Origin of the sequence: Streptomyces sp. NBC_01481, assembly GCF_026339995.1 — a bacterium.
Classification (GTDB): domain Bacteria; phylum Actinomycetota; class Actinomycetes; order Streptomycetales; family Streptomycetaceae; genus Streptomyces.
Window position 1 is genome coordinate 688,520 of sequence record NZ_JAPEPT010000003.1, and the last position, 114,582, is coordinate 803,101.

A 114,582-nucleotide genomic window follows, 5' to 3' on the forward strand; every position below is an offset into this window, starting at 1 on the left:
GCGACCCCGCCCGCTACCGCCAGCATCTGCTGCACGCCGAACACGACGGAAGCTTCTCGATCGTCGCGCTGGTCTGGCTGCCGGGCCAGGGGACGTCCGTGCACGACCATGTGTCGTGGTGCACCACCGGTGTGCACGAGGGCGAGGAGTACGAGCGGCGCTACCGCCTCCTCCCGTCCCAGGCCACCGGCGCGGCCGCGCGCCTTGTCGCCACCGGCGATGTCGTCAACGGGCAGGGCGAGGTCTGCGGATTCGCGCCGCCCGGCGACATCCACCGGGTCTGGAACGCGGGACCCGGCAGGGCGATCTCCCTTCATGTGTACGGGGCGGACATCTCGCGTCTGGGCACCAGCGTCCGGCGGGTCTACGAGCTGCCGGCCGACCGCTGATGGCGATGCTGAGGGAACGGGCGGCCAAGGCACCCCCTTCCGCGGCCGCACCTCGTACCCTGCCCGGCCTTGCCCTCGCCGCGTCCGCTGTTGCCGTCGCCTGGTCCGCACACCAACTCCTGCCGGACATACCGATGCTGACCGCCGCCGTGGTGCTGGGAATCGTGGCGGCGCATCTGCCGGGCGCACGCGCCCTGGTCCGGGGAGCGGCCAGCCCTGGACTCTCGTGTGCCGCGAAGCGCCTGATGCGGGTCGGCATCGTGCTGCTCGGGCTGAAGCTGAGCCTGGACGACGTCCTCGGCCTCGGCTGGGCGACGGTGACCATGGTGCTCGGTGTCGTCGCCGCGACCTTCCTGGGCACCTGGTGGCTGGGCCGCCGTATGGGGCTCCCTGGCGATCAGCCGCTGCTGATCGCCGCCGGATACTCCATCTGCGGGGCGTCCGCGATCGGCGCGGTGAGCGAGGCGACGGACAGCGACGAGCGCGACGCCGCGACGTCCGTGGCGCTGGTGACACTGTGCGGAACCCTCGCCATCGCCGTACTGCCGCTGCTGCAGCAGCCGTTGGGGCTCAGCGACGCGGAGTTCGGGCGCTGGGTCGGCGCGAGCGTCCACGACGTGGGGCAGGTCGTGGCCACCGCGCAGACCGCGGGCCCCGACGCGCTCGCTGAGGCGGTCCTGGTCAAGCTGATGCGCGTGGCGCTGCTCGCACCGCTCGTCGCGGCGGTGGCCTTGTCCGTACGACACAGACGGCGCGGCGCTGCGACGGCGAGGAAGCGGCTGCCGCTCGTCCCGCTTTTCGTGGTCGGCTTCCTGGCGATGGTGGCTCTGCGCAGTACGGGTCTGCTGCCGACGTCGGCCATCGACGTGGCCCAGCACGCGCAGGAACTCCTGCTCGCCGCAGCGCTGTTCGGTCTGGGCAGCGCGGTCGACCTGCCGTCCCTGACGCGTACGGGGGCGCGGGTCGCGGCTCTGGGGCTGAGCGCGTGGGTGGTCGTGGCGGGGGTCTCGTACGCGGGAGTCCTGCTGGTCATGGGCTGAGGTCCCCTCGAACGCTTGGACCTGTCTGATGGGAGAGAGCACAGTGCAGGTGCCGATCGGCAACCCGCCGGACCCGCTGGACACGGGGAGGCGGATAATGGAGACCATGGCAAATACCAAGGGAGCACAGGCCGTTGTCGTCGCCCTCGGCGCCCTCGGCGTGATCGCAGCACTCGCCGTGCTGTGGATCTTCATCAGCGCCGCGGGCATGGTGATCGGCTGACCGCCCAAATGGGCAGGACCTAGGCGAGCAGCGTCGGCGCCGCCTTTTTCAGTACGGCGGTGACCCGCTCCCAGGTCGCCATGTCCCGCTCCACCGGCGGGAGTTCGACAGCGCCGCCGCCCCAGCTACTCGCCAGCGCGACCGGGTCCTCGCCCGTCGCGGCTCCCGCCGCCAGGGCCGCCGCGCCGAGCGCGACAAGCTCGCCGCTCTGAGGGATCAGCAGCGGGCGGCCGGAGAGGCGGCGCACGGTCTCCACCCAGTGCCGCCCCTTGGTGCCGCCGCCCACCAGGCGCAGCGGGCGGGCCGCCACCTCCTCGTCGGCCGGGTCGAGGCCGCAGGCGCGGAGCACTTCGTCCAGCGCGCGCAGCACCGTCACCACCGCGCCCTCGTAGGCAGCGCCGAGGAGCTGCTGGCGGGTGGTGGTGTGGCGCAGACCGGTGAGCAGACCGGAAGCCGCGGGCAGATCGGGGGTGCGCTCCCCGTCGAGGTAGGGCAGCAGCACGACTTCACCGCCCGCCTCGGCGGCGTCACGGCCGAGGCCCAGCAGGGTCGCGATCTTGTCGACGGCGAGCGTGCAGTTCAGGGTGCAGGCCAGCGGGAGATACGTACCGTCGGCGGCGGCGAACCCGGCGAGTCCCGGGGAGGCGGGCCGGGTGCGGCTGGCCGCGAAGACGGTGCCCGAGGTGCCGAGGCTGAGGGCCGGGTGGTCGAGGAGCCCCGCGCCGCCGAGCCCGAGGCCGACCGCGGCAGCCATGTTGTCGCCGGTGCCCGCGGCGACGGCGATGCCCGCGGGCAGGCCGAGGTCGGCTGCTGCGGTGTCGGTCAGCGAGCCGATGCGTACGGCTCCGGTCGCGGCCACCGGAGGCAGCGAGTCGGCGTCCAAGCCGATGAGGTGAAGGATTTCCGGGTCGTACGCGCCGGTGGCGGTGGAGTACCAGCAGGTGCCCGAGGCGTCACCGGGATCGGTGGCCGCGGTGCCCGCAAGCCGTTCGGTGAGGAAGTCGTGGGGGAGGCGTACGGCGGCGGCCGCCTCGGCGGCCCGTGGCTCGTTCTCGCGCAGCCACTGCCACTTGGCGGCCGTCATGGAGGCGACCGGCACCGATCCGGTGCGGGCGGTCCAGGCATCGGGCCCGCCGAGCGCCTCCGTGAGGGCGGCCGCCTGCGGGGCCGAACGGGTGTCGTTCCACAGCAGCGCGGGACGGACCGGACGTCCGGCCCGGTCGAGGACCACCAGGCCGTGCTGCTGGCCCGCCACCGCGATACCGGTGACGGCGGACGCGGGCAGGCCCGACTCCTTGAGCCCGGCGGAAACGGCCTCGCGCAGCGCGTACCACCACACCTCGGGGTCGCTCTCGCGTGCGCCGCCCTCGCCGCCGACCTGGTGCGGGGCCCGGCCGACGGCGAGCGTGCGGCCGGTGGCGGCGTCGACGAACGCGGCCTTGGCGGACTGGGTCGAGCTGTCCACGCCGATGACCACCTGCTGCGCGGGCATGGTCCCCACCTCTCCCTCCCGGCCTATTTGGCCGTTCGCCGAACAAATTACGTCAAGCGGTCGTGCGCGAACAGGTGTTGGGGGCTACTGCGATCGGGATGGGGTATGCATCATTAGTAAGGTCAGCAAACAAACCAGGGTCCGAAGGCGGTCATGGCCATGGCGCAAGGCTTCACTCCCACCCCCGACGACAAATTCAGCTTCGGCCTCTGGACGGTCGGCTGGCAGGGCAGAGACCCGTTCGGGGACGCGACCCGCCCGCCACTGGACCCCGTCGAGTCCGTACAGCGGCTCGCCTCACTCGGCGCGTACGGCGTCACCTTCCACGACAACGACCTGATCCCCTTCGGCGCCTCCGAGTCCGAGCGCGAGTCGCACGTCAAACGCTTCCGGCAGGCGCTGGACGCCACCGGCCTGGTCGTGCCCATGGCCACCACCAATCTCTTCACCCACCCTGTGTTCAAGGACGGCGGCTTCACCGCCAACGACCGGGATGTACGCCGGTACGCGCTGCGCAAGACCATCCGCACCATCGACCTGGCCGCCGAGCTCGGGGCGCGCACCTATGTCGCCTGGGGCGGCCGCGAAGGCGCGGAGTCGGGCGCGGCGAAGGATGTGCGCACCGCGCTGGACCGGATGAAGGAAGCCTTCGACCTGCTGGGGGAGTACGTCACCGAGCAGGGCTACGAGCTGCGCTTCGCCATCGAGCCCAAGCCGAACGAGCCGCGCGGCGACATCCTGCTGCCGACCGTCGGCCATGCGCTGGCCTTCATCGAACAGCTGGAGCGGCCAGAGCTGTACGGAGTCAACCCCGAGGTCGGCCACGAGCAGATGGCCGGGCTGAACTTCACGCACTCCGTCGCCCAGGCGCTGTGGGCGGGCAAGCTCTTCCACATCGACCTCAACGGGCAGAACGGCATCAAGTACGACCAGGACCTGCGCTTCGGCGCGGGCGATCTGCGGTCCGCCTTCTGGCTGGTCGACCTGCTGGAGACCTGCGGCTACGAGGGCCCGAGGCACTTCGACTTCAAGCCGCCGAGGACGGAGGACGCGGATGGGGTGTGGGCGTCGGCGGCGGGTTGTATGCGCAACTATCTGATTCTGCGGGAACGAGCTGCGGCGTTCCGCGAGGACCCTGCGGTCAGGGAGGCGCTGCGGGCGGCGCGCCTGGACGAACTCTGCCGCTCCACGGCTGAGGACGGGCTGTCCGGGCTGCTGGCGGACCGGTCCGCGTTCGAGGAGTTCGACGTGGAGGCGGCGGCGGAGCGGGGGATGGCGTTCGAGGAGCTGGATCAGCTGGCGCTGGACCACTTGCTGGGGGTGCGGGTGTAGGCCCGAACTGGGGCTCCGCCCCAGACCCCGCTCCTCAAACGCCGGAGAGGCTGGATGTGCGGCCCCGCCGCCTACCCCGCTGCCCGTGCCGCGTACCGCACCGGGTCCCCCAGTACGTCCCGTACCACCAGCGCCGCCGCACCCCGTGCCGCGTCCGCCGCCGGGGACGCGGCGCGCAGGCGGCCCGCGGTCTCGGGCCACAGGCCCGAGACCACCCTGGCCGACAGCTCGCCGTCGGCCGGCGGCGCCAGCCACGGCAGCAGCGGCCCGTAGATCCCGCCGAGCACCACCGCGTCCGGGTCGAAGAGGTTCACCGCGCCGGACAGCACCCGGCCCAGCATCAGCCCGGCCCGGCGGAGGGCCGACACCGCGTGCTCGTCGCCCGCGCGGGCCCGGCGTTCCAGCTGGGCCACGCCCCGCGCGCCGCTGTGCTCGTCGAGGCCCGCGGCCCGTAGCAGCGCCGATTGCCCGGCGTACTGCTCCAGGCAGCCGCGCGAGCCGCAGCGGCATTCGGGCCCGTCCGGGGACACCACGACATGGCCGATCTCACCGGCGAAACCGTGCGCGCCGCGCAGCAGTTCACCGTTCAGGACCAGCGCGCCGCCGACCCCGATCTCGCCCGTCAGATACAGGAAGCTGCGTACATCGCCGAGGCCCCCGAACCACAGCTCCGCCAAGGCCGCCACATTGGCCTCGTTCTCGGACCGCACCGGCAGGACGGGCTGCGCGGGACGCAGCGCGGCAAGCGCCTCGGCGAAGGGGCCCTCGGCCGCGACGCGCGTCCAGCCGAGGTTGGGCGCGTACCGGACGGTTCCGGCCGAGACGAGGCCCGGCAGCGCCAACTGGGCGCCGACGGGGTGCAGTTCCTGCTCGGCCGCGGACACCAACGCCCGGGCGGCGATCACGGCGGCCCGGTCAAGCACCCGCTCGGGCGGCGCGCCCCTGTTGTCGATGTGCTCGACCAGCCGCACCCGGTCGGTGCCCGCCAGGTCGACCACGCACACCGCGACATAGTCGACGTTGATCTCGACCCCGATGCCCGCGACTCCGGTACGGGCCACCTTCAGCACCGTGCCCGGACGGCCCGCCTGACCGCTGAAGGTCTTGCCCGACTCCGTCAGGAACCCGCTGTCCAGCAGCTGCTCGACCAGGGAGGAGACGGCCGCGCGGGTCAGCCCCACTCGCGCCGAGACCCCGGCCCGGGTCACCTCGCCCGCGTCGCGGACCGCCCGCAGCACCAGGCTGAGGTTGTGACGTCGTACCGTTTCCCGGTCGGCCTTGGGCTCCAGCGGTGGATGGTTCCCGGGGCCGTTCCCACTCACGCGCCCGCCGGATCGGTCTCGAGCTCTGCCACCGGGCGCAGTGCGCTCACGGACCGCAGCAGCGGGTCACGCCGGCTGCGGCTGAATCCCCGCGGCCGACAGGCGAACGCGACGGCGTGCGCCGCGCCCGGTATGCAGAGGTCCAGGCCGTCCACGCATCAGCCCTGCGGCTTTCGGTATCCCAGCGACGCCTCGATACGGCCCTCGATGACATCCAGACCGGGCAGGGGACCGTGGGCGGGCGAACTCGTCAGCAGTGAACGGCACTTGGAGCTCAGCAGCAGACCGAAGCTCTCCGCCTCGTTCTCCTCGGCGACGTCGAAGTGCGTACGGGCCGCGACCTTCAGGACGGTGTCCTGCAGGTCGGCTCCGTCGTTCAGCAGTCGTGCCGCGACGGCCGCGCCTTCGACGTGGTGGCTGCAGTGACCGGCCTGCATGTGCCACAACTCGTGGCCGAGGATGACCAGTTGGTGGTCGGGGGCGGTGCGCTCCTCGATGACGATGAGGTCCTGGTCCGCCATGTCGAGCCAGAGCCCGCTCGCGGTTCCCGGGGGGAAAGAGGCCATGCGGAACTGGACCGGCCGGCCGCGTCGGCTGCTCATCCTGGCGCACAGGGTGGCGTAGAGGTCCGTCGGTTCCGCGGGGACGGGCAGGTCGATTCCGGCGATCAGTTCGCCGCACAACCGCCGCATCTCTTTGCCTTTGTTCACCGTTCTCCCGTCGGTGCAGGGTTCACTTCAGGACTCCGTCGGCTTGACGCTCTCCAGGAGCATGTCGAGCCATTCGGCGACCTTGTCGCGGTGCTTGTCGGTGGGAAGCTGGGCCGCGCGCCAGGCGATGCCCCGTACCCCATGGTCCTGCAGCAGACGCTCCAGCGGGTCGCTGTCGCCGGCGTAGTCGTGCAGCAGCGTCTGCTCGGTGCGCTGCAGGGCGCCGTCGAGCGCGTCGGCGTCCTCGGCGGTGAGGAATCCGGCGTGGACCTTGAAGAAGCGCTGAATGGCGTCGCAGTGCTCCATGGTCGGTCGGCGGTCGCCGTTGATGAGAGCCCCCGCCTGCTGCCGCGACATGGCCGCGCCGTCGGCGATCTCCTGCTGGGTGTAGCGGCGGCCGTTGGGCTTGAGCCGCGTCCTGCGCAACAGATCGAAGCGCTGCAGAAAGCGCGCCTGGAGGTCGGGTTCGCCGGCGGGCCGGCCGTCGAGGAGGTCCCCGACCACATCGGCGGGGACGCCGGAGGCCTCGGAGAGCTGATGTACGTCGAAGACCTCGCTGTGAGGCACACCGAGCTTGCCCGCGAGTTCGGCCAGACGGGAAATCGATGCCGTCAGGGGGCCTGCGGCTGTCGGGCCCGGAACCAAGAAGCCGTCTGTCACCAGTAGGTCTCCTAGATCACGCGAGGTCACTCCGCACACAGGGGGCTGCCGGGAGAGTAACTGTTTCAGGGAAGTGTAACCAGGCCTTGCCACAGCTGTGGCGCGATCTGAGCGCTCAGCGGCGGCCAATGCCACGATAGTTGACATGGCCGTGTGCGGGTAGCAGGATCGCCCACGCGGTGATGATCCAAATGGCCCTGCCGCACTTGGACTTCGAGAGGGTGGCGTTCTCGATGACATATGAGGCAGGCGTGGAACGACCCGGTGCCCATGGGCGGCGAGGCCACTCCGGCACGGCTCGCGGCGCGGTCCGGGCGAGGCGGGTCACCGATGTCATCAGGCGGCGCCGCGAAGAGCTCGGGCTGAGCGTGGAGGACGTGGCCGCCCGGCTCGAGATCAGCACCGGCGCGTACGGAAACTGGGAGTGCACCCCCGCCCAGGACTGGACCGACGACAGGCTCTGTGCCCTGGTCAAGGCCCTGGAGATGAGCGACCAGCAGGGCGGCTGGCTCTTCCGTCTCGCCGTCGACCGGGATCCGCCTGCCACCTGGAACAGGCCCTCGGCAGCGTCCTTGTCCGCGCTTCCGCTGGGACCCGCACGCCCCTCGGGTCCGGCCTTCCCGTCCGGGCCCATACGCCCGTTCGCGCCCGTCACCGCACCCGCGCTGCCCGCCCTGCCCGCGGCGCCCGGAGAGCCGGACCCCGGTGCTGCGCCGGACCCAGAAACCCAGGCCTACCTGCACGACTATGCCGTGATGATGGACGCCGTGCCGATGCCTTCGGTGCTGCTCGACCGGCGCTGGGACGTGGCACACGCCAACCACTCCTTCGCGGCGCTGTTCCACGGCATCGCGCCGCACCCCACAGCCATGCCCGGCGACAACTTCCTCAGGTTCGTGCTGTTCCACCCGGACGCCGGTGCGGTGCTCGGCGACCGCGAGACGAGCTGGTGCCTTCCCTTGCTGGCGCAGCTGGACGCGGCCCTGGAGCGTTACCCGGAGGACCGAGTCCTTCAGGCCATTCGTGGCGACATCGCAATCGACCCGATCATGGACGCCGCCTACCGCTTCGGACTGCCGCACTGGATGCGTGTCATGGGAGCGGCGGCCGTGCATCACGACGGAGCCGTACGGCCGCTCTACCACCCCGATCCCCGGTGGGGGCGCACCGAGTGCCGGATCCTCGACGAGACCCCCGGAACCCTGCAGGACCGGGGATTCACCCGGCTGACGCTGGTCATGCGCGAGGGACGGTCCGCCGTCTCGCCCGACGTGCGGCGCGGCAAGTCGCATCTGCGAGCGGTCTCCAGCGGCTGAGGCGCGGGCGTCGCCCGTGAAACCTGACCTGGGATCAATTTCGTGGCCGAACCGCTGACCGAAGGTGCCTGCGTGGCTAAAATGAAACCTGAATTCGCTTGCGCGACAGGGGGAACGCCTGTGCCCGAGATCGATGCGCTGCTCGAGAGGCAGCGGCTGCTCGCCAGGGTCCTGAACCGCGGCGCCGACGCCGACCCCGATCGAGTCAACGTCACCAGCCCGGCGGACGCGAACGCGGACCGGGACATGCTCGCCCTGCGGCGCGCGGAGTTGGGGATCGCCCCGCGCGAGGCGCTCAGGGACTCAGCCGGCGGCGAGCGCAGTGTCGCCATCGCCGGAAACAACTCCGGGATCGTTTCCACCGGCGACGGTGCGAAGAACACCCTGCACCAGTGAGCGGCAGGCCGGGTCTGCAGAAGCCGGACCCCGCCGAACACAAGCCCGACCGGTCGGGCGGCGACCGGTCGGTGACCGTGGGCGGTGACAACCACGGCATCGTGAGCACCGGCGACAACGCGAACAACGTGCTCATCCTTCCCGCAGCGCGCCCCGCCGACAACTCGCTCGCAGGGAAGGCCAATCTGCTCGCGGACAGGGTCAGCGCCTTCCTGAAGCGTGAGGAGGAGCAGCAGCGGTTATGGGATCCGGCTCCGCTGCCTGTGCGCTGTCGACCGGCACCTGAGACGTTGACCGGCCGTCGGAACAGCATCCTCGACGTGTCGGCCGAGGCGGCGGCCACTCTCCCGCTGGACCTGACCGGTCCGCTGGAAAAGATCGCGGCTGTCTACGAGGGGACAAAGCCCGGCAGACTGATGGTGCTGGGCCGGGCGGGTTCGGGAAAGACCATCCTGGTCCGGCGTTTCGCAAGGGCCCGGCTGGAAGCTCGCACGCCAACCGGCGAAGCACCGGTACCGGTGATCTTCAGTTTAGGATCGTGGAATCCCACCACGACTCCACTGCGGGACTGGCTGATCGACCGGCTGGAGCGGGACCACCCCTTTCTGGCCGGGGCCGGCCCCGACGGATCGACGTGGGCCGCCGCGCTGGTCGGTGCCGACCGCGTGCTGGCGATCCTGGACGGGTTCGACGAGATCGCCGACGGCCTGCACGAGGCCGCGCTGCTGGACCTCAGGGCCACCACCGTGCCGCTGCTGATGACGAGTCGCCGCGCCGAACTCGAAGCCGCCGTCGGAACAACCGCGCTCTTCGCCGGTATCGAACTGACCGACCTCACCCTCGACGACTCCGTCAACCACCTGCTGCACGCCACCAATACGCCCGCCTCCGACACGACCTCCTGCGACGGCACGGACACCACCACCCCGACCGGGTGGGAGTACGTCCTGAACACGGTGCGCCGTAACCCCGACAAACCGGCCTGCGCCAATCTGGCCGCCGTGCTGACCACCCCCCTGATGGTCACCCTCGCCCACACCGTCTACAAATCAGGCCGCGATCCGGTGAAGCTGCTGGAAATCGAGGAGTTCAGCACCCGAGGAGAACTTGAAGACCATCTTCTGGACAACTTCATCCCCACCGCCTACGACCGTTTTCTCAGCAACCGCCCCGCCGCGAAACGCCGACCCTGGCCCGCCGAACGCGCCCGCCACTGGCTCGGCTACCTCGCCACACACCTGAAGAAACTCGACACACACGACATCGAATGGTGGCGACTGGGAACCGCCATGAGCCTTTCTTCGCGCATGCTCGTCTCAGGGGTCACGATCGGGCTCATGTCAGGGACCGTGCTCGGACTCGTCTACGGGCTCACGCGCGAATCACGAGAGGCATCGCTCAACGTGCTTCTGAACGTGCTGGGGATCGGGCTGGTCTTTGGGCTCATGCACGGATTCGGGTCAAAACTCAAGGTCGGCGGAGCATTTGAACCGTCGCGCATGCGCATACAGATCCGCGGCGGGACGAAGAGAGTAAAGGAGAGTTTCCTCCCCAGAATTCGGGGCGGACTCGCGGGCGGGCTGGTCTTCGGGGTCGTGTTCGGGCTCGGAATCGCGGTCTATGCGGGTCTCCTGGCCTACCCCTGGACCGTGATCGCCTCAGTGTTCGGGAACTGGCTCGTGGCCGGGCTCACGCTCGGACTGGCGGTCGGGATCGTACTCGCGCTCGTGGCCGGGCTTGAGGCAGTCATCGAGACGAAATCCTCGGTCAGCCCGTTGGACCTGTTGAACACGAACCGCACGACCGTGCTCGCCCAAATGCTCGCGGTCGGGCTGGCGCTCGGGCTCGGGTTCGGGATCGTCGTCGCGCTCCTGAACGGGTCCGCACTCGGGGTCACGAGCGGGCTCGCGGCCGGGCTCACGGTCGGGCTCGGGGTCGGCACGTTGACCGCTTGGGGCCGGTGGGTGGTCCTGGTCCGCGTCTGGCTCCCCCTGACAGGGCGGCTCCCGTGGGCGGTGAACGCCTTCCTGGACGACGCCTACCAGCGAGGCGTGCTGCGTCAGGTCGGCGCGGTCTACCAGTTCCGCCATGCGCGGCTGAGGGATCGCCTGGCCGAGGTCTACGAGCAGTAAAGATCAAGCTCAACGCATCGACGCCACGGCCCACTCCGACACGAGTGCCACCGCGACCCCGACCCCCAGCACCGCGGTGGCCACCCGCGTACGCCCCTGGCGGCTGAGCACCAGCGCGCTGCCCGAGAGGATCAGCGCGATGCCGTAGAAGCCCATGGTCAGCACCGAGTGCGTGCTGCCCAGCCGCAGCACGAGCGTGACACCCACGGCGATCATGATGACCGCGGAGAGAGCTATCCGTACATGACGCGCCTGGCGTGGTGTGAGCCCCTGCCGCTCCGGGCTCGAATTGGCTTCTGACATGCATCAAAGCCTATGCGGTCCCGGGGGCTTTCGGGCTGCCGGGGCTGATCTTCCGTGCGCCCCTGCATCGGCTCAGGCGCTGCGCGCGCCGCCCACACCGGCTGTCCATCGGGGAGCGGTTCCGGTGAGCTGGCACACCATCAGATAGAGGGGGATCGGCGGGGTGTACGGGCTGGTGTCGTCGGGCCGGCGGATCAGCTGGGGATTCACCGCCGGTACGTACGCGCCGCGGGCGTAGTGCGACGGCAGCGGCCAGGTCAGCTCCAGGTCCGAGCCGGCCGGCACGATCCACCACCACCAGTCGGTGTCGGCGAAGACGCAGCCGCAGCGCGGCAGTCCGCCCAGCAGCCGGAAGCCGTGGCGCGCGGGAAAGCCCACGGCGTCACAGCCCAGATGGGCCGAGAGCGTGGGCGGAAGGTCGAGCCGGGTCAACGGGGTCTCGGTGCGGACGGTGCCGCGGCGGGCGTTCCCGGAGCACCTCCGGGAGAAGCTCCGGAAGAACAGGAGCGTCGCCAGGCTTTTCAGCATGGCCTCTGCGGATCGTGCGGAATGCCGCTTTCCCGGGACGTGCGGGCGTGCGGAATGCCGCTCTCCCGGGACGTGCGGGCGTGCGGCAGCTCCGCCCAGACAAGACGGCCGGGGCCGTGCTGCGAGTCGTACGCCCCCCAGGCGCTGCTGACGGCCTCGACCAGCAGAAGGCCGCGCCCGCGTTCCTCTTCGAGGGTGTGGCACACGTGCGGGCCGGCGGGGGACGACCCCTGGTCCTGCACGGTGATACGCAGGCGCTCGGCGTCGTTGAGGAGTTCGCAGACCACCAGTTGGCCGTCGGTGTGCACGACCGCGTTGGTGACCAGTTCGGACACGACGAGCATCGCCGTGTCGTGAACGTCCCCGCCTATGCCCCAGAAGTGCAGCCGCTCGCGCGCGAGTCTTCGCGCTCTCGCGACGAATTCGACGCGCGCCGGAAGCTCGAAGCCGTACCGGTGGTGGTCGGCCCCCGAGCACGGGTCCACGAGCGGGGCGGTGAGCGCGTCACGGTTCACCCGACCACTCTCCCGCTGTAATGGTCAGCTTGGCAAGGCCCACTTTGAAATATTCAGAGTGGGCATATTCATCCTTGCGGGAGCGTGGCACACTGCACGCAACAGCACGTGGGGAGGTCTCGAAGTGAGTGAACCGCGGTCCGCCCCCACGGTGGGCCAGGTCGTTCTCGGCAAGCGCTTGCAGGATCTGCGGGAGCGGGCCGGACTCAGGCGCGAGGAAGCGGCAAAGGTCCTTCGCGTGGCCGCAGGCACCATCCGCCGGATGGAAACCGCCGAGGTCGCGCTGAAGATCCCCTATGTCCAGCTGCTGCTGAACGCCTACGGGATCACTGACGACGAGGCCCGGGGTTTCATCGAGCTCGCCGAGGAGGCCAACAAGCCCGGCTGGTGGCAGCGCTTTCACGACGTTCTGCCCGGCTGGTTCAGCATGTACGTGAGTCTGGAGGGTGCCGCCGCCCTCATCCGGACCTACGAGCCGCACTTCGTGCCCGGTCTGCTGCAGACGGAGGACTACGCCCGGGCGATCATGATCGGCGGAGCCGTCGGGCAGACCGACCCGGCCGACATCGAGCGCCATGTGGCGCTGCGGATGGAACGCCAGGCTCTGCTCACCCGACCCGACGCACCCAAGTTCTGGGTGATCATGGACGAGACGGTCTTCCGCCGGCCCGTCGGTGGCCCCGGCGTCATGCGAGCGCAGATCGACAAGCTGCTCGAATGGTCCCGGCTGCCCCATATCACCCTGCAGATCGCGGAGTTCGCGACCGGACATCACCCCGGCACCTACGGGCCGTTCGTCCTCTTCCGGTTCGCCGTCCCCGAGCTCCCGGACATGGTCTACAGCGAGTACCTCACCGGCGCCGTCTACCTGGACGCCCGCCCCGAGGTCGCCTCGCATCTGGAGGTTCTGGACCGCATGGCGGCTCAGGCCGCGACTGCGCAACGCACGAAGGAGATTCTCAAGGATCTCCGCAAGGAGTTGTAATGAATCACCACATATACAACGGGATGCCGGCGGCCGAACTGGGCGAAGAGGGCTGGCACAAGCCGTGGAGCGGCGGCAACGGCGGCAACTGCTTCGAGACGATGAAGCTGGCCGACGGCCGGGTCGCGGTGCGTCAGTCCGCCGACCCGGACGGCCCCGCCCTCATCTACACCTCCAACGAAATGGAGGCGTTCATCCAGGGGGCCAAGTCCGGGAAGGCGGACTTCCTGCTCACCTGACGGCTCGGCCGTCGGCTCGGGTGCCGGCTCAGCCCTTCGCGGCCCCCGGCGGGAGCAGCGTCGCGAGGAACGTCTTCGGCGGCGAGACATTGCCTGCCGCGTCGATCGTCCGGTACTCGATCGTGTGGGTCCCGTAGTCGGGTGTGGCGTCGTCCCACGGCACCGCGCGCGTACGGCCGAGCTTGCCGAAGACGAGACTGTCGATGACCGTGCCGCCTGGGGTGAAGCGGTACGGCGCGTCCGCGTCCGTCGGCCAGCCGTAGTAGGTCTGCCAGCCGTCCCCGTCGACCCGGAACTGCGAGACCACGGAGCCGTCCTGGTCGTCGCGGGCCGTCAGCTTCATCGTGAACGGGCCGTCGTAGACGTACTCAACGGGCCTGCCCGGCCGGTGCACGATGCGCAGCGGCTCGGAGAGTGTGTACGCTCCGGCCGCAGGTGCCGCATCGACCGTCCAGGTCAGCGACGTCTTCGTACCCGCGATACGAGCACTGAGGCTGTGGGTGCCGGGAGACAGTCGCAGTGCGCCCAGATCGAGATCGCGGTCGTTGCCCGGATTGGCCACCGGCCGCCCGTCGAGCGTCCAGCGCACGGAGTGCGTGCGGTCGGCGGGGTGCGTGGTGTCCGCGTACACGACCGAGGCCGAGCCCACCGGGGCCGCGGTGTCGGTGTGACCGGTGAAGGCGGCCGCGACCGGCTCCCGCGGGGTCGTGACCTCCGTGTCCACACTCCAGGAGACCGTGCGGGTCAGCGCGGCGGACGCGCGGATCGCGGGGTCCCGTACGAACGGCGTCGGGTCGGTGACGGTGGCCGTCAAGGAGTGGGCGCCGCGCGGGAGTTGGAGCCTTCGCAGATCCACCGTCCGGGCATCGCCGACCGCACGCAGCGGACGGCCGTCCAGCCGCCATACGACATCGAGCTCACCGCCCACCGGATGCAGGGTGTCCACCCACACCGTCCGGTCGTCGCCGATCGGGGCGCTGTTCGGGGTGTGGTCCTGGACGAGACTGACCTTGGCGGAGATCTTCTGGGTCATCACCTCGCGCCCGACCTGGTCGAAGGCGTACCCGAGGGTCTTCATGATCGAGTGCTTGCTGGGTCGCCAGACGCCCTTGGTGCTGTACATTCCGCCCTCGAACCGGCCGATGACCCCGCCCGATTCGCTCTTCTCTCCCAGCCAGCGCCACCACTTGGCCCGCCGCTGCTTCATCTGCTCCTCGGTGAGCAGGGTGTGATGGGCGGACGACGGCTCACCGCCTTCGTACGCCGCTCCGGGGACGCCTCGCGCGTAGTAGTCGTACTCGTCCTGGAGACTGCCCAGCGAGTGGCCGATCTCGTGCGGGGTGATCAGCGAGGAGAGCGCGTTGCCGCCGGACGCGGTGGCGAAGGTGCCGCCCGCGCCGCCGTAGGTCTCGCTGTTGGCGAGCGCCACGATCTGCCGGTTGGCGCTCGCCGACCCGGGGACGAGATCGGCGAGAGCGGACGCCGATGTGCTGTCGACGGTCAGTAGGCGCTGCACGCTGCCGGGGTTGCAGCCGCCCCAGAAGCCCATGCCCAGCGCGGTGTTGCGGCGCGGCGAGTCCAGACCGGGGTCGCAGTCCACGCCGGAATCGGCCGAAGGGACCTCCACGGCCGAGACGTTGACGTAGGAGCGGTACGAGGCGAAGGGCTCGGTGGACCAGAGCACATTGAGGTGCTTGTCGACGTCGGCGCGGAACTTGGGGAGCTCGGCGGCGGTGTAGCCGTCGCCGAGAACGATGATGTTGAAGCGTTTGTCCGCGGGGCCGGTGGTCTGCACGGGCACCACCGTGGCGGCTTCGGTCACGGGGCTGTCGGCCGCCGCCGATGGCGTGGCGGCCAGCAGTCCGCCGGCGAGCAGCGCGCCCGCGGTGGCGAGCGCGGCTGCTCTTCGTAAACGGGTACCGGGTGTGGTCATGGGGCCGGAGCGTAGGGCGGTGCCCAACGGGCCGTAAAGACCGCAGAGTTGGCCATGCGCGCCATGTGGTTGCCGCCGATCCCGGGGGACCCATAGAGCCCTTGTCAGGCTCTACCTGGTGGGGCGTCAGTGTCATCCAAGGCAGCCCGTGCTGCCGCGGTGAACCTGCCGATGCGTTCGGAGACTCTGGTGACCTCAACAGCGTGGCGCTCCACAAACGAGACGTTGCGGTCTGGGGCGCCCGCGGAGTCGCGCCACGCGAGAAGAGTTGTGCGCATTGAGTGGAGCCCCGTGTGAACACTGCGGGCTGCCTGCTCCACCGGTTCCGGTCCCTCTACCGCCAGGCTGGCCCAAGCGGCCTGCACGACATCCAGCTGTTCTTGGGCAACTCGGAGCCTGCGATCGGCTTCCGTCATGTCCGGGCTGTCGCCAATCAGCGCGCGTGCAGTGATTTTCAGCGCGCTGCGTGCTTCGTTGGCTGGAGCCAGAAAGGCACTGTATGCATCACGGCGCGCCTGCCTGCGCCACTGGGCATGCTCTACCTTCGCTTGGCTCTGCACCTGTTGGCGGGTCGACCAACCGGATATCGCAGATGCCGAGATGGTCCCGAGAACGCCCACCGTTGCCCCGAGCAGCACCGCAAGTCCCTGGTCCACAAGGAGGATTGTGCACTGGACGAATCCTTTGCGGATCCAATTCGACCAACAGATCGTCGCGGTGAGGTCATCTCGCTCGGGGTGAGCGACCGCCTGTGGTGACACTGCCGACCTGCCGGTCGTGGCCACCGCGCGGCGCCGGGTGCCTCGGCCCACGACGGCGCAGTACGCAGCCGGTGAGCACCACGCCGGCCGCCACCGCGTACACCCAGGTCCCCATGCTCTGAGGGTCGGCGTCCGACCTCACGGTCACGTACTTGGCCGCGCCCGCGACCGCGATCGCGAGCCACTCCCACCGTCCGTCCAGCGCCACCAGCGCGGCCAGCAGCAGCGCGTACCAGGAGTAGCCGGGCGTCAGCAGCAGGAAGGCCGATCCGGTGACCAGCAGGGCGCCGCTCCACGGGCGTTCGGGATCGCCGCGCAGCAGGACATGGGCGCTGACCGCCAGCATCGTCACGATCACGGCGGGCAGCGCCCAGTCGTCCGGCAGTACCAGCCGCACCAGGGCGTAGCGGTTGCGGGCCGAGGGATCGTCGTAGCCCTCCTCCTCCGTATAGCCGCTGAGATAGCCGAGCACCGAGCTGTTGGAGACCAGGACGTACGGCAGATACGTCAGCGCGACCACGGCGGCCGCGGGCAGCAGGACCGCCGCCGCGTCCCGCACCCGCCGCACCCCGGACAGGGCGCCAGGCAGCACCACGGCCGGCAGCAGCTTGGTCGCGATCGCCGCCCCGAGCAGAGCCCCGCCCGCGATGCGGCGCCGTATCAGTACTCCCAGGCCCACCACGGTCAGCAGCGCCCCGAGCACATCGGCATGCGCGTTGTTCACCGCTTCGATGGGCACGATCGGGCACCACGCCCAGTACGCCGCACTGCGGGGATCGCCGCGCCTGCGCAGGACGAGCAGCAGCGCCGCCGTCGTGCCCAGCGACAGCGCCGCACCGCCGGCCTGCAGTGCCTTGTGCCGTGAACCGTCCGGCGCGAGGGAGTCGACGAGCAGGAAGTACCCCTCCGCCACCGGCGGGTAGATGGTGTGCACCTGCGGCCGGTTGATCCGCGTGCAGCGCACCTCGCCCTGGGGCCCCGCGATGCGTACCAGGTCGGGCCCGGCGCACGCGGCCCCGCTCGGGAACAGCCAGTCGTCACGCAGGCCGCCCTGCGCGGGATCGGCCGGGGCGTGGTCGTACGGCGAGATCCCGGCCGCCTGCACCCTGCCGTCCCAGGCGTAGCGGTAGGAGTCAGTACTGGTGCGCGGGGGAGCCAGCAGCCCGGTCGCGGCGACCGCGACACCGCCCGCCATCACCAGGACCACGGCCTGGCGCACCGGCACCTTGCGCACCGCGAAGACCGCCGCGGCGAAGAGTGCCCAGCAGGCGGCGTACCACCAGGAAAGGCCGATGGAGTCGGTGAAATAGCCGTCCTTGCGGACGGTCAGCGCGAGTGCCGCCGTCAAGGCCGCCAGGAGGACGCCGGCGGTGAGCGTACGCGGGTTGATCACAGGCTCAGCCTGGCACCGGGAAGGGGTCCGGACGCCGCGCCACCTCCTGATGTCCGCATTCCGTAAGGTGTCACGCCGCCCCACAGGGACCCTGGCGGGGGTCTCATGGAAGACATGAAGATCAAGCCGCCCCGACTGCCCAGACTGTCCGCGCCCCCCTTGCCGTCCTTCTCGGGCAAGCTGCACGATGCCCGCACGGCGACCTCGATCGGCCGCTGGCTGGGCCTGGCGATCGCCGTGTGCTTTGTGACCGGCGTGATCAGCCACTACCTCCAGCACCCGCCGGACTATCTCGTGAACGTCCTGCCGAGCCGTCCGTCCTGGGGCTACCGGGTGACGCAGGGGCTGCATGTGGCGAGCGGTATCGCGGCGATCCCGCTGCTGTTCGCCAAGCTGTGGGCCGTGTATCCCCGGCTGTTTGTGTGGCCCGCGCTGACGTCGGTGCGCCATGCGCTGGAGCGTCTTTCGGTGGCGGTCCTGGTCGGAGCGGCCGTGTTCCAGCTGTTCACCGGACTGCTCAATACCGTCCAGTGGTACCCGTGGCCGTTCTCCTTCGTCCCCACGCACTTCGCCGTGGCATGGCTGCTGTTCGGCGCGCTGATCCTGCACATCGCGGTCAAGTACCCGGAGATCAGAGCCCATTGGACCAGCCGCTCACCGGGCACCCTCGAACTGCCGGCGGGGGAGGGGCCCGACCGGCGCTCCCTGCTGACCGGCATCGCGGCGGCGGTCGGCGCGGTCACGCTGACGACCGTCGGTCAGTCCTTCACTCCCCTCAAGCGCTTCGACCTGCTCGCGCCGAGACATCCCGACCACGGCACGCAGGGGCTGCCAATCAACCGCATGGCATCCACCGCGGGGGTGACGGCGCTGACCGTCGCCGACTGGCGGCTGACCGTGGTCGGCAAGCGCAGTTACGAACTCACCCTCGACGAACTCAGGGCGCTGCCCCAGACGACCGTCACCCTTCCGATCGCCTGCGTGGAGGGCTGGAGCAAGTCGGCCCAGTGGACCGGCGTCCGCGTACGGGACCTGCTGGAGCGCGCCGGAGCCCGGCCCGGCACGGCGGTACGGGTCGTGTCGCTGGAGCGGCGAGGCACCTACCGCGTGATGGAGATGGGCGCCGACTACGCCGACGATCCGCTCAGCCTGCTCGCCCTGCGCCTCAACGGCCAGGTGCTCTCGCTCGACCACGGCTTCCCGGCGCGCATCATCGCCCCGAACCGGCCCGGTGTGCTGCAGACCAAGTGGGTCGCCCGGATGGAGGTCATCTGATGCGGATCGTGACGGGTGCGCTGGGCCTCGCCCTGATGACCGTCGGCGCGGTACTGCTGCTGACGGGCGGGCAGCTGAAGGACGTGGCGCTGTGGCTGGCGGGCGCGATCGTTCTGCACGACGGGATCGTCGCCCCGCTGGTTCTCGGCGTGGGCCTGCTCCTCGCGGCGGTCCCGGCGCGCGGAACGGTCCGGGGCGCGCTGATCGTGGCGGGCTGCCTGACGGTGGTCGCCCTGCCGGTGCTGTTGCGGCCGGGAACGCCGAAGAACCCGACCGTGCTGCCGCTGGACTACGTACGCAACTGGCTGTTGGCGCTCGCGGCGGTCGCGGTGCTCACGGGTGTGCTGCTGGCGGCGCGGTGGATCAGGCGGCGGGTGCCGCGGCGTTGAACTCTTGGCGAACGCATCGGCCCGGACGGTCGGTGACCGTGTCCGCCTGGGCATAGTGACACCGAGTGCCCGTCCGTGGCGTACAAGGGGGACGCGGTCATGGTCAGGTTCGTACACAAACAGTTGGCCTGCGCCCTGGTGATAGGGGTCTCGGGGCTGATCGCCGCGACGGTCGGTGTCGCGGTGAACGGCCCCGTCAGACTGCCCGGTTGGTGGTTCATCGCGGCGATACTGGCCTGGGGCGTCTTCTGGGGGGTCGTCTCCACGAGCGGTCTGCTGAAGGAAGGCGACCTCCCGCTGTTCCGGGCCGCAGTCCCGATCGCGGACCCGGCCAGGGCGCTGTCCGCCCCGGCACAGGTCCGGTTGTGGCTGATCAGGACCTACGGGATGAGGCTTGCCCTCTGGCTCCTGCTGGGCACGGCACTGGCCGTCTACGAACCGCTGGTCGTGACGTTCAACCTCGTCTGGGCGGTGGACCCGCTGATGCGGGCCGAACGGGCGGCCCGCTGGGAGCGGCGGCACCGGGTGCTGCTGTGGCAGGGCGCCGTGGACCAGCCGGAACAGCCGGTCCCGGCGGGCCAGCCGCCGGTCTTCACGACACCCCGTCTCACATCGGTCCGCTCCGGCGTCTGAGGCTTTCGGGCCTATGAGCGGCGCAGCGCCACGAACGCGCGCCCGGCCACTGTCCAGAGCTCCGCCTCGTCCGCCGCCCAGCCCGCCGATTCCGCGTAGTCGAGCAGCGCCTGCGTACCCACCCGGGCCCAGGGGAACGCCGAGCCCTGCGCACTGCCGTCATAGACCCGCACCTGCACGCGCTCGTCGACATCCTGCGGCGCGGTCTCGGCAAGCAGCACGCCGTCACGGGCGACCAGAGCCGCCACCCGGGCGAGCAGCACCCAGGGATCTCCGCCGATGCCGATATTGCCGTCCATGAGCAGAGCGGTGCTCCAACTCCCATCGAGGGGAAGCGGATCGAAGACCGAACGGTGAAGCGCACTTCCGCCGAGCCGCAGCGTGCGGGCCACCGCCGCGGGGCTCACGTCGATGCCGAGCGTCGGCTGCCCCCGTGCGGCCAGCGCCGCGACCAGACGGCCGGGCCCGCAGCCGATGTCGAGCACCGCACCCCGGCAGCGCTCCAGCACGGTCCGATCGGCGTCGTCCGGATCGGCGCACCACCGCTCGACCTCCAGGGGCAGCAGCCAGCCGTCGGGGCGGCGCAGAAACAGCGGGCCCCGGCCCGTGCGCAGGGCGTCGGTGTACGGATCGGCCTGCCAGGCCGGCGCGGTCATCGCGCCCCGGTCCCGGCGAGCGCGGCCATCGCCGCGGCGAACCGGCCGTGCGGGGCCTGGGCCGCGACCAGACGGGCATCGTCGGCGGTGTCCACGTCCCGCAGCACGGGCAGTTGACGCACCGCGAGACCGGCACGCAGGAGCCGGTGCCGCTGTATCGCGCCGGTCTCGGGCACGGACATCGGTACGCCTCGCAGCAGCGAGGGATCCGGCTCGGCCAGGCCCAGCGCCCAGAATCCGCCGTCGTCGGCGGGACCGAAGGTTGCCTCGCCCTCGCTCAACTCCAGTCCGGTGCTGAGGAGTTCGACGGTGAGCTGTGGTGTGTCCATGCCGACGAGCAGCGCGGGCCCCTCGCAGAGCCCGAAGGCATGCGCGAGTCTTTCGTCGAGTCCACCCGGACACTGCGGCACGACCTCGAAACCGTCCGGCAGCCAGTCGCCGGGCGCACCGTCGAGCACCAGAACCCGGCGGCGTGCGGGCGTGGCCAGCACGACATCCAGGGTGTCGGCGAGCGCGGCCTCGGCGAGCCGGGCCGCCTCCTCGGGGGAGTACGCGGGGCACAGCCGGGTCTTGACCCGCCCGGGTACGGGGGCCTTGGCGATGACGAGCAGCGTGCCGGGCCGCTCCTGCCGGGCGGGGGACGTGTGGGGCGCGGTCATCGGGCCGTCGGACGGCCCGGGCAGCCCGGTGCCGTGCTGCGCACCCCGATCGTGGTCGCCCGCGGCGTCCGCGGTAACCGCGCAACGTGCGCGCGCCGCGCGGCCCCTCGCCGTCGGCCTGTCCGGCGACGGTGCGCCGGCGCCGGCGCGCTCCTCGGCGCGTTCCCCGCTCATCGCACACCACCCATGACGCCGACCCGGCCCGCGGGCCGCTCCGCCAGGACCGCCCGCATGTCCTGGACCGCCTGCCAGGTGCCCCGCCACGTGCCCGTCACCTTCGACCTTCCCGATCTCGGCAGATACGGGACGTCCACCTCCGTCACCCGCCAGCCCGCGTCCGCCGCGCGGACCACCATCTGGAGCGGATAGCCGCTGCGGCGGTCCGTCAGGTCGAGGGCCAGCAGCTCCTCGCGGCGCGCCGCCCGCAGCGGGCCAAGGTCGTGCAGTCGCAGACCGGAGCGCCGGCGCAGCATCCGCGCTAGCGCCAGATTCCCGGCCCGGGCGTGCGGCGGCCAGGCTCCGTGCCCCTGCGGCCGACGCCGCCCCAGTACCAAATCGCTCTCGCCGTCGGCGACTTGGCGTACGAAATCGACCAGCAGCCCCGGGTCCAGCGAGGCGTCGCAGTCGCAGAAGCACACGTACTCCGCCTCCGCCGCCCGCAGCCCGGCATGGCACGCGGCCCCGAACCCGCGCCGTCCCTCGTGCACGACGGTCGCGCCCAGGTCGCGGGCGATCCGGCCGGAGCCGTCCGTCGAGCCGTTGTCGACGACGATCGCGCGCCATCCGGCCGGGATCCGGCTCAGTACCCAGGGCAGCGCCTCCGCCTCGTCGAGGCAGGGAAGGATCACATCGACCGTCATGACGCCGTACCCCGCAGCCTGCTCGCCGCGAACTCCGCCATGCCCTCGGCGAAGCCGATCCGCGGTTTCCAGCCCAGTTCGGCCCGCAGCCGCCGGGAGTCCGCGGTGATGTGGCGTACGTCGCCGAGCCGGAACTCCCCGGTGACCACGGGTGCGGGACCGCCGCGGGCGGATGCGAGCGCGTCCGCCATCTCGCCGACCGTGTGCGGGGTCCCGCTGCCGGTGTTGTACGCGGCGAGCACACCCGGCTCCCGGCCGCGCAGGGCCTCCAGGGCGATCGCGTTCGCGTCGGCGACGTCCCGTACATGGACGAAGTCCCGCCGCTGCCGCCCGTCCTCGAAGACCTGCGGCGCCTCGCCCCGTTCGAGAGCGGACCGGAAGAAGGAGGCAACGCCCGCGTACGGGGTATCGCGCGGCATCCCCGGCCCGTACACATTGTGGTAGCGCAGGGCGACGGCCCGGCCGCCCGTCGCCCTGGCCCAGGCCGCGACCAGATGCTCCTGGGCCAGCTTGGTCGTCGCGTACACATTGCGCGGGTCCGTCGGCGCGTCCTCGTCCACCAGGCCCGACGTCAGCTCCGCGCCGCACTCGGGGCACAGGGGCTCGAAGCGCCCGGCCTCGAGATCGCCCGCGGCCCGAGGGCCCGGGCGGACCCTGCCGTGGCGCGGGCAGTCGTAGCGGCCCTCGCCGTAGACCACCATCGAGCCGGCCAGCACCAGTTCGGGCACACCGGCCTCGGCCATCGCCGCAAGGAGCACGGCCGTGCCGAGGTCGTTGCAGCCGACGTACTCCGGTGCGTCCGCGAAGTCCTTGCCGAGGCCGACCATCGCCGCCTGGTGGCAGACGGAATCAACGCCGCGCAGCGCCCGCGCCAGCAGCTCCCGGTCCCGTACGTCCCCGAGCATCCACTCCGCGTCGGGCAGCGGCGGGGGTACGGGATGGGCCGCCGGGAGCAGGGCGTCGAGCACGACCGGGTCATGGCCGCGGGCGGCGAGAGCCGCGACGACCTGCGAGCCGATGAAGCCCGCGCCTCCTGTGACAAGTACACGCATACTGGCGACGCTACGGCCGACAAGCGCACTGATCGCCTTTGCGCGCCGTGCCGTCACAAGTCCGTAAGGACTTGACTAGGCCGCTCGGGGGAGCTCACCCCGACGTCCGCAGCGGCCCGCCGATAACATGCCCGCCCTGTAGCGGCGCGGCCGTCACCCCAGGTCGAAGGCGTTGCGCAGCCCCAGCCGGTAGCGGGTGCGGTCGTGGCGCTTCAGCAGTTCGATCTCCGGGGCGCGGAAGAGCGGCTTCACCGTGCAGCGGGAGGCAGCTGAACCGGACCTGTCCAGAAGGGCGTTGACCGCCGCGCGGGCAGAGGCGTTGGCGCCCTCCATCGTCGCCAGGTCGATGTCGACGGCGACATAGTCTCCGGCCAGGAAGAAGTTGGGGATCGCGGTGGCGGCCCTCGGACGGTTGTGGAAGGTGCCGACCGGGTGGATCAGGAGCTCGTCCTCATTGGTCGGGTTGGGTGTCCCGAGGCCGTCCACGCCCGGGTCCAGGAACCACGAGTGCAGGGCGCTGTCCTTGAGCACCGTGCGGCCCGTGTCATTGACGGCCGCCTTGAGCTGTGCCCATACCTCCCTCGCGACCTCGGTACGGGTGCACTGCTTGGCTGTCTTCCCGTACAGGATGCCGGTCCTGTCCCATTCGGAGATGTCCACCGACAGACAGTCGACCGCGACACCGTCGCCGTAGTCGGCGGGGAAGTCGCGGGACGGCCAGTGACCGGCCTGCTGAATAGCCGTCAGGGACCAGGGGGAGTCGATGCAGTTGAGGTGGCCGTGCAGCAGCGGCGCCTTCTCGGTGAGATAGAACTGGATGCCCGTCATCCAGTCCGTCTCCAGCTTGTCGCACCGGGCCAGCTGGGGGTCGGCCGCGCGCAGTTCGGCGCCCCAGGTCCGGCGTGCGTGCTCGACCGGCATCGCGGAGACGTAGTGGTCCGCGGTGACCGACCGGCGTAACCCCTGCCGGTCTTCGATCACCGCTGCCGTGACCCGCCCGCCGCCGTACTTCACTTCCCGTACCGTCCAGCCGATCCGGAAGTCCACGCCCAGCCCTGTCAGATGGTCCACCCAGGGGTCGATCCACGCCTCATTGGTGGGGGCGTTGAGGATCCGGTCGAGGGGACCGTCCGCGCCCCGGCCCAGCGCGTTGAAGACGAAGGCCTCAAGGAGCGTGGCGACGGTACGGGTGCTGGCCTCCTCGGCCTTGGTCGCGACGATGTTCCGGGTCAGTCCGACGGCCAGGATGCGCTGGTAGTCGTAACTCATCCGCTCGGCCCGGATGAACTCCCACCAGGGTGTGCGCTCCCAGGCCTGGTCGCGCCGCTCGTCGCAGCTGGTGAGGAAGACCAGGCCGCGGTTCACGAAGTACGCCGTCTCGTGGGCGGGGATGCCCCTGAGCGTGTCCAGCGCGGCGGTCAGCGCGCGGCGGATCTCGTCGAGCGTGAGCTGGGCCGGTTTGTGTCCCGGCCAGGGCAGCGGGATCCGTAAGTCCTCGCGCCCGGTGCGGGCGAACGACATCTCGGGCGGCGCGACCAGGTTGTCCCAGACGCCGTTGGCGTTTCCGGGGAAGGGAATGCGCCGCATCGTGTCGGGCAGATTGTGGTAGATGCCGGGGATGAAGCGGAAGCCGTGCTCGGCGGGCAGCGGACGGCGGGCGCCCTTCGCGCTGTTCGGGACGTCTATGCTGCGGGCCTTGCCGCCGAGCGCCCTGCGCTCAAAGACGGTGACCCGGAATCCGCGTTCGGCCAGCTCGTGTGCGGCGGTGAGTCCGGCGACGCCGCCGCCGAGTACGGCGACCGAGGGCGCTGGCGCGGTGCCGTCCTCGTTCGTCTGTGCGGCCGCCGTGGCTGTGCCAACCGCGGCCAGTGCGGCCGTGCCGCCGACCGCGGCCGCCCCCGCCATGAAGGTGCGTCGTGTGCTGCCCACCCGATTCATCCCCATCCCGCTTACCGACGGTAACTGTCCGTCCGGCGCAGGAGCATACGGAGATCCCGCATGACCCGGAAGCCACGCGTGGGCCCATTCGTTCAATGGCGGAAAATGGAGCCATGTCCCGACGCAGCTCCCGCCCCGGTCGCGGTTCCGCCCCCGCCCTCACCGACATCTCGCCCTGCCCCTGCGGGCTGCCCGCCACCTATGGCGAGTGCTGCGGGCGCTTCCACTCGGGCGAGGCCACCGCACCCACAGCCGAGCTGCTGATGCGCTCCCGCTACAGCGCCTTCGTCGCCCACAACGAGGCGTATCTGCTGCGTACCTGGCATCCCTCGACCCGGCCGCGGCACCTTGAGATCGACCCCGGGATGCAGTGGACACGCCTGGAGATCCTGGACACCGAGGAGGGCAGTCCGTTCCATTCGTCCGGCACGGTCACCTTCCGCGCCCGCTTCCGGCACCACGGAAAGCGCGGCGCGCTGCACGAGCGCAGCCGCTTCGAGCGGCACGGCGGCGCCTGGGTGTACGTGGACGGCGAATTCCTGGACTGAGCCGGAAGCGGGAGTTGCCGGTGGGGTCAGGCCCCTGTGGTGGATCCGGGTCGGACGATCATCAGCACCGTCACCGTCGCCCACAGCAGGTTGAACACCCCGGTACTCATGGCGAGCCGTGCCGAAGCGCCGGTGGCGAGATCCTCCAGGACCGCGCTCTGCCCCGGCAGCACCAGCAGCCCCAGGACCGCCGCGGCCAGCGCGGTGAGCACGATCGAGACGATCAGCCAGGTGTCGCCGAGCACATGCAGGCTGTTGGCGGTCGCGAGACCGAAGACCGGCACGACGACGCCGACGAGCGCGTACACCCGGCAGATGCGGTGGAGATTACGTACGGCTCCCAGCGCCTGCTCGCTCCCGGGCTCGGCCACCGCACGGCGGACGGCGGCGGGGAAAGCACTCGCGGCGACAGTCACCGGACCGATCGCGATGATCGCCGCCAGGACATGGACGATGAGCAGGAACTTGGTCACGCCGGCAGTCCTTCGGATACGGGGATGGTGCCGCGGGCGCTCCAGACCGTGCCGCGGCGCTCGTGGGAGAAGAGCCTCTCGACCTCGTGCGCGATCCGCGGGCCGAGCTCCCGCTCCAGCAGATAGAGCGCGAGATCCAGGCCCGAAGTGACGCCCGCGCCGGTCACCAGATCGCCGTCGTCGACAACACGTGCCTCGACCGCGTGGACCCCGGCACCGGCCAGCGCGTCCAGACCCATGTGATGGGTGGTGGCACGGCGGTCGGCGATCAGTCCCGCCATCGCGAGCACCATGGAGCCGCCGCACACCGTGCTCATGACCAGCTCGGGCCGCTCGACTGCGGCCTTGAGCAGGCCGGGCAGGGGAGTGTTCAGGCTCCGGCCGAGGATCGCGGGGACGGTGTCCTCGCCCCTGTCGTCCGAGATACGGCCCGCCGCGCCCGGTACCAGGACCAGGTCCGCGCGCTCGGGGTCCAGCACGCCGACGGCGCGCAGCGACAGCAGGCCCATGCCGCTCGGCACCTCACGCGCGCCCTCGGCGGAGACGAGCTCGACGGTGAGCGCACCGCCGGCGACCATGCCGCCTGCGGTGAGCACTTCGTACGGAGCGATGACGTCCAACGGGTCGAAGCCGTCGAACAGAACGATCTGGGCGAGCATCCGGCACCAGTCCTTGTCTGCGGAGGGGCGGCCCCCTCCGGGCCGCCGGACCGACGCTATGGAGCGCCGAAGAGACAGGACAGTGGCGTGAATGCCAGCTTCCACCGGATTCTCGCCAGGCCCGTGAACGGCGGGTGTCGGCAGACGAGTGCCACCTGGCGGCACTTGGCCGGAAACCGGGCTGGGCATACATTATGGCCATGCACACCGTGGCCGTCCTCGCACTCGACGGCGTCATCGCCTTCGACCTGTCCACCCCGCTGGAGGTCTTCGGCCGCACCCGGCTGCCCGACGGCCGGGCCGCCTACCGGGTCCGCGTCTGTTCCCCGTCACAGGAGGTCGACGCTGGGGCCTTCACGCTGCGCGCGCCCTGGGGTCTCGACGCTCTCGCCGAGGCCGACACGATCATCCTGCCCGGCTGTGCCGACCCGGCCGTGCCGGTCCCGCCGGAGGTACTGGACGCCCTGCGCGCGGCGGCCGCCCGTGGTACCCGTATCGCCTCGATCTGCGTGGGCGCCTTCGTGCTTGCTGCCACCGGCCTGCTGGACGGGCTGAGGGCGACCACCCACTGGCTCGGCGCGGCGGCGCTCGCGGCCCTGCACCCCGAGATCGACGTGGACCCCGATGTGCTCTATGTCGACAACGGTCAGTTCCTGACCTCGGCGGGCGCCGCCGCCGGACTCGATCTGTGTCTGCACATGATCCGCGGGGACCACGGCTCGGCGGTGGCGGCGGACGCGGCCCGCCTGTCGGTGATGCCCCTCGAACGCGAGGGCGGCCAGGCGCAGTTCATCGTCCACGAGCAGCCGCCGAGCCCGGACGGCATGACGCTGGAGCCCCTGCTGCGCTGGATGGAGGAGAACGCCCGCCGCGAACTCACCCTCGGCGAGATCGCCGCACGGGCGGGCATGAGCACCCGCACCCTCAACCGCCGCTTCCGCGAGCAGACGGCGACTACGCCGCTGCAGTGGCTGCACCGCTCGCGTATCCGCCAGGCCCAGTATCTGCTGGAGACGACGGCACACTCGGTGGACCGGATCGCGACGCAGGTCGGCTTCGGCTCACCGACGGCTTTCCGCGACCGCTTCAAGCGCCAGGTCGGCACGAGCCCGCAGGCCTACCGCCGCGCGTTCAGCCGGAGCCCGGCGCCGTCCGGGGCGTAGGGGCAAGGTGCCGGGTCAGGCTGCTGCGGTTCGCCCGCGGGGCCACCCACGAGCAGCAACCACCAACGCCCCCTGGCCCACGCTCACCACGACCCCGGTGAGTTCAGAAGCCGCGTGACGGCTTGATGATCAGCCGCGGGTTGTACGCGGCCAGGATCTTGTTGGCCTGAGCCAGCGTGGACAGCGCGTGCTCGCGGTCCGCCTGGTCCTCGTTGCACAGGGGTATGCGGAACCGGTTGACCTCGCGTACGGCGCACTCGGCGTCGACCTCCGCCTGCAGGATGTCGAGCGGCATGCAGGACCCGATCAGCGCGGCGACGCGATCGGGGATCGGTACGGGTACGAGGGGCGACGCGGTCACGTGTAGTCCTTCTCTTCTTCTCTGTCGGGCGCCGGAGGCCGGCGCCCACCCCTTCATACGTACCGGACGGTCTTCCGCGTTCGTCGTCGGGGATGTCTCTGTGCGGCAACCGTTTCGGATCACCCGCCGATTGCATCGTCAGGGACAACGGTGTGGTGCCAGAAGCGTGCGACTCGTGCGGCCGGCGGCCTCCGGCTGCGCCGCCGACACACCTTACGTGAAGGCCGGCCAGGCACCCCACTCGCTCGTCGCGCGACGCAATGGAGACGAGCGGCCCGTCACGGCCGGCGCCTTCGCGGCCCAAGTGACCCCTGTGGCCAAGGCGTTGATCATCGCGGGCATCGAGCCCGGTGGCTGAATCGCGATCATGCCCCGGACCAGGTACGAGTGGTCCTGGCCGGACTTCGCGGTCGGGGAGGCGGGCGGGCGGAGCGTGCCCAACGACGCGGGCTCGTCGCCGGATCGGATCGAAAGGATCGTGCGGGGCAGTGGTGCACGTCACCTGATCGCCGCGAGCGCGGAGCACGCCGAGGCGGTCGCGATGGACCGCGCGCAGGCTGAGTGCACGACCGCCTCAGGGCGCCGAAAACACCTCGGACAGGTCGTAGCGCACCGGCTCCTCCAGTTGCGCGTACGTGCAGTCGGCGGGCTCGCGGTCCGGCCGCCAGCGGCGGAACTGCGCGGTGTGCCGGAAGCGGTCGCCCTCCATGTGGTCGTACGCGACCTCGACGACCCGCTCGGGCCGCAGCGCCACCCACGAGAGATCCTTCTTGCCCGTCCAGCGGCTCTGCGCGCCGGGGAGCCTGGCGCTCTCATGGGCGCTCTCCTCCGCCCACGCCGCCCACGGATGGCCCTCCGGCGGATCCATCCGCAGCGGCTCCAGCTCCTCGATCAGCTCCTCGCGCACCTTCATGGAGAACGCCGCGCAGACGCCGACGTGCTGTAGGGCGCCCGATGCGTCATGGAGGCCGAGGAGCAGCGAGCCGACGATCGGTCCGCTCTTGTGGAAGCGGTAGCCCGCCACGACGACATCCGCAGTCCGCTCGTGCTTGATCTTGAACATGAGCCGGGCGTCGGGCCGGTAGGGCAGATCCAGCGGCTTGGCGACGATCCCGTCGAGCCCCGCGCCCTCGTACCGCTCGAACCACTCCTGCGCCAGCGCGACGTCGGTGGTGGCGGGCGCCAGATGCACCGGCGGTGCGGCATCGGCCAGCGCGGCTGCCAGCGTGGTGCGCCGCACCGCGAGCGGGGCGTCCAGCAGGGCCTCGTCACCGAGCGCGAGCAGATCGAAGGCGACGAAGCTCGCGGGCGTCTGCTCGGCGAGCATCCGCACCCGGGAATCGGCCGGGTGAATGCGCTCGGTGAGCTTGTCGAAGTCGAGGCGCCCCTCGTGGGCGATGACGATCTCGCCGTCGACGACACAGCGGACCGGAAGGTTGGCCAGCAGTTCGGCGACCAGCTCGGGGAAGTAGCGCGTGAGCGGCTTGCCGGTCCTGGAGCCGATGACCAGCTCGTCGCCGTCCCGGTGGACGATCGCCCGGAAGCCGTCCCATTTGGCCTCGTACTGCATGCCGGGCGGGATCTTCTTGACCGACTTGGCCAGCATCGGCTTCAGGGGCGGCATCACAGGCAGATCCATACGGCGATTGTCCGGTATGCGGGGAATCTCGGCACGGCCTACGCTGGCGGGCATGGCCGGAGCTATCGAGCTGGAAGTGGGGGAGCGGACCGTACGCGTGTCCAATCCCGACAAGATCTACTTCCCCGAGCCCGGCTACACCAAGCTGGACATGGTCCGCTACTACCTCGCCGTCGGCGACGGCATCACCCGCGCCCTGCGCAATCGGCCGACCACCCTGGAGCGCTACCCCGACGGGGTGACCGGCGAGTCGTTCTTCCAGAAACGCGCCCCCAAGTACCTGCCCGACTGGATCCCGACCGCCCACATCACCTTCCCCAGCGGCCGGTCCGCGGACGAGATGTGCCCGACGGAACCCGCCGCCGTGCTGTGGGCGGCCAACCTCGGGGCCGTCACGTTCCACCCCTGGCCCGTACGCCGCGAGGACACCGACCACCCCGACGAACTGCGGATCGACCTCGACCCGCAGCCCGGCACCGACTACGCCGACGCCGTGCGCGCCGCCCACGAACTGCGCGCCGTACTGGACGAGGCCGGACTGCGCGGCTGGCCCAAGACGTCGGGCGGACGCGGCATCCACGTCTTCGTACCGATCGAGCCGCTGTGGACCTTCACCCAGGTCAGGCGGGCCGCGATCGCCGTCGGCCGGCAGCTGGAGCGCCGCATGCCGGACCGGGTGACCATCAAGTGGTGGAAGGAGGAGCGCGGCGAGCGGATCTTCGTCGACTACAACCAGACAGCCCGGGACCGCACCATCGCCTCCGCCTACTCCGTGCGGCCGCGCCCGCATGCCCCGGTCTCCGCGCCGCTGCGCTGGGAGGAGATCGACGACGCTGTGCCGCAGGACTTCGACATCAGGACGATGCCCGCGCGGTACGTCGAGGTCGGCGATGTGCACGCGGACATGGACGACCACCGGTTCAGCCTGGAGAGTCTGCTGGAGGTGGCCCGCAAGGACGAGGCGGAGCACGGCCTCGGCGATCTGCCTTACCCGCCGGAGTATCCGAAGATGCCGGGCGAGCCCAAGCGCGTACAGCCCAGCAGGGCCCGGCACGACGACGCCTGAGCGCGCCGCGCCGGGCCCCTCGGCTACAGCTCCTTGACGCGGATGTTGCGGTAGGAGATCACATCGGTCGTGCCGTGGACCTGGAGTCCGATGTAGCCGGAGGCGTACCGCCGGCCGTCCGTGCCCGGGTCGTCGCCCCGCGGCGGGACGAACTCCTGGCCTCCGGCATTGTCGAACTCATTGATCAGCACGCCGTTGCGGTAGACCGAGTAGTGCTGGCCGACCACCCGGATCTCGTAGTCGTTCCAGGTGCCCTTCGGCGTCACACCCGCGCCGCCGAGGCCCACCCGGTCGAAGCCGTAGACCGAGCCGGTCTTGTACATGTCGCCGTCCGGCCGGTCCAGAACCTGCACCTCGTGGCCGTACTTGATGGCGACCCACTCGGGACGCGGCTCCTCGGGATTGTCGTGGACGTACGGGAAGCGCACGAAGACACCGCTGTTGGCGTTGCCGGTGCCCGGCGCGTCGTCGCGCCACTGGAGCTTCAGCGAGAAGTCCCCGTACCGCCGCTGCGGGAACCACAGCATGCCCAGGCCGCCTCTGGTGGTGCCGCTGGTCATCGACCCGTCGGGGCCCAGCCCGAACGAACCGCCGCCCACGTGCTGCCACTTGGCGAACGAGGCCTGTGTGCCGTCGAACAAATCGCGGTAGCCGGTGTTCTGGCCCGGCTTGCCGATGCCGGACTGCTTGGCCGCCCGGTAGATATTCGTGTGCTCGCGCTGGTCGATCACGCCGTCGGCGAGCAGCTGGTCGAGGACCTTGTCGACGTGCTTGAGGAACAGCGCGTGCGAGGACCAGTCCTTCTCGTCCTCGATCAGCTCGTTGATGGTGCAGCGGCTGCGGGTGACACGGTTGGGCACACCCGTGTCGACCGTACCCACGATCACCGTCAACCGCTCGTCGAACTCCGGGCAGTTGGGCGCCGGGACGCCGCCGCCCTCGGCGATCGTAAACGTCACCTTCTGCGCGGCCGAGGTGTTGCCCGCCTTGTCGGTGGCCCGGTGCAGGAGGGTGTGGAAGCCGACCCGGTCGACGATGACGGGCGTGGAGTACGCGAGATAGGGACCGCCGTCGAGGGAGTACTCGACCTTGTCGACCCCGGATTCCGCGTCGCTCGCGGTGACGGTCACCTTGGCGCTCGTGATGTACGCGCCGTCGGAGTTCTGCCTGCCACTCACCGCGGCCGCGGTCTGCGGCGGATTCTTGTCCTCGGCGGGCGGTGTGACGACGGTGAAGTCCACGGACTTCTCCGGGGCCGCGTTGCCCGCCTTGTCGGTGGCCTTGTAGCGGACCTTGTGCGTGCCCGCATCGTGCACCATCACCGGGGCGGTGTACGGCTGCCAGGCCCCGCTCGCGCCGATCGCGTACTCGATGGTGTTGACGCCCGAGCCGGTGTCGGACGCGGTCACGGTGACCGTGGCCATGCCCAGATACTGGCCCTGCTCGTTCTTCTCGCCGCTGACCGTCGCCGAAGTCTCGGGCGGGGTCTTGTCGTCGGTCGGCGGGGCGACGACCGCGAAGTCGACCGCCTTCTCCGCGGCGACGTTGCCTGCCTTGTCACGGGCCCGGTAGCGGATCTTGTGCGTGCCGACCTTGTTCACCACGACGGGCGCGGTGTACGGCTGCCAGGGGCCGTCGGCTCCGACCGCGTACTCGGTCCTGTCCACACCCGAACCCGCGTCGGTCGCGGCGACGGTCACGGTGGCCTGGCCGACGTACGCGCCGTCGGCGTTCTTGTCACCGTCGACCTTCGCGGAGGTCTCCGGCGGCGTGGTGTCCTCGCCGCCGCCCTCGGTGACGGTCAGGATGCCCTGCATCGCGCCATGGCCGGGGATGGTGCAGTGGAAGCGGTACCGGCCGGGGGTGAGGGTGACTTCGGCGGTGTGCTTGCCGCCCTGGTCGTCGTTGGGGTTGGCGAGGATGTTCAGCGGTACGTCGTTGTTGTACTCGGGATCGGAGACGTCGAAGGTCAGCGTGTGCGGCATTCCCATGGTGTTGCCGGTCGCCGCGCTGTTCTCGAAGACGATGGTCGTCCTGCCCGCCACGGCAGTGGCCGGGAACGACGCGTACTTCTCGATCGAGTCGCCGGCCGTCCAGGTGAGGACTTGGCCCGCGGCCACATCGTCGCTCTGCCCGTAGGCGACCGCCGACATCAGGCCGAGGACCATCGTCAGCGCGGCCACCACGGCCGTCCAGAAACTCGCCGTTCTGTGTTTCACGGGTCTCACCGCGCCGCCTTCCGTGCCAGCTTGTCGGCGGACGGGGTCGGCTCGCCGCCCTTGTAGGTGACGTGCCACAGTGCCGACTTGGTGTCGGAGGTGAAGAATCCGCGGCCGTAGTCCAGGACATAGAGCGAGCCGTCGGGGGCGAACTTCCAGTCCATGAGATTGCGGATGCCGTCCGTCCCGACGGGGATGATCTTCTTCAGGGACTCGGCGTGCACCGGAATCCCGCCCTTGCCGACGGTCTTGGGGTCGGTCAGGACCGCGTGCCGCGGCTGGTCGCCGTCGTAGAAGTCGCCGACGAACCACTTCCCGTCCCAGTACGAGGGCCACTTGTCCTTGCTGGTGCTCGCCGCGTCATAGCGGTAGACCGGGCCGTTCATGGTCGCCTGGCCGCCGCCCTTGAGCCACGGCATGAGGATCTTCTGCTCCTCCGTCTTGTAGCTGGGAATGCCATTGGCGTCCCGCGGATAGTCCACACCGCCGCCCTGCGGCGAGTACCAGATGGTGTTGGAGGTGACCGGCGGCAGATTCACCAGGCCGTCGTTGTTCGGGGACTCGTTCTTCGGGGCGTCGCAGTTGTACCAGCCGAGCGGCTTGCCCGGATCGGGCAGATTGCGGTCCCGGTAGGGCTGCTTGTTGCCCATGCAGTACGGCCAGCCGTGGTTGCCCGACGTGGTGATGGCGGAGAAGGTGTCGTACTTCGCCGGGCCCCAGGTCGTGCTCGGTGCGCCCGCGTCCGGACCGACCCAGCCCGCGTACAGAATGTCCGTCGACTTGTCGACGAAGATACGTGCCGGGTTGCGCACGCCCATCACATAGATCTCGCCGCGGGTCTTGCCGCCGCCCTCGTCCTGCTCCCTGCCCGTGAACAGGTTCCCTGCCGGGAGCGTGTACGTCCCGTCGTCCTCGGGATGGATCCGCAGGATCTTGCCGTTGAGGTTGTTGGTGTTGCCCGCGGTGCGGCGCGCGTCCGCGAAGGACACGCCCTTGAAGTTCGGCTGGGGGTTGTTGCCGGAGTAACCGCCGCTGAAACCCGAGGAGTTGTTGTCCCCGGTGGCGATGTAGAGATTCTCCTTCGAGTCCCACGCCATACCGCCGCCCGCGTGGCAGCAACTGTGGATCTGCACCGGCCACTTGAGCAGTACCTTCTCGGAGGCGAGATCCAGCTTGTCGGCAGCCAGGTCGAGCGTGAAGCGCGAGACGCGTCGCTCGGCCATATGCGTGTCGCGGTTGATCTGCGCATGCGGCGTGTAGTGCAGATACACCCAGCCGTTGGTCATGAAGCCGGGGTCCAGCTCGATACCGAGCAGCCCCTCCTCGACCTTGATCAGCTCATCGCCGCCGCCCTTGTTGCCGAAGACGGTGAGCGCCCCGGCGAGGGTGACCTTCCTGGTCTTCGGATCGTAGACATGGATCTCGCCCAGGCCCTTGCCGATGTCGGGGTTGTTCCAGTCGGTGACGACGGGCTTGCTGGAGTCGGCCCCGCCGCGGCCGATGTAGAGCACCCGCCCGTCGGGGGCCGTCACCAGGCCGTGCGGCTCGCCGATCTGGTCGTTCTGCCCGGGCTGGTTGGGCCGGGTGACACGCTCGGCGGTGTAGTTGGCGTTGATGGTGGCCTTGCAGTCGGCGCGCGAGAGGCGGGTGGTCCAGGCGAGGGCGCCGCGCAGATGGTCGCGGAAGTCGGTCTCGGCGAAGCTGTCGACCGTACCGCCCATGCCGGTGTAGAAGGAGCGGCCGCCGTCGTAGTCACGGCACCAGGAGACGGGGTGGTCCCAGCCGTTGGCGCCGGCGGCGGGCTTGTACGAACTCTCCTTGACCCGGGCCACGGTGTGCACGCTGCCGGACGGGTTCACCGCCCAGTTGAACCAGGCGTCGGGCCGCTTCCACTGCAGCGGAAGCGACGCGGTGGCCGGATGCCGGCGGTCGCCGACCTCGACGACCGCGCGTTGCACCGTGCTCGGTGCGCCGGCCGGCCGGGCGCCGATCAGCCCGGTGAACCAGTCGGAGTACGGCTCGGTGCGCGCCGCGTCATGAATGCCGACGAAGCCTCCGCCGGCCTCCAGATGCGACTCCAGCCCGGCCTCCTGCTCCGGGTCGAGCACATCGCCGCCGCCGGTCAGGAAGACGACCGCGTTGTACTTGCCGAGCCTGGTGGCATCGGTGAAGACGGCGGCGTCGTCCGTGGCCTCGGTCGTGAACCGGCCCGCGTCGGGCCCGGTCCGGCCGATGGTCTCGATCGCCGCGATACCCGCGTCGACGGTCGGCGACTCGGCGGTGGCCGAGGCGTGGAAGACGAGGACTTTCACGTTCTGGCCGCCCGGGGGCGACGGTAAGGACAACGTTGTCGACGGCGGTTCCGGATCGGTCCTGGCCGAGGCGACATCGCCGCCGCCGAGCAGGGACACGGTCAGTGCGCCGACCCCAAGGGCCGCCGCCAGACCGTTTCTTCGGGATCTCGACCTGTGATGTGGTGTGCGCTGCATGTGGTCACCCACCCCTCTGTGGTCACAACAACAGCCTTGGAAACTAGACCCCTTTTCGTGGTTCGCCAAGAGAAAAGACCGCAATGGCACGAACTTTGTCCTGGGCGTGGATAAACGAAGATCACCGGGTTACCGTGGCGCCGTCCCCGGGGTCACCTGTGCCAAATCCGTACCCCGTCAATCTCCGTACAGGACTGGAGAGTTCGGCATGGACAGACGGAGCTTCAACCGGCGGCTGCTGGCGGGAAGCGCGGTGGCGGCGACGGGCGTGACATCGTTATCCCTTGCCTCCGCCCAGAGCGCGACGAGCGCGCCGTCGGCGCCGGGCGCACCGAGGACCGCCCCGGCGGGCGGCCAGATACGCCATCTCAAGCTGTACGCCGAGAAGTTGACGGACGGTCAGATGGGCTACGGCCTGGAGAAGGGGAAGGCCTCGATCCCGGGCCCGCTCATCGAGCTGATCGAGGGCGACACGCTGCACATCGAGTTCGAGAACACCATGGACGTTCCGGTCAGCCTGCACCCCCACGGCGTGGACTACGACATCGCCAACGACGGCACCCGGATGAGCAAGAGCCATGTCGAACCGGGAGCCACGCGCACGTACACCTGGCGCACGCACGCCCCGGGCAGGCGCGCCGACGGCACCTGGCGCCCCGGCAGCGCGGGCTACTGGCACTACCACGACCATGTGGTGGGCACGGACCACGGCACCGGCGGCATCCGCAAGGGTCTCTACGGTCCGCTGGTGGTCCGCAGGAAGGGCGACATCCTCCCGGACAAGCAGTTCACGATCGTCTTCAACGACATGACGATCAACAACAAGCCGGCGAGCGCGAGCCCCAACTTCCGTGCCACGGTGGGCGATCGCGTCGAGATCATCATGATCACGCACGGCGAGTACTACCACACCTTCCATATGCACGGCCATCGCTGGGCGGACAACAGGACCGGTCTGCTGGAGGGTCCGGAGGATGTCAGCTGCGTCATCGACAACAAGATCACGGGCCCGGCGGACTCCTTCGGCTTCCAGGTTGTCGCGGGCGAAAGCGTGGGGGCGGGCGCGTGGATGTACCACTGCCACGTCCAGAGCCACTCCGACATGGGTATGGCCGGGCTGTTCCTGGTGGCAAAGCCGGACGGGACGATTCCCGGGTACGAGCCGCACCACCCGGTCGGTGCCGGGCGGGAAGCCGACTCCGACGCCGAGGCGGGCGGGCACAGCCACTAAGACTGCGCCATATGGGTGAACGCGGTCGCTGACGTCTCCGCCGTACGGGCCTTCCGTGTTCGTCCGCTTTGCGACGCCGCGCGGGGTCGCAAAGCCGGAGTTATGCTGCATCCAAGGCGAACTGAACCGGGAAAGGCTGATACTCCAGCGACTGTGGCGGCCATCGTGAGAGCTTGGAACATCTGGGCATTCAGCGTCGGCGTCGTGGCAGCCCGGAGGTGTGCACGACGGGTCACCCGTCCGCCGGGCGCCCCCGACAGTGGCAGTGCGTCATGGCCGGGATGATCGAGGACTATGCCGTCGTCGGTGATCTGGAGACGGCAGCCCTCATCAGCCGCGACGGGGCGATCGACTGGTTGTGTGTGCCCCGCTTCGATTCTCCGGCCTGCTTCGCCGCGCTTATCGGGGGCCCCGGCAACGGGTTCTGGCGCATCGCGCCCGTCGGCAGGCGTCAGTGCAACCGCCGGTCGTACCGCGGCGACACCCTGGTGCTGGATTCCATCTGGGACTCGGTCGACGGCGCGGTGAGCGTCACCGACTTCATGCCTCCGCGTGCCGATCTGCCCCATGTCGTGCGCATCGTGGAAGGTCTCTCCGGGACCGTGGCCATGCGCGGAGAACTGAGGCTCCGGTTCAACCACGGCCGTGTCGTTCCCTGGACGCGCACCCGCGGCACCTACGTCGTCTCGGTCGCCGGGCCCGACTCCGCATGGCTGAGCGCCGACCAACGGGTGGATGTGCGCGCCACCGACGACTGCACCTATTTCGATTTCACCGTCCGGGAAGGCGAGACTCTCGCCTTCATGCTCAGTTGGTCACCCTCGCACATGCCGGTCCCGCCGCTCGTCGACCCGGCGACCGCGCTGCTGGAAACGCTCGATTTCTGGGAGCGCTGGACGGCGAAGTGCCGCTACCAGGGGCCCTGGCGGGACGCTGTGGTGCGCTCCCTGATCACGTTGAAGGCGCTGACCTACGCCCCCACCGGGGGTATCGTCGCCGCGGCCACCACGTCCCTGCCCGAGAGCATCGGCGGAGAGCGGAACTGGGACTACCGGTTCTGCTGGCTCCGCGATTCCACTCTCACCCTCTCCTGCCTGCTGCGCAGCGGTTTCCGGGAGGAGGCCGTGTCCTGGAGGGACTGGCTGCTGCGCGCCATCGCGGGGGATCCGGCGGACCTGCAGACGCTTTACGGTGTGGGGGGGCAGCGCCGGCTGCCGGAAGAATCGTCGGCCTTGTGGCTGCCCGGCTACGAGGGCTCGGAGCCGGTCCGCTTCGGGAACGCGGCGGTGGGGCAGTTCCAGCTCGACGTCTACGGCGAGGTGCTGGACGCCTTGTACATGGCTCTGCGCTCCGGTGTTCCGATGGAACGCCATGTCTGGAGCCTCGTCGACGCGTTCATGAGGTACCTCGAAGAGCACTGGCGCGAGCCCGATGAGGGACTGTGGGAGGTACGCGGGCCACGGCGGCAGTTCGTCCACTCCAAGATCATGTGCTGGGTGGCCGCCGACCGCGCCCTGCGGATGTGGAAGCTGGCCGGGCGCACCGACAACGTCGAGCGGTGGCGGGCCATGCGCAAAGAGGTCCACCGGGAGGTGTGCCGGGACGGCTGGAACGAGGAGAAGGGGTCCTTCGTGCAGTACTACGGGGCCCATGTGCTCGATGCCTCAGCGCTGCTGATCCCCAGAGTCGGCTTCCTTCCGGTTCACGATCCCAGGGTGCTCGGCACTGTCGAGGCGGTCAGGACGCTGGATCACCACGGCTTTCTGCGTCGCTACGCCAGCAGGGACCACGAGGTGAACGACGTGGACGGGCTGCGTGGCTCGGAGGGTGCGTTCCTGGCCTGTTCGATGTGGATGGCCGATGCGCTGGCCGTCACCGGGCGCCAGGACGAGGCCTGCGCGGTGTTCGAGAGAGTGCTGGACGTGCGTAACGACGTGGGGCTGCTCTCCGAGGAGTGGGATCCGGTGACCCGCCGCCAACTCGGCAACACACCACAGGCGTTCAGCCACATCGCGCTGGTCAACACGGCCTTCACCCTGCGGGAGACGGCACAGGGTCATAGTCCGGCCGGAGAGTAGCCGGATAGGGCCAGGCGTCCCAGGCGTCAGGGCCGCATGTGCAGTTCGAACCGCTCGACGAACTCCGAAAGCGTCTCGTTGAGCCTGTCGATGTCCTCATCGCTGTTCTTGGCGGTGACCTGGATGCGGACTCCCACCCGGTCGCGCTGGACGAGCGGATACGCCGCCAGCGTGACGTAGATCCCGTGGTCCCAGAGGAATTGCGCGGCCGCATCCAGGTCCGAGCCGTCGGCGAGGGGAATCTCGATGACGGGCAGCCCGCTGGTGTTGGGCGTGAAGACACCAAGGGCGTTGACATGGTCCAGGACGCGCATCGTCTTGCGGTGCAGATCGGCGCGGATGGCGTCGCCCCGCCGGTCGTTGACATCCAGGCCGGCGAGCGCACTGGCCAGCGAGGCGGTCGGTGAGGGGCCGGAGTAGAGATACGGTGCGGCGGCGACCTTGAGATGGTCCTTCAGCCATGTCGGCAGGGCCAGGAACGCCAGCAGCGACGAGTACGCCTTGGAGAATCCGCCGACCAGGATGACGTCGTCGTACGTCTCGCCGAGATGGCGGACGATGCTGTTGCCGCGGGAGCCGTACGGGGACGTCTCGTCGGCGCGGCGTTCGCCGATGACCCCGAAGCCGTAAGCGTCGTCGATGTACATCAATGCGTCCCGCGCCCGGCAGACGCCTGCCAGTTCCGCCAGATTGGGCACGTTCCCGGTCATGCCGTCGACCCCGTCCAGGCACACCAGCCGGGAGGAATCCGTCGGGGCGGCGCGCAGCAGAGCATCGAGTTCGTCCGGCCGGTCGGCGTGGAACCGCTGCACCGTGGCGCCGTGTCCCCGGGCGACCAGGCATCCGTCGTAGACCGTGCGATGTGCGCGTGCCTCGATGAAGATGTGGCCCTCGCCGCCGATCACCGGGATCACGGAGGCGTGGATGAGGGTGATGGTCGGTAGCAGCAACGTGTCCGGCGCGTCCAGCAGTTCGGTGAGCCGCTCCTCGATCTCCGGGTAGAGGCTGGGACTGCCGCCCAGCCGCGACCAGCTCGCGTGGGTGCCCCAACGCTGAATCTGTGGCTCGATCGCGTCCATGATCTCGGGGTCGAGGTCGAAGCCCAGAAAGTTGGATGACGCGAAGTCGATGAGCCAGTGGTCACCGCAGCGCACGTGCCGGCCGCGGACCTCGTCGACGACCGCATCGCACATCGGGCTGGAACGCCGCAGGTGTTCGAGATCTCCCCAACGTGGGTCGCGTCGCACGTCGCTGGGTGTCAGTGTCTTCCGTGCGGGATCCTCGTCCACCGGGCCTTCGGCACCGGTCGACGAGCGCGGGCTGACGTCGGCGGTGCTCTGGCGAATGCGGGTCGTCCGACGCGTCGCCGTGCTGTTGATCAGCCGTGGTGCTTGGTGTTCGCTGGCGCTTCTCAGGAGTTGTTCGCCCTGGTCCGCTGTCATCGGGCGGGCGAACAGATATCCCTGCCCGAACCGGCAGCCCATGGCTGCCAGCCGGTCTCGCTGCTCCACCTCTTCGATACCTTCGGCTATGACCTGAAGGCCGAGGGTGTCGGCAATGCGCACAATGCCTTCGACCAGAGCGACTTGCTGGTCGTCGACGCCGATGTCGTCGATGAAGGACTTGTCGACTTTGAGCACGTCGATCGGGAATTCGCGGAGATAACTGAGCGACGAGAAGCCGGTGCCGAAGTCGTCGATCGCCATCCCCACGCCGAGTTCCTTCAGCGTCCTCATCACCGAACGTATCTGATCGTCCCGATTCATGAGGACGGTCTCCGTCAACTCCAGCACCAGCGAACCGCTCGCCAGGCCGGACGTGTCGAGGACGCGGCGCACCTGATCGAGGAACCCTGGGTCGCGGAACTGGCGGGCGGACACGTTGACGTTGATGTTCAGGGGCTCCGGACGTGGCACCGCCTGCTGCCAGTGGGCCACGTGGGCGGCGGCGTGTTCGAGCACCCAGGCGCCGAGCGGCATGATGTGCCCGGTCTCCTCGGCGAGCGCGATGAACTGGTCGGGAGGCACGAGGCCGCGCCTGTCCTGCGGCCAGCGGATCAGCGCTTCGAAGCCGGCGACCTCGCCGGTGGGGATCTCGACAATGGGCTGATAGCGCACATGGAACGCCTCGGCGGCGATGGCGCTTTCGAGGCTCGCCTGGAGTTCGTGCCGCTCCAGCATTCCGGTGTACAACTGCGCCCGGTAGGTGCGCCACTGCCGCTTCCCGGCCGTTTTCGCCGCATACAGGGCCAAGTCGGCATGTTCGAGCAGTTCTTCCGCGTTGGCGCTGTCCTGCGCGCTGGCTATGCCCACGCTGGCCGAGAGGCTGATCATTCCGCTCGAGAGCCGGAACGGCTGGGTGAGACTCTGGATTATCTGTTGGGCGAGCACTTCCGCGGCTGCCGGTTCCTTCGCACCCTCCATGAGCACCGCGAACTCGTCACCCCCCAGGCGCGATGCCGTGTCACTGACCCGCAGTGTTCCGGTCAACCGCCGTGCCACGGCGATGAGGAGTTCGTCCCCGACCGAGTGGCCCCTCGTGTCGTTGACCACCTTGAAGTCGTCCAGGTCCACGAACAGTACGCAGGTGAGGGTGGAAGCCCGGCGTCCGCGCAGCAGTGCCCGCTCGATCCGCTCCAGCAGGAGCACACGGTTGGGGAGGCCGGTGAGCGCGTCGTGGAAGGCGCGGTAGGTGAGTTCCTGCTCCAGTTTGCGCTGCTCGGTCACGTCGCGCAGGGTGAGGACCAGTCCGTGGACGGTCTGGTCGTGCCGCAGGTTGCTGCATCGGACCTCCACATCGATGCGTCCCCCGCCCTGCTGCAGGACCTGCCAGTCGTTGCGGCTGTCCAGGTCGTCCTCGGTGCGCATCCGCGCCAGGGACTCCATCGCCCGCTCGCTGTCCTGGTCCGCCACGAGTTCGCCGAGTCCCACCCCATAAAGGGGGGACCGGCCGAACATCCCCTCGGCGGACGGGCTCGCGTACTTGATGGTGTTGTCGTCGTCGAGGATCAGGATCACGTCCGAGGCGTTGTGCACGAGGGTGCGGAAGTACGCCTCGCTGTTACGGCGGTTGACCTCCTTGCCGAGCGCGACGCGTTCGACCGCCAGCGCGACCTGCGAGGCCAGGGTCTCGAAGGACCCCCACAATTCCGCCAGGCTCTGCTCCGGCCCCGCCACGACCAGAGCACCGACCAGCGCGTCACCGGTCGGACGGTCGGGGAAAGACAGGGGACACAGCAGGGCGTTCGGCAGGTCCCCCAACTCGGAGGCTGCGGACTGACCGAGGTCCTCGAGCTTCACGACCTGCGTCTCACGGGCGAGGAATGCGGGCAGCCACGCTTCGGCCGTCTCGTCGGCCCAGTCGAGGCGCCAGTCCCAGAGGCGCGATGTCGTACGCACGCTGTGGAGCCTGGACTCGCCGGTGTCGGTGGTCAGCAGGACGGCCTCGTGGGGCGTCCGCGCTCGGAAGAGCAGGTCCGCCGTTCCCTGGACCGAATTCGCGATCTCCTTCACGCTGGCCGCCGCCACCAGCGACGCGGCCCCCTCCCGAAGGCCCCGTTCGCGGCTCATTGCCTTCAAGTGGACTGGGACCAGGCCGGAAAGACGGGCCAGTACGAGCAGGAAGAGAACGGCCGAGAACACGGCGATGACAGCCCCGTCCTGGACTGAGCCGCCCAGGGCTTCGTACAGGAGCATCGTGGGAGCGACCAGCGCGGCCAGGGCGAGTATGACGAGCCGCCGGATGCGGATGACCGGCTGCCGCTCGGGCATTCGTGTCGTCAGTTCCACCATGGAGGGATGCAGCGCCGCCAGACCCCAGGCGGTGAAGAAGACCACCCAGCCCAGATCTATCGGGGTGCCGGCCTGCCAGGTTCCATTGAGCTGGAGACGTCCGTAGAAAACGTCGGAGACGAGCATGCCGAGCGTGCCGACGGTGAGGAGCTGGACCGCGGGGCTGCGCACATCGCCGGGAACGAGCAGACGCACGAGCATCGCCAGCATCAGTACGTCACCGAGCGGGTAGGCGATCGAAATCGCTCGCTGAATCCAGGTCATGTCGGCGGCCTGGGCATAAGGCGTGATCAGGTAGACCCAGGAAAGCAGCGCCAGGCCGGACACCAGGATCAACGCGTCCAGCAGATTCACGAGGCCCCGCCCCGTTGCGCGATACCGGATGAATCCGAACAGCCCGATGGCGAACAGCGGATACGTCGCCAGATAGAAGACGTCGGCCAGCGAGGGGAATGGATTCTGCTGGTTGAAGAAGGTGTTGAGGATGTTGTATGTGGTGTCGCCGGCGGTGAAGGTGAAGTTGGCGGCGGCGAGTACCAGCCACGGCCAGCTGTGGGTCGGCCGGTTGATCCGTATGCCCAGGAGAATGGCGCAAACGCCGAGGAGGCCGATGGCGGCCCAGGTGACGGTGTGACTGCTCGGGATCGTGAGGTACACGACGGTGAGCGGGATCACGAGTGCGAAGTAGCCGGCCATCAGGCGCTGGAACCGGGTCAATGCGAACCGCCTCCTACCACCTTCGGACACCCGGTACTGCACCGTTGTCTGCTGGGCAACGTCGGCCTGTTCGTTGGCTTTTTCGATGGTATGTCGGCTTTGGATGGGCGGCGACCGGAGGTCTAGCGATGCCCCGGGCCAGGCGTCGAGATCTTTCTCCGCCGGTCGGCCTTCATTGGGGTGTCTCGCCGGTTCTCGGTTGGGGTGGCATTTCTTCATCTTCGGCATAAATGGGACGTTTCCTTCTCGCCGCGTTCGTCCTATTTGGGTGAAATGTAATTCGCTATGGCGGATATCACACAAAAGGCGCCGAGTCTCGCCAACTCGGCGTTGTGCCATACGTCCTGAGGGTCAGTGAACTCGGCGATACGGGTGACAGGACAACGAAGGCGGTTGCGTGCCCGATTCGGCTCGCGCAGAGTCCAAGCCTTCAGCCCGCTTTTGCCCCGCGCAATGGCAGGCCTATTGCCTGATGTGGGGGGCGAAAGGTCATCCATTCATGCCCAGAAATTCGAGACACCGCCGCAAGCTGACCACCCGGACGAAGATTTCCGCCCTCGTGCTTTCCTTCGCGACCCTTGCCATGGGCAGCGCCGCATGGGCGGGCCAGTCGCGGACGTCGACCGAGGTGGTCGTCGACTCGCTGACCGTTTCTGCGGCACCGAGTGGCGGGCTGACGGCGACCGCGAAGGTTCATTCCGCTCGTACGCTCCGGGTGCAGGCCCTGACCGTCGCCGTACGCTCCGAGAGCGGCTCCCACTTCGACTTCCCCGGTGCGACCGCGACGAAGCTGAGCCCCTCGCCGACGACATTCACCTCCGGCAGCGCCGCACTCCCCGCCGGCACGTACACCGCCTTCGTCGCGTACAAGTACCGCGACACCTGGCACAACCTCTCGCCGGTCAAGACGTTCACTTCCGGCGCCACGGGTACGCCGACGCCCAGCCCGACGGCTTCCGCCTCCGCATCACCCAGCCCGAGCTCCAGTCCCAGCCCGAGCCCCACCCCGACTGCGTCGGCCCCGACGGCTCCGTCCCCCAGCCAGACCACGTCGACGACCGGCGCCGCGCCACTGGGTATCCCGGGCAGCTGGCGTCAGGTCTTCGGGGACGAATTCAACGGCACAAGCCTCGACAGCTCGAAGTGGAACCCGAACTGGCTGGGCTGCCCCACATGCACCACGAAGCCGGTCAATTCGGCGGAGCTGGGTGCCTATGCCCCGTCCCAGGTGAGCGTCAGCGGCGGCTCCCTGCACCTCAAGGCCGAGAAGCAGCAGACCACCGCAGCCGACGGCAAGACCTACGCCTACCGCTCCGGCCTGGTCGAGAGTGACGGCAAGGCCGAGTTCACCTACGGAGCCTTCGAGGCCAGGATCTACACCCCCGCGGCGTCCCCTGGGGCGATCGCCAACTGGCCCGCCTTCTGGACGGACGGGCAGAACTGGCCCGAGGACGGCGAAATGGACATCATGGAGGCCCTCGGCGGCGGCAAGGCCTGCTACCACTTCCACTCCCCGGCGGGCGGTCCGGGCGGCTGCGCCCCCGGTGACTTCACGGGATGGCACACCTACGGAGCCGAGTGGAAATCCGGAGTCGTCACGTACTACTACGACGGCAAGCAGGTGGGCCAGATCACGACCGGCATCACCTCGTCGCCGATGTTCCTGATCCTGAACAACGGCGTCTACAGCAGTCCGACGACCGTGACCCCGGCCGACATGATGACCGACTATGTGAGGGTCTGGCAGCACTGACCCGGAGACCCGACGTGCCCGGCCGTGTACCTCGCGGCCGGGCACGCCCATGTCCGGTCCGGTTCACCGGTCGCAGGGGCGAGGACGTGCCCATAGCATGAGTCACGGAAGGCGTTGCCGCCTATGACTCGTTGTGCCGTCCTGGGCATTCGCGGGCGGCTGCGTAAGTGCGGCATGGGTGGTCGGTTCGCAGTCAATAGAGGTGACCCGTGGGCCAATTGGACGGAACACAGGCTTCCACACGCGTGGTGCGCCTCCACCAGAGGATCGCGTCGCTTCGGCTGATGCCGCGCGCGCGTCGCATACTCGACGACACGATCGATCTGATCCGCCTGAGGCTCGATGTCCTGCCCGAGGGCCTGTATCAGCCGGTCCCGGGCCTACCAGTGCGGAAGGCGAGGCGGGCGGCCGGCAGCGGGTCGCGATGGGCGGCGATGGAGCCGGTCATCGAGCGGCTGGGCGTGAAGAGCGCGATGGATGTCGGCGCAAATGTCGGATACTTCCCGATCAAGCTCGCCAGTCGTGGGGTACCCGCGGTCGCGCTCGAGTCGGATCCGAGATTCGTTCGGACAACGACGACAGCCGTGCGACGAAACCAGCTGGACAACGTGGCGGTGATGGAGCTCGAGCTTCGACCCGACACACTCGACCTTCTGCCGGTGACCGACTGCACCCTCCTGCTGTCCCTCTGGCATCACCTGGTGCGGGACCAGGGCCTCGACACCGCCACCCACCTGCTTCAGGAGCTCTGGGCCCGGACCGGCAAGGTGATGTTCTTCGACACCGGCGAGGACGAGATGCCCGAGTCGTTCGGTCTTCCTCGTATGGTGCCGACGCCGGACGCCTGGCTCACGGAGTACCTGCAGAAGAACTGCGCCGGGGCGCGAATCGAACACCTCGGCCGCCATCGCGCCTTCGACGCCGCCGGACTCCCGACGGACCGGGCGCTCTTTGCCGTGATACGGGAACCGCAGTAGGGGGGCCGCGCGGCCCGGGATGGTGTGGCCGATCCCGCGTTGGCACAGGTGGGCGCGAGGCTTCGGAATGACCCTCTACGCGTCCTGGAAGCGGACCAGGCGTTTGACGGTGCCCTGAACACGTCGCTCGGCCGCTGAGATCGGAAGTCGTTCGCGGCGGTAGGTGGGAGACGAGAAGCCGACCGCCCCGAAACCCTCCTTGAAAGCCGCGAGAGAGGACCCCGGCCGGGACTCCCCCAAGTGGTAGTACCGGCAGCCCGCCGCGCACGCGTCCTCGATGGCGAGGCGGTGCAGCAGGGGATTCGCCTTCACGGGATGGGCGAGATCCCGGTTCATAGCGGCGCGCCAGCACCTGGCATGAGCGCCGTGCCGGAGAACCACAATGGCGGCGGCGGGCTCCCCGGCGCACGACGCGAGCCAGATCGCACATGATTCACCGAACCGGTCGGCAACGGCTTCCAGCCGCCGCCGTGGGAAGTCCCGGCTCCGGCGCCACCGGGCGAGGGCCATCGGCTCGTGCTGTTGCTGGGCCCAGCGCACCATGGCCTGTTCGTACAACTGGTAGAAAGCAGGCACGAGTCGGCCCGTGCGGTCGACCTCCACGTCGACCGACGACCGCTCGGCCCGGCGCACTTCGCGGCGGACATGCCTGCGAAAGCGCCGGTCCCAGACGGCATCGAAGCCGCCGTCCAGGTCCAGCACATGTGTCATGTGGTCCTCAGCCTGGAAGGTGCGCTGTGCGGCCGCTGCCCACACCGGGTGGGCGTCCGGTCCGAATCGGACACCGACCCGGAGTGCCGGGCGCCGCGCGAGGTCGTCGAAGACGACGCGGGCCTCCGTCTCGTCGGGCACCCCCGGGGACACCAGTGGTCCGCCGATGCCCCAGTCGGACGGCCACGAGTCCTCGGTGGCCAGCCATGGCGGCCGGCCCCGCCGCCGGGCCAGGGGGATCACGAGCCGGCGCCCGTCCTGGAATTCGTACAGTCGGCTGGCGTCCGCGTACGGTCCGGTCGCGCAGATGCAGTCGAGCCACGTCGGAGTCTGGCTGACCAGGGCGTTCTCATCGGCGTCTGCCAGCTGCCACCAGACCTCCCGCGGCGCGGGGCTGGTCACCCGCACGGGGCCCGACGCCGTGGTCACCGGGAGCACAACGGCTGAGTTCATGGCCTCCACCTGCTGACCGTGTGAGAGAGCGGGACGAGAAACCGGGGACGGAGTGCACAAACCGTGCCGCCTCATCCGAGCCTAGGCGGGGATGGGGCGCGAGGCCTCTCGGGACCGCGCCGGCCGCCGACGCCGTGCGCTAGTGGCGCGCGTGTCGGCGGCTACCGTCCGGCCACCTCTTGGAGCACCGGCATCACATTGCCCGCGACCCAGCGATGGCTGCGTCCGTAACGAGCCGACTTGGCCACGTTGCCCGCCACATGCCACAGCCAGGTCAGCAGCGGCAGCACCGCCGCGTCGGGGTCCTCGTCCGGCGGCGGGACATCCGCTTCGGCGAGGAGCCGGCGGTCCTCGGGCAGCAGTGAGCCGCGTCGTACGACATCGGCCACGATCCGCCCCAGCTGCCGCCCGCCGCGCTGATGCCGGAGCGTCAGGACGAATATGTAGGAATCGATGGCGCAAGGGCCGTCGGGACGGGCATTCGCCCAGTCGATCACCCCGGTAATCGTGCCGTGCTTCTCGTTGAGCAGAATGTTTCCGGGGTGGAAGTCCCCGTGGGTCCACGCGACCGTCAGTGTGCGCCCGGCCAGTCCACGGACGAGGCGTTCTCGCAGCGCCTCCGTGGCGGCAGCTCCACGGCCTTCGCGGCACCACCGGATCTCCTCGGCCAGGACGGAGAGCTGGGGGTCCACCCATTCCCGGATACGTCCGGTGACGCTCTCCGTGCGGCCGGTCGCCCGGTGCAGGTCGCCGACCGCGCGGAGAGCGGAAACCGCCACCAGCCGGGTGCGCCCGGGGGAGCGCCGCAGCAGCGCGTCCCCTTCGACACCCGGCAGACGGCCTTCCGCCACCAGAGGGAGCCGCTCCTGGAGCCGGCACGCCTCCACCGGAGGCAACAGCCGCCGCCACTCCTCCAGACGGTCGTCCCGGGTCAGCACGCGCACGGCCTCACACCCCAGGGCGAGCGACGTGGCAGCTCGGCTGCTGCGGGGATGCTTGACCACCAGAGGAGGCTGCATGGCCTTGCCCTCCAACTGGAAAACCAGGAGATCGGAGACCGTCCGCTCCAGCCGGTGCAGTTCGCGGAAGCCGACGGTGTCCGCACGCAGCCGGTTCGCCAGCCGACGGGCAGTCAGCAGATCGGCGGGCAGGGTCAGCAGGCCGCGGGGCCGGATCGGCAGGAGGCCGCGGAAGCGGGATCCCCACGTATTGGCGAGAGGGAAGGCGTCTTCCACAAACCCTCCGTCAGATAGATTTACATATCGCGTGATATCACCATATGTAATAGTCGAGGCGATCGGGCTGAGGCTTGCCGCGCCCGGGTCGACGGTGACTACGGTGGCGTACCGCTGCACGCGCCCGTCCCTATCAGGCTTTATACAGGGCAATCATGGGCAAGAGTCCAATAAGCGGGGGAATCGCCCAACTTCGCCGCTTGGCTGGAGCATTCGTGACCGACCCGCTGGAAGCGGTGCGGTCAGGGGGGTGGCGCCTTCCCGCGTTCGGCAAGCCGGGCGCGCACGGAGCACCTGATGCGGTGCGCCACTGTCTGCGCGAACCAGACTGCCTCGACCACGGCGGGCAGCGGATCGTCCCGGCTGAGCCATGCCCGTTCGGTTCCCCGTCCGCACAGCACGGCGGGCGGCAGTCGGCGCTCCTCCAGCAGCCAGGCAGTCGCCGATGGCAGATCGAGTGGACCGGCGACAAACACACGGTTCTCGTCCTGCGGACCGGTCGGCACATCACGGCCCGTCAGGTCCAGATGCATCGCCCGTACCACGTCGATTCCGTGGACATTCTCGAACAGCCGGAACTGCGCACCGGTGCGCGGATTGAAGTCCACCAGCTTGTAACGCCCGTCGCGGCGGTCGTAACGCCAGTCGAGATCCGCCGGCCCGCTGTAGCCGATCCGCCGGCACAGGTCCCCGGCCAGCTTCGCCAGACAGGGGTTGTGCAGGGCGACGGCCCGGGTGGTCACCCCTGCATTCGGGGGCCATGAGCGCAGCTTCAGACCGGTGAAAACGACGCGCGGCGTGCCGCCCGCACCGCAGTAGAGGTGGGTGATCCAGTCCTCGGCCTGCTCCCTCGGGATGTACTCCTGCATCACGACGGGGGGCAGCGGGTCCGTCGGGTACTGGGCCAGCAGATGCTCCTCGTCGCGGATCATCTTGGTGTTGCCCACGGCCGGCATGCGCAGCCTGGTCCATGCGTCGCGGTTCTTGAGCACCAGCGGAAAGCCCAGTTCACGCCCGGCGTCCACCAGCTCGTCGCGGTTTTCGGGAGCCCGCGTGCGAGGGGTGGGCACGCCGAGCTTCTCGCAGAGCCTGAACAGACTCGCCTTGCTGGCCAGCAGACGCGGTAGCCCGGAGGGTGTCCGTGGGAGTAGAAAGCACTCCGACAGCCGGTCGGAGTGCTCGGCCAGCAGGATGGCGGCTTCGTCGTCGGTCGGTACGGGGATGGAGCGCGCGCCGATTGCCCGGCCGATCGACAGCAGCCCGTCGGCAAGTAACTGCGGTTCCTCCAGGCCGGTCGTCGGCCAGACGAACCTGCTGGTGACATGGCGTGAGAACGCCACCGGAGTGAACCGGTGCTCGACGACGGCATGGACCGGCACGCCCGCCCGGCCGATCGTGCGCACCACGCCGAGGCCGCCATGGTGTTGGGGATAGCGACCGATCTTGACGAGCAGTGCGGGCATCTCCGGGTCGAGGGGTTCGGGACTCATCCGGTGCCCTGTCCGCCACACAGGTCATCCATCATTTGCTCCAGATGTCGAGGGGTTCCATCTCGGCGGCGTGGCCGATCCTTGGCAGGCCGTAGGCGTCCAGCAAGGTGCGCAGCAGCCCGTAGAGGTTGTTCGGCCTGGGATAGTCACCGGGCCGAACCTGTTCGCCGACGAGGACGGTCGGGATCTGGTTGGTCCCGCCGTCCTCGTTCTCGTCCTCGTCCCAGGTGACCACCAGCAGGCTGTTATGGGTCATGGCCCAGCGCGCGTAGCCGCCGAGGTTGTCCCGCAGCCATGTGTCGGCCCGACGGACGGAGCCGTCGTGCATGTCGTTCTCGACGTCGGGAATGACGAACGACACCGTGGGCAGATCCGCGTAGTCGCGGGGGAAAGAGGTCCAGGGGAGGTTGGCGGAGGCCGGCACGTTGGTGAAGTTCACCCAGGGGTTGTGGCGGCGTGCGTACGCGCCGCTGGTGCAGCCCGTGAAGCCGACGCTGGGCATGCTCTGGGAGTACCCGGCGAACGTCAGGTCTGCCTGCAGGAGTTGGGAGGCGAGGTTCCGGGCCGTGAAGGTGTAGGGACAGGAGTTGTTGCTCACACCCTGGGTGGAACCGGAGAAGAGCGCCAGGTAGTTGGGCTGGCTCGGGTGGGTGATGGCGGTGAAATTCGTGAGGGAGGCGCCCGACCTGGCGAGTTCGTTGATGTAAGTCGCTTCCGAGTTCCCGATGATGCTGCTGTAGGAGCGGTTCTCTTCGACCACCACGACGATGTGGTCCGGCCTGGGCACCCCGCGATCGCCGCCCGAGGTGCCGCAGGCCGCGATCGGCAGCAGAATTGCCGTGACGGCCGCAAGCGCGACGGCCTTCCTCTTCGTGCGCCCCGGCCCGCCACCCGGGAAATGCCTCGCCCACGTGCCTCGTCGCGTCACCGCTTCTCCCTTCGTCGGACGCGGATCTGCCTCCTGCGGCCTTCGTGACGCACCGTTACCCGGCTCCTCCTGCTGTCCATCAAGACTGGCAACAGGAGAAGCGTAGAAATGCACCATATGCCGCTTCTATGGATCATTGATGTCATGGTGAGCGAGATTCATCCCGAAAATCGGCCGTCGGTAGCCGGGCGCCGGGCGATCTCGGACGGACCCAGCACCGCCATCCGGCCCCATCGGTACGGCCGCTCGTGCGAGGCGCAGGCCGTGTCTGTGAGGAGACGTCTACGGAAGTTTGACCATGAACCATGTCCAGACCTTCGCGACCTCGACCGAAGCGATGACGGGGCTTGAGACCGAGCACGTCGCGCATCCCACGAATCCGTCCGGTCACCAGAGCGACCGTTCGCTGTGGGATCCCCTGCTCGGGCTGATGCCGCTCCGCTCTCCACGTGTACTCGGCGGACTGACCGACCGTCTGAGGGCGCATTGGTTGGTGCGCGGGATGCGTCCCTGCGATGTAACCGTGGTTCCGCGAAACACCTACCCGCAGACCAACCTTCTGGTGTTCAGGCTGCAGCGAGGCACGTGGGTCGTCCTGGTCAAGCACCCACGGAACGAACGGGCGGCCGACGGGCTCGCCCGTGAGTGGGAGGTCCTGCGGCAGCTGGCCGCGGACGACCGGCTCGATCCCTGGCGGGAGCTGCTTCCACAAGCGGTCGGCTACCGGCCGAAGGGGCCGACCCGGATGCTGGCCCAGAGCTGGCTCGCGGGCGTCCCCGCCGGTCACCTGGCCTCGCACCGGCCGCAGGACCTGCACCGTACGGTCACTGCCGCACTCTCCTTCCTGGCGGAAGTGCGGCGTGCGACCGGCCACCGGCAGCCGGTGGCACAACGCGTCGGCGACTGGGTCGAACCGCAGCTGGAGGTCCTGTCGACAGAGATCGGATGGTGCAGAGCGGGCGAGGGAGCGGCTGGACTGGATGCCGTGCGCCGACGCCTGGAGGAGGGCCTTGCCGGAGCCGTGATGACGCAGGGCTGGACGCACGGGGACTTCTATCCCGGCAATGTGCTGCTGAGCGAGGAGCGCACGCGGGTCACCGGTGTCTACGACTGGGGGAGCGCGCGGATCGACGGCCCGTCGGAGATCGACGCCTGCACCTTCGTCCTGGCAGTCCGGGGTGCGCTGAGCGGCCGCCCGCTGGGGAGGCTGGTCGCCGACGCCCTTCATGCCGATGGGCTGCCCGCCGCAGACCGTGCGCTGCTCTCGACAGCCGCCGTTGATCTCGGCGACAGCGACCCGGCGGTGCTGCCCCTGCTCATGTGGCTGTGGCACGTGGCAAGCAATGTGCAGAAGGCGCCGCAGTTCGGGCGAAGCCACTGGTGGGTGGCCAACACCGTCGCCCCGGTCCTTGAGGAGGCGTCCCGATGGGCGAGCGCCCGACGCTGACAGGCGGCTCGACGTGGCTTCGTTCGGGGGCCGAGGCGCCGCCCGGCACATCCGCGACCCGCGAAGACCGTCCAGGGCGAGATGCCACCCGCCGCTGGGCGGTCCGGGTGGTGCTGCCGACCGCGCTCGCCCTGTGGCTGCTGTCGCTGCGCAATGTCGACCTCGACCAGATCGGCGACCTCGGTCTGCTGCAGGTGCTGCCGGTGCTCTTCTGGATCGCGATGGCCCTGCTCACCTTGGGCTTCTGCGTCGCCCTGAGTAACCGGCGCACCGGCAACGCTTGGTTCGCGGCGTACGTCCTGGCGCTGATCGCGGTCATCCACGCCACCCCTTCGCTGCTGTACTCGGAACTGCGCTACTCATGGGCGTGGAAGCACGTGGCGGTCATCGACGCGATGCTGCGGCACGGCGGCGAGGTGCCGAACGCCGAAGAATTCTCCATCTACAACCAGTGGCCGGGTTTCTTCCAGCTCAACGCGCTGTTCCTGCGGGCCACCGGTCTTGAGTCCCCCCTCGGCTACGCATCGTGGACGCAGGCGTTGGCCAATGCTCTGCTGCTCGGCCCGCTGCTGTTGACGTACCGAGCGGTCGCACGTGACCGGAGGCTGATCTGGGGGGCCGCCTGGATCTACTACTCCTGTTCCTGGGTGGGGCAGGACTACTTCGCGCCACAGGCCTTCGCCTTTCTGCTGTTCGTGACCGTGATCGCCTTGGTCCTGCGGCAGCTGCCGTCCTCCGCGCTCCCGCGGCCGAGCCGTCAGCGACGAGGATCCTGGCCTCCGGGACTGCTGCTCCTGGTGTTGGTGATCGTGGCCGCGATCGTGTCCTCGCATCCACTGACCCCGCTGATGCTGCTCAGTGCGCTGGTGGTGCTGTCGCTGCCGCGCCGCAACCGGCGGGTTGTGCTGCCTGTGCTGGCCGGGGCGGTCGTGCTCACGGTCGCCTGGGACGCCACCGTGGCACGGCCGTATATCTCGGAGAACCTCAGCAGCCTCGTGAACAGTCTTCTCGAGCCTGATGCGAACGTCGTCTCCGGGTTGGCCAGGCTGGGGCCTGCGGCTCCTGGACAGGTCATCGTGTCCTGGGTCGACCGGGGTCTGTCCGGGGCCGTATTCCTGCTGGCCGTGATCGCTTTCGCACGCCGCCCCTGGACACGCCGTACCGGTCTCCCGTTGCTCGTGCTCTCCCCCATGCTGCTCCTGGCCGCGAACGCCTACGGCGGAGAGATGATCTTCCGGGCATACCTCTTCGCACTGCCCGCCGCAGCCTTCCTGATCGCGGCACTGCTCCTGCGGGAGGGCACGCGGCCGCGTCGGCGGATGCTCGCCGTCTACCCCGTTCTGCTGGCCATGCTCGGCGGCCTGGTCTTCGGCTACTACGGCAAGGAGGGGATGAATCACTTCACTTCCCAGGAGGCCGCTGCCGTCCGCTATCTGATCGACACCGCTCCACCGGGGTCACGGATCGTCTCCCTCACTTCGTCCATGCCCGGCGGGGACGAGGACTACGAGCTGCATGAACGTTCGCCCGTGAGCGAACAGGACCTCAGTGACATGCGGCTGGTGGCGAGGGACCCGCTGGCGGGTCTGCAACCGCTCGTCGACGTGGCCACCGCCAGGGTGCCCGCCTACGTCATCCTCAGCCGTGCACAGGCCGCCGAAAGCTACCTCGACGGGACGCTTCCCGCCGACACCATGTCGCGGCTGCAGTCGGCGCTCGCCAAAGCACCGAACTTCACTGTCATCTACCGGAACCGCGACGCAGTGGTCTATCGGTACGACGCTCCAGCGGAGGGGACACGCTGATGATTTCGCTGCGCTGGGGGCTCGCCCTGTCCGGCTGGGCTGCTCTGGCGGTCACCGCTCTGCCGGCCGCCCACCCCTTGCGGGTGCTGGTCACGGCCGTCTTCCTGCTCGTCTGTCCTGGATTGGCGGCCGTACAGTCGCTGCGACCGGCGGCGCGACGAGGCCGGGTTCCGGCCGAGGTCCTGGAGGCCGCCGTGCTCAGTGTGGTGGTGAGCCTCGCGCTGTCGGTGCTCGTGGCGGAGGCGCTCTTCCTCGGTGGCACGTTCACCGCCAGGTGGGCTCTGCTGGCACTCGCCGTCCTCACCTCCGCTTTGGCACTCATGCCGCGGCGCGGCAGGAAGCGGTTCAAGGACCGGCGAGCCACCACGGCGCCCATCGAGTCGAAAAGCTGAAATCCGAGTCATGCCCGTCAGGCTTCCGGGTCCCGTGGCCATCAGGAGAGTCGCGACGGAAGGGCGCTGCGCATACAGGGGTCCGCGAATGGTTGCCTTCGGGAAGCTGGTGCACCCTGGTTTGAAGACCCTTTCCTCGGACGAGGAGGTACGGGAATGCCCCCGCATTTCAGCGCAGCCGCCAGGAACAGTGCCGCCACGGGAACGACCGGGACCCACCGCGAACGGGATCCGGTCGTGGTCGTCGGAGCCGGCCCGTACGGGCTTGCCACCGCTGCCTGGCTGAGCGCCGCGGGGGTTCCACTGAGGATTTTCGGCGAGCCGATGGAAGGCTGGCACGCCTACATGCCCGAAGGCATGTTTCTGAAGTCCGTCCCGGCGGCGTCGTCCATTTCCGCGCCGGAGCCCGGCCACGGGTTCGCTGATTTCCGCGCGGCTCACGGCAAAAAACCGGTCGGCGATCTTTACCCGATCCCGGTCGAGGAGTTCATCGACTACGGGCGGTGGTTCCAGAAACGCCGTGTGCCCGAAGTGGAGCGGTCGATGGTGCGCGGTGTGCGGGCCGTCGACAGCGGGTTCGGAATCACGCTGGACTCCGGCGAGGAGTTCCTCGCCGCGGCCGTGGTGGTGTCCACCGGCCTCGTGCCGTTCGCCCATGAGCCACCGGAACTGCGTGGGCTCGCCGCGGCCGGGCTGACCTCGCACACGTGCGAGCACCGGAGCATGACCCGCTTCGCGGGACAGCAGGTGGCCGTCCTGGGTGCGGGGCAGTCGGCGCTGGAGAGCGCCGCACTGCTGCACGAGGCAGGTGCCCGCCCCACCGTCGTCGCCCGCGCCCGGTCCGTCCTCTTCGGCGACCGTCCTCAGGCGGACCTGCCCGTCACCCGTCCCCGTGCCACGCGGCTTCGCAAGCCCGCCTCCACGCTCGGCCCAGGCTGGTCGCTGTGGGCCGTCAGCCGTGGCCCCGCCGCCTACCGCCACCTGCCGACGCCGGTGCGGATGCGCCTGCTGCACAGCGTGCTGGGGCCGTCCGGCGCCTGGTGGCTGCGGGATCGTGTGGCGGGCCGCGTACCGGTGCTGAGCGGGCGCACGCTGGTCTCCGCCGCACCGGAGGACGGGAAGGTGCGCCTGGAGCTGGCGGACCCGGGCGGCGGAAGAGAACTGCTGCGCGCCGACCATCTCCTGATGGCCACGGGCTACCGGGTGGACGTGGACCGCCTCGACCTCTTGGAGCCCACACTTCGTCAGGCGGTGCGAACGTTCGGCGGTGCACCGCGACTGTCGGCCGGCTTCGAGTCCTCGGTGCCGGGCCTCTACTTCACCGGGCTGGCCGCGGCCCCTTGCTTCGGGCCGGTTCTGCGATTCGTCTGCGGTACGGGTTTCGCCGCCCGGCAGGTCGCCGGGGCGGTCCTAGCCGGGAACCGGTGACAGCGGGCCCGGCCCGGCGGGCCTGGCGGGCAGTCGCCGCGAGCGTGCTGCTCCTGGTGACGGCTTGCGGCAGCAGCACCGCAGCCCCGGGCCCGCCTGCCGCGGGCACCTGGCGGCTGGTCTTCTACGACGACTTCGACGGCTCGAAACTCGATACCGATCGCTGGGTCACCTGTTACGACTGGAACGACGACGGGTGCACCAACAGCGGGAACGACGAGTTGCAGTGGTACGTCCCTGGCCAGGTGTCGGTGGGCGCAGGCGAGCTCACCCTCAGTGCCGAGCGCCGTAGCACCGAGGGGAGCGACGGCGAGACCTACCCGTGGACCTCCGGGATGATCTCCACGGGGCGTGACCACTGGGACGGCCGTCCCCGGCGGACCTTCACTTATGGCTACTTCGAAGCGGCGATCCGTATTCCCCCTGAGGCCGGCATGTTCCCGGCCTTCTGGATGATGCCCGCGTCCCGGTACACACCTCCCGAGCTGGACGTCATGGAGTCCTTCGAAACCACGCAGCAAGTGGAGATGTCTGTGCACTGGCGGGATGGTGAGGGGGCCGAACACCGGGAGGGAGGAAGCTACGGACCGGTAGATTTCCCCGCCGGGTACCACGTGTTCGGGCTCCTCTGGGAGAGAGACGAGCTGACCTGGTACGTGGACGGCGTCAAACGGTTCCGGGTGACACAAGCCGACAGGATCCCGCACGTCCCTATGGAACTACTGGTCAATCTGGCGGTCGGCGTGCCCGGTCCCCCGCCCCCTTCTGTCGATTCGGCGCGGATGCGAGTGGATTGGGTACGTGTCTGGCAGCACTGAGCGGCAACGGGTCAGCCTCTCCTGCCATGGTGCCCCCACCCCCGCAGTGCGTAGGGGGACCCCCAGAAGGGCTCCGGTGCCCCGTCGGTGCCCGGCAGCTCCAGGGGCGGCTGCGGGGGGTGCGGGGGGTGCGGGGCGGAGACGGACGACAGCGAGTGAATCCGGCCGACTACGTACCCGGCGACGGTGGCGCAGACGCCCGCGGTCAGCGCCGCAAGGGTGCGCAGGGCGCCGGGACGGCCCGGCCGCAGCGATCGGACGAAGGCCTGGGGGATGGTGGACCGCAGATAGGTGCGCTCGCTGGCCAGCGCGGCTCTGCTGCCGCTGTGCCGGGCGACCAGCGCCTTGGAGAGCCCTTCCGCATAGCAGCGCGAACGGAAGTACGCCCAGGTGGTACGCGACTCGGGGACATGGTGGCGTACGGCCGCGGCAGGCTCGTACAGCAGGCCGGCGTCGGGCCGGCGGGCCGCGATCCGCAGACACAGCTCTGTCTCCTCGCACCCCAGGGGCCGGGTTCCGACCCGTCCGAGGTCGGTGCGGAAGCCGCCGGCCGAGACCACCTCGGCCCTGCGGAATGACATGTTGGCGCCGATGAAGTTCCGTACCGGGGCGGGCTGTTCGGGCAGTCCCCGGTACGAGCAGCCGACCACCCAGTCGAACTCCTGCGGGAACCACACCGGCCGGCCCGTGCCCCACCACGGCCGGACAAGCCCGCCGACGCCCACGACGTTCGGATCGTCGTAGCGTTCCAGCATGCGGTCGGTCCAGTCCGGGTCGGCTGCCGCGTCGTCGTCTAGGAAAGCCACCACGTCGCAGCGGGCCGCGGCCACCCCGGTGTTGCGGGCACCGGACAGGCCCTTGCGCTCGCGGTTCGGTATCACCCGTACTCCGGGCATCGAGGTGGAGGCCCGCTCGTAGAGCTCCTCGCAGTGGTCGATGACCAGCAGGATCTCGTTCGCCGGACGGTCCTGGGCGCGCACCGACGCGATCGCGGCCCGGATGTCCTCCCATCGGTCCAGGGTGTACGCGCAGACGACGACGGACAGACTCGGTGCGGTATTCATGACGACCTCACAGGGACCGGGGTCAGCCATCGCGACCGCCAGATCAGCAGGGGAAGGGCAAGCAGGCACTGGGTCACGAGCCAGGCGACGCCTGCCCCGTTGATGCCCAGCACCGGAAGCAGGGCCTTGGTGAGACCGAGCACCAGCACGCACATCGCTATCTGCAGCCCTACGGCCAGGCGCAGCCGCCGACGTGCACGCGAGACGTCTATGGCCAGGCTCACCAGGATGTTCGGGAGCGCGGACAGGGCCAGCAGCCGGAGGAGTGTGCTGCCTTCTTCGGCGTACTCGGCGCCGAAGAAGGAGAGAATCTGCGGGGCTGCGGCCACGATCACCACAATTGCGGCGCCCAGCAGCACAGCCGAATGACGCAGTACCCGGAGTCCGTGCTCAACCAGCCGCTCGGGGCAGGTCACCGCCTCCACCACCAGCGAGCTTCCCATGTTGCGTGCCACCAGATACAGCACATAGCCGACGATCCACGCCAGGGAGAAGTAGGCGCTCTGCTCCGCGCCCAGGTTGTTCAGCACCAGAAGCGGGACGAGCGTGTACGCGGCCATGCGGAACAGTGAGCCGAAGTAGTCGGTGGCCGCGTACCCGACCATCTTGGGCGGGGGCTCAGCCTTCTCCGGGGCGGCCTTCTCGTGGTGAGGCACTGCCCGCCGCAGCAGATAGATGTTGGCCACGACGAGGGAGACCACGAGGGCCCCTGCCCAGGAGAGCAGGATGCCGGAGAAGAGCGTCAGAGCGGCACCCATGGCAAGCAGCAGGATCTTCACACAGGCGAAGATCACATTCTCCCCGATCACCCAGCCGGGGCGGCGGACCGCTGTCAGCGCACCGTCCTGCATGACGAAGATGGCGTAACCGGCGGTGGCGGCCACGAAGCATGCGCCGGTCACCGGAGTCAGCAGGAAGTCAAGGCCGGGCGAGAGCTTGGGCACCAGTGCCAGGAATCCGAGGGCGACCAGGGTGCTGAAGGAGGCGCTCACGAGATAGCAGGTGAGCACCATCTTGCGCGTGCGCCGCCCGGCGGACGGTACGAAGCGGATCAGGAAGTCGTTGAGGTTGAGCTGGCCGATGCTGGCGAGCAGCAGGGTGACGGAGAGCGCGGAGTAGCTGAGGCCCACCACGTCCTCGTCGTACCAGTGCGTGGCGAACACCCAGAAGAGGGACCCCAGCCCGGCGTTGATGAGGGAGCTGATGGCGAGGAGATGCCCGTTGCGCAGCAGCGGGTCGCGGGACCGCAGCGCGGCGACGCCCGTCCGTACCACCGTCATGAAGGGGTGCCAGGCGGCCCGGCCCGGGGACGTTGTCGATCCCGCCGAGTCGGTCGTCCGAACAAAGCGTGTGTACACGGCTTCTCCCTCAGTCTCCGTCGCGGTCGTGGCGGCCGAGACAGCGGCTCAGCAGATAGCCGAGCGGCCCGTAGAGCAGACCCTTGATCTCCAGGAAGGCCAGCTGCCGGGACCATCTGTCGCCCGGTTCTGTCCGGCCGCGTGCCTTCGTCGCCGCGTAGCGGATACCGCCGGGGAGCCTGCGCAGCAGGGCGGGCAGCATCCTGGGCTCGTGGGCGAGTGCGCCGGTCAGATAGGCCCCGAGCCCGGCGCCGTATCCGAAGGCCTGTGTCTTCAGGGCGTCCTCGGTGCGCTGATGGCGATGCCAGACGATCGCGCCCGGCTGATAGGCGAGTGTGTGGCCGGCGATCAGAACCCGGAAGAAGGCGAGCAGGTCGTCGCCGCCGTGTGCCGGCGTTCCGGTTCCGGTGGCCGGGTCGAAGCCGCCGATGGCGTGCAGCAGATCGGTACGGAAGGCCATGTTGGCCCCGGAGCCGAAGCGTCCGGTGGTGAACGGGAACAGCGGGTCGTCCGGCGGGTTGTGCAGCGACCAGGTGCGAGGGGTGTACCCCTTCGCGAATCCGCCGTGCCGCTCCAGGGCGGCCTGGGCTCCGGTCTGGAGTTCGGCGGGCACGATCAGGCCGGTGACACAGCCGATCCGCGGGTCGCCGGCGAAGGCGGCGGCGAGTTCGGTCAGCCACCGGGAGTCGACGAGGGTGTCATCGTCCGTGAAGGCGGCGATCCGGCCGCGCGCTGCGGCCAGGCCACGGTTGTGTGCGCGGGCCAGACCGGCCACGGGCTCGCGGACGTAGCGGACGCGCCGGCCGTAGACCTCGTGGACCAGTTGCTCGGCGGAGCCGTCCGCCGGGGCGTTGTCCACCACGATCACCTCGAACCGCGGGTACTCCATCTGCAGGAGCGAGTCCAGGCACTGGCGCAGTTGCTGGGGCCGGTTGTGGGTGGCGACGATCACGCTGATGTCGGTGGCCTCCTGGAGGGCGCGCAGCCGGGCGGCCTGACAGTGCAGGGCGGCCGGTTCGTCCCACGACCAGGAGGAATCCCCGAACGCCGTGCTCGGACCGTCGGCTGCCAGGTGTCGGGAGACGGGGGTGGTGAGCTCCCGGTGGGAGGCATTGGCCAGGGCCTGCCACAACTCGACGGGGCCGGGGCCGGTCGTGGAGACCATGCCCAGCGGGTGGCCGTGCAGCCGTACCAGAGCCAGCACCCGGCCCTCCGGGCGAATCCGCTCACGGCTGCCGGGCGGGCAGAACTCGCCGGGCTCGGCCAGATCGATGTCGACGATCCTTGCCGGGGTGTACGGCGGGGCGGCAGGCACGGAGGCTGCCGTGTCCGGGGTGGGGAAACGGGGGCCGGCGGCGTTCACCCGGCGCTCCGTCCGGTCGACGCGGACCGTGCGCCCGGGCGCTCGGACAGCAGGGTGCGCAGCACGCGGCGGCCGTCGGAGATGGCGTGCAGATTGGAACGGCCGCTGCGGCGGGGCAGTTCGAGGCTGGGGACCTCGGCGATCCGCAGTCCGGAACGCAGCGCGTGCACGATCATCTCGGCCTCGATCTCGAAGCCGGCCGCATGCAGGTCCAACTGGTCCAGGAAGCTGCGCCGGAATGCGCAGAACCCGTAGCACAGGTCGGTCAGCGAGGCGTCGTAGAGCCGGTTGACCGCTGCCAGCAGCACGTGGTTGCCCAGTTGCCGGAAGCGGGTGATGTCCAGGGAGCCGCCGCCGGCGACGAACCGTGAGCCTTTGACGAAGTCGTAGCCGTTCTCGAGGAAGTGCAGGAAGTGCGGGATCTCTGCGGGCGACATGCTGCCATCGGCATCCATCATCACCACGTAGTCGCCGGTCGCAGCGAGGAACCCGGTGCGCAGGGCGTTTCCCTTGCCCGGGCCGTTCTGCTTGACGCTGCGGACCGTGGGGAGGCAGTGGGTCGCCATGGGCACCGTGGCGTCAATGGAGTTGCCGTCGACCAGGATGACCTCGTCGACGCAGTCCGGGATCTGCTCGAAGACCCAGGGGATGTTGCGCGCTTCGTTGAGGGCCGGAACGACCAGGCTCACGGACGCGCGGGGCGGGAGGTTGTCCTCCCTCCGGCGCATCGGGTGGGCGGTTGTGTCGCCGGCCCGGCGCATCGGGTGGGCGGGTGCGTCGCCGGCGCGGCGGGCGGGCTGAGCGGTGGGGGACGGCGCCAGGTCTGTGGCCGGGTGATGCGTCTGGTTCGTGGTCATGATGTCTCCGGATTCGAGTCGGGGAGGGCTCCGTGTCCTCTGTACGTTTACACCGTATATATACATATTAACTATATCGGACATTTGGTCAAGTGTCGGACGTGTAGCCGGACGGGTTGAACTGCTGGAAGCGCCATGCGTCGCGGCACATCGCGGCAAGATCCCTGGTCGGCTGCCAGCCCCACTCCCGCGCCGCCGCGCTCGCATCGGCGACGAGTTCGCTCGCATCGCCCGGGCGGCGGTCCACGACCTCGTACGGGATGGACCTGCCGCATGCCTCGCCGAACGCCGCCAGGAGTTCGAGGACCGAGGTGCCCGATCCGCCGCCGAGGTTGAAGACGCGCATACCCGTGCGGTCGGCGAGATGCTCCAGAGCGTTGCGGTGGGCATCGGCGAGGTCCATGACGTGGATGTAGTCCCGGACCACGGTGCCGTCGGCGGTGTCGTAATCGCCGCCGAAGACGCTGAGGCGCACATGCCTTCCGGCCGCGACGCGGGCCACTCGGGGCATCAGATTGGCGGGCTCGCCGTGCGAGTCCTGGCCGAGCAGTCCGCTGGGATGCGCGCCGACCGGATTGAAGTGGCGCAGCGTCAGAACGGTGAACTCCGGGCGGAGTCGGCACACATCGGCGAGCATCTGCTCGCAGACCCATTTCGACGCGGCGGAAGGTGTCGCCGGATGGGCCGGGGCGTTCTCGGCGAGCGGCACTCTGTCGCCATCGCCGTAGATGGAGCAGGAGGAGGAGAAGACCAGCTGGTGTACACCGTGCTCCTGCATGGCGTTCAGCAGGGACGTGGTGCCGCCGACGTTCACGTCGTAGTACTCGACCGGCATCTGCAGGGATTCGTGGACGGACCTCTTTCCGGCGAGGTGCACCACGGCATCCACCTGGTGTTGGTGGAATATGGCCGAGAGCGCACGCCGGTCGCGCAGATCGACCGCGTACACGCCTCTCAGGGGGCGGCCGGCGACCCGTTGGATACGTACGCAGGCCAGGGGTGAGCTGTTGGAATAGTCGTCGACCACGATGACCTCGTAGTCGTGGTCGAGAAGTTCGACGCAGGTGTGGCTGCCGATGAAACCGGCGCCGCCAGTGACCAGGACGATTGACGGCTCGGGCATGGACTCTTCTCCTTTGGACGCGATGTGCCGAGGGGGAGGTCTCAGCCGGCCGTCCAAGGGGCGGGCCCGGGACCGGGTGGGCGCCTGGATTCTCATGAAGCGCCCCGACGCTATATATTTACGCTGTATACATACACTTTTGTCCCTTTTGCGTCTACGGTCAAGAGGGAGGCCAAGGCGGCTTGCTCAGGCGACTGGAGGGACGACATGGCGAAGAAGGGCAAGGGCGCCGAGCGCGGGGGGAAGGAGGGCGGCCGACGGTCCGGCGATCGCGGCCACTACGGGCGGCTGAGCCGGGAACGCGTACTGGCCACCGCTCTGGAGCTGGTCGACCGTGAAGGGCTCTCGGCGCTGAGCATGCGCAGGGTGGGAGCCGAGCTCGGCGTGGAGGCCATGGCTCTGTACCGGTACGCGCCCAGCAAGGACGCACTCCTGGACGGCTTGGTCGAGGCCCTCTTCATCGAGCTGCAGGAATACCTGGATGACGCCGCGGCCGGCGGCCCGGACGACGCGGTGGCCACGGCCGCGGGCTCCTTGGCCGACGGGCCGGAATGGCGCACCGAGCTGCACCGCATCGCCCAGGCGACCTACCAGGTCGCCCTTGCCCACCCGCAGGTGGTCCCCCTCCTGGCCACCCGCATGCTGGCGGTCCCGCTTGCCCGTCGCCCGCTGGCGGTCCTCATGGACCACGAGCGCGTACTGGAGCTGCTCGAACAGGCCGGACTCGACGAGGAAAAGGCCTCGATGGCCTTCCGGGCGTTCACCAGCTGGGTGCTCGGTTACATCTTCGTGGAGCTGCGAGCGATGGTCGACAACCCCGAAGAGTCCGATCCCGCGTTCCGGCTCGGGCTGCACCGCATGCCGGTCCAGGAACTTCCGAGGCTTCGCAGGACCGCGCCCGCTCTCGCCGAGCACGGCGGACCCGAGGGGCTGGCCGCCGGCCTGGCCGCGTTGCTCGACCGCTTCGTGACGAACGCCGCCTGAGTGCGCGCCCGGGGGATCGGTAGGAGACTCGGCAGGGCAGGGCAGGACGACGGGATCACCTCGAAGGAGCGCACCATGCTCAGCACCCGTTTTGTCACCGGCTCCCCGAACTGGATCGACCTGGGCACCCCCGACCTCGACGCGGCGACCGCCTTCTACGGCGGACTGTTCGGCTGGACCTTCCAGTCCGCGGGTCCCGACGCCGGCGGCTACGGCATGTACCAGCTGGGCGGCAAGACCGTCACGGGCGCCATGACGGTCACCCCCGAACAGGGTGGCCCGGGCTGGACCCTCTACTTCCAGTCGCCCGACGCCGACGCCACGGCCAAAGCGGTCCAGGCGGGCGGCGGTGCGGTCCTGTTCGAGCCGATGGACGTCTTCGAACTCGGCCGCATGGCGGTCTTCTCCGACCCCGCGGGCGCGGCCTTCGCGACCTGGCAGCCGGGCCAGATCAAGGGCCTGGACGCCGTCAACGACCCCAACACGCTGTGCTGGGCCGAGTTGTACACCGAGGACCCGGGCGCGGGCCTCGGCTTCTACCAGGGCGTGTTCGGCTGGGAGACCTCCACGATGCCGCTGCCGGACGGCACGGGCTCGTACACGATGATCAACCCGGCGGGCGCGGGCGCCGAAGCGATGTTCGGCGGCATCGTCCCGCTGGCCGCGGACCCGGTCGAGACGGAGGGCCCCTACTGGCTGCCCTACTTCGAAGTGACGGACTGCGACGCGGCGGTGGCCACGGCGGAACGCCTGGGCGGCACGGTCCGGATGGCCCCGGTCGACATGGAAGGCGTCGGCCGCTTCGCGAAACTGTCGGACCCGGCGGGGGCGCGGTTCGCTCTGATGCAGGGCGTGCAGCAGGACGACTGAGCCGGCCGTCTTCGTAGTGGCGCGGCGGAAGGGCCCGTCGCCGGGGTGCCCGTGGGGACGTTGATGCTTCATTGATGCGGTGTTTATCGCGGCCGGGGAATGTGTGCGGCATGCCGATCAACACCACCACGGACCAGGAACTCTCCTGGCAGGAGAACGCGCTGTGCGCCCAGGCGGGTCCGGAATTCTTCTTCCCGGCGCCCGGCTCGTCGACGCGGGAGGCGAAGCAGCTGTGCGGGGCGTGCGAGGGACGGGTGCCGTGCCTGGAGTACGCGCTGGCGCATGACGAGAGGTTTGGCGTGTGGGGCGGGCTGTCGGAGAAGGAGCGGTACCGCCTCAAGCGAAACCAGGGCTGACCCTGTATGGCGGGGCGCGAGCGCGTCGTCCTCGGGAGGTGCCTTCGGGGACGGCGCATCCCCGCCGACTCGATTACCTCAGTGAGCCGACCCCGCGCATGCGACAAACACCGTGGGATATCCGGATGCCGACCCCGTGCCCGGTCATTAGGATCGCCCGGAAACAACGGGGGCGCAGGGCACAAGGACGACACGGTCACTCACGACGAACTGGCGGCTTTCGAGCGCACCGTCCGCAGGCTGCGGGCTCTGCCGACGGCCGATCCCCTGCGCATACGGGGCGAGGAGATCGCCGCGTCCTTCGCGCGCGAGAGCCGCAACAAGCGCCGCAAGGCGCGCAGGCGCCTGGAGAGCGACGCTGACGCCGCGGTGACGGCGGGCACCGCCACCGGTGCGCTCGACCGGCGTGAGGACGCGGCGCTGACCGGCAAGGGACGTGCGGGTGTCTTCCTGCGGCCCCGGCACTGCTATGTCTGCAAAACGCTCTATCGGCGGACCGACGGGTTCTATCACCGGCTGTGCCCGGGATGCGCCGCCGACAACACCGCACGCCGCGCCCTGTCCACCGACCTTTCGGGACGGCGCGTCCTGCTCACCGGCGGGCGCGTGAAGATCGGATTCCAGCTCGCGCTGATGATGCTCCGCGACGGCGCCGAGCTCCTCGTCACCAGCCGCTTCCCGCAGGACACCCTGCGCCGTTTCGCCGTGGTCGAGGGCAGTCGGCAGTGGCTGGACCGGCTGACGGTCGTGGCCGTCGACCTGCGCGACCCGCGCCAGGTGCTCGGGCTGTGCGAGCGGCTGCGCGCGGACGGGGAGCCGCTCGACATTCTCGTCAACAATGCCGCGCAGACCATCCGCCGACCGCCCGAGTCGTACGCCCTGCTCGCGGCCGGGGAGAGCGGCGCGCTGCCGCCCGGTGTGCTGGCCGCGCCCGGCTACGCGCCCATGGCTGCCCTCGAAAGAGGGACACGCGGCCTGGCGCTCGTACTCGGCGAGGTGGACGAGGCTGGGCTGCTCCCCGACCTCTCCCCGGCCAATTCCTGGTCCGCCCGGCTCGGCGAGCTCGACCCCGCCGAGCTCCTGGAGACCCAGCTCGTCAACGCTCTCGCCCCCGCGCTGCTCGCCGACCGGCTGCTTCCGCTGCTCCTGGCCTCACCCCGGCCGCGCCGCTACATCGTCAACGTGTCGGCCGTGGAGGGCAGGTTCGCCGTACGCAACAAGACGTCCGGCCATCCCCACACCAACATGGCGAAAGCCGCGCTCAACATGCTCACCCGCACGAGCGCGGCCGGGCTCGCCGCCCAGGGGGTCCATATGTGCAGTGTCGACACCGGCTGGATCACCGACGAGAACCCGGCGCCGCGCAAGGCGCGTATCGCCGCCGCCGGGATCCGGACACCGCTCGACATCGTGGACGGAGCGGCCCGCGTCTACGACCCGATCGTGCGCGGTGAGGCGGGCACACCGGTCGCCGGTGTCTTTCTCAAGGACTACAAGGTGGCCGACTGGTGAGCCGGCCGCCCGATCGCGGCGGACCTCAGCCCGCCGCGCGCGCCAGCATCCGCGCCTTGCGGGCCGCGAGCTTCTCGTCGAACTTCGCCGCCTCGGAGTCCAGCCCGCCCATGTAGAGGCCGAGCTCCTCCTGCGCCTTCAGACCCTCCGGGCCCAGACCGTCGATGTCGAGCACCTTGAGGAAGCGCAGCACCGGCTGCAGCACGTCGTCGTGGTGGATGCGCATGTTGTAGATCTCGCCGATCGCCATCTGCGCGGCGGCCCGCTCGAAGCCGGGCATGCCGTGTCCGGGCATCCGGAAGTTGACGACGACGTCGCGCACGGCCTGCATGGTCAGATCGGGGGCGAGCTCGAAGGCCGCGCCCAGCAGGTTGCGGTAGAAGACCATGTGCAGATTCTCGTCGGTGGCGATCCGCGCCAGCATCCGGTCGCAGACCGGGTCGCCGGACTGATGGCCGGTGTTGCGGTGCGAGACGCGGGTGGCGAGCTCCTGGAAGGCGACGTACGCCACGGAGTGCAGCATCGAGTGGCGGTTGTCGGACTCGAAGCCCTCCGCCATGTGCGCCATCCGGAACTCTTCCAGCTTGTCCGGGTCGACGGCCCGCGAGGTGAGCAGGTAGTCGCGCATCACGATGCCGTGCCGGCCCTCTTCCGCGGTCCAGCGGTGCACCCAGGTGCCCCAGGCGCCGTCGCGGCCGAAGAGCGAGGCGATCTCATGGTGGTAGCTGGGGAGGTTGTCCTCGGTCAGCAGGTTCACCACCAGCGCGATCCGGCCGATGTCGGTGACCTTGGACTGCTCGGGCTCCCAGGCCTGGCCGTCCTCGAAGTAGCCGGGGAAGTTTCGGCCGTCGCTGAACGGGACGTACTCGTGCGGCATCCAGTCCTTGGCGACCTTGAGATGGCGGTTGAGTTCCTTCTCCACCACCTCTTCCAGCGCGAACAGCAGTCGGGCGTCGCTCCACGCTTCCGAACTGCCGAGGTGGGGAGAGGTGATCGTCACGGGTGCTCCTGGGGGACGGGAGAGTTACCTACGTATTCGTAGGTTACGAGACCGTAGGTTAAAGCCGCAGTAAGCCCCTGGCCAAGCCCGGATGACAGATGTCCGGTTACATTCCGTTATGCGTACAGGTCACGTACACGTACGGAGAGGCAGGTCACGCAGCCTTCGAGCTTCTCGAACTCGCTGATGTCGACCATCACGGGCTGGTAGCCGAGATCCGTGAACAGCTCGGCCGTCTTCGGCGCGCTCGCCGCCATCAGCAGCTTGCCGCCGCCCAGCAGCACCACATGCGCCCCCGACTCCTCCGGCACGGGCAGATGGCGCGGGAAGACGGTCGGGGTGTCCACCAGCGGCGGGTAGCCGATGACGGTCGAGTCCGGCAGCGCGGTCACCGCCGACTTCAGATGCAGCACCTTGGTCACCGGAACCGCCACGATCCGGGCGCCCAGCGGCTCGAAAGCGGCGCGCAGCTGCTGTACGCCCGCCGCGTTCGTACGGCCGCCGCGGCCCACGTAGATCGTGTCGCCGACCTTGAGCACATCGCCGCCGTCGAGCGTGCCGGGCTCCCACACCCAGTTGACCGAGCAGCCGAGACGGGCGACGGTCTCCTCGACGGCCGCCGTCTCCGGCCTGCGGGACTCGGCCCCCGGGCGGGCGATCAGCGCGACATTGCGGAAGATCACCACCGTGTCCTCGATGAACACACCGTCCGGGCAGTCGTCGGCCGGTTCCGTCTCGACGGTCTCCCAGCCGTGCTCGCGCAAGGTCTCGGCGTACGTCTCCCACTGCTCCAGCGCCAGCGCGGCATCGACCGGGGAGCGCTCGATATGGGTGACCAGGCCCTCGGCGAGACGCGGGCTGGGGCGGCGGATCAGTGCTTTCCTGCTGGGCACGAGGGGTTCTCCAGGGGTTACGGGTCTGGTGGCGCCCATCATGTCCCGCCATGCTCGGCCGATGGAATCCCTGACGGGCCGCGTATGGGGATGTCGCGTATGGGGACGTGCGGCACCCGTGTCGCTGGGCCTCGCGGCGGGTGCCCTGGGGCACTGTCAGCGAGCCGGCACCCCCTCCCGTACCTCGTCCGCCGTGATCTCGCGCAGTTCGCCGTCCAGCAGCAGTCGGCGCGTGATCCCGATCGACTCCAGGAACGGCACATCGTGACTCGCCACGATCAGCGAGCCCTCGTACGACTCAAGAGCCGCCGTGAGCTTCCGGACGCTCGCCATGTCCAGATTGTTCGTCGGCTCGTCGAGCATCAGCAGCTGCGGCGCCGGATCGGCGAGCAGCAGCGCGGCGAGCGCGGCGCGGAACCGCTCCCCGCCCGAGAGCGTCCCGGCCGGCTGGTCGGCCCGCGCGCCCCGGAAGAGAAAACGGGCCAGCCGCGCCCTGATCCGGTTGTTGGTGGCCTCGGGCGCGAACCGCGCCACGTTCTCCACCACGCTCAGCTCGTCGTCCAGCACATCGAGCCGCTGCGGCAGAAAACGCAGCGGGACCTCCGCCACGGCCTCACCCGCGAGCGGCTCCAGCTCGCCGGCGATCGTACGCAGCAGTGTCGTCTTGCCCGCTCCGTTGCGTCCCACCAGCGCGATCCGCTCGGGGCCGCGGATCTCGAACTCTCCCTTCACCTCGGCTCCGTAGCGCAGCCGCAGCTCGCTCAGGCGCAGAACGCCCTGGCCCGGATGGACTGTGGTGAACGGCAGCTCGATGCGGATCTCGTCGTCGTCGCGCACCGCGTCCACGGCCTCGTCGAGCCGTTCCCTGGCCTCGGCGAGCTTCTCCTCGTGCAGGATGCGGTGCTTGCCCGCCGAGACCTGGGACTCGGCCTTGCGGGCATTGGCGATGATCTTCGGCACGCGCTGGTTGTCGTAACTCTTCTGTCCGAACCGCTTGCGGCGCGCCAACTTCATGTGCGCTTCAGCCAGATCGCGCTTCTGCTTGCGCAGATCCGACTCGGCGACGCGCACCATCCGCTCCGCGGCGTCCTGTTCGACGGCGAGCGCCTCCTCGTACGCGGAGAAGTTTCCGCCGTACCACCTCACCTCCCCGTCGCGCAGATCGGCGATCTGGTCGACCAGGTCCAGCAGTTCACGGTCGTGGCTGACCACGACCATCACGCCGGACCAGGAGGCGACCGCCTCGTACAGCCGTCGGCGCGCGTACAGATCGAGGTTGTTGGTCGGCTCGTCGAGCAGCAGCACGCCGGGCCTGGCCAGCAGCAGAGCCGCCAGCCGCAGCAGGACGCCCTCGCCGCCCGACACTTCGCCGATGGTGCGCTCCAGCCCGATGTGGCCGAGCCCGAGCTGGTCGAGGGTGGCGCGTGCCCGCTCCTCCACGTCCCAGTCGTCGCCGACCGCCGTGAAGTGCTCCTCGCTCGCGTCGCCCGCTTCGATGGCGTGCAGCGCGGCGCGCGTGCGGGCGATGCCCAGCACCTCGTCCACCCGCAGCGCCGTGTCGAGTACGAGGTGCTGCGCGAGACAGCCGACTTCGCCGGTGGTGCGGACCGATCCCTCCGTCGGCGCCAGTTCGGTGGCGATCAGCTTCAACAGCGTTGACTTTCCTGACCCGTTGAGGCCGATCAGCCCGGTTCTTCCCGGGCCGACCGCCAGATGGAAGTCGTCGAAGACGCCGGTGCCGTCCGGCCAGGCGAAGGTGAGCGAGGAGCAGGTGATGTGCGTGGGGGCAGTAGACATACGGGTCTCCCGGTTGCGTGAAGAAGGGGTTGGGCAACGGGTGGAGACACCGCGGCGCGGGCGACGGCCGCCGGGGGACACAGGGATGGAAGAGGTCCCGGCCGGGGGAGGACGGCTCGAATGCCGAGGTCGCACGCGAAGCGCGCAGCTTGACCGAAGCAGCTGCGACGCACGGTGTCTCAAGACCTCAGACGAGCAACGTCCTTCTCCTATTCAACGGCAACAGAACCGCTGTACACCGTAGGAAGGTGCCCGGTGGCCGTCAACGGAATAAGAGGGAAGACGTCAGCAGGCGTCGCGCAGCAGCTCGGCCAGATTGTGGTCGAGATCGAGATAGAGGTGCTCACGGCCGGTGGGGACCAAGCCCTGGACGCGCTTGAGGAAACGGCGCACCTCGCTGGTGCGGATGTGCACCATCGCGACGCCCTCCGGGGCGTGGAACTCCAGGACCGTACGGTCGTAACCGAAGGGCCTGACGCGTACGTCGCCGACGCCGGCCGGTCCGTCGACCCCCGCCGCGAGCAGCTCGCGCGAGAACGCCCACGACACCTCGTTGCCCTCCAGCGTCGCCGGGGGCGGGAAGGCCATACGTACGGCGAAGGGATCCTCGCGGTCGTAACGCAGCGTGGCCGGAACAGACTCCATCTGGGGCGCCGAGGCGACCAGGCGGGCCTGCACGGCCTGCTCGATGACGGTGGACAAGGCCTGCTCCTTCGTGCGCGGCTCGCTGACGTCTCGCTGACACCGTCAGAGACGTCGGAACGACGGAATCCGTGCATCGGAAAGCAGAGTGACCTGTGTCACCGCCCGGCAAACGGGACTTTGACGACCTAAGAGCCGCCGGAACGCACCCTGGACGGGCTCAGGCCCGTGGGCTAGCTTCCAGCGCCATGACGTCCAAGGGGAAGACGAGACGAATGGTGTCTGTGGGGCTGTGCGCGGCGGCGGTCGCCGCCGCGCTGGCCGCACCGGCACAGGCGGCCCAGCAGACCGGCGGCGCGGCCGGGGAGAAAGCGGCGGAGAAAGGTGGTCCCGCCTGGAGCCTGAAGAACACCGGCACCGACGTACGGTTACGGGGCCTCGCGGCCGTCAGCCGCCGGACCGCCTGGGTGGCGGGCTCCAAGGGCACGGTCCTGCGCACCGCGGACGGCGGGCGGAGCTGGCTGAACGTCTCCCCGCCGGGGGCGGGCGGGCTGGAGTTCCGCGACATCGAGGCCTTCGACAGCAGGAGGGCCGTGGTGCTGGCCATCGGCGAGGGCGAGGCCTCCCGGGTCTTCCGCACCGACGACGGCGGCGCGAGCTGGACCGAGTCCTTCCGTAACACCGACCCCAAGGCCTTCTACGACTGCATCACCTTCTTCGACAGCCGCCACGGCCTCGCGATGAGCGATCCGGTGGACGGCAAGTACCGCATCCTGTCGACCGGTGACGGCGGAAAGTCGTGGAAGGTGCTGCCGAGCGCCGGGATGCCCGACGCGCTGCCGGGCGAGGCGGCCTTCGCGGCGAGCGGCCAGTGCCTGGTCAGCTCGGGACGCAAGGACGTCTGGCTGGCGACCGGCGGCGGCGCGACCGCCCGCGTGCTGCACTCCGCCGACCGCGGCCTGCACTGGACCGTCGCCGATGCGACCATCCCGGCTGGGGACCCGGCCCGCGGAGTCTTCGCGCTCGCCTTCCGCGACCGTGCCCACGGCATCGCCGTCGGCGGTGACTACCGGCCCGACCAGACATCCCCGAGCGCCGGAGCGGTCAGTGGGGACGGCGGCCACAGCTGGCAGCAGTCCAAGACACCGCCGCCCGCCTACCGCTCGGGCGTGACCTGGCTCCCGCACAGCCGCTCGGCGGCGCTCGCCGTCGGCCCGACCGGGACCGATCTGACCCTGGACGGCGGCCGCAGCTGGCGCACCGTCGACACCGGTTCGTACGACACCGTCGACTGCACTGCCGACTTCGGCTGCTGGGCCTCGGGCGAGAAGGGCCGCGTGGCACGGCTGGAGTTCTGAGCCGCGCTCGGCGATCGCGTCAGGAGGACAACTGCTGCCGGTACGGGGCGAGTTCGGGCGCGGTCTTCGTCGCGATGAACTCCGTGATCCGGTACTCGCACACGCCGCCCACCGCGAAGGGGTCGGCCGCCACGGTCTTCTCGATCGTCGCGCGGTCGTCCCCCACGGCCAGGATCACCCCGCCGTCGCGGGGATTCTTGCGTCCCGACGCGAGGAACACGCCCTCCTCGTACAGCGCGTCCAGCCAGGCCACATGCGCGTCGAGGAGCTCGTCGACGCGCTCAAGGGGTGCGGTGTAGGTCAATTCCAGTACGAACATGATCGTCAGGCTACGCGACACGGTGCAACGGCCACCGGCAGGCCGAGATCCCCTGGCGCTGAGCCGGCCGGGTCGTAGGCTGGGCGTCACCATGAAGATCATCGAGACGCCCCCGCACTGGCCCGCCGACGAGGCCGCGGCCCTGGCCGTCCAGGACGAACTGCGCACGCGCGTCGTCCCGGACGAGCCCGGGCCGCAGCCCGCCACCGGCCTGGTGACGGGCGTCGACGTCGCCTACGACGACGACCGCGACGTCGTGGCCGCGGCGGCCGTCGTCCTGGACGCGGCGACGTTCACCGTCGTCGAGGAGGCCACGGCGGTCGGGCGGGTGGCCTTCCCGTACGTTCCCGGGCTGCTGGCCTTCCGGGAGATCCCGACCGTGCTCGCCGTCCTGGAATCCCTCACGTCGGATCCCGGTCTAGTCGTCTGCGACGGCTACGGCCGGGCGCATCCCCGCCGATTCGGGCTCGCCTCGCATCTCGGAGTGCTGACCGGGCTGCCCGTGATCGGCGTCGCCAAGAACCCCTTCGTCTTCAGCTACGGCGAACTGGGCCCGCGGCGCGGCGACTTCGCCGCCCTGCGGGCCGACGACGGCGAGGAGGTCGGCCGGGCGCTGCGCACCCAGGACGACATCAAGCCGGTCTTCGTCTCCGTCGGCCACCGCACGACGCTCGACAACGCCTGCGCGCACACCATCCACCTCGCGTCCCGCTACCGGCTCCCCGAATCGACGCGGCTGGCCGACCGCCTGTGCCGGCGCGCACTTGCGGAGATCACCAGCGGATCGTGATCGGCAGGCTCCGGTCTCAGCGCGTGGCGGCCACCCGGAAGCGGATGCCCGCCGCCTGAAGCCGCTCCAGCAGCGCATCACCCATCGCCACCGCCGTGGTCACTTGCCCCGAGGTGTCGGGCAGTTGGTCGTGGGCCAGGCACAACATGGACTCGGCGAGCATCTTCGCCGTCTCGCCGTAGCCCGGATCGCCGCCCGACACCTCCGTGAACACCGTGTGGCCACCGCCCTCGCCCACGAAACGCACCGAGAACCAGCTCTTCGCCCGACGCTGCTCGTCCGGACCCTCGCCCGGCTTGATCCGCTCAGACAACCAGCGCCGGGCAGGCGGCAGTTGGGCCAGCGCGAAGAGCGCGCCGACGGCCGCCGCACCGCCCGCCGCCATCGGCAGGGTGCGGACCGCCGCATAGTGCCGGTAGCGGAAGTCCGGGCCGTACCGCTTCAGCGACCGCGCCGAGCGCGCGACGATCTGCGCGTCGACCGTCGGCAGCGGCAGCGCCCAGGCCCCCGTCTCGCGGCTGAACCGCGGCGAACCGAGCGGGGCCCGGGCCCGCCGTCCCACCAGCCGCGGCTCGTGCAGCCGCCGCTCGTGCGCGGCCCGCAGCATCTGCCGCCCGCGGCCCATGGCGTTCAGCGCGGAGGCGAGAGTCCCGCCGGAGAAGGTGGCGTTGGAGCGTACGAACCCGTCGACGCGCAGCGGAACGCCTTCAGGGAGCTGCTGGACGGTGAAGTACGCGCCGAGGTCGTGCGGGACGGAGTCGAAGCCGCAGGCGTGGATCAGCCGGGCCCCGGTCTCCCGGGCCCGCGCGTCATGGCGTACGTACATCAGGTCCACGAACTCGGGCTCGCCGGTCAGGTCGACATAGTCGGTCCCGGCCTCCGCGCACGCGGCGACCAGCGCCTCGCCGTACAGCAGGTAGGGGCCGACCGTCGTGGCCACCACACGGGCGGACTCGGCGAGTTGGCGAAGTGCTTCGGGATCATTCACGTCCGCCTCGATCAGCGGCAGCCCGGCACAGCCGGGATGCCTGGCGGCAAGACGCTCACGCAGCTGCTCCAGCTTCTGCCGGCTGCGGCCCGCGACGGCCCAGCGGCAGCCTTCGGGCGCGTGCGCCGCGAGGTACTCCGCGGTGAGCGCGCCGACGAAACCTGTCGCCCCGAAGAGCACTACGTCGTACGGGCGCTGTGCGCGATCGGTCCCGTTCTGCCTGTTCAATGGCCCCTCCGCCGTTGCCCCCGCGGTCATGTCGGTGGCTGAGGCTAGCGTGCGAACGGGCCTGGGAAGAAGATGCGTTTCCCATCGGTAACATGCCGGGCCCCGGGGCCGGATCTAGCGTGAAGACATGCGTACATGGCGTCCCCACCGCCTGGTGCGGTGGTTCCACACCGCGCTCGCGGTGTGCGGGCTCGCCGCGGGCGCCGCACTGGTGGCGCTCGCCGCGACCACCGACGAGGGGGCGGGCCAGCTGTACGGCATGGCGGGGGTGGTGATCGCCTGTTCCGCCTATCTGCTGCTGCTCGCCTTCAACCGCCGGGTGTCCCTGACCGACAGCGAGGTCGTGGTCCGCAATCTGTCCACCGACCGGCACATTCCGCTGGCGGAGGTCGCTTCCGCCGCGCCGGGGCACGGCGCGGTGGAGATCCGGCTGACGGACGGCTCACGGACCAGAGTCATAGCGGTCGGCACCTACCACTGGCTGGCCCCTGGACTCTCGCGCGCCGGCGAGGTGTCGACGGCGGTCAGCACGGCGGCGGGCCAGGTGAGGGCGAGAGGCGCCCCGGCGCGCTGAGCGACCGACCTACCCTGACGGCATCGGCCGGAAAGCCATGATTTAGGTCGGAATCCGCGTGTAGGCTGCGGCCGGTTCTAAGCGCTTGCTCGGCCCAGACCCTTGTGCCGGGTGGAACGCGTTCTTACCATCATCGGTGTTACATCAGTTGTGTCACAGGCAGGGCTGGGGGCTCGATGGCAGCGACGGGGAACGGCCCGCTCGCCGGGGTGCGTGTGGTCGAACTGGCGGGCATCGGGCCCGGTCCGTTCGCCGCCATGCTCCTGGCCGATCTGGGCGCCGATGTCGTACGGGTCGACCGGCCCGGCGGCTCGGGGCTCGCGATCGATCCGGCGTACGACCTCACCAACCGCAACAAGCGCTCCGTACTCGTCGATCTCAAGGCCGACGACGGCCCCGCGCGGGTCCTCGACCTGGTCGAGCGGGCCGACGTACTGATCGAGGGCTACCGGCCCGGCGTCGCCGAGCGGCTCGGCGTCGGACCCCAGGAGTGCCTGGAGCGCAATCCGCGGCTGGTCTACGGGCGGATGACCGGCTGGGGCCAGGAGGGACCGCTCGCCCAGCGAGCCGGGCACGACATCGCGTACATCGCCGTCACCGGCACGCTCGGCATGATCGGCAAGCCCGACGAGCCGCCGACCGTCCCGGCCAATCTCGTCGGCGACTACGCGGGCGGCTCGCTCTATCTCGTCGTCGGAGTCCTCGCGGCCCTGCACCACGCCCGGACCGAAGGCGGTTCGGGCCAGGTCGTGGACGCGGCGATCGTCGACGGGGCCGCCCATCTCGCGACGATGATCCACGGCATGATGGCGGCCGGGGGCTGGCAGGACCGGCGCGGGGCGAACCTCCTCGACGGCGGCTGCCCCTTCTACGGGAACTACGAGACCGCGGACGGCCAGTACATGGCCGTCGGGGCGCTGGAGCAGCAGTTCTACAACGAGTTCATCGAACTGCTGGGCATCAAGGACGAGGCACCGGCCCGTAAGGACTTCGCCCGCTGGGGCGAACTGCGCGCCGCCGTCGCCGCCCGCTTCAAGACCAGGACCCGCGAGGATTGGACGGCCGTCTTCGAGGGCTCGGACGCCTGCGTCGCACCGGTGCTCTCGCTGCGCGAAGCTCCCTCGCACCCCCATCTCGCGGCCCGCGGAACCTTCGTCGACCACAGCGGAATCACCCAGCCCGCGCCCGCGCCCCGCTTCTCCGCCACGCCCGGCTCCGTGTACCGGGGACCCGCCCAGCCGGGCGCCGACACCGCCGAGGTGGCCCGCGACTGGGACCTGCCCGGGCTCACCGACGAGGACCTGCCCGGGCTGACCAAGGAGGACCGTTGAAGCGCCAGATCTTCACCGCCGAGCACGACGCCTTCCGCGAGACCGTGCGCACCTTCCTCGCCAAGGAGGTCCTTCCGCACTACGAGCAGTGGGAGAAGGACGGCATCGTCAGCCGTGAGGCCTGGCTGGCGGCGGGGAGGCAGGGGCTGCTCGGTCTGGCCGTGCCCGAGGAGTACGGAGGCGGCGGGAACGAGGACTTCCGCTACAGCGCCGTCCTGGCGGAGGAGTTCACGCGCGCGGGCGCGGCCGGACTCGCGCTCGGGCTGCACAACGACGTCATCGGCCCGTACCTCACCGGGCTCGCCACCGAGGAGCAGAAGCGGCGCTGGCTGCCCGGCTTCTGCAGCGGCGAGATCATCACCGCCATCGCGATGACCGAGCCGGGCGCGGGCTCCGACCTCCAGGGCATCCGCACCAGCGCCGAGGACCGCGGAGACCACTGGGTCCTCAACGGCTCCAAGACCTTCATCTCCAACGGAATCCTCGCCGACCTGGTGGTCGTCGTCGCGAAGACCACGCCCGAGGGCGGTGCCAAGGGCCTCTCGCTGCTGGTCGTCGAGCGTGGCGCGGAAGGCTTCGAGCGCGGCCGCAATCTCGACAAGATCGGCCAGAAGTCCCAGGACACGGCAGAGCTGTTCTTCAACGACGTACGCGTCCCCAAAGAGAATCTGCTCGGGGAACTCAACGGCGCCTTCATCCATCTGATGACCAATCTCGCGCAGGAGCGGATGGGTATCGCGGTCGCCGGAATCGCCGCCGCCGAATATCTCCTGGAGATCACCACGCAGTACGTCAAGGAGCGGGAGGCCTTCGGGCGGCCGCTCTCCAAGCTTCAGCACATTCGCTTCGAGATCGCCGAAATGGCCACGGAATGCGCCGTGACGCGTGCCTTCCTCGACCGCTGCATCGTGGATCACTCGAACGGGGAACTCGACGCGGTCCATGCCTCGATGGCCAAGTGGTGGGCCACCGAACTCCAGAAGCGGGTCGCCGACCGCTGTCTCCAACTGCACGGCGGCTACGGCTATATGACCGAATACCGCGTCGCCAGGGCATTCACGGACGGCCGTATCCAGACGATCTACGGCGGCACGACCGAGATCATGAAGGAAATCATCGGCCGTTCTCTTCTCGGCTGACACTTATGGAAAGGCTGCTGTCTTGAGTACCGAAGCGTATGTGTACGACGCGATCCGCACCCCGCGCGGGCGCGGCAAGGCCAATGGCGCCCTGCACGGGACCAAGCCGATCGACCTCGTCGTCGGCCTGATCCATGAACTGCGCGGCCGCTTCCCCGGCCTCGACCCGGCGGCCGTCGACGACATCGTGCTCGGCGTCGTCGGACCGGTCGGCGACCAGGGCTCCGACATCGCCCGTATCGCGGCCATCGCGGCCGGACTGCCCGACACCGTCGCCGGCGTACAGGAGAACCGCTTCTGTGCCTCGGGTCTCGAAGCCGTCAACATGGCGGCGATGAAGGTCCGTTCGGGCTGGGAGGACCTGGTCCTCGCCGGTGGGGTCGAGTCGATGTCGCGGGTGCCGATGGCTTCCGACGGCGGCGCCTGGTTCGCCGACCCGATGACCAACTACGACACCGGGTTCGTCCCGCAGGGCATCGGCGCCGACCTCATCGCCACCATCGAGGGCTTCTCCCGGCGCGATGTCGACGAGTACGCCGCCCTCTCCCAGGAGCGTGCCGCCGCGGCCTGGAAGGACGGCCGCTTCGACCGGTCCGTCGTCCCGGTGCGCGACCGCAACGGCCTCGTCGTCCTCGACCACGACGAGCACATGCGCCCCGGCACCACCGCCGACAGCCTCGCCGCCCTCAAGCCCTCCTTCGCGGGCATCGGCGACATGGGCGGCTTCGACGCCGTGGCGCTGCAGACGTACCACTGGGTGGAGAAGATCGACCACGTCCACCACGCGGGCAACTCCTCGGGCATCGTCGACGGAGCGGCGCTCGTCGCGATCGGTACGAAGGAGGTCGGCGAGCGCTACGGCCTGACCCCGCGCGCCCGCATCGTCTCGGCCGCGGTCTCCGGCTCCGAGCCGACCATCATGCTCACCGGCCCCGCGCCCGCCACCCGCAAGGCGCTCGCCAAGGCCGGACTGACGATCGACGACATCGATCTCGTCGAGATCAACGAGGCGTTCGCCGGTGTCGTGCTGCGCTTCGCCCGCGATCTGGACCTCCCCCTGGACAAGATCAACGTGAACGGTGGCGCGATCGCTCTGGGCCACCCGCTCGGTGCGACGGGCGCGATGATCCTCGGCACCGTCATCGACGAACTGGAGCGCCAGGACAAGCGGTACGGCCTCGTCACGCTCTGCGTGGGCGGCGGAATGGGCATCGCCACGATCGTCGAGCGGGTGTAGCGCTGCGCGCACACTCCCGGGGCACGCGTACGTCCGGTGCGCGAGCCCGCCGGCCGCTGCGGCGCAGCCGCGCGGACCTGTGCGTGACCGTCGCCGCGCGACGGGTCCGCCCGCGTCCTCACCACACCCTCAGGAGACTTCGCAATGACCCAGAGCACCACCATCCGCTGGGAGCAGGACGAGACGGGGATCGTCACCCTCGTCCTCGACGACCCCAACCAGTCCGCGAACACCATGAACCAGGCCTTCAAGGACTCGCTCGCGGTCATCGCCGACCGGGCCGAGGCCGAGAAGGACTCGATCCGCGGCATCATCTACACCTCCGCCAAGAAGACCTTCTTCGCGGGCGGCGACCTCAAGGACATGATCAAGGTCGGCCCCGAGCAGGCCCAGCAGGCCTTCGACGCCGGTAGAGCCATCAAGAACGCCCTGCGCCGTATCGAGACCCTGGGCAAGCCCGTCGTCGCGGCCGTCAACGGCGCGGCGCTGGGCGGCGGTTACGAGATCGCGCTCGCCAGCCACCACCGCATCGCGCTCGACGCACCCGGCTCCAAGATCGGCCTGCCCGAGGTCACGCTCGGACTGCTCCCTGCGGCCGGCGGAGTCACCCGTACCGTACGGCTGATGGGCATCGCCGACGCGCTGCTGAAGGTGCTCCTGCAGGGCACGCAGTACTCGCCGCAGCGCGCCCTGGAGAACGGGCTCGTCCACGAAGTCGCCGCCACGCCCGAGGAGATGCTCGCCAAGGCGCGCGCGTTCATCGACGCCAACCCCGTCTCCCAGCAGCCCTGGGACGTCAAGGGCTACAAGATCCCCGGCGGCACCCCGTCCAACCCGCGCTTCGCGGCGAACCTCCCGGCCTTCCCTGCCAACCTCAAGAAGCAGACGGCGGGCGCCCCGTACCCCGCGCCGCGCAACATCCTGGCCGCGGCCGTCGAGGGCTCCCAGGTCGACTTCGAGACCGCGCTGACCATCGAGGCCCGGTACTTCACCGAGCTGGTCACCGGGCAGATCTCCAAGAACATGATCCAGGCGTTCTTCTTCGACCTCCAGGCCGTCAACTCCGGCGCCAACCGCCCCAAGGGCATCGAGCAGCGGCCGGTCCGCAAGGTCGCCGTCCTCGGCGCCGGGATGATGGGCGCGGGCATCGCGTACTCCTGCGCCCGCGCGGGCATCGACGTGGTCCTCAAGGATGTGACGGCCGAGTCGGCCCAGAAGGGCAAGGCGTACTCCGAGAAGCTGCTCGACAAGGCCCTCTCCCGGGGCCGTACCACCGAGGCCAAGCGCGACGCCCTGCTCGCCCGGATCACGCCGACCGCCGACCCCGCCGATCTCGCGGGCTGCGACGCCGTGATCGAGGCGGTCTTCGAGGACACCGCGCTCAAGCACAAGGTGTTCCAGGAGATCCAGGACGTCATCGAGCCGGATGCGCTGCTCTGCTCCAACACCTCGACCCTGCCCATCACCCAGCTCGCCGAAGGCGTCTCGCGACCCGCCGACTTCATCGGTCTGCACTTCTTCTCGCCGGTCGACAAGATGCCGCTGGTCGAGATCATCAAGGGCGGGCGCACCGGCGACGAGGCGCTTGCCCGCGCCTTCGACCTGGTCCGTCAGATCAACAAGACCCCGATCGTGGTCAACGACTCACGCGGCTTCTTCACCTCGCGTGTGATCGGGCAGTTCATCAACGAGGGCGTGGCGATGGTCGGCGAGGGCGTCAACCCCGTGTCGATCGAGCAGGCAGCGGCGCAGGCCGGATACCCGGCCAAGGTGCTCTCGCTGATGGACGAGCTGACGCTGACCCTGCCGCGCAAGATCCGCAACGAGACCAGGCGCGCGGTCGAGGAGACGGGCGGCAGCTGGGCCGGGCACCCGGCTGACGCGGTGATCGACCGGATGGTCGACGAGTTCGCGCGTACGGGCCGCAGCGGCGGGGCGGGCTTCTACGAGTACGGCGAGGACGGCAAGCGGGCCGGACTGTGGCCGGGCCTGCGCGAGCACTTCGCGAAGCCGGACGTCGATGTCCCCTTCACCGACATGAAGGAGCGGATGCTCTTCTCCGAGGCGCTGGACTCCGTCCGCTGCCTGGAGGAGAACGTGCTGACGTCGGTCGCCGACGCCAACATCGGCTCCATCATGGGCATCGGCTTCCCGGCCTGGACGGGCGGCGTGCTGCAGTACATCAATGGCTACGAGGGCGGGCTGCCCGGCTTCGTGGCACGCGCACGTGAACTCGCGGAGCGCTACGGCGAGCGCTTCGAGCCGCCGGCGCTGCTCGTCGAGAAGGCGGAGCGCGGCGAGGTCTTCACCGACGCGTGACGCGTGACGCCCGATGCCCGGGCCGCGTTCAGCCCTCCTGGCCGAACGCGGCCCGCAGCTCTTCCTTCAACGACCGCTGAAAGGCGGTGACCAGCGCCTGCACGACCATCGGCTGCATATGGGCGGACAGCGACTTCATCGCGGCCACATGCTCGGGGTCCGACTCCCGCTCCCGGTACGGGTTCCACACCTCGTCGCGGAACAGCCGGGTCAGCTCGTGCGCGGCCGAGCGGGTGTGCTCCAGCAGGACGGTACGGGCGGCGAGGATCGTCTCGTGCGCGATGGGCACGTCGAGCAGCTGCACACCGAGCCGCAGCAGCCCCGGGTCGAGCCGGTAGCCGCCCCCGGCGGCCTCGCGCTCCAGGACGCCCATCGCCGCGAGCCGGTCGATGTCCTCCTCGCCGAGCGGCCGTCCCGCGCGGCGCTCCAGCTCGGCACGGGTCGCCTCCTCGGCCGAGTCCGGGGCCCACGAGGCCACCAGCGCACGGTGGATGGCGAGATCGTGCGCGCTCAGATCCGGCGGCAGCTGCTCCACATAACGCTCGATCGCGGCGAGCGTCATGCCCTGGTGCTGAAGCTCCTCGATGAGGGCGAGCCGGGACAGATGCCCCTGCCCGTAGTGCCCGACGCGACGCGGTCCGATGACCGGGGGCGGCAGCAGCCCGCGCGTGCTGTAGAAGCGAATGGTCCGCACGGTCACCCCGGCACGCGCAGCCAGCTCGTCGACGGTGAGCGTCGGCTCCTCGGTCTCGGTCGCCATGGTCTGCCTCGCCTCTCCTGGGCATCGATCCGGTGCAACAGTATTGCTGTCTCACCATTGTTGTGAAAGGCGCTGTACAGCGAAGGCCGATTGTCAGTGACCGTCTCTATGGTGGATGAATGCTCGAGATCGAATACGTACAGGGGGACGCCACCACGCCGCGGGGCAAGGGCGTGAAGCTGATCGCGCACGTCTGCAATGACCTGGGCGGTTGGGGCAAGGGTTTCGTGCTGGCGATATCGCGTCGCTGGCCCGCGCCCGAGGCGGCGTACCGCCGCTGGCACCGCGAGCGTGCGGGCAATGACTTCGGGCTCGGCGCCGTGCAGTACGTCCAGGTGGGACCGTATCTGTGGGTGGCGAACATGGTGGGGCAGCGGGGGATGCGGACCGGCAGCAAGGGCGTCCCGGTGCGGTACGAGGCGATCGACACCGCCCTCGGCGCGCTCGCCGAGAAGGCCGCGGAGCTGGAGGCCTCGGTTCATATGCCGAGGATCGGCTGCGGGCTGGCGGGCGGAAAGTGGTCCCGCGTCGAGCCGTTGATAGCACAGCGGCTGACGGGCCGGGGAACAGCGGTCACCGTGTACGACCATCAGGGGTGACCGGACGCCGTCCCGGGCGCAGGGCTGGGTCGGCGTGGCGCGCGCCCGCGCCGGTGGCGCGACAGGCGTGCCCACCCCGGTGGGCACGCCCGTCATCGCACGTCGTGCGTCAGTACACGTTCACGCCGTACACGCTCAGCGCTTCCCGTACCGGCTGGAAGATCGCCGAGCCGTTGGTGCCGGAGCAGCCGGAGCTGCCCGAGTGGATGCCCAGTGCCACGGAACCGGCGAAGTGCGCGCCGCCACTGTCACCGGCGGCCGAACACACGGTGGTGCGGACCATTTGGTAGACGGGGCCCTCGGGATAGTTCACCGTGACGTTCACCGCGGTGACCCTCCCGCTGGTCACATGGGTGGTCGAGCCGCTCTTCCTGATGGCCTGGCCGACGATGGCATTGGCCGAGGTCACGATGTCCTGGTACGAGCCGTTGTACAGGTTGACCCTGCCGGGGGGCTGGGGGCTGGCGGACAAGTAGCGGACGATGCCGTAGTCGTTGGTCGGGAAGCTCGTGCCCGTGCGGATGCCGATGGGCATTCCACCGGACGTCGCCGACCAGCTGTAGGCCAGATTGGTGCAGTGGCCTGCCGTCAGGAAGTAGCGGGCCGTGCCCCTGGCGACGTTGAAGGCGGCCGAGCAGCGGTAGCCCCCGCCGTAGATCGCGTCGCCTCCTGACACCTCCTTCTTGAAGACGCCCGTCACGCGCTTGATCCGTACTGCCTCGCCGAGTTCTGCTGCCACGTTCCGCAGCTGGGTCATGGAGCGCACTGAGACCGACGCGTCGGCCTCGACGGCGACCTGGTTGGTGGAGGGGTCGATGCCCCATGAGGTGCCGGTGATCTTCGCCTGGGTTTCGAGGGTGTCGATGGCGGCCCGGAGTTCCGTGGTGCTGCGCTCCACGAGCTTGGGGCGCGCGCCGGCGGCTTTCACCGCTTCGGCCGCGGCCGTATCGGTGACGGCGACGACCAACTCGCCCGTCGCGGCGTCGAGATACGACCCGGCGCTGTTGTCGTCGTCGAGTGCGCGTTCGAGGCTGCTGTCGATGGCGTACTGGGTGGCGGAGGCGGTGACGCCCGGTGTGGGTTCCGGGGCGGCACCGGCGGTGCCCGAGCCCAGGCCGACGGCGGGCAGGGAGATGAGGACGGAAAGGCAGATGCGCGCGCGGAGCGTGCGTCTCATGGGGGGCTTCTCCTTCGTACGAGTGCGCTGTGGGGGAGTGCCGAGAAGTGATGCGGAATGAAGCAGTCCGGTCGGTCGATGTGGCATGGCCCTGTCATGTGTACAGGAGTGTGGGAATACCGGAGCACCCTCCCGGCAAGGGGGGGTCAGGGATGGATCTGCACGGTGGCCGTGCTCAGCCGCCGGACCCCGTGCATCAGGGCGTGCTCGGCGGCCAACGCCACTTTATGTGCCTGCATCACTGTCAGCGCGGGGTCGACCACGATCGAGGTCTCCGCCCGCAGCCCGTGCCCGAGCCAGCGCATGCGCACGTCCCCCACGGCCCGTACGCCCTCGACATGGGACAACGCGTGCTCGGCCTCGTCGATCAGCGCCGGGTCGACCGCGTCCATCAGCCGGTGCCAGACCTCACGGGCCGCACCGCGCAGTACCAGGGCGATTGCCCCGGTGATCGCGAGCCCGGTCACCGGATCGGCCCACCGCCATCCGAGTGCAGCTCCGCCCGCGCCCAGCAGTACAGCCAGAGAGGTGAACCCGTCGCTGCGGGCGTGCAGTCCGTCGGCCACGAGCGCGGCCGAACCGATCCTGCGGCCGGTCCGGATGCGGGCCCGGGCCACCCACTCGTTGCCGGCGAAGCCCACCAGCGCGCCCCCGGCCACCGCGGCCAGATGACTGACCTCCTGCGGCTCGAACAGCCGTCGCAGCGCCTCGTACCCGGCGAAGAACGCGGACGCGGCGATCACCAGCACCACGAAGACGCCCGCCAGATCCTCGGCACGTCCGAAGCCGTAGGTGTAGCGGCGGGTGGCCGCCCGGCGGCCGAGGAGAAAGGCGAGGCCCAGCGGCAGCGCGGTGAGCGCGTCGGCCGCGTTGTGGACGGTGTCGCCCAGCAGCGCCACCGAGCCCGAGGCGGCCGCGATCACCGCCTGGACGGCGGTCGTCGCGGCGAGCACACCGAAGGAGAACCACAGCGTGCGCAGCCCCTGCGCCGACCCTTCCAGGGCCGCGTCGATGCGGTCGTGCGGAGCGTGATGGTGGTGACCACGGACGTGTCCGAACCCCGTCATGGTCACCACCGTGACACATCAACTAGCTTGCAGCCACTGCCGAAAAGCGGCCTCTGACCAGCTGCGAACGGCTCGCGACTACTGCCCGGACGCGATCACGGGGTAGTGGTCGCTGAGATTGGTGTACGTGTACGTCCTGCCCCAGCTGGAGACCGACCAGGGCGCGCTCTGCTCCTTGATCACCTCATTGGTCCAGCCGGCCGGCTTCACGTGCCCGGCGCGGTGCAGGACGTAGTCGAGGTCCTCGCGCGGGTCGTCCGGGTAGCGGTAGTTCGCGATCGAGTTCTGCTCGGTGTCGAAGGAGTACGGGTGCCCGGTGCGGGTGTCCGCCCCCGTGAGCCCGGCGTCCGCGAGCATCGTGTTGTACTCCGGCGTCCGCGAGTCGACATTGAAGTCGCCCGCCACCAGGACCTGTTCGGAGGCGGGGATGTTCTTGCCGTCGAGGAAGGCGTCGATCGCCCTGAACTGAAGGCTGCGCATCTGCGCCGCCTCGCCCGCGTCGCAGCCGGGGTCGGTGGACTGCGCGTGCGTGCCCACGACATGGACCTTCGTGCCGTTCACGTTCAGCACGACGTACACGAAGCCCTTGTTGGACCACCAGTCGGCACCGCAGGCGTCCTTGTAGACGTACTGCTCCTTGCGCACGATGGGCCACTTGCTGAGGATCGTCACGCCGCCGTCCTCGGGCGTCGTGGCCGAGTACGAACCGCCCGTCGCGTCCCAGCCGTCCTTGCTGCGCCCCATCACCGGGGTCTGGTACGGGTACTGGGCGGCGGCCTTCTGCTTGAGCGCGTCCGACGAGGAGTTGTCGAAGGCCTCCTGGACCACGACGACGTCCTTGCCCTGGAAGAACGAGGTCGCGCGGTATCGCGGCGGCCCGATGGTCCTGGCCCCAGTTGGGGTACAGCGTCTTGCTGAAGAGGAAGGTGTTGTACGTCAGCACCTTCAGGGGCGGGGTCGCCGCCTCGGCGGCGGAAGCCGCCGGAGCCGTCCCGGTCAGGACGGCGGCGGCGAGCGCGGTGGACAGAGCTGCGCCAGGGATTCGGCGGAGCACGGAGTGCGGCACAGGAACTCCCAATTCAGGTGGGGGGTACGACCGGCGCGGCACATCAAATCAGCCAGAGTTACCTCCTGGTAATGACCAGGTGCCCACTTTCTTTCCACAACCGAACGATCACACCAACTCCCCGGCGCCCGGCTCGCGACACTACGATGGTGAACATGACCGGGGCCGTGTCAGATCCCGTACCGCCACCGCCCGGCGGAGTGCTGTGGTCCGTCGTCGGCGACATCCGCGAGCTGCTCATGCTGCCCGCCGCCCTCGCCCTCCAGGTCGCCCACCCGGCCGTCGCCGCGGGGGTCGACGAGTACTCCGTCTTCCGTACCGACCCCTGGGGCCGCGGCGAGCGCTCCCTGCGCTCGCTCCAGCTGTGGGTGTACGGAGGTGAGGCGGCGGCCGAAGAGGGGCGCAGGCTCCGGGAGCTCCACAAGGCGATCCGGGGCACCGACTCCCACGGCCGCCGGTACCGGGCGCTGGATCCCGAGTGCTACTCCTGGGTCCACGCCACCGGCTTCCCCGTCTTCCGGCACGCGCTGCGCTATCTGGCGCGCCCGCTCACCGATGCGCAGGAGCGACAGCTGTACGCCGAGTGGCTCCAGGTCGGCCGGATCCTCGGCATCGACGAGCGGGACATGCCGCAGACGGTCGAGGAGTTCTGGCCGTACTTCCGCAAGAGGCTCGCCGAGGAGGTGGAGGAGACGGCCGTCGTACGCGAACTGGTCGCCCTCGACGTGACCTTGCCGCCTCCCGACCGGGGGCCGCGGCCCGTCAAAGCGCTGCTCGCGATGCTGTGGCCGATGCTGCTTCCGTCGTTCGTCCGCTTCCGCCGCTTCCTCACCATCGGGCTGATGCCACCCGAGGCGCGCGACGCGATCGGTCTGCAGTGGACCGCGGAGCAGGAGCGCGCACTGCGCAGATTCGCCCGGGTCGTACGGGCCGTGGTTCCCGTACTCCCCGAGCGACTGCGCTACCTGCCGATCGCGCGCGAGGCGCGGCGTGCCGTCGGACTCAGTCGGCCAGTCCGCCGCGTGCGATGACATCCGCGTACCAGCGGGCGCTGTCCTTGAAGGTACGGCGCTAGGGCCTGTCGTTCGGATCTTGCCGGGTTCGCGTGCCCTGGCACGCACTCCCCCGTAGCCCTTCGGGCACGGGAGGTGCCCCCATGCCGCGTTGCGTCAGTCGCCGACGCTCCGCGTCGGCTCCATCCTCCGCCTTGCGATCGCACGCACCACAGTGACATCAGCCGCTCCGCGGCGGGCCGCTCACTGATCCGACCTGATCCAAACGACAGGCCCTGGGTCGCGAAGTCGAGGGCAGGACGCCGCGGCGGGCGTCAGGCCGAGGCCCGCCGCACCAGTGTCGTCGGGGTGATCACGGAGGCGGGGGCGCCGGAGCCCGGTTCGCCCTCGTTCAGCACGCGCATCAGCAGCCGGACCATCAACCGGCCCATGCCCTCGATGTCCTGACGGATCGTCGTCAACGCAGGATCGGTCGACTCGACCACCGAGGCCATGTCGTCGAAACCGACCAGCGCCACTTCCTCCGGCACCCGCCGCCCCCGCTCCCGCAGCGTCCGCAGGGCACCCGACGCCATCAGATCGTTCGCGGCGAAGACGGCGTCCAGCTCCGGGCGACGGTCGAGGAGCTCGGCCATCGCCCGGGCGCCGCTCTCGGCGGTGAAGTCGCCCTGGCAGACAAGACCGGGATCGGCGTCCAGCAGAACATCGCGGTAGCCGTCGATCCGGTCCGTCGCGGAGGTCTGGTCGCGGGGGCCCGCGATGTGTGCGATCTGCTCGCGGCCGAGAGAGACCAGATACCGCACGGCCTCGCGTGCGCCGCCCCGGTTGTCGCAGTCGACATAGGGGACGGCGGACTCGGCGGCGGCGCCGGGCCAGCCTGGGCGGCCGCCGAACACGGTCGGGACCTTCACCCGGTGGATGATGGAGGGCAGTTCGTCGTCGTTGTGCAGCGAGAAGGCCAGCGCGCCGTCGACATGGCCGCCGCCGAGATAGCGGGCGATCCGGTCGTAGTCCCCGGGACCCTCCACCCACAGCAGCACCAACTGGGAGTCGTACGCCGTCAGTTCACGGCTGATGCCCCGCACCTGCTGTTCGAAGAAGGGGTCCGAGAAGATCCGGAACTCCGGCTCGGCGATGATCACCGCGATCGCGCCGTTGCGCCGGGTGACCAGCGTGCGGGCCGCGTGATTCGGTACGTAACCGAGCTCCTCGACCGCCTGACGCACCTTGTCGACCAGCGGCGGCCTGACCCCCGCGCCGCCGTTGACGACCCGCGATGCCGTGGCCCGGGAGACACCGGCGCGGGCAGCGACGGCTTCCAGAGTGGGGCGGGAGCCAGTGGTCTGCTCGGGCAAGGCGGGTGCTCCTCGTCTGCGTCGTTCAGCCGCGTGGGACGTACAGGGTATCCGGTCCCGGCGATCTGCTGAGAGCGCTCCCACCCGCGGTGTCCCGAGGTGAACGGCGTCGCAGTCCCGGCCTGGGACGGCGACGCCGCACGCGGGCACCTCAGTTGTGGTCGTGATCGTGATCGTGGATCGAGTTCGTCGCGGCGATCTTCTTCCACGACGCGGGCCGGGCGGGCTTCACGCCCGCCCGCGCGATCCGCGCCCCGGCCGCGGCAGGAGCGCCCGGCTTCGACGGCTGATAGAGCCAGGTGTCGAAGAGCCCGGCCAGCGGCTTGCCGGAGATCCCCTCGGCGAACTTCACGAAGTCGCCGACCTCGGCGTTGCCGTAGGCGTGCTCGGCCGGCCAGCCCTTGAGGATTGCGAAGAAGTCCTTGTCGCCGACCTCGTTGCGCAGCGCCTGCAGCGCCAGCGCACCCCGGTCGTACACGGCGATGTCGAACTGCTTGTCAGCGCCCGGGTCGCCCGGCTTGACCGTCCAGAAGGCGTCGTCGGCCGGGTGCTGTGCGTAGACCCAGTCCGCGAGCTGCTGCGCGGTGCCCTCGTCCTCCTTCTCCGACCACAGCCACTGGCTGTACCGGGCGAAGCCCTCGTTGACCCAGATGTCCTTCCAGCCGTGGACGGAGACGCTGTCGCCGTACCACTGGTGGGCAAGCTCGTGGACGACCACGGAGACATTCGCGCCGTTCGCGAACTGGCGCGGGCTGTAGAACGGGCGGGTCTGCGTCTCCAGCGCGTAGCCACTCTTCACGTTGGGGACATAGCCGCCGAGCGCGTTGAAGGGGTACGGGCCGAAAACCTCGGCCAGCCACTCGGCGACCTCACCGGTCCGCTCGACGCTCGCCCGCGCCGCCCCCGCGTTGTCGCCGAGATCCTTGCTGTACGCATTGAGGATCGGCAGCCCGTCGGCCGTCTTGTCCGTCGTGATGTCGAACTTCCCGACGGCGAGCGTGGCCAGATATGACGCCTGCGGCTTGTTGGAGCGCCAGTTGTAGCGAGTCCAGCCGAGCTTCGAACTCTGCGACTGCAGTACGCCGTTGCTGATGGCCTGGGTGCCGTCCGGCACCGAGACGGAGATGTCGTACGTCGCCTTGTCCAGCGGGTGGTCATTGCTGGGGAACCACCACACGGCCGAGTCCGGTTCCTGGGCCGCGACGCCGCCGTCCGGGGTGCGGTGCCAGGCGGTGTATCCGCCGATGCTCAGCTCGGAGGGCTTGCCCGCGTAACGGACCACCACCGAGACAGATTTGCCCTTCTCCAGCGGTGCGACAGGAGTGATGACCAGCTCCTGGTCACCCTCCTTGGCGAATGTCGCCTTCTTGCCGTTGACCCGGACCTCCTTGACCTTCAGACCGAAGTCGAGGTTGAAGCGGCTCAGGTTCTGCTGGGTGGTGGCGAGAATCGTCGCCGTGCCTTCCAGCAGATCGGTCTTCGGCTGGTAGGTGAGCCTGAGGTCGTAGTGGGATACGTCGTATCCGCCGTTTCCGCTGGCCGGGTAGTAGGGGTCGCCGATGCCCGGTGCGCCCGGCGAGAAGTCCGCGGCCGATGCCGGGATCGCCAGCACGAGAGAGGCTGCGAGCGCGCTCGGGACGATGAGTCTGCGGTGCACGGATGCTCCAAGTCGTGGGGGGTGATGATCACTTGGACCCTATGCAGAGCCCGGGCCTCAGTCAGGAGCGAAGCTCGGCCTTTCACGGGATCGCCATTCGGCCGACATGAACCCGGGTGTCCCAGTCGTCACTTTGATGCGCTGATGGCCCTCTGTCGTAAGGGAGTTGGCCGGAGTACCTTCCGCCCATGCCGATACGCGCGCGGGGCACCCGCTTGACGTGCAGATCGCTGGTGGTGGCGGCTTCGGCCGCCCTGATGGCCATGACCCTGGCCCCGACGGGCGCCCAGAGCACGCCCTTGCGGGAGAGCAGGCCCGTCTACTCGTACGAGAACGCGATACGCGAGTCGGTGTGGGTGGACACGCGTTTCGACGGTGACGGAGACGGCCGGACCGACCGCGTCGCCGTGGACATCGTCCGGCCGCGGGAGCCTGCCCAGCAGGGCCGGAAGATTCCCGTGATCATGGACGCGAGTCCGTACTACTCCTGCTGCGGACGCGGCAACGAGAGCCAGAAGAAGACTTACGACGCGAACGGCAACGTCGTACAGATGCCGCTCTACTACGACAACTTCTTCGTCCCGCGCGGCTACGCCTTCGTCGGCGTCGACCTGGCCGGAACCAACCGCTCCGACGGCTGCGTCGATGTCGGCGGCCGCTCCGACGTCCAGTCTGCGAAGGCCGTCGTCGACTGGCTGAACGGCCGGGCACGCGGCTACACCACCCGCACCGGCAGTGAACCCGCCCGGGCCGGCTGGACCACCGGCGACACCGGGATGATCGGCAAGAGCTACGACGGCACCATCGCCAACGGGGTCGCGGCGACGGGGGTCGAGGGGCTGAAGACGATCGTCCCGATCGCCGCCATCTCCTCCTGGTACGACTACTACTTCGCCAAGGGCGCCCCGCTCTACGACTCCGGACCCGAATGGCTCTCCGACTATGTCGAGAGCCCCGAGGCCCGCGCCCGCTGCCAGGCAGTCCAGAAGCGGCTGGTCGACGAGGCCCCGCGCACCGGTGACCTGACCCGGCTGTGGAGCGAGCGCGACTACGTCCGCACCGCTGACAACGTCCGCGCCAGCGTCTTGGCGGTCCACGGCATGCAGGACCTCAACGTACGCAGCAAGCACTTCGGCCAGTGGTGGGACGCCCTCGCCGACCGGGGCGTGGAGCGCAAGGTCTGGCTCTCGCAGACCGGGCACGTCGACCCGTTCGACTTCCGCCGGGCCGAGTGGACCAGGACCCTGCACCGCTGGTTCGACCACTACCTCCTCGGCTACGACAACGGCATCGACCGCGAGCCGATGGCCGACATCGAGCGCGCCCCCGACCAGTGGTCCACCGACCGCGTCTGGCCGCCCCGGGCCACCGGCACCACCAGCCTCCGGCCGGGCAAGGGCACTGCGGCAGGCGTCGGCACCCTCGCGCTGACCCCCGCACGTCCGGGCGCGACCGAGACGTTCACCGACGACCGGACGCTGGACGAGACCGACTGGGCCGCGGCGATCGGCACGTCGACGCCCGCCAAGGCCGGATTCCTCACCAAGCCGCTCGGCCGCGATCTGCGGATCTCCGGCTCCTCCAAGGTGACGATCACCGCGACCCCGTCCACCACCAGTGCCCATCTCTCCGCGGTCCTCGTCGACCTGGGTCCCGACACCATCCGCGACTACGCGGCGGCGGGCGAGGGGATCACCACTCTCACCGACCGCACCTGCTGGGGAGCGAGCACGCCGGGCGACAGCCCCTGCTTCAAGGAGACCAAGGCGCGCACTGCCGCCGTCGATTACACGGTGTTCAGCCGAGGCTGGGCCGATCTGGGCAACTACGCCTCCGACGCCAAGGGCCGCCCGCTGACCCCCGGCACGGCGTACACCATCACTCTCGACCTGCATGCCAGTGACCATGTCGTCCCGGCCGGGCACCGGCTCGCGCTGATCGTCGGAGGCACGGACAGGGATCTGATCGACCCGCCCGCGAGCACTCCGACGCTCACCCTCGATCTGGCCCGCACCTCGGCGAAGCTGCCGATCGTCGGCGGGGCCCCCGCCTTCGTACGCGCCACCGCGGGCTCCACGGCGTCCGCCGCCCCGAGCGAGTCGCGCCTGAGCGGTGTGGCCGAGCCGCGCAGGATCCGTCCGATCCCGGGAGGCAGCGGCCGATGATCTCCCGTGCCCGCACCCTGGCCCTCACGGTCACGGCCGCCGCGCTCGCGCTGCCGTTCGTCTCCGCCCCGGCCGAGGCGGCGCACAGCGTGCCGCGCACCGGCTTCGAGACCAGCAAGGGCGCGCGCTGGACCGGGCAGCCCGAGGAACAGACCTTCCTCGCCGCCGTCGACCGGGGCAGCGACCGGGTCTCGGTCGGCCGGATCGGTACGACGAAACAGGGCCGACCGCTCCAGCTCGTACGGATCGGCTCCCGGCACACGCCGACCACCGTGCTGCTGATCTGCACGCAGCACGGGGACGAGCCCTCGGGCCGGGAGGCCTGTCTGACCACGATCCGCGATCTCGCGTACGCAAGGGACCGCGACACCCGCAGACTGCTGTCCCGTACGAGGATCCTCGTCGTCCCCACCGCCAACCCGGACGGACGGGCCGCCGACACCCGCGAGAACTCCGACGGCCTGGACATCAACCGCGACCACATCGCCCTGAAGTCCGTCGAGGCGCGGGCGATGGCCGCGGTGATCCGGGACCAACGCCCGGATGTGGTCTACGACTTGCACGAGTACGGCGCGACCCCTCCGTACTACGACAAGGACCTGTTCGACCTCTGGCCGCGCAATCTGAACACCGACGCCAAGGTCCACGAGGAGTCGCAGACGCTCTCGCGGGACTATGTCCGCCCGGCCGCACACGACGGCGGCTTCAGTACGGGCACCTACGGCATCTGGACCGACCCGGTCACCGGCGACCCCGTCAAACAGACCGCGGGCGACGGCCAGGAGCGCATCCTGCGCAATGCCTCGGGCGTCAAGAACGCACTGGGACTGCTCATCGAGAGCCGCGTCGATCCCATGACACCCGAGGAGAAGGCCGATCCCGCGCTGAACAACCGCCGCCGTGTCACCAGCCAACTGGACGCCCTGGGCGGACTGTTGGCCTTCGCCGACGAACGACGTGGCCGGATCGGGGCGGTGACGGCGGGGGCCAGGCTGGCCGGATTCAAGGACCGCGGGCCGGTCTATCTGGGCGGCGCCGACAACGATCCGGCGACCCCCGAGGAGACCCTCGTTGACCCGCCCTGTGGCTACCGCCTCGACGGCGCGCAGTACGCGGACGTCAAGGACGAACTGGCCCTGCACGGCGTCGCGTCGAGACCGGACGGCGACGGGGCGTTCGTACCGCTGCGGCAGGCGCAGCGCGAGCTGATCCCGCTGCTGCTCGATTCCCGTGCGACATATCACCTCACATCCGGGCTGGCGGTGGCCACGTGCTGAGGCCGGTTGATCAGCCGGGCGGCTGATGCCAAGCGGTCTCATATCGACATCGCCGCCCCGGGACACTTCGGGGCGGGCGATGCGGCTGTGCGCCCCACTCCGGTCACCGTGCGGCCAGCGCCGCCGCAGACTCCGCGCAACCCCAGGCGACCGTCACTCCGGCGCCGCCGTGGCCGTAGTTGTGGACAAGCAGCCTGCCACCGGGCAGTTCCTCGGCCTCGATACGCACGCCGCTCGTCCGCACCGGCCGCAGCCCCGCCCGGTGTCCGAGGATCCGTGCCCCCGCGATCTGCGGGCGAATGCGCGCACACCGCTCCACGATCCCCTCGGCCGTCGCCGGATCCGGCGTGAGCCGCCAGTCGTCCTCCTCCGCCGTGCCGCCCAGAATCAGCCGGCCCGGCTGAGGGAAGAAATACGTCGTCTTCGCGGACGCGTGGTCGGCCGCGGTGAACCACTCCTCGATGCCCGGATTCTCCACCAGCACCAACTGCCCGCGTACGGACCTCAGCCGGGCGTCCCCGACCAGCTCGCGCGCGCCGAGCCCCGCGCAGTTGACCACGACCCGCGCCCGGTCCGAGGCCTCGGCCAGAGTCTTCACCGTACGCGTCACGAGCGTGCCGCCCGCGGTCTCCAACCGCCGTCGCAGCCAGCCCAGATGAACCGGCATGTCGATCAGCGGAAGCCTGGCCCACAGCCCGTTCCCGTACCCCTCGGGCAACTCGTCGGCGCGCGCCTCGCGCAGGCCCGCCACCTCGGCGGCCCACGGTCCCAGACCCGACAGCCGCTCATGGGCGTGCACGCCCGCGACCAGGCGCACGCCCGTCTCCTCCGGGTCGCCCGCCAGCTGCTCGTACACCCGCAGCGAGGCGAGCGACCATGCGCCGACGGACTCCAGCGGCTCGACGCGGTACGGCCACCACAACGCGCCCGCCATAGCCGATGTCGTCTCCTGCGGCGCGTCCCGCGTCCACACCTGTACGCGGCGGCCACTCTCCGCAAGCACGATCGCCGTTGTCAGCCCTATGACCCCGCCACCCACCACCAACACGTCGCCGCTCATGACGGGACCGTACCCAATGGCGGGCGCCGTGCTCAGAACGGGTCATAGGTGGGGATACTCAGGACATGTCTGCCGTGTACGCGACTTTCGAGCTGTCGCCGGCGACGCGGGTCGGGGGAGTCCTCGCGGATGGTGGCCACCAAGTGCACCGGGACTTCATGGACTTCATCGTCGACGGGCGGCCGCTGCTGTTCCAGCTCAGCGACCTCGACGCCGTCTCTCCGCTGGCCTCCGACGTGCCCCCGGCAATATTCACGGCCCAGCTGCGCACTCTGCTGCTCGAAGCGCCGGCGCCGCTGGCGGACGGGCGCTGTGTGATCTACGGCTGCCCCGAGTGCGAGAGCATCGAGTGCGGCGCGGTGACCGCCGTCATCGAGCGCGACGGTGACGACGTCGTATGGCGGGACTTCGCCTGGCAGACGTCCGAGGCGGCGGACCTGGAACTCAACGGCTACCGCGGGACAGGGCCGTTCCGCTTCCGCGGCGAGGCGTACCGCGCGGAGCTCGAACGCCTGCTGCCGGACGGCGACGCCGCGCCGCCCCCGCGCCGCCGGGTCCTGCTCATCGGCGCGCGCGTCGACGTACTGGCCAAGCTGGCCGCCGCCCTGCGGACCATCGGCATCGGCGCGGACATCACCCAGGACGCGACCGGGATCCACGCGGACGAGCTCCTCGGTTACGGCGCGGTCGCTTTCGGCCGCGCGGTCGGCGAGCCCGAACGCGCGGCGGTGCGGGCGGCGTTCGAGGCGGCGGGCGCGGACATGGCGTACGTGGACGGACTCGCCCCCATCATTCCGTTGCTGGTCGCCCAGATAGAACACGCGCTGGACCGCAGCCCGCCGGAACGCCGGAGGCTGATCAGCCTGACGGCGTCGGCGGGGGTGGCACAGGTGGAGGTGACCTCGACGTGCCGGGTACAGCTGGTCGCGTACCGCCTGGACCGGCTGTACCGCACACACACGAGGGAGGTGTTCGACGGGGTGCTGGACCCGGGCGAGCACCGGATTCCGGTGGATGGGCGGGCGGTGCGGGGGCGGTCGTTCCTGGTGGGGCGGACGATGGGGGGCGTGGTGGTGGCGCAGGTGGTGGGGTGAGGGGGGGCTCCCGGCGCCGCATCACTGCGCCACGAAGCTCGCGCCGCTGGGTGTGGGGCGGCCGGCCCTCGCACACACCTTCCCCCGCGGCTCGTAGGGTCTGCGCGGACTCCACCACGGCACGGGCTCATCAGGACGCGGCCGGCATACGGGTCAGTGAGGAGACCCTGGCCGCACTCGAGGAGGCGGCCTCGCTCAAGGGGGAGCAAGGTGCGGGTAGGCCTGCCCGCCGGCCGTCCCCGCACCCGCCGCCAACCGCAGGAAGAAGGGCAGTCGGGGCGGCCGCCACATCACCCACGACACCGACCTCTACCGCGACCGCAACACCGTCGAGCGAGCCATCAACAGGATGAAGGCCTGAACAGGATGAAGGCCTGGCGAGGCATCGCCACCCGCTACGACAAAACGCCCGAGAGCTACCTCGCCGGGCTCCCTCTCCGCGCAGCGACGATCTGGATCGCCAGCCTCCTGCAAGCCTGTTGATCACAACTCAAGACAGCCCCGGGCTGCCCAGCGTGGCCAGGTAGTCGAGTATGGCCCCGGTGGCGTCCGCCGGTGCGGTCAGCGCGACGTGCCCGTCGGGGCGGACCAGCACCACGGCGTCCCCGGTGACTCCGTACGCCCTGCGCGCATGCCCCTCATGGTCGCTCAGCCCGTCGGGGACGTCCGCAATGAGACACGGCTGCACGGTGTCGCCGTACTTCGCCGCGGTGATCCGCAGGACGCCGGCGGTGCCCGCCCCGAAGCCGAGCAGGGTGAAGTGCGGTCGGGCGAAGAAGTCGAAGAGCCGGATGACCGCGCCACCGGCATCCAGGCAGGGGGCGTCGGGAGCGCGGTCGCCGGCCCTCAGCAGGCCGTCGTCCCTCGCACGTTCGCCACCGGCGCCTTCACCACCGCCCACTGCGTCTTCGCTCCCCCGACCGTCGAGCTCGAGGGCGAGTGAACTCCAGCGGTAACCGAGCCCGAGGGCCAGGGTCTCCGGCCTGATCACGTCCTCGGTCCCGCGTCCGGCCTCCTTGACATTCTGCTGGACGCTGCGCCACCGCTCACCGCTGGTGTCCAGCGTCCAGGTGGCGATAGGCAGCCGCTCCTCCTCATAGGTGTCGAGCAGGGCGGGACCTGCCGTCCCCGCGACCACCATGGCGAGCTTCCACCCGAGGTTGACGGCGTCCTGAACACCCGTGTTCATCCCGAGGCCGCCCGCGATTGAGTGAACGTGCGCGGCGTCGCCGGCCAGCAGAACCCGGCCGACCCGGTAGCGGTCGGCCATGCGCTCGTTGACCCGGAACGTCGAGATCCAGGTCGGGTTCGCCAGCCGTATGCCCGGCATTCCCGAGTGCCGGTCGAAGATCCGCTGGAAGGTCTCCAGCGACGGCGCGACCGGTTGCCCCAGCTCATCGCGCTCCGGAAGCGCCTGGAGCTGGAAGGACCGCTCGCCCAGCGGGCAGAGCAGAATCGCACCATCCTCGTCTATCCACTGGTGCCAGTGGTCGCGGCTCAGCCCGTCGGCCTCGACGTCGCCGAGGATCATCGGCCGGTCTTCCTCCGTACGGCCGTCGAAGGTCACCTGCAGCGACTTGCGGATGGTGCTGCGCCCGCCGTCGCAGGCCACCAGATACTCCGCCGCTATCTGCTTCCCCGTGGCCGTGGTGGCGATCAGGCTCTCATCGGTCTGCTCGAACCCGGTCAGCTCGGTGCCGAGTTCGACGGTCACGCCCCGCTCCGCGAGCCGGGCCCGCAGGATCTTCTCGACCTGCCACTGGGCGATGAACAGCCCCCGTACGTAGGGAGCCGCCGGTGTCGGCACCAGCACGGCGAAGGGGTCCGTGTCGGTGACGATCTTGCCGTCGCGGTACTTGCGCAGCAGCAGGTCCGTACGTCCGCTGGCGAGCAGTTCGGGGAGGATGCCGAGGCTCTCTAACACCTCCAGGCTCCGGGGGTTGAGTGTCTTGCCGCGTGAACCGCTGTGGAACTCCGGGGACCTCTCGATGATCCGCACGGCCGTACCGCGTCGGGCCAGTTCACAGGCCAGGGTCAGTCCGGTCGGCCCTGCTCCCGCAATCAGTACGCCGGTCCTCTCGGTGGCCGCTTCGTTGCTGATCATCTCGCTGCCCTCTCCGCCGTCTCTGTAAGCACCATGAAAACGCAACTCGGTCATAAATGCAACCTGGTAACTTTAGAGACCAGGTTCAGATTTGTTAGGGTGTGCGACATGGACGATCGAGAGAGTCAGCGGCCCGGCCAGGGGCACGGCCGGAGCGAGGTGCCCCTGGCCGGGCTGCGGGAACTCAAGAAGGAGCGCACCCGCCAGGCCATCTCCGCCACGGCGATCGAGATGTTCCTGGAGCGGTCCTTCGATCAGGTGTCCGTCGCCGAGATCGCCGCCGCGGCCGAGGTCTCCAAGCCGACGCTCTTCCGCTATTTCCCCAGCAAAGAAGACCTGGTGCTGCACCGCTTCGCCGACCACCAGGGCGAGTTCGCCCGGGTCGTGCGCGACCGGCTCCCCGGCGAAGCGCCCCTAACGGCACTCCACCGCCATGCCCGCGCCGCCCTGGACCGGCACGACCCTGTCACGGGCCTCGATGACACCCCGGATGTCATGGCCTTCCACGGGCTTGTGTACTCCGCCCCGAGTCTGGTCGCGCGCCTGAGGCAGTACACCGCCCACGACCAGGACGCGCTGGCGGACGCCCTGTACGAAGCCGCCCCGGACACACCGCCGGGCGTGACCCCCCGAATCGCCGCCGCCCAGATCGTCACCGTGCACCAGCTTCTGGCCGAGACGAACTGGCAGAAACTCTCGGCCGGCCGCAGCGCTGCCGAGGTCCACCCCGAGGCGGTGACAGACCTCGACCAAGCCTTTACCCTGCTGGTCGGCGGGCTGGCCGCCCACTATCTGGATCGCCAGCCTCCTGCAAGCCTGTTGACCAGAACTCAAGACAGTCCCTAGTGCTGTTGCATTCCGGGGTGTGTGACCGACGGATGTGGGATGCGCAGTGGCCGGCCTTGATCGATGCCGGTGCTCGCAATCCCGACACCGGCCTCGCCGGCTACGCCGCGGAGGCGTTCGGCCGAGATCGCCACCGCCCACGACGTCGACCGCGTGTGGCGGAGGCGGTGGCGTCGGTTACCGGTTGGTGCGCTGCGACTTCCGGGACTTCGGTGGAACTCCTGTGCCGGACCGGCCTCACAGCGATGCCGAGGATGTGCTGGAACTCCTGAACGATCTTGGCATCGCGCAGGCGGCACTGGTGGGATCCTCTTACGGCGGGCAGGTCGCCTTGGAAATCGCCGCGGTTGGCCGGACCGTGTGAGTGCCATGGCGCTGCTCTGTTCCGCCCTTCCCGGGCACGAGCCTTCCGGCGAACTGGGTGCGCTCGGTGAGCGCGAGGACGTGCTGATCGAGGCGGGGGACATCGCCAGAGCGGTGGAACTGATGGTCGAACCTGGCTGGGCCCGGACGCCGGCGAGGCCGCCCGGGAGGCGGTACGCCAGATGCAGAGGCGCGCCTTTGAGCTGCAACTGGCCGCCGCAGGGGAGTTCGAGCGGGTCGAGGCCGAGATTGATCTGGCGGCAATTCATGCTCCCTGCCTTGCCGTGTCGGGCGCGCATCACCTGCGGCCTTCTGGCAGATCGCTGCCCAGTTGCCGAATCTGCTCGCGAACGCCGACGATGGTGAACTGCCTTGGGCGGTTACCTTCCCAGCCTGGAGCGGCCATCCGCCGTCACCGATCTGCAGAGCGGCTTTGTGCGGGAGGACGCCGCTCGGCGGTCCGGAGTGTTGAACGGCGACCCCACCACAGAGCCCCCTTGCTCGTCACCCTCATGAGAGCGGCGGGCGCGGCTGGCTTTCGTCATACTCGAACATCACGTAGAAGTTCGTGCAAGTTGCTGGTGCGCAGCGTGCCCTGCGATGCAAGCTCGGCCATGTCGATCGTCACCGGAGGCTGTGGAGGGCACCATGACGTTGCACCGGCTGGGCAAGGACCCGGAGAGCCCCAACAACGGTTCTCCGACGGTGTACTTGGACGATGAGACCGGGAACTACATCCTCCAAGGGTGGCGCGTTACGGACGCCGAGCGGCTGGCGCAGATGAACGTCCCGGATCATGAAACCGTGATCGAGTTCCCGAGGCGCATGATGCAGTTCTTCCCGGAGGTGAGCGGTGGCGACGGAGCCGACATTTGAGGATCTGTTCCGCTCCGCTCAACACGGCGCGTATCACCTGGAGATGAGGGACGCCTACGGGCTCGATGAGGACTACCAGGACTGGACTTCCGGCGACCGGTTCGATCCTGCCGAGCGCTGGCACTGGTGGATCGATCTCGTCGCCGCGTCGGTGGCCCGTGGCGTGGCCGTGCACCGTGCTCGCATCGTCTCCGAACCGATCTCCCCATACGTGCGGTACGAGTATGAGCTGACCAGCAAGCACAACGTCAAAGCCGGTGAGGACGTGCGTTGGCTACCTCGCCGGAGAGCCTCCGACTTGGCGCTGCCCGGTAACGACTTCTGGCTGTTCGACGGCACGTCGGTCCTGTTCAACCACTTCGCAGGCGACGGGAGGATGACCGGCGAAGAGCTGGTCACTGACCCTGCCGTGGTGGAGCTTTGCGCGTCCGCGTTCGGTGCTGTCTGGGAACGCGCAACCCCGCATGAGGAGTACCGGCCGGTCTGACAGCACACCCCTGGAACAGTCGAACGTGACTTCATCGTCCAGCGTCCAGCAAGCCCGAGAGGCTCTCGGCAGGCGCCTGCGTGAGATTCGGAAGGATTCCGGACTGACAGCTCGGGAGCTTGCCTCTCGGGCCGGTTGGCATGAAAGCAAGTGCAGCCGTATCGAGAACGGCCGGACCCCACCGTCAGACGACGACCTGCGCGCGTACACGCTGCACTGCGGCGCAGCAGACCAGACGGTCGACCTGATCGCGACCGCGCGCAACATCGACGGCGCATACGTCGAGTGGCGGCGCATGGAACGGTCCGGGCTGCGCCGTGCGCAGGAGTCGGTTATCCCGCTGTGGGAGCGAACGCGGCACTTCCGGGCCTACTCGTCATGGCTCATCCCCGGTCCGCTGCAGACACGCGCATACATCGAGGCACTGCTCAGAGCGATTCGGGACCGGCGCGCGCTGCCCGACGACCTGGAAGAAGCCGTTCAAATCCGCGTGGACAAGCAGCGCATCTTGCACGAAGGACCCCGCCGCTTCGCTGTGATCCTGGAGGAGAGCGCCCTACGGCACCGGATCGGCGGCGCCGCGACCATGGCCGGTCAACTCGGTCACCTGCTGTCTCTGGCCACGCTGCCGAACGTGAGTCTGGGCGTGATCCCGCTCAGCGCGGACCGCATTGCACTGTGGCCTGTCGAAGATTTCTGGATCTTTGATGACGCCCAGGTCAACGTTGAGTTGGTCTCGGCATTCCTGACGGTCACGCAGCCGCACGAGGTCGGCATGTACGCCCATACCTTCGCTGATCTGGCCGACTTGGCGGTCTACGGTGCCGCTGCACGCGCGCTGATCACATCGGCTATCGACTCTCTCGGGTGAGCGTGCGCAAGTTCGTGCATGTTCGTTGAGGTTGGCTCTCCGTCGTTCCTAGCGTTGTCGCCATCAAGACGACGCCCGCGAGGGGACGGCCCCATGACTCACCCAACGACGTATCCCGGTCCGCCTGTTGAACTACCGCTGAGACTCGACGCCGATCCTCCCCCGGTTCCTGGCTGCGATGTGTGCGAGGCACTGGACAGGGAACGCAGGGATGCACGCGCCGTGGGTAACGGGTCGAAGGTCTCTGACTGTAACGTCGAGATTCGCAGCCACCCGCACGAAGGGCGCTGCTCATGATCCCCATGGCGCAGTACAAGGGTTCACGCGCTGAGGCGGAGCACACGGCGGCGCTGTTGCGTGCAGCCCTCATGCGTGCCGGAATCCCCGAGGGTGGGGCTGCGCAGGTGCGTGCCCTGGTGACCGGCAAGGGACGCGCGTACGTGGAAGTCGGGGCGCTTCCGCTCGGCTCGGCGGTGAAGCTGCTGAACGCACTTTCCGAGGCCTTGCCCGACGACGACACCGAGGGCGGCCCCGCCCGGCACGCTGAGGCGCTCGGATGAGCCGTGCCGTTTTGCGCCACGTGCGCCACACGATCCGGCACGAGCCCGAGGGCGGAGTCATGTACCAAGCGTTCTGTGTCACGTCCGGCTGCGGCGAGACATCCGGCCCTCAAGAGGCGCAGGAAACGGCTCAGGACTGGTGTCTACGCCACACCGGCCGCACGGGCCATGACCTCTTCCGTCGAGTCGTGACTGATCATGCCCGCGTGACGCGGGACGAGTAGCGCCCCGGCACGCTGGGGCCTGCCCCCGGTTCGGGAGGGAGCGGGTCGGGGACCGACGCCGTGCAGCAGCCGCCGCACCACCGCCCCACAACCACCCCCACCCCCCGCCGCTAGGATCAGCCCCCTGATGACCGCAACCCTCGTCGCCAAAGAACTCGCCGCCGGGCACGGCGACCGCTCGCTCTTCTCCGGGCTCGACCTCGTCGTCGCGCCCGGCGACGTGATCGGTCTCGTCGGAGTCAACGGCGCCGGCAAGTCGACCCTGCTGCGTCTGCTCGCCGGGCTCGACCGGCCCGAGCAGGGCGAGCTGAGGCTGTCGCCGCCCACGGCCACCGTCGGGCACCTCCCGCAGGAGCCCGAGCGGCGGCCCGGGGAGAGCGTGCGGGACTTCCTCGCTCGCCGGACGGGCGTCGACGCCGCCCAGCGCGCGATGGACGAGGCGACCCAGGCGCTCGTGGACGGCGCGCCCGGCGCGGACGACGCGTACGCCGACAGCCTGGAGCGCTGGCTCGCTCTCGGCGGCGCGGACCTCGACGAGCGCGCCGAGGAGGTCGCCGACAGCCTCGGTCTGACCGTCGGGCTCGACCTGCCGATGACCGCGCTCTCCGGCGGCCAGGCTGCCCGCGCGGGCCTCGCCTCCCTGCTGCTGTCGCGCTACGACGTCTTTCTGCTCGACGAGCCGACGAACGATCTCGACCTGGACGGCCTGGACCGTCTGGAGACCTTCGTGCAGGGACTGCGCGCCGGGACGGTCGTCGTCAGCCATGACCGAGAGTTCCTGACCCGTACCGTCACCAAGGTCCTGGAACTCGATCTCGTACAGCAGCAGATCACCCTGTACGGCGGCGGATACGCGGGGTATCTGGAGGAGCGGGAGACCGCCCGCCGCCACGCCCGCGAGGACTTCGAGGAGTACGCCGACAAGAAGGCCGCGCTCGAAGGGCGCGCCCAGATGCAGCGGTCCTGGATGGACAAGGGCGTCAAGAACGCCCGCCGCAAGGCGACCGACAGCGACAAGCTCGGCCGTAAGTTCCGCAGCGAGGCGAGCGAGAAGCAGGCGGCGAAGGCGCGCCAGACGCAGCGCATGATCGAGCGGCTCGACGCTGTGGACGAGCCCCGCAAGGAGTGGGAGCTGCGGATGGAGATCGCATCCGCCCCGCGCTCCGGCTCCGTCGTCGCGACCCTGCGCGACGCCGAGGTCCGCCGTGGCGACTTCACCTTCGGCCCGGCCTCGCTCCAGATCGACTGGGCCGATCGGGTCGCCATCACGGGAGCCAACGGAGCGGGCAAGACGACGCTTCTCGCCGCCCTGCTGGGCCGCATCGAACTGGACGCGGGCCATGCCTCGCTCGGCTCGGGCGTCGTGGTCGGCGAGGTTGACCAGGCCCGCGGTCTCTTCTACGGCACCGAGACCCTGCTCGACGCGTTCTGCGCCGCCGTCCCCGACACCGAACCGGCCGAAGTGCGCACCCTGCTGGCCAAGTTCGGGCTCAAGGCCGAGCACGTACTGCGCCCGGCGACCACGCTCTCGCCGGGTGAACGCACCCGCGCCGCACTGGCGCTTCTCCAAGGCCGCGGTGTCAATCTCCTCGTACTCGACGAGCCGACCAACCATCTCGATCTTGTGGCGATCGAGCAGCTGGAGTCCGCGCTCGACTCGTACACCGGCACGCTGCTGCTGGTCACACACGACCGCCGGATGCTCGACTCGGTCCGCACCACGCGGCGTATCGACGTGTCGGCCGGCAAGGTCACAGAAGGCTGACGTCTCGTCAACCCGGCGCCGTCGGCGCATGCCGAGGACCGTCGGCTCACGGCTGCGGTGTGGTCCGGAATCGTGTCGGCCGGTGAGGCGGACAAGCCAGCCTGCAGCCTTTATTCGCCAGTTCTCACTACGGACTTAGCTGAATACGGCTGAAGCGGTAGCTTCTGCCCGTACCGCGCTGAAGTGGGCGGGTCTACCACGACCATGGTCATTTCTGCACGCTGCGACCAAGAGAGGGCGCATCGACGCGACGATTGTGAGCGCCTGAGGCCGCGTCAGGTGCCGCCCTACGACCCGAAGGGGGAAATGAATGCGACCGAGTATTTTGGCGAGGACACTCGTCAGTGTCACTGCCGCAGTCGGGATCGCCGCGGGGAGCCTGGCGGGTGCGAGCGCGAGCTTCGCGGCCTCCGCGCCGGCCTCGCAGCCGGCGGTGAGCTCCGAGGCTGTCGTCCCGTTCGCGGTGGTCAACCTCGGCCTGAGCACTACGCAAGCCAAGTACGTCCAGTGCTGGCTGAAGGCGAACTGGGGCTACACCGGCGCGATCGACGGTCAGCTGGGCACCAATAGCTGGAAGGCGTTCCAGCGCAACCTCAAGACGCACTGGGGCTACACCGGCGCGATCGACGGAATCGTCGGAAGCGGCACCGTGAAGGCGTTGCAACGCCTGCTGAAGGACAGCTGGGGCTACACCGGCGCGATCGACGGAATCGCCGGGTCGGGGACCCAGGCCGCGTTCAAGCGTTTCGCCAATGCCTGCAGCGGCTGGTGCTGAGCGAGTCTCTGCGTGACGAACAAGATGAGGGCCCGGACGGTAGGCAGACCGTCCGGGCCCTTATGAGGAGGCGACGGGGCCCTGACGCGTTGTCAGCGACGCCGGTCGGGATCCGTGAGACCCGCGCGCCGCAGCGCGTCCGCCATCGCGCTGTTCGCCGGGGGCGGAGCCTGGCGATCGCCGCCGCGGTCCCCGCGGCCGCCCTGCCGGCCGCGCTGCTGCGGCGGACGGCCGCCGCGCTCAGTGCGCTCCCGCTGCTTCGGGCCGCCGGCCTCCTTCGGTGCGGCCTCGTCATCGAGGCGCAGCGTGAGCGAGATCCGCTTGCGCGGGATGTCGACGTCCAGGACCTTCACCTGCACCACGTCGCCCGGCTTCACCACGTCCCGCGGGTCCTTGACGAAGGTCTTCGACATGGCCGACACATGCACCAGGCCGTCCTGGTGGACGCCGATGTCCACGAAGGCACCGAAGGCGGCCACATTGGTGACCACGCCCTCCAGGATCATCCCGGACGCCAGGTCGCCGATCTTCTCCACGCCCTCCTTGAAGGTGGCCGTCTTGAACGCGGGCCGCGGGTCGCGCCCCGGCTTCTCCAGTTCCCGCAGAATGTCGGTCACCGTCGGCAGACCGAAGGTCTCGTCCACATAGTCGGCCGGCTTCAGCGAGCGCAGCACCGGCGCGTTGCCGATCAGCGAGGCGACCTCCTCGCCCGCCGTCTTCACCATGCGCCGCACCACCGGATACGCCTCCGGGTGCACGCTGGAGGCGTCCAGCGGGTCGTCGCCGCCGCGGATCCTAAGGAAGCCCGCGCACTGCTCGTACGCCTTCGGGCCGAGCCTCGCCACATCCTTCAGCGCCTTGCGGGAGCGGAAGGGGCCGTTGGAATCGCGGTGCGCCACGATGTTCTCGGCGAGTCCGGTGCCGATGCCCGACACCCGTGAAAGCAGCGGCGTGGACGCGGTGTTGACGTCGACTCCGACGCCGTTCACACAGTCCTCTACGACCGCGTCCAGCGAGCGGGAGAGTTTCACCTCGGACAGGTCGTGCTGGTACTGGCCGACGCCGATCGACTTGGGGTCGATCTTGACGAGCTCGGCCAGCGGGTCCTGGAGGCGGCGGGCGATGGAGACGGCGCCGCGCAGCGAGACATCGAGGCCGGGCAGCTCCTGCGAGGCGAACGCGGACGCGGAGTACACCGAGGCGCCCGCCTCCGAGACCATCACCTTAGTGAGTCCCAACTCCGGGTGTTTCGCGCACAGTTCACCGGCGAGCTTGTCCGTCTCGCGGGAGGCCGTGCCGTTGCCGATCGCGATCAGATCGACCGAGTGCTCCTTGGCGAGCCGCGCCAGCTTCGCCAGCGATTCGTCCCACTTGTTGGCGGGGACATGAGGATAGATCGTGTCGGTCGCGACGACCTTGCCCGTCGCGTCGACGACGGCGACCTTCACACCCGTACGGAAGCCGGGGTCCAGCCCGAGCGTGGACCGGGTGCCCGCCGGGGCCGCCAGCAGCAGGTCCCGCAGGTTCGCGGCGAAGACGCGTACCGCCTCGTCCTCGGCGGCCGTGCGCAGCCGCAGCCGCAGATCGATGCCCAGGTGCACCAGGATCCGGGTCCGCCACGCCCAGCGCACCGTGTCGGCGAGCCACTTGTCGCCGGGACGGCCGCGATCGGCCACATGGAAGCGCCGGGCGATCATCGACTCGTAGAGGGAGGGACCCGGCTGCTCGGACGGCTCCTCGGGCTCCAGGACCAGGTCGAGGACCTCTTCCTTCTCGCCCCGGAACATGGCGAGCACCCGGTGCGAGGGCAGTTCCTTGAACGGCTCGGCGAAGTCGAAGTAGTCGGCGAACTTGGCGCCCGCCTCCTCCTTGCCCGCGCGCACCTTCGCCGACAGCCGGCCGCGCGTCCACATCCGCTCACGCAGTTCGCCGATCAGGTCGGCGTCCTCGGAGAATCGCTCCGTCAGAATCGACCGCGCGCCGTCCAGTGCCGCGGCGGCGTCCGCGACGCCCTTGTCGGCGTCGACGAAGGCGGCGGCGGCCGCGAGCGGCTCCACCGACGGATCGGCGAGCAGCCCCTCGGCGAGCGGTTCGAGACCGGCCTCGCGCGCGATCTGCGCCTTGGTGCGCCGCTTGGGCTTGAAGGGCAGATAGATGTCCTCGAGGCGCGCCTTGGTGTCGGCCGCCCGGATCTGCGCCTCGACCTCGCCGGTGAGCTTGCCCTGCTCGCCTACGGACTGAAGAATCGCGGCCCGCCGCTCCTCCAGCTCCCGCAGATAGCGCAGCCGCTCCTCCAACGTGCGCAGCTGCGCATCGTCGAGCATCTCGGTCGCTTCCTTGCGGTAGCGCGCGATGAACGGCACGGTCGACCCGCCGTCGAGCAGCTCGACGGCCGCCTTCACCTGCCGCTCGCGTACGCCGAGCTCCTCGGCGATCCTGCCTTCGACGGACGTCGTCACGGTTCCCCGACTCGCCTTCTCATGCTGGTCGTGCTGGCTGTGCTTGAGAGTGCATTGTGCCGGGTGGCCGGGGCCCGTGTCGCGCGCCGCCTCGGACCCGATCCGGCCATCGTGCCGCGCCCGCAGGTGTCAGTCCTTGCTGCTGAGGTCCGCGGGGAAGGCACCGGCAGCCACCGCGAGGCTCAGGAAGCCGCGCGCCAGCTCGGTCAGCCGCTCGACGCCCTCGGCGCCCAGATGCGCGTACGGAGCCTGGTCGATGCGGTCCGTATGGTCTTCGAGCCCGGCGCGCAGCTCTGCGCCCGCCTCGGTCAACTCGCCCTCGGCGTCAAGCAGTCCGCGCTCGCGCAGCCGGTCCTGGGCGGCCTCCCAGTCGGTGCGCCGCCAGCCGCGCGTGGCCAGGATCCAGCGCGGCGCCGCGCCCTTTCCGGTCGCCGTGTGGCTCACCATCGCTTCGAGGGGGTCGAGCCCGGCCGAGAGCAGGGCGGCGAGATGGCCGTCGCCGCGGTGCTCGCGCAGGAGGGTCGCGGCGTGCCAGTACGCGAGATGGGGCTCGGCGGGCACGGGCAGATCGGCGTGCGCGGCATACAGCGGCCGGGCGTGCCGGGTGCAGGCCTCGGTGGCGCGCAGCGCCAGCTCGGCGGCCTCCGCCAGCTCCTTGGAGGCGATCACCTCGTCGCCGAGCAGCCGCCGCAGCGTGCGGTCGACGATGCGCAGCCGGGCGTCGAGCACCGCCTCGGGCGAGGCGGTGTCCCACACGGCGGGCAGATGCTGTGCGATCAGCTCGTGATTGAAGTTGTAGAAGGTGGCCGCGACCGCGCCCGGGCCGACGGCCCCCATCGCGGCCGCGCGCGCGGCGAAGTAGGCGGCGCGCTCGTCCTCGATGCCGAGCCGCGCGTACTCGGCCGCGAAGTCCGGCGAGAAGTAGAGCGTCGAGTGCATCGGATTGAGGGCGTGGTGACAGTGGCGGCCGGAGCGCGCGGGCAGAGTGCTCATACGAGAGATGTTACCGACTGGTCGGTACGTCATGAAACCCCGGGTGCGGCCTGCACAAACGTAACGCCGCGGGCGCAGGAGGAGAAGGTCACACAGTCCAGGTGAAACGGGGCGCCCTGCGCTCCAGGAAGGCGGCGACACCCTCGGCGGTGTCGCCGCCGGCGTGTGCCTGCTCCTCCCAGTGGGCGTCCCGGTCGGTGCGGCCGGTCGCGAACTCCTTCGCCGCGGCCTGGGTCAGCTGCGAGCGTGAGGCGATGATCCGCGTGAACTCCGCTACCCGCTTGCCCAGTTCGCCCTTCGGCAGCACCTCGTCCACCAGTCCGGTGCGCAGCGCCCGCTCCGTATCGATCAACTCGCCCGAGAAGAGCAGGTACTTGGCCGTCGCCGGGCCCACCAGCGAGACCAGCCGCCGGGTGGTCGAGGCCGGATAGACGATCCCGAGCTTCGCGGGGGTCACCCCGAACAGCGCGTCGTCCTCCGCGAACCGCAGATCGCAGGCCGCGGCGAGCTGGCAGCCGCCACCCACGCAGTAGCCGCGCACCGCGGCGAGCGTCGGCTTGGGGAACGTGGCCAGCGCCTCCTCGGCCTGTACGGCGAGGGTCTGGGGTGCCTCGCCGGGCTCCCGCAGCGAGGAGATGTCGGCGCCGGCGCAGAAGGTCGGGCCCTCGCCGGTCAGTACGAGCGCTCGTACCGAAGGGTCCGTGGCCAGCTCCGCGAGCAGTCCGGGCAGCGCGCGCCACATCCCCGCGGTCATGGCGTTGCGCTTGGCGGGATTGCTGATGACGACGGTGGCGACCCCGTCCGCGACGGTGAGTTCCAGCTGCGGCTCCATGCGCCGGATGCTATCCGCCGCCCCCGAGCCCACCAATCAGCCAGAAGAAGATCAGGAACGGTCGCACGGCTGACTGCGCCAAACGCACTCGGTCAAAAGGCGTCGATAGACGCTGACTTGTGTTCAGCCGCCGGGTCCGGACCAACGGACACCAACACTTATTACTCGATGGTCAGTGGCAGTCGAGCCGAGGGTGGGTGCCGGACTATGGAGAGCCGCGGGAGCGTCCCGGCCCGGCCCCTGTCGTACGAGGGCGTCTGGCGATTCACCGCTCCAGCGGTCGACGTGTCCGTACCGCAGGCCCGGCACGCCGTGCGGGACCTGCTGAACCGTCAAGGCGTCCCTGCCCAGGACGACCTCGTCCAAGGACTTCTGCTGATCGTCTCCGAGCTGGTCACCAATGCCGTACGGCACGCCGCCCTGCTCTCGCCCGAGATCGCCGTCGAGGTCGCCATCGGAACGGAGTGGATCCGGGTGTCGGTGGAGGACAACCATCCCTACCGGCCCAAGGCGCTGGAGACGGACTACGGCCAGACCGGCGGCCGCGGTCTGCTTCTCGTACGCGAGATCACCCTGGAAGCCGGCGGATCCTGCGACGTCGAGCACACCGCGAGCGGCGGGAAGATCATCTGGGCCGCGCTGCCGCTCAGACCGGGCGGCTCCTCGGTCTTTTAGGTGCCCTGTCCGGGCCGGTATGTCGCCCGGCCCGTCCCGTAGGTCGCCGTGCCCGCCGGTCACCAGCCGCCGGACGGACCGGTCAGCTCCCTGATCGCCGGGCGAGCCGCGTCGAGCACGGTCATGAACCACGCCGAGAACGGACTCTCGGCATGCCGCGCCTGAAGTTCCTTCGGTGTCACGAAGGCCGTCTCGCCGACCTCGTCCGGGTCCGGCCGCGGCGGAGTCTGCACAAGTCCCACGAAGAGGTGGTTGTACTCCTGCTCCACCAGGCCCGAGTCGGGGTCGGGGTGGTTGTAGCGGACCGTGCCCGCCTCGGCGAGCAGCGAGGGCGAGATCCGCAGCTCTTCGTGCGTACGCCGGGCGGCCGCCGCGAACGGGGCCTCGCCCGGGTACGGGTGACCGCAGCAGGTGTTCGACCAGACACCGGGGGAGTGGTACTTGCCCAGCGCGCGGCGCTGCAGCAGCAGTCGCCCGTGCTCGTCGAAGAGGAAGACGGAGAACGCCCGGTGCAGCAGCCCGGGCGCCTGATGGGCGGCGAGCTTCTCCGCGGTGCCGATGGTGTTGCCGTGCTCGTCGACCAGTTCGAGCAGGATCGCTTGGGTGGTTCCCTTCGACGAACTGTTCGTCGCGGTGGCTGGTGAGGTCGGCATGACCATCCTTCGCATCGGTCCTCGGCGGCCCTGGGTGGCCTGCCCAGTCTGCCGTACAAAAGCGGCTTGTCCGCACTTCGGCAGTCCGGGCATGTCCGTCTCCATCGCGCCGGGACGCGGCGCGCGGCGACGTTGTTCGTCACATGCCGAAGGCTCCGGGGCGCTCGGCCGTGTCCCGCGGCACGCCCCCCGGAGTCGTTGAACACAAGGGCCATCATGGCCTCGTCGGGCACCTCGGAAACCGGCTTGATCCCACGGTGCGGAGCCCGCTCGAAGTCGAACCCCCGGGCAGTAGACCGGATGGATCAGAACCGGCCCCGCAAACCCCTCAGTGACAGAGCCCGGCCTCGTGCTCGGCATGGCCGACCGGCTCGAGCTGGAAGGTGCAGTGCTCCACATCGAAGTGGTCCCCGATGCACCCCTGCAGATCGTGCAGCATCTTCTCGTGCCCGACCGTGTCCAGGACGTCCTGGTGCGCCACCACGTGCGCCGAGAGCACCGGCATCCCCGAAGTGATCGTCCAGGCGTGCAGATCGTGTACGTCCTCGACCCCGGGCAGGGCGAGTATGTGCGCGCGCACCTCACCCATGTCCACGCCCTTGGGGGCCGCCTCCAGCAGCACGTTGAGCGTCTCGCGCAGCAGCTTCAAGGTGCGCGGCACGATCATCAGGCCGATGACCAGGGACGCGATGGGGTCGGCCTGCTGCCAGCCGGTCGCGAGGATGATGCCCGCCGAGACCAGCACGGTGAAGGACCCGAGCGCGTCCGCGAGGACTTCCAGGTACGCCCCGCGGACGTTCAGGCTCTCCTGTCGGCCCCGTACGAGCAGGGCGAGCGAGACCATGTTGGCAACCAGACCGACCATGGCGAACGCGATCGTCAGTCCGCCCCTGGTGTCGGCCGGGGTGATGAAGCGCTGCACCGCCTCGACGACCAGATAGCCGCCCACGCCGAGCAGCAGCAGACAGTTGGCGAGCGCGGCCAGGATCTCGGCCCGCGCGAAGCCGAAGGTGCGGTTCCCTTCCGCAGGCCGGTTGGCGAAGTGGATCGCCAACAGAGCCATGGCGAGCCCGACTCCGTCCGTCGCCATGTGCGCGGCATCGGCGATCAGCGCGAGCGAGTCGGACAGGATGCCGCCGACGATCTCCAGGACCATCACGCCCAGCGTGATCGACAGGGCGATGCGCAGACGTCCCTTGTAGGCCGATGCCGCGGTGCCGGTCGGCGGCGGTCCGCCGTGCGAATGCCCGTGGTCGTGCCCAGCCCCCATGAAAGACGCCTCCTGGTCCTCGGAAGTGACTGCCGAGACCTCAGTGAACTACGGGTGGGGGGTATCGGGCAACACGGCACTGAACACCGTTGTCATATCGCCTGACCTGCGGAAACGACCTACAGGACGACCCGCAGGTCAGGCACTCACAAGATCAGTTGGCCCGTGCCTCGGGGTGCCGGACGCACCAGCCGTCCCAGGCCGACTCGACCATCTCGCGAACCCCGCGCGAGGCCGTCCAGCCGAGCTCCTTGGTGATCAGATCGACCGAGGCGACGGCCCTGGCGGCGTCGCCGGGGCGGCGCGGCTCGATCACCGGCTCCGCTTCGTCACCCGTGACCTCGGCCACCAGATCGGCGAGCTCACGCACCGAGACCCCGGTGCCGCGGCCGATGTTGACCGTGAGATCCCCCGCGTCGTTCTGCTCCGCGAGCCTGCGGGCCACCGCGAGGTGGGCGTCGGCCAGATCCGCGACATGGATGTAGTCCCGGATGCAGGTGCCGTCCGGCGTCGCGTAGTCGGCGCCGAAGATCCGCGGAGCCTCGCCGCGCGTGATCCGGTCGAAGAACATCGGGATGATGTTGAACACCCCGGTGTCCGCAAGTTCGGGCCGTGCCGATCCGGCCACATTGAAGTAGCGAAGACAGGCCGTGGAGATGGAGTGCGCCTTGCCGGTCGCCCGTACCAGCCACTCGCCCGCGAGCTTCGTCTCGCCGTACGGATTGATCGGCTCGCAGGGAGAGGACTCGGGGATCAGCTCCACCTCGGGCACCCCGTACACGGCGGCCGACGACGAGAACAGGAACCGCTTCACACCGGCCTCGACGACCGCGTCGAGCAGCACCGTCAGGCCGTGCACATTCTCCCGGTAGTAGAGCAGTGGCTGCTCGACGGACTGTCCGACCTGCTTCTTCGCCGCGAGATGTACGACGCCGGTGACGGCGTGCTCGGCGAGCGTGCGGTCGAGCAGCTCGCGGTCCAGGACCGCCCCCCGCACCAGCGGAATCTCCTGCGGCAGCCGCTCGGCGACGCCGGACGAGACATCGTCGAGGACGACGACCCGCTCACCCGCCGCCGTCATGGCCCGCGCGACGTGCGCTCCTATGTACCCCGCTCCACCTGTGATCAGCCAAGTCATGACCGCAACCTTAGGGGGTGTCCTGCGGATCATGCCGGGCCCGCGGTTTGTTGAGCGGGCCTCCCATCGACGATGATGATCTCGGCGGGACCCAGCAAGTCATGTCCATGGCGAGCGGGCCGTGAACGGCCAGTGAACTCCCGCTTCCGCACATCCGATAGCCTCTGCCGACGAGCCGCCGACCGTATACGGGCCGAGCCGCCGCGCATCCGCACCCTCAGCTCCAAGGAGTGAGTTCGTCTGTCGACCGCCATCCTCACCGGTCCGCCGGTACCCGGATCGTCGCTCGAGGGCGATCTGCGGTCGCTGGGTTTTGACGTACGGATCGCCTCCGGCGCCGAGGACACCGCGGCGCTGATCGCCGCCGTCCCGGGCGCCGACCGCGTCGCCGTCGTCGACCCCCGCTTCGTCGGGCACGTCCACTCGCTGCGGCTGGCGCTCACGGACCCACGCTTCCCGGCGGCCGCGGTGCCCGGCGCGCTGACCGCGCAGCCCGAGGCGCGCACCGCGCTGACCAGGGCACTGTCGGCCGCGGGCACCGGCACGCCCTCCGGCGCGGCCGATGACAGCGACACCCTGTCGGCGGTGCGGGCCGTGGTGCTGCCCGACGTGCTCGCCGACGCGCTGGATGCCGAAGGCACCGCCGTGCACCGGCCCGAGCTGGGATCGCTCGTCGCGACCGTGCCCGGTGACCCCCAGGCCCGTAACGAGGCACGGCAGGCCGTCACCGCGGTCGACGACGAGGACGTACGGCTGCGCTCGGCCGTGAAGGCCCGCGACGGCTTCTTCACCACGTTCTGCATCAGCCCGTACTCCCGCTATCTCGCCCGCTGGTGCGCACGCCGGGGACTGACCCCCAACCAGGTCACCACCGCCTCGCTGCTGACCGCGCTGATCGCGGCCGGTGCGGCGGCCACCGGAACCCGCGGCGGCTACATCGCGGCCGGCGTGCTGCTGCTCTTCTCCTTCGTCCTGGACTGCACCGACGGGCAGCTCGCCCGGTACTCGCTGCAGTACTCCACGATGGGCGCCTGGCTGGACGCGACCTTCGACCGCGCCAAGGAGTACGCGTACTACGCGGGCCTCGCCCTCGGCGCGGCCCGCGGCGGTGACGACGTATGGGCGCTGGCGCTCGGCGCGATGGTGCTGCAGACCTGTCGCCATGTCGTGGACTTCTCCTTCAACGAGGCGAACCACGACGCCGTGTCCAACACGAGCCCCACCGCCGCGCTCTCCGACAAGCTCGACAGCGTCGGCTGGACCGTCTGGGTGCGCAGGATGATCGTCCTGCCCATCGGCGAGCGCTGGGCGATGATCGCTGTGCTGACCGCCGTGACCACGCCCCGGATCGTCTTCTACGCACTGCTCATCGGCTGCGCGTTCGCCGCCTCCTACACCACCGCCGGCCGTGTCCTGCGCTCGCTGACCCGTAAGGCTGGGGGCACCTCCCAGGCGAAGCTCTGGAAGAGGACCGACCGCGCAGCTCAGGCGCTCGCCGACCTGACCGACTCCGGCCCGCTCGCCGAAGCGGTCGCGGGCGGCTTCACCAAGCGCGCGCCGAGCCTCCCCGCGTTCGCTCCGTTCCTGATCGCCCTGGCGGGCGGTGCCGCCGTGGTGGCCACCGCCGCGTTCACCGACTACGGCTCGCCCTGGCCGGCCGTCGCCGCTGTGGCGTATGTCATCACCTCGGGCATCGCCGTCGCCCGCCCCCTCAAGGGCGCCCTCGACTGGCTCGTCCCGCCGGTGTTCCGGGCCGCCGAGTACTGCACCGTCCTGGCGCTCGCCGCCCGCGCCGAGGTGAACGGAGCCTTGCCCGCGGCCTTCGGCCTGGTGGCGGCTGTCGCCTACCATCACTACGACACGGTGTACCGCATCCGCGGCGGTACGGGCGCGCCCCCGAACTGGCTGGTGCGGGTCATCGGCGGGCACGAGGGGCGGACCCTGGCAGTCGCGGTGCTCGCCGCCCTGGTCACCAACGAACACTTCACGATCGCGCTGACGGTCCTCGCTGTGGCCGTCGCACTCGTGGTGCTCGCGGAGAGCATCCGCTTCTGGGTGTCCTCCGGAGCACCCGCCGTACATGACGAAGGAGAACCCGCATGATCGGCCTCGTACTGGCAGCCGGTGCCGGAAGGCGTCTTCGCCCCTACACCGACACGCTTCCGAAGGCCCTCGTGCCCGTCGACGGCGACACCACCGTCCTCGACCTCACCCTGGGGAACTTCGCCGAGATCGGCCTCACCGAGGCCGCCATCGTGGTCGGCTACCGCAAGGAGGCCGTCTACGAGCGCAAGGCG

Annotated in this window: 101 protein-coding genes and 2 pseudogenes (2 of these 103 only partly in view); 52 read left to right on the forward strand and 51 right to left on the reverse strand. The window is 69.7% G+C overall.

Features of this window, described 5'->3' with window-relative positions; translation table 11 throughout:
- Both OOK40_RS19640 and OOK40_RS19645 read left to right on the forward strand, forming a co-directional pair.
- Positions 1-389, forward strand: partial view of a cysteine dioxygenase family protein gene (locus tag OOK40_RS19640; RefSeq protein ID WP_266483309.1) — the 3' portion only. The gene continues 190 nt to the left of window position 1, outside the view; only the last 389 of its 579 coding nucleotides appear in the window; its start codon lies off the left edge, out of view; its stop codon occupies positions 387-389.
- Positions 389-1,429: a YeiH family protein gene (locus OOK40_RS19645; protein ID WP_266483312.1), complete on the forward strand. Its 1,041-nt coding sequence runs from the start codon at positions 389-391 to the stop codon at positions 1,427-1,429. The genes OOK40_RS19640 and OOK40_RS19645 overlap by 1 nt, the downstream gene beginning before the upstream one ends.
- A 242-nt stretch (positions 1,430-1,671) precedes the next feature.
- Here OOK40_RS19645 and xylB read toward each other — a convergent pair whose 3' ends face one another.
- Positions 1,672-3,144, reverse strand: coding sequence for a xylulokinase (gene xylB / locus OOK40_RS19650; protein ID WP_266483315.1), 1,473 nt, complete (start codon positions 3,142-3,144; stop codon positions 1,672-1,674).
- Between the two features lie 159 nt (positions 3,145-3,303).
- On the opposite strand from xylB, the gene xylA reads away from it, so the two are divergent.
- Complete coding sequence (xylA, locus tag OOK40_RS19655) at positions 3,304-4,476, forward strand: xylose isomerase (RefSeq protein ID WP_266484450.1); 1,173 nt, start codon at positions 3,304-3,306, stop codon at positions 4,474-4,476.
- A 71-nt stretch (positions 4,477-4,547) separates the two neighbouring features.
- Here xylA and OOK40_RS19660 read toward each other — a convergent pair whose 3' ends face one another.
- From OOK40_RS19660 to OOK40_RS19670, 3 genes are all read right to left on the reverse strand, one after another.
- Positions 4,548-5,798: an ROK family protein gene (locus tag OOK40_RS19660; RefSeq protein ID WP_266483319.1), complete on the reverse strand. Its 1,251-nt coding sequence runs from the start codon at positions 5,796-5,798 to the stop codon at positions 4,548-4,550.
- A 158-nt stretch (positions 5,799-5,956) separates the two neighbouring features.
- Complete coding sequence (locus OOK40_RS19665; protein ID WP_266484453.1) at positions 5,957-6,490, reverse strand: toxin-antitoxin system, toxin component; 534 nt, start codon at positions 6,488-6,490, stop codon at positions 5,957-5,959.
- Between the two features lie 45 nt (positions 6,491-6,535).
- A complete protein-coding gene (locus OOK40_RS19670) occupies positions 6,536-7,168 on the reverse strand; it encodes a helix-turn-helix transcriptional regulator (protein ID WP_266483321.1) in 633 nt (210 codons plus the stop codon).
- A 251-nt stretch (positions 7,169-7,419) separates the two neighbouring features.
- Here OOK40_RS19670 and OOK40_RS19675 point away from each other — a divergent pair, with 251 nt between their 5' ends.
- From OOK40_RS19675 to OOK40_RS19685, 3 genes are all read left to right on the forward strand, one after another.
- Complete coding sequence (locus OOK40_RS19675; protein ID WP_323136078.1) at positions 7,420-8,484, forward strand: transcriptional regulator; 1,065 nt, start codon at positions 7,420-7,422, stop codon at positions 8,482-8,484.
- Between the two features lie 120 nt (positions 8,485-8,604).
- Positions 8,605-8,880, forward strand: a complete 276-nt coding sequence (locus OOK40_RS19680; protein ID WP_266483323.1) for a hypothetical protein — start codon at positions 8,605-8,607, stop codon at positions 8,878-8,880.
- The gene (locus tag OOK40_RS19685; RefSeq protein ID WP_266483325.1) at positions 8,877-11,012 is read left to right on the forward strand and encodes an NACHT domain-containing NTPase; all 2,136 of its coding nucleotides are present in this window, start codon (positions 8,877-8,879) and stop codon (positions 11,010-11,012) included. Before OOK40_RS19680 ends, OOK40_RS19685 begins: the two co-directional genes overlap by 4 nt.
- 9 nt (positions 11,013-11,021) lie before the next feature.
- Here OOK40_RS19685 and OOK40_RS19690 read toward each other — a convergent pair whose 3' ends face one another.
- From OOK40_RS19690 to OOK40_RS19700, 3 genes are all read right to left on the reverse strand, one after another.
- A complete protein-coding gene (locus OOK40_RS19690; protein WP_266483327.1) occupies positions 11,022-11,315 on the reverse strand; it encodes a hypothetical protein in 294 nt (97 codons plus the stop codon).
- 72 nt (positions 11,316-11,387) lie between these two features.
- Positions 11,388-11,843, reverse strand: a complete 456-nt coding sequence (locus OOK40_RS19695; RefSeq protein WP_266483329.1) for a hypothetical protein — start codon at positions 11,841-11,843, stop codon at positions 11,388-11,390.
- Positions 11,837-12,358: an ATP-binding protein gene (locus OOK40_RS19700; RefSeq protein ID WP_266483331.1), complete on the reverse strand. Its 522-nt coding sequence runs from the start codon at positions 12,356-12,358 to the stop codon at positions 11,837-11,839. Before OOK40_RS19700 ends, OOK40_RS19695 begins: the two co-directional genes overlap by 7 nt.
- A gap of 124 nt (positions 12,359-12,482) precedes the next feature.
- On the opposite strand from OOK40_RS19700, the gene OOK40_RS19705 reads away from it, so the two are divergent.
- Together OOK40_RS19705 and OOK40_RS19710 are read left to right on the forward strand one after the other, a co-directional pair.
- A complete protein-coding gene (locus OOK40_RS19705; protein WP_266483333.1) occupies positions 12,483-13,343 on the forward strand; it encodes a helix-turn-helix transcriptional regulator in 861 nt (286 codons plus the stop codon).
- Positions 13,343-13,582 carry a DUF397 domain-containing protein gene (locus OOK40_RS19710; protein WP_266483335.1) on the forward strand — a complete coding sequence of 80 codons (240 nt, stop codon included), beginning with the start codon at positions 13,343-13,345 and terminating at the stop codon, positions 13,580-13,582. The genes OOK40_RS19705 and OOK40_RS19710 overlap by 1 nt, the downstream gene beginning before the upstream one ends.
- A 28-nt stretch (positions 13,583-13,610) precedes the next feature.
- Here OOK40_RS19710 and OOK40_RS19715 read toward each other — a convergent pair whose 3' ends face one another.
- The 3 genes from OOK40_RS19715 to OOK40_RS19725 all read right to left on the reverse strand — a co-directional run bounded on the left by OOK40_RS19715 (position 13,611) and on the right by OOK40_RS19725 (position 17,669).
- Complete coding sequence (locus OOK40_RS19715) at positions 13,611-15,515, reverse strand: M64 family metallopeptidase (RefSeq protein WP_266483337.1); 1,905 nt, start codon at positions 15,513-15,515, stop codon at positions 13,611-13,613.
- 104 nt (positions 15,516-15,619) lie between these two features.
- On the reverse strand, positions 15,620-16,171 hold the full coding sequence (locus OOK40_RS19720) for a hypothetical protein (RefSeq protein WP_266483339.1): 552 nt from the start codon (positions 16,169-16,171) through the stop codon (positions 15,620-15,622).
- Positions 16,172-16,238: 67 nt separating this feature from the next.
- Positions 16,239-17,669: a glycosyltransferase family 87 protein gene (locus OOK40_RS19725; protein WP_266483341.1), complete on the reverse strand. Its 1,431-nt coding sequence runs from the start codon at positions 17,667-17,669 to the stop codon at positions 16,239-16,241.
- A 114-nt stretch (positions 17,670-17,783) separates the two neighbouring features.
- Here OOK40_RS19725 and OOK40_RS19730 point away from each other — a divergent pair, with 114 nt between their 5' ends.
- The 3 genes from OOK40_RS19730 (at position 17,784) to OOK40_RS19740 (ending at position 19,966) form a co-directional block, all read left to right on the forward strand.
- Entirely contained in the window at positions 17,784-18,944 is a 1,161-nt protein-coding gene (locus OOK40_RS19730) for a molybdopterin-dependent oxidoreductase (RefSeq protein ID WP_266483343.1), read from the forward strand.
- On the forward strand, positions 18,944-19,333 hold the full coding sequence (locus OOK40_RS19735) for a hypothetical protein (RefSeq protein WP_266483345.1): 390 nt from the start codon (positions 18,944-18,946) through the stop codon (positions 19,331-19,333). The genes OOK40_RS19730 and OOK40_RS19735 overlap by 1 nt, the downstream gene beginning before the upstream one ends.
- 99 nt (positions 19,334-19,432) lie before the next feature.
- Entirely contained in the window at positions 19,433-19,966 is a 534-nt protein-coding gene (locus OOK40_RS19740; RefSeq protein WP_266483348.1) for a hypothetical protein, read from the forward strand.
- Between the two features lie 11 nt (positions 19,967-19,977).
- Here OOK40_RS19740 and OOK40_RS19745 read toward each other — a convergent pair whose 3' ends face one another.
- The 5 genes from OOK40_RS19745 to OOK40_RS19765 all read right to left on the reverse strand — a co-directional run bounded on the left by OOK40_RS19745 (position 19,978) and on the right by OOK40_RS19765 (position 25,131).
- Positions 19,978-20,622: a bifunctional 2-polyprenyl-6-hydroxyphenol methylase/3-demethylubiquinol 3-O-methyltransferase UbiG gene (locus tag OOK40_RS19745; protein ID WP_266483351.1), complete on the reverse strand. Its 645-nt coding sequence runs from the start codon at positions 20,620-20,622 to the stop codon at positions 19,978-19,980.
- Positions 20,619-21,281 carry a DUF2064 domain-containing protein gene (locus OOK40_RS19750; protein ID WP_266484459.1) on the reverse strand — a complete coding sequence of 221 codons (663 nt, stop codon included), beginning with the start codon at positions 21,279-21,281 and terminating at the stop codon, positions 20,619-20,621. The genes OOK40_RS19745 and OOK40_RS19750 overlap by 4 nt, the downstream gene beginning before the upstream one ends.
- Positions 21,282-21,451: 170 nt before the next feature.
- Positions 21,452-22,141 carry a glycosyltransferase family 2 protein gene (locus OOK40_RS19755; RefSeq protein WP_266483353.1) on the reverse strand — a complete coding sequence of 230 codons (690 nt, stop codon included), beginning with the start codon at positions 22,139-22,141 and terminating at the stop codon, positions 21,452-21,454.
- Complete coding sequence (locus OOK40_RS19760) at positions 22,138-23,193, reverse strand: NAD(P)-dependent oxidoreductase (RefSeq protein WP_266483355.1); 1,056 nt, start codon at positions 23,191-23,193, stop codon at positions 22,138-22,140. The genes OOK40_RS19755 and OOK40_RS19760 overlap by 4 nt, the downstream gene beginning before the upstream one ends.
- A 153-nt stretch (positions 23,194-23,346) precedes the next feature.
- Positions 23,347-25,131: an FAD-dependent oxidoreductase gene (locus OOK40_RS19765; RefSeq protein WP_266484462.1), complete on the reverse strand. Its 1,785-nt coding sequence runs from the start codon at positions 25,129-25,131 to the stop codon at positions 23,347-23,349.
- Positions 25,132-25,244: 113 nt separating this feature from the next.
- On the opposite strand from OOK40_RS19765, the gene OOK40_RS19770 reads away from it, so the two are divergent.
- The gene (locus OOK40_RS19770) at positions 25,245-25,679 is read left to right on the forward strand and encodes a YchJ family protein (protein WP_266483357.1); all 435 of its coding nucleotides are present in this window, start codon (positions 25,245-25,247) and stop codon (positions 25,677-25,679) included.
- A gap of 26 nt (positions 25,680-25,705) precedes the next feature.
- Here the strand turns inward: OOK40_RS19770 and OOK40_RS19775 are convergent, their stop codons facing one another.
- Positions 25,706-26,152 carry a hypothetical protein gene (locus OOK40_RS19775; protein ID WP_266483360.1) on the reverse strand — a complete coding sequence of 149 codons (447 nt, stop codon included), beginning with the start codon at positions 26,150-26,152 and terminating at the stop codon, positions 25,706-25,708.
- Positions 26,149-26,811, reverse strand: a complete 663-nt coding sequence (locus OOK40_RS19780; protein ID WP_266483362.1) for a DJ-1/PfpI family protein — start codon at positions 26,809-26,811, stop codon at positions 26,149-26,151. The genes OOK40_RS19775 and OOK40_RS19780 overlap by 4 nt, the downstream gene beginning before the upstream one ends.
- A gap of 200 nt (positions 26,812-27,011) precedes the next feature.
- Here OOK40_RS19780 and OOK40_RS19785 point away from each other — a divergent pair, with 200 nt between their 5' ends.
- Positions 27,012-27,974: a GlxA family transcriptional regulator gene (locus tag OOK40_RS19785; RefSeq protein WP_266483365.1), complete on the forward strand. Its 963-nt coding sequence runs from the start codon at positions 27,012-27,014 to the stop codon at positions 27,972-27,974.
- A gap of 103 nt (positions 27,975-28,077) precedes the next feature.
- On the opposite strand, the gene OOK40_RS19790 is transcribed toward OOK40_RS19785, so the two are convergent.
- Entirely contained in the window at positions 28,078-28,335 is a 258-nt protein-coding gene (locus OOK40_RS19790) for a hypothetical protein (RefSeq protein WP_266483367.1), read from the reverse strand.
- A 166-nt stretch (positions 28,336-28,501) separates the two neighbouring features.
- Between OOK40_RS19790 and OOK40_RS19795 the strand changes: the two genes are divergently transcribed.
- Complete coding sequence (locus tag OOK40_RS19795) at positions 28,502-28,693, forward strand: hypothetical protein (RefSeq protein WP_266483371.1); 192 nt, start codon at positions 28,502-28,504, stop codon at positions 28,691-28,693.
- 216 nt (positions 28,694-28,909) lie between these two features.
- Here OOK40_RS19795 and OOK40_RS19800 read toward each other — a convergent pair whose 3' ends face one another.
- Positions 28,910-29,974: an ATP-dependent DNA ligase gene (locus tag OOK40_RS19800; RefSeq protein WP_266483374.1), complete on the reverse strand. Its 1,065-nt coding sequence runs from the start codon at positions 29,972-29,974 to the stop codon at positions 28,910-28,912.
- A 52-nt stretch (positions 29,975-30,026) separates the two neighbouring features.
- On the opposite strand from OOK40_RS19800, the gene ligD reads away from it, so the two are divergent.
- The gene (gene ligD, locus OOK40_RS19805) at positions 30,027-31,040 is read left to right on the forward strand and encodes a non-homologous end-joining DNA ligase (protein WP_266483376.1); all 1,014 of its coding nucleotides are present in this window, start codon (positions 30,027-30,029) and stop codon (positions 31,038-31,040) included.
- Between the two features lie 23 nt (positions 31,041-31,063).
- Here the strand turns inward: ligD and OOK40_RS19810 are convergent, their stop codons facing one another.
- Positions 31,064-33,208 (reverse strand): family 16 glycoside hydrolase, encoded by a 2,145-nt coding sequence (locus tag OOK40_RS19810; protein ID WP_266484465.1) that lies wholly within the window; start codon positions 33,206-33,208, stop codon positions 31,064-31,066.
- 56 nt (positions 33,209-33,264) lie between these two features.
- Positions 33,265-35,748: a ThuA domain-containing protein gene (locus tag OOK40_RS19815; protein WP_266483378.1), complete on the reverse strand. Its 2,484-nt coding sequence runs from the start codon at positions 35,746-35,748 to the stop codon at positions 33,265-33,267.
- A gap of 208 nt (positions 35,749-35,956) precedes the next feature.
- On the opposite strand from OOK40_RS19815, the gene OOK40_RS19820 reads away from it, so the two are divergent.
- Both OOK40_RS19820 and OOK40_RS19825 read left to right on the forward strand, forming a co-directional pair.
- Entirely contained in the window at positions 35,957-36,979 is a 1,023-nt protein-coding gene (locus OOK40_RS19820) for a multicopper oxidase domain-containing protein (RefSeq protein WP_266483380.1), read from the forward strand.
- Positions 36,980-37,251: 272 nt separating this feature from the next.
- Positions 37,252-39,057 (forward strand): glycoside hydrolase family 15 protein, encoded by a 1,806-nt coding sequence (locus OOK40_RS19825; protein WP_266483382.1) that lies wholly within the window; start codon positions 37,252-37,254, stop codon positions 39,055-39,057.
- 26 nt (positions 39,058-39,083) lie between these two features.
- Here the strand turns inward: OOK40_RS19825 and OOK40_RS19830 are convergent, their stop codons facing one another.
- Positions 39,084-43,565 (reverse strand): aminotransferase class I/II-fold pyridoxal phosphate-dependent enzyme, encoded by a 4,482-nt coding sequence (locus tag OOK40_RS19830; RefSeq protein WP_323136079.1) that lies wholly within the window; start codon positions 43,563-43,565, stop codon positions 39,084-39,086.
- A gap of 499 nt (positions 43,566-44,064) precedes the next feature.
- Between OOK40_RS19830 and OOK40_RS19835 the strand changes: the two genes are divergently transcribed.
- The gene (locus OOK40_RS19835) at positions 44,065-45,318 is read left to right on the forward strand and encodes a glycoside hydrolase family 16 protein (RefSeq protein WP_266483384.1); all 1,254 of its coding nucleotides are present in this window, start codon (positions 44,065-44,067) and stop codon (positions 45,316-45,318) included.
- A gap of 284 nt (positions 45,319-45,602) precedes the next feature.
- Positions 45,603-46,295: a hypothetical protein gene (locus OOK40_RS19840; protein ID WP_266483386.1), complete on the forward strand. Its 693-nt coding sequence runs from the start codon at positions 45,603-45,605 to the stop codon at positions 46,293-46,295.
- Between the two features lie 75 nt (positions 46,296-46,370).
- Here OOK40_RS19840 and OOK40_RS19845 read toward each other — a convergent pair whose 3' ends face one another.
- From OOK40_RS19845 to OOK40_RS19860, 4 genes are all read right to left on the reverse strand, one after another.
- A complete protein-coding gene (locus tag OOK40_RS19845; RefSeq protein ID WP_266483388.1) occupies positions 46,371-47,459 on the reverse strand; it encodes a GNAT family N-acetyltransferase in 1,089 nt (362 codons plus the stop codon).
- Between the two features lie 161 nt (positions 47,460-47,620).
- Entirely contained in the window at positions 47,621-48,694 is a 1,074-nt protein-coding gene (locus OOK40_RS19850; RefSeq protein ID WP_266483394.1) for a phosphotransferase family protein, read from the reverse strand.
- A 242-nt stretch (positions 48,695-48,936) separates the two neighbouring features.
- Positions 48,937-50,184 (reverse strand): ATP-grasp domain-containing protein, encoded by a 1,248-nt coding sequence (locus tag OOK40_RS19855; protein ID WP_266483397.1) that lies wholly within the window; start codon positions 50,182-50,184, stop codon positions 48,937-48,939.
- Between the two features lie 31 nt (positions 50,185-50,215).
- The gene (locus tag OOK40_RS19860; protein WP_266483399.1) at positions 50,216-51,112 is read right to left on the reverse strand and encodes an alkaline phosphatase family protein; all 897 of its coding nucleotides are present in this window, start codon (positions 51,110-51,112) and stop codon (positions 50,216-50,218) included.
- Between the two features lie 298 nt (positions 51,113-51,410).
- Here OOK40_RS19860 and OOK40_RS19865 point away from each other — a divergent pair, with 298 nt between their 5' ends.
- The 5 genes from OOK40_RS19865 to OOK40_RS19885 all read left to right on the forward strand — a co-directional run bounded on the left by OOK40_RS19865 (position 51,411) and on the right by OOK40_RS19885 (position 57,002).
- Positions 51,411-52,559, forward strand: coding sequence for a phosphotransferase family protein (locus tag OOK40_RS19865; protein WP_266483401.1), 1,149 nt, complete (start codon positions 51,411-51,413; stop codon positions 52,557-52,559).
- Positions 52,538-54,364, forward strand: coding sequence for a glycosyltransferase (locus tag OOK40_RS19870; RefSeq protein WP_266483403.1), 1,827 nt, complete (start codon positions 52,538-52,540; stop codon positions 54,362-54,364). The genes OOK40_RS19865 and OOK40_RS19870 overlap by 22 nt, the downstream gene beginning before the upstream one ends.
- Complete coding sequence (locus OOK40_RS19875; RefSeq protein ID WP_266483406.1) at positions 54,364-54,756, forward strand: hypothetical protein; 393 nt, start codon at positions 54,364-54,366, stop codon at positions 54,754-54,756. The genes OOK40_RS19870 and OOK40_RS19875 overlap by 1 nt, the downstream gene beginning before the upstream one ends.
- A 156-nt stretch (positions 54,757-54,912) precedes the next feature.
- Entirely contained in the window at positions 54,913-56,184 is a 1,272-nt protein-coding gene (locus OOK40_RS19880) for an FAD-dependent oxidoreductase (protein WP_266483409.1), read from the forward strand.
- Positions 56,181-57,002, forward strand: a complete 822-nt coding sequence (locus OOK40_RS19885; RefSeq protein ID WP_266483411.1) for a glycoside hydrolase family 16 protein — start codon at positions 56,181-56,183, stop codon at positions 57,000-57,002. Before OOK40_RS19880 ends, OOK40_RS19885 begins: the two co-directional genes overlap by 4 nt.
- 11 nt (positions 57,003-57,013) lie before the next feature.
- Here OOK40_RS19885 and OOK40_RS19890 read toward each other — a convergent pair whose 3' ends face one another.
- The 5 genes from OOK40_RS19890 to galE (OOK40_RS19910) form a co-directional block, all read right to left on the reverse strand.
- Entirely contained in the window at positions 57,014-58,066 is a 1,053-nt protein-coding gene (locus OOK40_RS19890) for a glycosyltransferase family 2 protein (protein ID WP_266483414.1), read from the reverse strand.
- Complete coding sequence (locus OOK40_RS19895; protein ID WP_266483417.1) at positions 58,063-59,424, reverse strand: lipopolysaccharide biosynthesis protein; 1,362 nt, start codon at positions 59,422-59,424, stop codon at positions 58,063-58,065. The genes OOK40_RS19890 and OOK40_RS19895 overlap by 4 nt, the downstream gene beginning before the upstream one ends.
- Positions 59,425-59,434: 10 nt before the next feature.
- Positions 59,435-60,787 (reverse strand): glycosyltransferase family 2 protein, encoded by a 1,353-nt coding sequence (locus OOK40_RS19900; RefSeq protein ID WP_266483419.1) that lies wholly within the window; start codon positions 60,785-60,787, stop codon positions 59,435-59,437.
- Positions 60,784-61,644 carry a glycosyltransferase family 2 protein gene (locus tag OOK40_RS19905; RefSeq protein ID WP_266483421.1) on the reverse strand — a complete coding sequence of 287 codons (861 nt, stop codon included), beginning with the start codon at positions 61,642-61,644 and terminating at the stop codon, positions 60,784-60,786. Before OOK40_RS19905 ends, OOK40_RS19900 begins: the two co-directional genes overlap by 4 nt.
- Positions 61,645-61,732: 88 nt before the next feature.
- Entirely contained in the window at positions 61,733-62,767 is a 1,035-nt protein-coding gene (gene galE, locus OOK40_RS19910) for a UDP-glucose 4-epimerase GalE (RefSeq protein WP_266483424.1), read from the reverse strand.
- Between the two features lie 207 nt (positions 62,768-62,974).
- Here galE (OOK40_RS19910) and OOK40_RS19915 point away from each other — a divergent pair, with 207 nt between their 5' ends.
- The 4 genes from OOK40_RS19915 (at position 62,975) to OOK40_RS19930 (ending at position 66,489) form a co-directional block, all read left to right on the forward strand.
- The gene (locus tag OOK40_RS19915; RefSeq protein ID WP_266483427.1) at positions 62,975-63,751 is read left to right on the forward strand and encodes a TetR/AcrR family transcriptional regulator; all 777 of its coding nucleotides are present in this window, start codon (positions 62,975-62,977) and stop codon (positions 63,749-63,751) included.
- Positions 63,752-63,826: 75 nt separating this feature from the next.
- Positions 63,827-64,621, forward strand: a complete 795-nt coding sequence (locus OOK40_RS19920; RefSeq protein WP_266483429.1) for a VOC family protein — start codon at positions 63,827-63,829, stop codon at positions 64,619-64,621.
- Positions 64,622-64,731: 110 nt separating this feature from the next.
- A complete protein-coding gene (locus tag OOK40_RS19925) occupies positions 64,732-64,977 on the forward strand; it encodes a WhiB family transcriptional regulator (protein WP_266483432.1) in 246 nt (81 codons plus the stop codon).
- A gap of 210 nt (positions 64,978-65,187) precedes the next feature.
- Positions 65,188-66,489: an SDR family NAD(P)-dependent oxidoreductase gene (locus OOK40_RS19930; protein ID WP_266484469.1), complete on the forward strand. Its 1,302-nt coding sequence runs from the start codon at positions 65,188-65,190 to the stop codon at positions 66,487-66,489.
- A gap of 25 nt (positions 66,490-66,514) precedes the next feature.
- On the opposite strand, the gene OOK40_RS19935 is transcribed toward OOK40_RS19930, so the two are convergent.
- The 4 genes from OOK40_RS19935 to OOK40_RS19950 form a co-directional block, all read right to left on the reverse strand.
- A complete protein-coding gene (locus tag OOK40_RS19935; RefSeq protein ID WP_266483434.1) occupies positions 66,515-67,489 on the reverse strand; it encodes an acyl-ACP desaturase in 975 nt (324 codons plus the stop codon).
- Between the two features lie 116 nt (positions 67,490-67,605).
- Positions 67,606-68,382, reverse strand: coding sequence for a dimethylargininase (gene ddaH / locus OOK40_RS19940; RefSeq protein ID WP_266483437.1), 777 nt, complete (start codon positions 68,380-68,382; stop codon positions 67,606-67,608).
- A gap of 156 nt (positions 68,383-68,538) precedes the next feature.
- Positions 68,539-70,179: an ABC-F family ATP-binding cassette domain-containing protein gene (locus tag OOK40_RS19945; protein ID WP_266483440.1), complete on the reverse strand. Its 1,641-nt coding sequence runs from the start codon at positions 70,177-70,179 to the stop codon at positions 68,539-68,541.
- A gap of 285 nt (positions 70,180-70,464) precedes the next feature.
- Positions 70,465-70,881, reverse strand: coding sequence for an SsgA family sporulation/cell division regulator (locus OOK40_RS19950; protein WP_266483443.1), 417 nt, complete (start codon positions 70,879-70,881; stop codon positions 70,465-70,467).
- Between the two features lie 215 nt (positions 70,882-71,096).
- On the opposite strand from OOK40_RS19950, the gene OOK40_RS19955 reads away from it, so the two are divergent.
- Positions 71,097-72,179, forward strand: coding sequence for an oxidoreductase (locus tag OOK40_RS19955; protein ID WP_266483445.1), 1,083 nt, complete (start codon positions 71,097-71,099; stop codon positions 72,177-72,179).
- 19 nt (positions 72,180-72,198) lie between these two features.
- Here the strand turns inward: OOK40_RS19955 and OOK40_RS19960 are convergent, their stop codons facing one another.
- The gene (locus tag OOK40_RS19960) at positions 72,199-72,498 is read right to left on the reverse strand and encodes a YciI family protein (RefSeq protein ID WP_266483447.1); all 300 of its coding nucleotides are present in this window, start codon (positions 72,496-72,498) and stop codon (positions 72,199-72,201) included.
- A gap of 91 nt (positions 72,499-72,589) precedes the next feature.
- Between OOK40_RS19960 and OOK40_RS19965 the strand changes: the two genes are divergently transcribed.
- Positions 72,590-73,288 carry an endonuclease V gene (locus OOK40_RS19965; protein WP_266483450.1) on the forward strand — a complete coding sequence of 233 codons (699 nt, stop codon included), beginning with the start codon at positions 72,590-72,592 and terminating at the stop codon, positions 73,286-73,288.
- A gap of 16 nt (positions 73,289-73,304) precedes the next feature.
- Here OOK40_RS19965 and OOK40_RS19970 read toward each other — a convergent pair whose 3' ends face one another.
- Positions 73,305-74,504, reverse strand: coding sequence for a trans-acting enoyl reductase family protein (locus OOK40_RS19970; protein ID WP_266483452.1), 1,200 nt, complete (start codon positions 74,502-74,504; stop codon positions 73,305-73,307).
- 127 nt (positions 74,505-74,631) lie between these two features.
- Here OOK40_RS19970 and OOK40_RS19975 point away from each other — a divergent pair, with 127 nt between their 5' ends.
- From OOK40_RS19975 to OOK40_RS19995, 5 genes are all read left to right on the forward strand, one after another.
- Positions 74,632-75,078, forward strand: coding sequence for a hypothetical protein (locus OOK40_RS19975; RefSeq protein WP_266483454.1), 447 nt, complete (start codon positions 74,632-74,634; stop codon positions 75,076-75,078).
- A 176-nt stretch (positions 75,079-75,254) separates the two neighbouring features.
- Positions 75,255-76,409 (forward strand): CaiB/BaiF CoA-transferase family protein, encoded by a 1,155-nt coding sequence (locus OOK40_RS19980; protein WP_266483457.1) that lies wholly within the window; start codon positions 75,255-75,257, stop codon positions 76,407-76,409.
- On the forward strand, positions 76,406-77,548 hold the full coding sequence (locus OOK40_RS19985; protein WP_266483459.1) for an acyl-CoA dehydrogenase family protein: 1,143 nt from the start codon (positions 76,406-76,408) through the stop codon (positions 77,546-77,548). The genes OOK40_RS19980 and OOK40_RS19985 overlap by 4 nt, the downstream gene beginning before the upstream one ends.
- Before the next feature lie 22 nt (positions 77,549-77,570).
- Entirely contained in the window at positions 77,571-78,785 is a 1,215-nt protein-coding gene (locus OOK40_RS19990) for an acetyl-CoA C-acetyltransferase (RefSeq protein ID WP_266483462.1), read from the forward strand.
- 144 nt (positions 78,786-78,929) lie between these two features.
- Complete coding sequence (locus OOK40_RS19995; RefSeq protein ID WP_266483464.1) at positions 78,930-81,104, forward strand: 3-hydroxyacyl-CoA dehydrogenase NAD-binding domain-containing protein; 2,175 nt, start codon at positions 78,930-78,932, stop codon at positions 81,102-81,104.
- 28 nt (positions 81,105-81,132) lie between these two features.
- Here the strand turns inward: OOK40_RS19995 and OOK40_RS20000 are convergent, their stop codons facing one another.
- On the reverse strand, positions 81,133-81,864 hold the full coding sequence (locus tag OOK40_RS20000) for a MerR family transcriptional regulator (RefSeq protein WP_266483466.1): 732 nt from the start codon (positions 81,862-81,864) through the stop codon (positions 81,133-81,135).
- A gap of 119 nt (positions 81,865-81,983) precedes the next feature.
- Here OOK40_RS20000 and OOK40_RS20005 point away from each other — a divergent pair, with 119 nt between their 5' ends.
- Complete coding sequence (locus OOK40_RS20005; protein ID WP_266483468.1) at positions 81,984-82,463, forward strand: macro domain-containing protein; 480 nt, start codon at positions 81,984-81,986, stop codon at positions 82,461-82,463.
- A 109-nt stretch (positions 82,464-82,572) separates the two neighbouring features.
- Here the strand turns inward: OOK40_RS20005 and OOK40_RS20010 are convergent, their stop codons facing one another.
- The 3 genes and pseudogenes from OOK40_RS20010 to sph form a co-directional block, all read right to left on the reverse strand.
- Positions 82,573-83,640: a S1 family peptidase gene (locus OOK40_RS20010; RefSeq protein ID WP_266483470.1), complete on the reverse strand. Its 1,068-nt coding sequence runs from the start codon at positions 83,638-83,640 to the stop codon at positions 82,573-82,575.
- Positions 83,641-83,786: 146 nt separating this feature from the next.
- Positions 83,787-84,707 carry a cation diffusion facilitator family transporter gene (locus OOK40_RS20015; protein WP_266483472.1) on the reverse strand — a complete coding sequence of 307 codons (921 nt, stop codon included), beginning with the start codon at positions 84,705-84,707 and terminating at the stop codon, positions 83,787-83,789.
- Between the two features lie 78 nt (positions 84,708-84,785).
- Positions 84,786-85,773: pseudogene (sph, locus tag OOK40_RS20020) on the reverse strand (sphingomyelin phosphodiesterase).
- 155 nt (positions 85,774-85,928) lie between these two features.
- Between sph and OOK40_RS20025 the strand changes: the two are divergent.
- Positions 85,929-86,804, forward strand: a complete 876-nt coding sequence (locus OOK40_RS20025) for an oxygenase MpaB family protein (RefSeq protein ID WP_266483474.1) — start codon at positions 85,929-85,931, stop codon at positions 86,802-86,804.
- Positions 86,805-87,100: 296 nt separating this feature from the next.
- Here the strand turns inward: OOK40_RS20025 and OOK40_RS20030 are convergent, their stop codons facing one another.
- A complete protein-coding gene (locus tag OOK40_RS20030; protein WP_266483478.1) occupies positions 87,101-88,141 on the reverse strand; it encodes a LacI family DNA-binding transcriptional regulator in 1,041 nt (346 codons plus the stop codon).
- Positions 88,142-88,292: 151 nt separating this feature from the next.
- Entirely contained in the window at positions 88,293-89,798 is a 1,506-nt protein-coding gene (locus OOK40_RS20035) for a M1 family metallopeptidase (protein WP_266483481.1), read from the reverse strand.
- 188 nt (positions 89,799-89,986) lie between these two features.
- On the opposite strand from OOK40_RS20035, the gene OOK40_RS20040 reads away from it, so the two are divergent.
- Positions 89,987-91,963, forward strand: a complete 1,977-nt coding sequence (locus tag OOK40_RS20040; protein ID WP_266483484.1) for a Xaa-Pro dipeptidyl-peptidase — start codon at positions 89,987-89,989, stop codon at positions 91,961-91,963.
- Positions 91,960-93,240 carry a M14 family metallocarboxypeptidase gene (locus OOK40_RS20045; protein ID WP_266483487.1) on the forward strand — a complete coding sequence of 427 codons (1,281 nt, stop codon included), beginning with the start codon at positions 91,960-91,962 and terminating at the stop codon, positions 93,238-93,240. The genes OOK40_RS20040 and OOK40_RS20045 overlap by 4 nt, the downstream gene beginning before the upstream one ends.
- A gap of 103 nt (positions 93,241-93,343) precedes the next feature.
- Here the strand turns inward: OOK40_RS20045 and OOK40_RS20050 are convergent, their stop codons facing one another.
- A complete protein-coding gene (locus OOK40_RS20050; RefSeq protein ID WP_266483490.1) occupies positions 93,344-94,300 on the reverse strand; it encodes an FAD-dependent oxidoreductase in 957 nt (318 codons plus the stop codon).
- A 65-nt stretch (positions 94,301-94,365) separates the two neighbouring features.
- Between OOK40_RS20050 and OOK40_RS20055 the strand changes: the two genes are divergently transcribed.
- Together OOK40_RS20055 and OOK40_RS20060 are read left to right on the forward strand one after the other, a co-directional pair.
- Positions 94,366-95,394: an oxidoreductase gene (locus OOK40_RS20055; RefSeq protein WP_266483493.1), complete on the forward strand. Its 1,029-nt coding sequence runs from the start codon at positions 94,366-94,368 to the stop codon at positions 95,392-95,394.
- A 247-nt stretch (positions 95,395-95,641) separates the two neighbouring features.
- Positions 95,642-95,877 (forward strand): annotated as a pseudogene (locus OOK40_RS20060) (hypothetical protein); the annotation flags it as partial.
- A gap of 7 nt (positions 95,878-95,884) precedes the next feature.
- On the opposite strand, the gene OOK40_RS20065 reads toward OOK40_RS20060, so the two are convergent.
- Entirely contained in the window at positions 95,885-97,498 is a 1,614-nt protein-coding gene (locus OOK40_RS20065; protein WP_266483496.1) for an FAD-dependent monooxygenase, read from the reverse strand.
- Between the two features lie 108 nt (positions 97,499-97,606).
- On the opposite strand from OOK40_RS20065, the gene OOK40_RS20070 reads away from it, so the two are divergent.
- From OOK40_RS20070 to OOK40_RS20115, 8 genes are all read left to right on the forward strand, one after another.
- The gene (locus tag OOK40_RS20070; protein ID WP_266483499.1) at positions 97,607-98,344 is read left to right on the forward strand and encodes a TetR/AcrR family transcriptional regulator; all 738 of its coding nucleotides are present in this window, start codon (positions 97,607-97,609) and stop codon (positions 98,342-98,344) included.
- Between the two features lie 223 nt (positions 98,345-98,567).
- The gene (locus tag OOK40_RS20080) at positions 98,568-98,708 is read left to right on the forward strand and encodes an alpha/beta fold hydrolase (protein ID WP_266483503.1); all 141 of its coding nucleotides are present in this window, start codon (positions 98,568-98,570) and stop codon (positions 98,706-98,708) included.
- A 647-nt stretch (positions 98,709-99,355) separates the two neighbouring features.
- Entirely contained in the window at positions 99,356-99,583 is a 228-nt protein-coding gene (locus OOK40_RS20085) for a hypothetical protein (protein ID WP_266483507.1), read from the forward strand.
- Positions 99,561-100,070 (forward strand): DUF6879 family protein, encoded by a 510-nt coding sequence (locus tag OOK40_RS20090; protein WP_266483509.1) that lies wholly within the window; start codon positions 99,561-99,563, stop codon positions 100,068-100,070. The genes OOK40_RS20085 and OOK40_RS20090 overlap by 23 nt, the downstream gene beginning before the upstream one ends.
- Positions 100,071-100,095: 25 nt before the next feature.
- Positions 100,096-100,941 (forward strand): helix-turn-helix transcriptional regulator, encoded by an 846-nt coding sequence (locus tag OOK40_RS20095; RefSeq protein ID WP_266483512.1) that lies wholly within the window; start codon positions 100,096-100,098, stop codon positions 100,939-100,941.
- Positions 100,942-101,243: 302 nt separating this feature from the next.
- Positions 101,244-101,501 carry a hypothetical protein gene (locus OOK40_RS20105; RefSeq protein ID WP_266483519.1) on the forward strand — a complete coding sequence of 86 codons (258 nt, stop codon included), beginning with the start codon at positions 101,244-101,246 and terminating at the stop codon, positions 101,499-101,501.
- A gap of 351 nt (positions 101,502-101,852) precedes the next feature.
- Positions 101,853-103,490 (forward strand): ABC-F family ATP-binding cassette domain-containing protein, encoded by a 1,638-nt coding sequence (locus OOK40_RS20110; protein ID WP_266483523.1) that lies wholly within the window; start codon positions 101,853-101,855, stop codon positions 103,488-103,490.
- Between the two features lie 310 nt (positions 103,491-103,800).
- The gene (locus OOK40_RS20115; RefSeq protein ID WP_266483526.1) at positions 103,801-104,265 is read left to right on the forward strand and encodes a peptidoglycan-binding domain-containing protein; all 465 of its coding nucleotides are present in this window, start codon (positions 103,801-103,803) and stop codon (positions 104,263-104,265) included.
- Positions 104,266-104,357: 92 nt separating this feature from the next.
- On the opposite strand, the gene OOK40_RS20120 is transcribed toward OOK40_RS20115, so the two are convergent.
- The 3 genes from OOK40_RS20120 to OOK40_RS20130 all read right to left on the reverse strand — a co-directional run bounded on the left by OOK40_RS20120 (position 104,358) and on the right by OOK40_RS20130 (position 108,549).
- A complete protein-coding gene (locus tag OOK40_RS20120) occupies positions 104,358-106,724 on the reverse strand; it encodes a Tex family protein (RefSeq protein WP_266483529.1) in 2,367 nt (788 codons plus the stop codon).
- A gap of 129 nt (positions 106,725-106,853) precedes the next feature.
- Positions 106,854-107,717 (reverse strand): hypothetical protein, encoded by an 864-nt coding sequence (locus tag OOK40_RS20125; protein ID WP_266483535.1) that lies wholly within the window; start codon positions 107,715-107,717, stop codon positions 106,854-106,856.
- Positions 107,718-107,805: 88 nt separating this feature from the next.
- Entirely contained in the window at positions 107,806-108,549 is a 744-nt protein-coding gene (locus tag OOK40_RS20130) for an enoyl-CoA hydratase/isomerase family protein (protein WP_266483540.1), read from the reverse strand.
- Between the two features lie 207 nt (positions 108,550-108,756).
- Between OOK40_RS20130 and OOK40_RS20135 the strand changes: the two genes are divergently transcribed.
- The gene (locus tag OOK40_RS20135; protein ID WP_266483542.1) at positions 108,757-109,224 is read left to right on the forward strand and encodes an ATP-binding protein; all 468 of its coding nucleotides are present in this window, start codon (positions 108,757-108,759) and stop codon (positions 109,222-109,224) included.
- A gap of 59 nt (positions 109,225-109,283) precedes the next feature.
- Here the strand turns inward: OOK40_RS20135 and idi are convergent, their stop codons facing one another.
- The 3 genes from idi to galE (OOK40_RS20150) form a co-directional block, all read right to left on the reverse strand.
- Positions 109,284-109,877 (reverse strand): isopentenyl-diphosphate Delta-isomerase, encoded by a 594-nt coding sequence (idi, locus tag OOK40_RS20140; protein WP_266483545.1) that lies wholly within the window; start codon positions 109,875-109,877, stop codon positions 109,284-109,286.
- A 328-nt stretch (positions 109,878-110,205) separates the two neighbouring features.
- Positions 110,206-111,147, reverse strand: a complete 942-nt coding sequence (locus tag OOK40_RS20145) for a cation diffusion facilitator family transporter (RefSeq protein ID WP_266483547.1) — start codon at positions 111,145-111,147, stop codon at positions 110,206-110,208.
- A 154-nt stretch (positions 111,148-111,301) separates the two neighbouring features.
- Positions 111,302-112,285, reverse strand: a complete 984-nt coding sequence (gene galE / locus OOK40_RS20150; RefSeq protein ID WP_266483549.1) for a UDP-glucose 4-epimerase GalE — start codon at positions 112,283-112,285, stop codon at positions 111,302-111,304.
- Positions 112,286-112,525: 240 nt separating this feature from the next.
- On the opposite strand from galE (OOK40_RS20150), the gene OOK40_RS20155 reads away from it, so the two are divergent.
- Both OOK40_RS20155 and OOK40_RS20160 read left to right on the forward strand, forming a co-directional pair.
- Complete coding sequence (locus OOK40_RS20155; protein ID WP_266484471.1) at positions 112,526-114,388, forward strand: DUF5941 domain-containing protein; 1,863 nt, start codon at positions 112,526-112,528, stop codon at positions 114,386-114,388.
- On the forward strand, positions 114,385-114,582 hold the 5' end (the start) of the coding sequence (locus OOK40_RS20160; protein WP_266483553.1) for a phosphocholine cytidylyltransferase family protein. It continues 540 nt past the right edge of the window; only the first 198 of its 738 coding nucleotides appear in the window; the start codon lies at positions 114,385-114,387; its stop codon lies off the right edge, out of view. Before OOK40_RS20155 ends, OOK40_RS20160 begins: the two co-directional genes overlap by 4 nt.

Coding starts and splice junctions, on each gene's coding strand:
- OOK40_RS20055 (WP_266483493.1), top strand. CDS start 94,366: ATGTCTGCCGTGTACGCGACTTTCGAGCTGTCGCCGGCGACGCGGGTC.
- OOK40_RS20135 (WP_266483542.1), top strand. CDS start 108,757: ATGGAGAGCCGCGGGAGCGTCCCGGCCCGGCCCCTGTCGTACGAGGGC.
- OOK40_RS19955 (WP_266483445.1), top strand. CDS start 71,097: ATGGTGTCTGTGGGGCTGTGCGCGGCGGCGGTCGCCGCCGCGCTGGCC.
- galE (WP_266483549.1), bottom strand. CDS start 112,285: ATGACTTGGCTGATCACAGGTGGAGCGGGGTACATAGGAGCGCACGTC.
- xylB (WP_266483315.1), bottom strand. CDS start 3,144: ATGCCCGCGCAGCAGGTGGTCATCGGCGTGGACAGCTCGACCCAGTCC.
- OOK40_RS19735 (WP_266483345.1), top strand. CDS start 18,944: ATGCGGATCGTGACGGGTGCGCTGGGCCTCGCCCTGATGACCGTCGGC.
- OOK40_RS19745 (WP_266483351.1), bottom strand. CDS start 20,622: ATGACCGCGCCGGCCTGGCAGGCCGATCCGTACACCGACGCCCTGCGC.
- OOK40_RS19730 (WP_266483343.1), top strand. CDS start 17,784: ATGAAGATCAAGCCGCCCCGACTGCCCAGACTGTCCGCGCCCCCCTTG.
- OOK40_RS19695 (WP_266483329.1), bottom strand. CDS start 11,843: ATGCTGAAAAGCCTGGCGACGCTCCTGTTCTTCCGGAGCTTCTCCCGG.
- OOK40_RS19960 (WP_266483447.1), bottom strand. CDS start 72,498: ATGTTCGTACTGGAATTGACCTACACCGCACCCCTTGAGCGCGTCGAC.
- OOK40_RS19980 (WP_266483457.1), top strand. CDS start 75,255: ATGGCAGCGACGGGGAACGGCCCGCTCGCCGGGGTGCGTGTGGTCGAA.
- OOK40_RS19920 (WP_266483429.1), top strand. CDS start 63,827: ATGCTCAGCACCCGTTTTGTCACCGGCTCCCCGAACTGGATCGACCTG.
- OOK40_RS19810 (WP_266484465.1), bottom strand. CDS start 33,208: ATGGTCCTCGGCCTGATGTCGGCGGTCGCCTACGGGCAGAGCGACGAT.
- OOK40_RS19665 (WP_266484453.1), bottom strand. CDS start 6,490: ATGCGGCGGTTGTGCGGCGAACTGATCGCCGGAATCGACCTGCCCGTC.
- OOK40_RS20130 (WP_266483540.1), bottom strand. CDS start 108,549: ATGGAGCCGCAGCTGGAACTCACCGTCGCGGACGGGGTCGCCACCGTC.
- OOK40_RS19915 (WP_266483427.1), top strand. CDS start 62,975: ATGGCGAAGAAGGGCAAGGGCGCCGAGCGCGGGGGGAAGGAGGGCGGC.
- OOK40_RS19875 (WP_266483406.1), top strand. CDS start 54,364: ATGATTTCGCTGCGCTGGGGGCTCGCCCTGTCCGGCTGGGCTGCTCTG.
- OOK40_RS19995 (WP_266483464.1), top strand. CDS start 78,930: ATGACCCAGAGCACCACCATCCGCTGGGAGCAGGACGAGACGGGGATC.
- OOK40_RS19785 (WP_266483365.1), top strand. CDS start 27,012: ATGCACACCGTGGCCGTCCTCGCACTCGACGGCGTCATCGCCTTCGAC.
- OOK40_RS19905 (WP_266483421.1), bottom strand. CDS start 61,644: ATGACCACGAACCAGACGCATCACCCGGCCACAGACCTGGCGCCGTCC.
- OOK40_RS19770 (WP_266483357.1), top strand. CDS start 25,245: ATGTCCCGACGCAGCTCCCGCCCCGGTCGCGGTTCCGCCCCCGCCCTC.
- OOK40_RS20070 (WP_266483499.1), top strand. CDS start 97,607: ATGGACGATCGAGAGAGTCAGCGGCCCGGCCAGGGGCACGGCCGGAGC.
- OOK40_RS19820 (WP_266483380.1), top strand. CDS start 35,957: ATGGACAGACGGAGCTTCAACCGGCGGCTGCTGGCGGGAAGCGCGGTG.
- OOK40_RS20050 (WP_266483490.1), bottom strand. CDS start 94,300: ATGAGCGGCGACGTGTTGGTGGTGGGTGGCGGGGTCATAGGGCTGACA.
- OOK40_RS19740 (WP_266483348.1), top strand. CDS start 19,433: ATGGTCAGGTTCGTACACAAACAGTTGGCCTGCGCCCTGGTGATAGGG.
- OOK40_RS19880 (WP_266483409.1), top strand. CDS start 54,913: ATGCCCCCGCATTTCAGCGCAGCCGCCAGGAACAGTGCCGCCACGGGA.
- galE (WP_266483424.1), bottom strand. CDS start 62,767: ATGCCCGAGCCGTCAATCGTCCTGGTCACTGGCGGCGCCGGTTTCATC.
- OOK40_RS19825 (WP_266483382.1), top strand. CDS start 37,252: ATGGCCGGGATGATCGAGGACTATGCCGTCGTCGGTGATCTGGAGACG.
- OOK40_RS19800 (WP_266483374.1), bottom strand. CDS start 29,974: ATGGATCTGCCTGTGATGCCGCCCCTGAAGCCGATGCTGGCCAAGTCG.
- OOK40_RS19780 (WP_266483362.1), bottom strand. CDS start 26,811: ATGCTCGCCCAGATCGTTCTGTTCGACGGCTTCGACCCGTTGGACGTC.
- OOK40_RS20010 (WP_266483470.1), bottom strand. CDS start 83,640: ATGAGACGCACGCTCCGCGCGCGCATCTGCCTTTCCGTCCTCATCTCC.
- OOK40_RS20040 (WP_266483484.1), top strand. CDS start 89,987: ATGCCGATACGCGCGCGGGGCACCCGCTTGACGTGCAGATCGCTGGTG.
- OOK40_RS19765 (WP_266484462.1), bottom strand. CDS start 25,131: ATGAATCGGGTGGGCAGCACACGACGCACCTTCATGGCGGGGGCGGCC.
- OOK40_RS19855 (WP_266483397.1), bottom strand. CDS start 50,184: ATGAGTCCCGAACCCCTCGACCCGGAGATGCCCGCACTGCTCGTCAAG.
- OOK40_RS20110 (WP_266483523.1), top strand. CDS start 101,853: ATGACCGCAACCCTCGTCGCCAAAGAACTCGCCGCCGGGCACGGCGAC.
- idi (WP_266483545.1), bottom strand. CDS start 109,877: ATGCCGACCTCACCAGCCACCGCGACGAACAGTTCGTCGAAGGGAACC.
- OOK40_RS20000 (WP_266483466.1), bottom strand. CDS start 81,864: ATGGCGACCGAGACCGAGGAGCCGACGCTCACCGTCGACGAGCTGGCT.
- OOK40_RS19715 (WP_266483337.1), bottom strand. CDS start 15,515: ATGACCACACCCGGTACCCGTTTACGAAGAGCAGCCGCGCTCGCCACC.
- OOK40_RS20025 (WP_266483474.1), top strand. CDS start 85,929: ATGACCGGGGCCGTGTCAGATCCCGTACCGCCACCGCCCGGCGGAGTG.
- ligD (WP_266483376.1), top strand. CDS start 30,027: ATGGCCGGAGCTATCGAGCTGGAAGTGGGGGAGCGGACCGTACGCGTG.
- OOK40_RS20105 (WP_266483519.1), top strand. CDS start 101,244: ATGGCGCAGTACAAGGGTTCACGCGCTGAGGCGGAGCACACGGCGGCG.
- OOK40_RS19925 (WP_266483432.1), top strand. CDS start 64,732: ATGCCGATCAACACCACCACGGACCAGGAACTCTCCTGGCAGGAGAAC.
- OOK40_RS20015 (WP_266483472.1), bottom strand. CDS start 84,707: ATGACGGGGTTCGGACACGTCCGTGGTCACCACCATCACGCTCCGCAC.
- OOK40_RS19750 (WP_266484459.1), bottom strand. CDS start 21,281: ATGACCGCGCCCCACACGTCCCCCGCCCGGCAGGAGCGGCCCGGCACG.
- OOK40_RS20065 (WP_266483496.1), bottom strand. CDS start 97,498: ATGATCAGCAACGAAGCGGCCACCGAGAGGACCGGCGTACTGATTGCG.
- OOK40_RS19865 (WP_266483401.1), top strand. CDS start 51,411: ATGAACCATGTCCAGACCTTCGCGACCTCGACCGAAGCGATGACGGGG.
- OOK40_RS19965 (WP_266483450.1), top strand. CDS start 72,590: ATGAAGATCATCGAGACGCCCCCGCACTGGCCCGCCGACGAGGCCGCG.
- OOK40_RS19835 (WP_266483384.1), top strand. CDS start 44,065: ATGCCCAGAAATTCGAGACACCGCCGCAAGCTGACCACCCGGACGAAG.
- OOK40_RS19945 (WP_266483440.1), bottom strand. CDS start 70,179: ATGTCTACTGCCCCCACGCACATCACCTGCTCCTCGCTCACCTTCGCC.
- OOK40_RS19870 (WP_266483403.1), top strand. CDS start 52,538: ATGGGCGAGCGCCCGACGCTGACAGGCGGCTCGACGTGGCTTCGTTCG.
- OOK40_RS19710 (WP_266483335.1), top strand. CDS start 13,343: ATGAATCACCACATATACAACGGGATGCCGGCGGCCGAACTGGGCGAA.
- OOK40_RS19690 (WP_266483327.1), bottom strand. CDS start 11,315: ATGTCAGAAGCCAATTCGAGCCCGGAGCGGCAGGGGCTCACACCACGC.
- OOK40_RS19645 (WP_266483312.1), top strand. CDS start 389: ATGGCGATGCTGAGGGAACGGGCGGCCAAGGCACCCCCTTCCGCGGCC.
- OOK40_RS20145 (WP_266483547.1), bottom strand. CDS start 111,147: ATGGGGGCTGGGCACGACCACGGGCATTCGCACGGCGGACCGCCGCCG.
- OOK40_RS20005 (WP_266483468.1), top strand. CDS start 81,984: ATGCTCGAGATCGAATACGTACAGGGGGACGCCACCACGCCGCGGGGC.
- OOK40_RS19840 (WP_266483386.1), top strand. CDS start 45,603: ATGCCGCGCGCGCGTCGCATACTCGACGACACGATCGATCTGATCCGC.
- OOK40_RS19845 (WP_266483388.1), bottom strand. CDS start 47,459: ATGAACTCAGCCGTTGTGCTCCCGGTGACCACGGCGTCGGGCCCCGTG.
- OOK40_RS20115 (WP_266483526.1), top strand. CDS start 103,801: ATGCGACCGAGTATTTTGGCGAGGACACTCGTCAGTGTCACTGCCGCA.
- OOK40_RS20085 (WP_266483507.1), top strand. CDS start 99,356: ATGACGTTGCACCGGCTGGGCAAGGACCCGGAGAGCCCCAACAACGGT.
- OOK40_RS20125 (WP_266483535.1), bottom strand. CDS start 107,717: ATGAGCACTCTGCCCGCGCGCTCCGGCCGCCACTGTCACCACGCCCTC.
- OOK40_RS19755 (WP_266483353.1), bottom strand. CDS start 22,141: ATGACGGTCGATGTGATCCTTCCCTGCCTCGACGAGGCGGAGGCGCTG.
- OOK40_RS19975 (WP_266483454.1), top strand. CDS start 74,632: ATGCGTACATGGCGTCCCCACCGCCTGGTGCGGTGGTTCCACACCGCG.
- OOK40_RS19760 (WP_266483355.1), bottom strand. CDS start 23,193: ATGCGTGTACTTGTCACAGGAGGCGCGGGCTTCATCGGCTCGCAGGTC.
- OOK40_RS19890 (WP_266483414.1), bottom strand. CDS start 58,066: ATGAATACCGCACCGAGTCTGTCCGTCGTCGTCTGCGCGTACACCCTG.
- OOK40_RS20045 (WP_266483487.1), top strand. CDS start 91,960: ATGATCTCCCGTGCCCGCACCCTGGCCCTCACGGTCACGGCCGCCGCG.
- OOK40_RS19815 (WP_266483378.1), bottom strand. CDS start 35,748: ATGCAGCGCACACCACATCACAGGTCGAGATCCCGAAGAAACGGTCTG.
- xylA (WP_266484450.1), top strand. CDS start 3,304: ATGGCGCAAGGCTTCACTCCCACCCCCGACGACAAATTCAGCTTCGGC.